Below are 115,343 nucleotides of genomic sequence, written 5' to 3' on the forward strand. Positions count from 1 at the left end.
TCGAATTCGTGGGAATGATTTGGTCATTTCATTCAATTCATGGTAATGGGTAGCAAATAAGGTTTTAGGACGAATTTTTCCTTCGTGCAAAAATTCTGAAATTGCCCAAGCAATCGAAATCCCATCATACGTACTCGTACCACGCCCGATTTCATCCAGAAGAATTAAACTTCTCTCCGACAAATTATTTAGTATGCTCGCTGTTTCATTCATTTCGACCATAAAAGTGGATTCACCGGAAGAAATATTGTCCGAAGCCCCTACTCGGGTGAAAATTTTATCAACGATTCCGATTTCAGCTGATTTGGCCGATACGAAACATCCGATTTGCGCCATGATGACGATCAAAGCCGTTTGACGTAAAAGAGCTGATTTACCCGACATATTGGGTCCCGTAATCATGATGATTTGTTGTTCTTTTGGAGCCAAAGCTACACTGTTGGCAATATAATTCTCGCCCGGTTTCAATAGTTTTTCGATCACCGGATGTCTTCCATCTTCGATCAATAAATCCAATTTATCGGTCATTTTTGGGCGGACATAATGGTTTTGCATCGCCAATTCTGCAAAATTGGAAAGCACATCCAATTGAGCCAAAATTTGTGCGGAATTTTGAATTGAGGTCAGATGATCAGATAGATATTCTAAAAGTGCTGAGAATAGATTGGTTTCCAGCGCAAGAATTCTTTCCTCTGCTCCGAGAATCTGGTTTTCGTATTCTTTTAACTCTGCGGTGATGTAACGTTCTGCATTGACCAGCGTTTGTTTACGGATCCAGTCCTGCGGAACTTTGTCTTTATGGGTATTTCGAACTTCGATATAATAGCCGAAAACATTGTTAAAGGAGACTTTCAAATTAGGGATTCCGCTTTTTTCAGACTCTCTGATGCGCAATTCTTCCAAATAATTTTTACCCTTATTTTGAAGTCCTCTTAAATGATCCAATTCTTCAGAAATTCCTTCTGCGATCACATTTCCTTTCCCGATTTGGTGAGGCGGATCTTCTGAAAGTTGAGTCAACAAATGGGTGTAAACTTTGGTCCAATCATCCAATTGATCAATTAAAAAAGAAATGGATTTTTCTTTTTCTAAATTTTCTTTGATTTCAGAAGTGGTTTGTAGACTTTGTGCCAGAGATAGCAATTGTCTGGGCGTGATTCTTCCTGTCGAAATCTTTCCCGCCATCCTTTCTAAATCACTGATGGAAGAAATTTTTTCTCGAAGAAATATTCTTTTTTCGTCTTTTTTTAGAAAATAATCGACGACTTCATGTCTGGCTTTGATTTTTTCAATATCCTTTAAAGGCATGACTATCCAACGGTTGAGCAATCGCGCACCCATTGCGGAACTGGTTTTGTCTAAAATGTTTAAAAGCGTGACCGAATCAGGATGAGGCGAATGAATCAATTCTAAATTCCGGATGGTAAATGGATCCATCCACACAAAACTATTTTCATCCAATCTTTGGATTTGAGTAATGTGTTGTATATCAAAATGATGCGTTTCATCTAAATAAGAAAACACAGCACCTGCAGCGATTGTTCCCAATCGTAGATTTTCTATTCCAAACCCTTTCAAAGATTTCACTTTAAAGTGTTGGGTCAATTTGTCCATGGCATAATCCAGTTGAAATGCCCAATCCTCTATTTGGAATAGGCTTTTCACTTCCGGAAGGTCTAATTTTTTTCTTTTTTGGTAAATGATTTCGCTCGGGCGAAAGGATTGAACCAATTTATGAAAATGGTTTTTATTTCCTTCAGAAACTAGAAATTCACCGGTTGAAATATCCAAAAGCGCAATCCCATACTGGTTTTCTGATTCATGAACGGCCATCAGGAAATTATTGGTTTTGGAAGAAAGTACTTCGTCGTTGAGTGCAACCCCCGGCGTAACCAATTCCGTTACGCCACGTTTTACGATGGTTTTGGTTAGTTTAGGATCTTCCAGTTGATCACAAATCGCGACTCTTAAACCGGCTCTGACGAGTTTGGGTAAATAGGTGTCCAAAGCGTGATGTGGAAATCCTGCCAATTCGATGTGCGAAGCAGAACCGTTGGCACGTTTGGTTAAAACGATATCGAGGATTTTAGAACAACGGATCGCATCATCACCAAATGTTTCATAAAAGTCACCCACACGAAACAGCAATAAAGCATCAGGATATTTGGCTTTGATGCTATTGTATTGTTGCATGAGGGGAGTTTCTTTTTTTGCCAATTTCTTTTGTTTTAAGGAGTGCTAAGTTAACGAAATTGTCTGTTTCAGAAATGAATGTTGAAAAATTGGGGAGTAGGGATTTTATGAAATCCAATTGTATTTCATCTATGAATTATCGAATTTTGCGTCATGAGAAAATTGAAATTAGAAGAATTGGGAAGAATATCGGTTGAAGAATTCAAAGAAACCGATAAAATTCCGGTGGTTGTTATCATGGACAATGTTCGTTCTGCCCATAATATTGGCTCTGTTTTTCGGACAGCCGATGCTTTTTTAATTGAAAAAGTTTTTCTCTGTGGTATTTCTCCGACGCCTCCCAATAAAGAAATCAGGAAAACGGCTTTGGGAGCGACGGAAAGTGTGGATTGGGAACAAGTGGATGAGATTGGTGAATTGATCGAGAGGTTAAAAGGAGATGGTTATAAAATTCTATCCATAGAACAAGCAGAAGGAAGTACGAATTTGTCTGATTTAGAATTGGATGTAAAAGAAAAATGTGCTGTTGTGTTTGGTAATGAAGTAGATGGCGTTCAACAATCTGTTATCAATCAAAGTGATATTTGTGTTGAAATTCCGCAAGGAGGGACCAAACATTCCTTGAACGTAAGTGTTTGTGCAGGAGTATTGTTATGGGAATTTTATAAGAAATTCGAAATTTCTTGATTATATAATTATTTTTGTTTTTCTAAATGAATTCGTTTCAAAAAATCATCATTTTTCCATTTGTTGTTTTGGTTAGGTTTTACCAAATGGCGATTTCTCCTTGGTTGGGAAACAATTGCCGATTTACACCAACTTGTTCGCACTATATGTTGGAGGCTTTACGAACCCATGGATTGATAAAAGGTTTATATTTGGGGACGAAAAGAATTTTTAAATGCCACCCATGGGGTGGAAGCGGGTATGATCCCGTTCCTAAAAAAGAAAAAATATGACAAATTTATTTTTGGCGATTACCTGGAACATCGATCCGGTTTTATTTGATTTTGGATTTATCAAGATTCATTATTATAGTTTGATGTGGATTTTGGCGTTTATGATGGGATGGTTTGTGATGAAAAAAATCATGGAGATCGATAAAGTTGACGTTAGATTATTGGATCCTTTGTTTTTATATGCATTTCTAGGCGTAATCATCGGTGCGAGATTGGGTGAATTGTTTTATAATTTCGATACTTATATGGGTATGCCTTTAGGGCAATCTTTACTTGAAGTTTTTCTTCCTGTTCAGCGAAATCCGGAAGCTTCCTCCTTTTTTGGATTGTTGCAGGGATATGAGTTTTCAGGATTCAGGGGATTGGCGAGTCATGGGGCGACATTAGGTTTTTTGACTACGGCTTATTTGTTTAACCGTAAGTATTTAAAACGAAATCTTTTGTGGTTATTGGATAGAGTTGCGATAACAGTTCCATTGGGTGGAGCAGCGATCCGAGTTGGGAATTTCATCAATTCTGAAATAGTTGGTAAGGAAACAGATCTTCCATGGGCGGTAAAATTTGTGCAACAAAGTGCTGGATATGGTGAGGTCGTTGCAAGACATCCAGCTCAATTGTACGAAGCGATTTGTTATGTGATCATTTTCTTTATCATTTGGCACATCTATAGAAAAACGGATAAAAAATATTTTCAAGGTTATATTTTCGGATTGTTTTTCGTGCTTTTATGGTGTGTGCGCTTTTTTGTCGAATTCTTCAAAGAAGACCAGGGTGATGAATTTGTAGCAGAAGCTTTGAATATAGGATTAAATAACGGTCAGATTTTGAGTATTCCATTTATCATCATTGGATTAGTCGTAATGATTACTTCAAAAAATAGACAATATAAAGATCAATAGTTATGAAAAAGGACCTTATAGCCATTTTACTCTTGACTATAGTTTTGGGATGTGAAAAAAGCAATTCATCTACGGTTTCAGAAGCAGAAGATGTTCAAGTTGAAATTGAATATACCAAAAACGGAGAATTGGAATTTCTGAATGAAAATGCGGAACCTATTAAAAAAATCGATATTGAAATTGCTGATACGCCCAATAAAAGAGCCAGAGGATTGATGGACCGATCTAAACTGGGAGAAACTCAAGGCATGATATTCATTTTCAATGATGACGAAATCCGTCCACATACTTTTTATATGAAAGACACACGTATTCCGTTGGATATCATGTATTTTGATAAAGATTCGGTGTTGATCAACATCGCGAGAAATGCGCAGCCCGGAGCAGATTCAAAATTGGCCGGTGGAACGGTAGATGGCGCGGCTTCTGACTCAAAATTTGTAGTGGAAGTCAATGGTGGATTGGCAGATCAATGGGGTATAAAAGAAGGTATTACAAAAATCCGTTGGAATCAAAATTAATTTTTTATATTTATTCTAACTTAAAATTTTTGAAATATGGGAATGATCAAAGAATTCAAAGAATTTGCTTTTAAAGGCAATGTTATAGACCTCGCAGTCGGTGTCATCATTGGAGCTGCATTTGGGGCAATCATCAGTTCGGCTGTTGATGACGTCATTACGCCATTGATTTTAACTCCGGTAATGGAGGCGTCAGGAGTGGCTAATTTAGAACAGTTGGCATGGAATGGTGTGAAATATGGTAATTTTATTTCAGCAATAATTAAATTCATTTTAATTGCAATAGTACTTTTCTTCTTAATCAAAGGTGCTAATAAGTTGAATAAAAAAGAAGAAGCAGCACCCGCAGGGCCTTCAAATGAGGAAGTTTTATTAACGGAAATTCGCGACATCCTTAAAAACAAATAATTAATATTTTCAATATATAGCCGGTTTGATGACCGGCTTTTTTTATGTTCAATTTTTTGTGAGATTTTTTTGAGAGTATATTTCATAAAATGATATCATTCAAGTTATATTCAAATATCATTTTGTTAAAATACTTGATGGTTGTACATCAACAAAACACGCCAAGTTGTTTAAAATAATTCTGGACTTTGCTCAAGGCTCTCAACCTACAACTCCTTTGAAGTTATAAACAGTCAGCATATAGGCTTAGGTTCTATAACGCACCACGTATAGTTTCTATTTTTTGATAAGAGCTCATTTTTAGAAATGCACACAGTTTGATTTTACTTTAAATATAATTAGAAAGTGAATGGATTTGTTTTGGAGATTTGTCAAAATAAAAAAGGATGCCTTTGGAGCATCCTTTTTTTATATTTTAATTTATTAGATTACTGTTGGTACTCAACACCATCTATAGATTCACCATAAGGTTTGAAGATCACGCGACGGTTTTCTAAATTTTTCCAAGCTGGACAGTTAGAAACTGGATCGCATTCTTTGTGTTTCAAATCAGATTCACCTTTTCCTACAGGGACCATTTGGTCTGAAGATACACCTTTGTTTACTAAATAACGTACTACAGAAGCGGCTCTTCTTTCAGATAGATTTTGGTTGTAAGTTACACTTCCTGCAGCATCAGTATGTCCTTCTACATAGAATTTATAAGTTGGATGTGCCTGAAGGATATCAAAAGCGGCATTTAATTTTGGATAAGAAACTTCTCGGATGACATCTTTATCATAATCGAACTCAATTCCTTGTAATAAGTCAGAAATACTTGATGCGATCGTTCCTATACTAACTTCAACGATAGGTTTTGGACAACCGTTATTGGTCGGAGGGCCAGGGATTGTCGGACATTCGTCGATAGAGTCAAATACACCGTCGTTATCAGTATCCAAAGGACAACCTGCTCCATCAACTTTGATTCCTTCCGGTGTGTCTGGACATTTGTCATATAGGTTACAAACTCCATCATTGTCATCATCTGCACAAGGAACATTGGCAGCAGCCGGAATAGCTGAAATAGAGGTCAAAGGATCATGCCACTGTAAAGATTCTTCGTGTTTGCCTAATTTGAAATGGGCACCGATTGATAAGGTCAACATATTATCATCACGACCTTCTTCTATATCGGCCAATGTAAATACTCCTGGAATTGGAGCGCCTGATGCGTCAAATTCTTCGTCACCAGTCATGACATACATGGCTTTCATCTCTAAATCAAATCTTCTGCTTAATTTGTAACGGAGTCCGGTTCCGACTTGTGCATAAAAAGATCTGTCATCTAAATCTATATCGTCGATGGTTCTCCATTGGTTATGACGACTTCCGTCACCATAGTTATACCTGGCTTTTCTTTCTGCTTCATAGCCTATTAATCCTGCACCAGCGTAAACATGCCAAGCCCATCTGTAAGGAGAATCATTGTCAATTCTTCTAAATAGATTGCTTAAGTTTAAATCACCAATTAAACTAATACCATAATACTCGGTTTTTCCATCCCAAGCATTGATATAGTTTTGTTGATTTCCTTCACCATATTGACGAGTTTTTCCGTATTGTCCCATAAGGGCAATGCCAAAAGCATGTGTTACTTCTTTGGTAACGGACAATTGGAAATCATATCCAGGGATAAATTTACCATCCCCCCAAGAAACCAAATCAGAATTTTGTAGAGCATTGGCTCCTACAAATGCAGAAATGTACCAATCGTTGAAATCTTTTTCAGCGTTGGTGAATTTTGTGGTTTCAGGTTTTTGAGCTAAAGAGTCGGTTGTTTGTTGTGCTTTTATAAACACAAAACATAACAATGTTAAAGAGAGTAAATAAATTTTTCTCATAGATTGTTGTTTGGGTCGGTTAAAACAATTTTTCAATTAATATTGAGGCAAATTTAATAAAATAATCCGTTAAAAAACTATATCCTAATCTTTTTTACGAAGTTTCTGGAAAATAGTTGGTGATGTGGAACCATTAAATTTTTACTTTCAAATACAATTTGATTGAAAACCAATAAATCTATATCGATGATTCGGTCTTGGTATTTTTGATCCGTTTTTTCATAAGTTCGTCCCATCTTTTTTTCTATTGATTTGATTGTTTTCAGGATTGACATGGGCGATAAGACGGTGTTCAATTGGATGATTTGATTAAGAAAATCATATTTAGATTCAAATCCTTCTGGCGCGGTTTCGATGATTTTAGAACATTTTTCAATTGTCCCAATTTCTTTCTCAATGCATAGCCGAGCAGTTTTTAAATTCGATTCCCGGTCATTTAAATTCGAACCGAGTAACAATTGTATAGTGTTTTGCGACATATGTCACAAAGTAATTAAATTTAGTTTTAAATGAAAAAATTTTTTGGAAATGTATTTGCAGTAATCGTCGGTAACGTCCTAACATTCACATTGATAGGGTTGGTTGTTGGTGGGATTGCATTATTTTCTTTGGCTAGTACTTGGTTTGAGTCGAGTGGGCCGAGAGAGGGTTCTGTGTTAGAAATTACCTTAGAAGCTCCGGTAAAAGAAAGTACCATGGACAACGAAGTCAGTTTATTTTCGCCACCTCCTGGGTCTGAAGTTTATTTTAGAGAAATTTTAAGATCCATAGAAGCTGCAAAAGAAGATGATAAAATTAAAGGAATTAGCCTAAAAGTGCAGCACTTTCAAGGTGGTACAACCCAGTTGACCGATATCCGAAATGCTTTGTTGGATTTTAAAACCTCCGGTAAATTCATATATGCATATTCGCACAACGCCACACAAGGTGCTTATTATTTGAATTCGGTAGCAGATTCTATTTTTCAAAATCCTATGGGGATGGTTTTGGTTCAAGGTCTAAGTGCGGAAGTCATGTTCTTTAAAAATTTTGGAGACAAATATGGTGTAAACTTTCAAGTGATCCGTCATGGAGCTTATAAATCTGCTGTTGAGCCTTATTTACGTGAAGATTTGTCACCGGAAAACCGCGAGCAACTTTCTGTTTTGTTGAATGATATTTGGGGGAATTTCTCTACGGATATGGCAAAATCCAGAAAGATGTCTGATGAAGATTTTAAAATGGTAGTCGATAGTCTGTACAGTTTCAATCCTGCAAAAGCATTGTCATTTAAATTGGTCGATAAAATTTCGCATGAAGCGGTGTATAAAAAAGCATTGGCAGATCGATTGGAATTAGAAACAGAAAAAGATAAAACCATAGAAGAAGTTTTGGACAAACATACCATTGCTTTGACCAAATATGCTACTACGCTTAAGCCTGAAAAGGGGAGAGATCAAGTTGCGGTTTTGTATGCTTCTGGAACCATTATGCCGGGCGAATCATATTCCGGAATTCAGTCTGAGGTTTACAAAAAAACCATTCGGGATTTAAAGGAAGATAAAAATGTAAAAGCAGTTGTTTTGCGTGTCAATTCTCCGGGAGGAAGTGCAGATGCTTCAGAAGAAATTCTATATGAATTAAGAGAATTGCGTAAGGAAAAACCGTTGATCGTATCATTTGGAGATGTGGCTGCTTCTGGTGGATATTATATCGCGATGGAAGCAGATTCGATTTTTGCAAATCCCAATACGATTACAGGGTCAATTGGTGTGCTTGGCATGATTCCATCTGTGAAAAAATTGGTGAATAATGTTGGGATAACCACAGATTATGTTAATACGAACCAAAATTCAGATTTCTTAAAAACACCATTCAAACCGTTATCAGATTCCGGAATTCAAACCATGACGCTTATGACAGAAAGTGTTTATGAAATCTTTGTTAAACATGTGATGAAAGCCAGAGGGATGACTTTTGAGCAAGTGGATGCGATCGGTGGTGGTAGAGTTTGGTCTGGGGAGCAAGCTGTGAAACTGGGCTTGGTTGATAGAATTGGGTCGTTGGAAGATGCGATCAGTTCAGCTGCTGATTTGGCTGAATTGGAAAATTATTCCGTGATGAGTTATCCGTTCCGCAAAGGAGGTTTTGAAGAGTTTTTACAAGAATATCAGACCACAAAAGCCGAAACCATGGTTCGGGAAGAATTAGGTCAAGAATACTTTCAACTTTATCAAGAATTAAAATTCATGCGAGAATTTAAAGGAATTCAGTTGAGAATGGAATTTGATATCAATTTGAATTAATTCAAATTCAATAAAATTCATAAAAAAAGGGTCTCTTAAACTAAGGACCCTTTTTTTTATGGTTAAATTAAATTTATTCTCCTCCTTGCATTTCAAAGTCTCCTGAAACTTCACCTTGTTCTCTTCTTTGGTCTTTTTTGGATTGGTTAAATCTATACGTGAAAGTCAGATTGATGGATCTTACATTCCATCTGTTTCTGCTTTCCATATAGAAATCATCTCCAAAAGATTCAATTTCAAATGCACGTGAGTTGAACAAATCCCGAACGCTTAAAGAAAGGGTTGCATTGTCATTCCAAAAATCTTTGTTGACAGAAAGATCTGCTGAATACATGGGTTTTCTTTCGCTTTGCGCCGATTTCATACCGGCTCTATAATTACCTGAAAGCTGAACTGAAAATTTAGCCGGTAGAGTGAAAACGTTGTTCAATCGGCCAAACCAGCTGAATCCTTCACCATCAAAATTGGTCGTAGTCGAAACGCTTGCTCCACTTTGATTGATATAAGTATCTGTATATTCTCCTTCTGTTTTGTATCCAAATAGATTGACGTTCCCCATCATGTTCCACCATTTTACCGGTTTGTAAGTAAAGGTCAATTCTCCACCATATCTGGATTCCGTCCCGACATTTATAGGACGTGTAACGATCGCTCCGGTTGCATTAATCGCCTGATAGCGTTGGATATTATCTTGGGTGTTGGAATAATAAACGTTTGGTGTAATCATTAATTTCCCAATTTTGGCTACGTAGGACAATTCATAAGAATCTGTGTACTGCGGATCCAAATCCGGATTTCCCATGAAAAGATTTCGGTTGTTTGAATAAGAAGTAAATGGAATCAAATCCCAACCTCTTGGACGACGAATTCTTCTCGAGTAGCTAATTTGCAATTGGTTGTCATTTTCAAATTCGTAGTTTAAAAATAAACTTGGAAAGAAATCGACATAATTTTTACGTGTAGTATTTTCGTTCAAAATGGATTTGACCGTAATGTCCGAATTCTCCATACGCAATCCTGCAAAAAAGGAAAATTGCCCAAATCCTTGACCATATTGAGCATAAGCCGCATATACATTTTGTCTGTAGTCCGTTCTGTTGGCAAATTCAGGTTTTGAAACCCAACCATCTGTAGACAAACTGTCTACTGAAAAATCGGTTAAAGTTCCTTCTGATTCTCCTCTTGCACCTATTTCCAGTCTGCCTTTTTCTCCAAATGGATACACATAATCAGCTGAAATGATGAACCGATTTTGGTATTCTGAACTAAATGATCTCTCCGTAGAATTGACCGCATTTCCTGTCTCCCGCAAATCCCCAATTTCTGTTTCTTCAGAATAAGTTCCTCGGGCATCAATAGTGAATTCATGTCCCGGATCTAAAAATTCGTGTTTATAATTGAAATTTCCTTCAGCGCTATAATCATCTTCTTTCTCTCTTTCGGTTCTTAAAGAATTGGCAACGTTAAATAAATTTTCATCATAATCAGCATAATGAAGGTCTGATTGATTTTCGTTTTTTCCATATCGATAATTTCCGGAAACCGTAAAAGTATTTCGATCGTCTAAATAATATTCGGTTCCCAGCATGATGTTGTAGCCATCATTGATCCGAGTCGACTCTCTATTCATGTCTTCATATCTTGGCACACCTAGTGAATCAAATCGGGTTGTATAAGAACTTCCTTCACGGTCTCTTTCTGCATAGCGATAACTCAGGTTGCTAAATAAATTCCACTTTCCGGTTCTATAATTTAAATTTGCAGAAGCACCGACTGTAGTTGGGATGCCTCCGTTGATATTAATAGAACCATTAAAACCTTGAAGTTTCCCTTTTTTCAAAATGATGTTTATGATTCCGGCGCTTCCTTCGGCCTCAAATCGGGCAGAAGGATTGGTTACCACTTCGATTCTTTCCACGACATCTGCCGGCAAACTTTGGAGTGCAGTTGCCGGATCTGAAATTCCAACCAATGAGGAAGGTTTTCCATCGATCAGAATGCGAACTCCTTCATTGCCGCGCAAACTTACGTTTCCTTCGCCATCAACCTGAACGGACGGTACGTTTTGTAAAGCATCAGAAACAGAGCTTCCTTTTGCCATTTGGTCTTGTGAAAGGTCATAAACTTTTTTGTCCAACTCCATTTTGTAAATAGGATTGGAACCGGTAATGGTCGCTCCTTCCAAACTCACTACTGAATTTTCAGCCATTTTAAAACTCCCCAAATTTTTATTTTGGGTAACTTCTATGGGTTGTTCATAAGTGTTTCCGGTAAAGGATTCGATATACAAAATATAATTTCCGGCGGGTGATTCAATGGTGAAATTTCCAGCTGCATCTGTAACAGTTCCGGCAATTTCCATAAAGGTTTCTACTTCTTGAATAGAAATAGTCGCATATTCAAGCGGTTGATTTTCTGTGTTGGTAACTTTTCCGGTTAATGTGAATTCTTGTCCGAAGCTGATCAGGCAGCATAATAGAATGGGGATAGAAAAAAGTTTTTTGGCTAACATTGTCTAACTAAATATAATTACAATAAAAATGCCTCCGGTTGAAGAAGGCATTTACTCGGTTTAAAATTCAAGATTATTTTACCGCCGTTTTAATTGCGGCTTTTTCTTGCTTTTCTTTTTCTTTAATTGCATCAAATTGTTCTGATTTTTTTATTTGTTCCGGCGTCAATACTGCGTTTATTTCTTGCTTTTGTTTGTCGTTAAGATTTTTGAAGTCTGCAGCAGTTCCAGATTTGCGCAAAGTGGATTTCTCGGTTTTGTACTTTTCTTGAATGTCCGAAATTTGCTGTTTCTGCGTGCTGTTTAAATTTAAATATGCACTCCATTCATCAAAATTGTTTTTCTTTTCAACTTTGACGGAAGTAGATGACATGCTTTTTTCTTGTGCAAATGAAAAACCTGCAAAAGCAAAAACCATCATGACTAGTAAGATTTTTTTCATAATTTTTTGTTTTTAATTATCCAATAATAAGCCAAATGAATAACGAAAATAATAATTTTTTGTTAAACTTTAATAAGCTTTTGCATACAAGACTTTGAATTTTGCAGGATTTCCCGAATAAAAATCAACTTTTCCTTCTAAATCTACCTCTGAAAAAGGAATACAGCGAATTGTGGCTTTTGTTTCTGCTTTGATTTTTTCTTCTGTTTCGGACTCTCCATCCCAATAAGCAGAAATAAATCCGGTTTTATTCTCCAAAACATCTTTGAATTCTTCAAAATTGGAAACCTCAGTGGTGTGATTGGCTCGGAAATCTTTTGCTTTGTTGAAAATATTTTCCTGAATTTCATCTAATTTCTGTTCAATGGTTTCAGCTAGACCTTCTAATTTTTCAAAGGATTTTTCCAGCGTGTCTCTTCTGGCCATTTCCACTTGACCATTTTCTAAATCACGTGGTCCTATGGCGATTCTTAACGGAACACCTTTTAACTCATATTCATTGAATTTCCATCCCGGTTTAACATTGTCATCATCATCAAATTTTACCGAAATTCCCTTTTGTTTCAATTCGTTGGACAATTTTAAAGCGACTTCAGCAATCGCATTTTTCTGTTCGTCATTTCGATGAATCGGAACGATTACAACTTGAATTGGTGCCAATTTTGGAGGTAAGACAAGTCCATTGTCATCAGAATGCGTCATGATAAGTGCCCCAATGAGTCGGGTAGAAACACCCCATGAAGTTGCCCAGACATAATCAAGTGTACCTTCTTTTGAAGCGAATTTCACATCAAAAGCTTTGGCGAAATTTTGTCCTAAAAAGTGAGAAGTTCCTGCTTGGAGCGCTTTTCCATCTTGCATGAGTGCTTCGATGCATAAAGTTTCTTCCGCTCCCGCAAATCTTTCATTTGGGGTTTTGGTGCCTTTTATCACCGGAATCCCCATGAATTCTTCTACAAATTCAGCATAGACATCCAGCATTTTTTTTGTTTCGTCCCAAGCTTCCTCTTTGTTTGCATGGGCAGTATGTCCTTCTTGCCATAAAAATTCGGCGGTACGCAAAAACAAACGGGTACGCATTTCCCATCGTACGACGTTTGCCCATTGGTTAATTAAAATCGGTAAATCCCGATAAGACTGGATCCAATTTTTATAAGTGCTCCAAATAATGGCTTCAGAAGTAGGTCGAACTACTAATTCTTCTTCCAATTTTGCTTCAGGGTCGACGATGAGTTTTCCCGGATTTTCCACATCATTTTTCAGGCGATAATGTGTCACTACAGCACATTCTTTTGCAAATCCTTCTGCGTTTTTTTCTTCGGCTTCAAATAAACTTTTTGGAACAAATAATGGGAAATAGGCATTTTGATGACCTGTTTCTTTGAACATTTTGTCCAATTGTTGTTGCATTTTTTCCCAAATAGCATAACCATATGGTTTGATGACCATACAACCTCTTACTTTTGAGTTTTCTGCCAATCCGGTTTGTGTTACTAACTCATTGTACCACTTAGAGTAATCTTCATTTCTTGGTGTAAGTTTTGCCATCTTTAAAATTTAACAGTTATGAACTTTAACATATGTTTTATTGGCATAGTAATTGCCGTTTTATTAATAATGCGTATTTTTAGGGTTAAATCCTAAAATAGCACGCAAATTTAAAGAATACTAATTGGTAAAAATATAAAAATGAACAAAGTTTACTTATATCCTCAAAAATTCTTCAAATATTTGACTGCTTTGGTCATTGTGTTTGGAGTAGTTTCTTGTGCTTCTTCACAGTCTACAGCTGCGACAAGCGGGGAAACCGATGGTGTCTATTACAGCCCGTCAAAAGACGGTCGGGTAGAATCTGGTTATGATCAAACAGAAGCCGCTGCGTACGATATTCAAGTTGGAAGTCCTTATTTTGATGCCAATGGAAATGGTGCGGAAGACTTTTATTATGATGAACAAGTAGCTGAAAATACTTCAGACGATGTAAATATTTACACCGGAGGAAGCAATGTTTATGTAGCGTCTGGAGCAACCACGGACTGGGGAAGATACGATGGACTTGATATTACCGTAAATAACTACGGATGGAACGATCCTTGGTGGGGTTGGGGTTACAACTCATGGGGTTGGGGCTGGGGAGCCAGTTTTAGATATGGTTGGGGTTGGAACTCACCTTACTATGGTTGGGGTGGTGGCTGGTACGGCTATAATCCTTATTGGGGGAATCCTTACTATGGTTGGGGTGGTGGCTGGTACGGCTATAATCCTTATTGGGGGAATCCTTACTATGGTTGGGGTGGTGGTTGGTATGGCTACAATCCTTATTGGGGAGGTGGTTACTATGGGAATGGCTACTATCACAGAGGAACGCTGGTAAACCCTGGAGTTCGTCCGGGAAGTTATTTATCACATGGAACACCTTATAGAAATTATTCTACTTATAGAAATCAAAATAACCATAGAATAACTGATTCCAATCGACCGGTTCGAAATGGGAATTCAACTATTAGAAATGGAAACTTTTCATCAGAACACAACTCATCCGTTCGTCCGGTTCGAGAAACCACAAGAGATAATTCACGAAATCATATGGATGCTACCAATTCACCAGTTAGAAATACCAGAAATAGCAATATGACTTCTACTTCTAGAGAAAATGTTCGTCCGGTGAGACAAACTGCGCCAGCAAATGTAAGACCAAATACACCGAATCGAAACAACAGTAACATCCGCAGTAATTCCAATATCAGATCCAACTCAAATATGCGCTCCAATTCCAATATGCGCTCTAATTCAAATATGAGATCTAACTCCAACATGAGATCCAATTCAAATACGCGCTCTTCATCACCATCTATCAGAAGTGGAAGTTCTTCAGGTGGAATGAGTAGCGGTGGATCTTCAGGAGGTGGAATCAGAAGCGGAAGTAGAAGATAATCAAGATTTAGAAAATTAGTATGAAACCGACATGGTTAAATTAATCTTTAAACATCAGCTTATTGATTATTTTTATCATCTAAGGTTGCATGTTCCAATTGAAAAAAATATAAAATAAACGCATGAAAAAAATTACAGCAATTATAACCCTGATTGCGGGTGTTGTTCACGCTCAAACTGTGCAAGATATCAATTCAGTTTCTGCCTATTCAAATGAAATAAACGCCGGAAGTGCAAGGTACATAGGGATGGGGGGCTCTATGGGGGCTTTAGGTGGAGATATTTCATCTATTGAACAAAACCCTGCAGGTTTGGCTTTGGCCATAGCATCTGATGTGAATGTTACTTTAGGCGTTAATAATTATAAAAACGACACGAAATTTGGAAATTCATTTGATGCGGATGATACCTCCGTTTTATTCCAAAACGTAGGTGGGACTTTCGTGTTTAATACCAATCAAACAGGATTCAATCGGTTTTCAATCGGTGTCAAATATTCACAGCAATCTTTGGACAATTGGGTGAGAATGGGACGGAACGAAAACATTCAAGCCACTTATTTATCCAGTGAGGATCCTGAGGAATATACCACTTATACCATGAATGGATACCATGATGAAGTCGTAGGGTATAAAACCAAAATGTCATTGGACTTTGGAGCAAGTTATAGTGATAAAATTTATCTAGGATTAGGTTTTAATTTTCATGATGTACAATATGATAATTATGTGGTTTTTGATGAACAAACCGTTGGAGAAGACGGGACTTCTAATGTTTTTCGTTATGATTTAAATGGCACACCTTATACTGCTTCTGGTCAAGGATTTTCTTTAAGTGCTGGTGTGATTGGAAAAGTGAATGATAATGTCAGATTGGGACTGGCTTACCATAGCCCAGTTTGGTACAGAAATATTCAAGAAAGTTATTATGCAGATTTATTGTTCGGAGAAAATTACCGATATGATTTGTATTATAGTGAATATGATCGTAATGCAAATGGTCGATTGGTAGCGAGTGCAGGAGCAGTTTTTGCAAAATCATTGGCGCTTAATCTAGATTATACCTTGCACATGAATGGTTCAACCAAAATGATGCCTTCAGCAGATTTTGCTGGAACCAATACATTTTTTGATGATTATATGAAATCCAGTAGTGAGGTGAGAGCCGGGTTGGAATATAGAATCAATAATTTCAGAATTCGTGGTGGATACAATTATGTTCAAAGTCCTTTTGAGGAAATCACTTTGGACGCTGATTTAGGAAATGGAACTGTTGTAACCCAAAATTTCGACAAAGCTTTTAGAGGTGATACCAATCGATTTAGTTTGGGTGCAGGATATGATTTTGGCGGGTTCTATTTGGACGCTGCTTATCAATTCCAGAACCAAAAATACGATTATGTATTTGGAAATGGAGAATATGTAGATTATGATTTGGGAGAAGTTTATTTGGCAGCACTTCCATTAAATGCAGACCATAATTATATTGCAGAAGTTAAAAACCAAACCGGAATGTTCTTGTTGACAGCAGGTTGGCAATTCTAGAAGTTGGAAAATAAAAATAAGAAAGGTGACTGAAATTTTTTCAGTCACCTTTTTTTATGAATTGAATTCTAATTTTAATTCGAATAATTCGGTGCTTCTTTTGTGATCATCACATCATGTGGGTGACTTTCTGCCAAACCGGCATTTGAAATCTTTACAAATTTTCCGTTTTTAATTAGCGTTTCGATGTCAGCGGTTCCACAATATCCCATTCCGGCGCGTAATCCACCACAAAGTTGGTAAACCACATCTGCTAAACGACCTTTATATGGAACTCTACCTTCGATTCCTTCCGGTACCAATTTATTGGCATCTGACTGGAAATACCGGTCTTTACTTCCGCGTTTCATAGCAGAAAGTGAGCCCATTCCTTGATAAGCTTTGAATTTTCTTCCTTGGTAAATGATTTCCTCTCCGGGCGCTTCGTCTGTTCCGGCAAATAAACTTCCGATCATAACCGTACTAGCCCCAGAAGCGATAGCTTTTACGATGTCTCCTGAGAGTTTGATTCCGCCATCGGCTATAATTGAAATGTTTTTTGTGTGCGCATATTCATATACATCATAAATCGCAGAAAGCTGTGGGACACCCACTCCGGCAACCACTCTAGTCGTACAAATAGAACCTGGTCCAACTCCTACTTTTAGCACATTTGCTCCGGCATCTATCAAATCTTTTGCCGCCATTCCCGTAACGATATTTCCACCTACGATATCCAATTCAGGGAAAGCATTTCGTACTTCCCGTACCTTGTCGATTACTCCTTTTGAATGACCATGAGCAGAATCAAGCGCGATGATGTCTACGCCTTTGTTTACCAAAGCTTGAACTCTGTCCATCGTTTCGATTCCAACACCTACTCCGGCACCTACACGAAGTCGACCTTGGCTGTCTTTACAAGCATTGGGGAATTCGGAAAGGTTGTCGATATCTTTTATGGTAATTAATCCAATTAATTTTAGATTTTCATCGACGATTGGAAGTTTTTCTACCCGATTTTTTAATAAAATATCTTTTGCCTTAAATAAATCGGTTGTGATGTCAGATGTAATAAGATTTTCTTTGGTCATCACATCTTCAACACTTTGGTCCATATCGGTTTGATAGCGGATGTCGCGGTTGGTGATGATTCCGACTAAAGTTCGGTCTTCTTCTATTACAGGTAGACCAGAAATTCGGTAGTGACGCATCAATTCTTCAGCATCTTTCAATTTATGATGACGACTAAGCGTAATCGGATCTGTAATCATACCATTTTCAGATCGTTTTACCGCATCGATTTCGTTGGCCTGTTCCTGAATGGACATATTTTTATGAACAAAGGAAAGTCCACCTTCTCGAGCCAAAGCTATTGCCAATTTGGACTCAGAAACCGTATCCATAGCTGCTGAAACAAGTGGGATGTTCAATTGTATTTTGTCTGTCAATCGGGTTTGCAACGAAACTTGATTGGGAAGAATTTCAGAATAAGAAGGAACTAAAAGGACATCATCAAAGGTAATTGCGTCCTGAATAATTTTATCAGATAAAGGCATTGCTTTTTGCCAAGCAAATTTAAACATTTTTTGAAACCAAAATTTTATTTTTTCATGATTAATATTTTTTTAACCAAATTTTGAACAGTAAATTCTTCACATTTACATTTCATTAACCGTTTAAAGAGCAAAATAGTTCTTATTTTCGCAAGATAAATTTTAGAAAATGAATATTCCTTTCAAAAAATGGAACAATTTAATCGGTTTTGCACTTTTCATTCTTGCATCATTTGTTTATTTGATGACGATGGAGCGAAAGCTAAGCTTTTGGGATTGTGGTGAATACATCGTTTCTTCAGCGAAATTGGGTGTTACGCATGCTCCCGGAGCGGCACTTTTTCAACTGATTGGATCGGTTTGGGCTGGATTGGCTTTTGGGGATGGAAGTAAATATGCTTTGGTCATCAATTCCATGTCGGCGATTTGTAGTGCACTCACGATTATGTTTCTTTTTTGGACCATTACACATTTTGTGCGTCGCATGTTTTTTGTAACCAAACAAAACGAATTGGTTGAAAATGCTTTCCAGACTTCACTTTCCAAATCTCAAGCTTTGATTACGCTCGGTAGTGGATTGGTGGGAGCGATGGTTTTTATGTTCAGTGATTCATTTTGGTTTTCTGCTGCGGAAGGTGAAGTTTACGCCATGGCATCTTTGTTTACAGCGATTCTGATTTGGTTAGGATGTAAATGGGAAGAGGAATCTGACGAACAGCGAGGAAACAAATGGTTTTTATTGATTTGTTTGACCATCGGTTTGGCTACAGGTGTCCATTTGATGGCGATACTGGCGATTCCGGCGGTTTGTTATATGTACTATGCCAAAAATTATAAATTGACCATCAAGAGTTTTTTATTGGCCAATTTATTTACCGCAATCTTTTTAGGATTTGTATTCAAATACCTTTTCAAATGGGTAATGACCATATTTGGGAAAACAGAAATTTATGTGGTCAATAATTTTGGATTGCCTTTTAATTCGGGTACAGTTGTAGCCGGAATACTCTTGGCTTTGGTCTTCTTTCTAGCATTCAAATACACAAAAAAATACAATTGGAAGTTAGGAAATACATTGGTATTATCCATTGCTTTTATGATCATCGGATTTTCCTGTTGGTTGGTCATTCCGATTCGCGCCAATGCCAATCCGCACATGAACTTAAACGATCCGGACACGGCTTTGGGCATGTTGGATTATTTTAATCGTGAACAATACGGCGATTGGCCAACGATTTATGGCCAAACTTATACTGCCAATTTTGCTGCTGATGGAATTGCTGTAAGTCCTGATGGCAATTACCAAACGAAAATTACCGGTGAGAATTATGTAAAGGACAATCGAACTGAAAAGTATATAAAAGTTTCTGATAGAAAGGATTATGTGTACAATGACAAACACATCAAGTTCTTTCCAAAAATGTACAATAATCTACCGGATGTCATGGAAAATTATGCAGCCATGTATGGATTTCCGGAATTTACGATAAACGCGGCCTTCTTTAATGATATGGAAGATCATCCTGAAGTACGTGCTCAAAAACGCCAAATGGCTGAAGCGAGGTTCAACGAATTACTTCAGAAAAAACATGATGGAACGTTGAAAATTGCTGATTTACAGAAAAATGCAGAATTATTGGACATTCAACCGCCTACATTTGGGCAACAAATCAATTATTTTTTGGATTATCAATTGGATTATATGTTTTTCCGCTATTTCATGTGGAATTTTTCAGGGAAACAAAACGATTGGGAAGGAAATATGCAGGTTACAAAAGGGAATTGGATTACTGGAATTCCATTTTTTGATAATGCCCGACTGGGTGATCAATCCAAACTCCCTGCGGTTTATAAAGAAAATAAAGGGCATAATGTCTATTTCATGCTGCCGTTGATTTTAGGATTGATTGGTTTCTTTGTTCAATATAATCGAAATGTTACGCATTGGTGGGCGATTCTTTCTTTGTTTTTATTGACTAGTGTCGGAATCATTTTCTATACCAGTGTGAAGCCATTTGAACCGAGAGAAAGAGATTATGCTTTGGTGAGTTCATTTTATGCTTTTTCGATTTGGGTTGGTTTAGGTGTACAAGGAATTTATATTTTGATCAAAAAATTCAAAAAAAGAGAATTGACACCATCCGTTTCCATCGTGATTTCGGCATTCTGTTTGGCAATTCCATTGTTGATGGGCTTCCAGAATTGGGATGATCATGATCGTTCCAAACGTGAAGGTGCTTATGCGTTAGCCTATAATTATTTGAATAATTTAGACGAAAACTCCATTCTCTTTGTATATGGAGACAATGATACTTATCCGCTTTGGGGATTGCAAGAAACCGAATTGTTCAGAGATGATGTGAAAATTGTAAATTACACGCTTTTGGGTTCACCTTGGAACATAGAACAATCCTTACGCAAAACGTATGATGCACCAGCACTTCCATCCAAATTGCAATACAAAGATTTCCAATTGAACACGAACGATAACATCATGGTCGTTGCCGGAAATATCAAATCTATCTTTGGCGAATTGCACAGCATCATCAAACCGGATGCTGGATTGAGCGTTGCTGAAATCATGAGTTTGCCTGCAGATCAAATCACCCAGTATTTGGTAGATCCGGGTTATGATCCTGCCGGAATTCAGCAATTGTACAATTCTGTGAAACCACTTGAACAATATTTGGTGAAGGATAGCATGACGGCAAAAGAAGCTTTTGAATTTATCATGGACAATAAAAATCCGGCAAAAGCCGCATTGGCAGATTATTTCGGTTATCCGGTAGGAGCTGTGAATTATCTTCCTGTGGATAAAATCATCATTCCGGTCAACAAAGCCAATGCAATTAAATCGGGAATTGTGGACGCAAAAGATGCTGATAAAATAGTAGATCAAATTACGGTTACACTTGGAAAAAGACAGCTGTACAAATCCGAATTGTTGATGATTTCCATGTTTGCGGAGTACAATTGGGATAGAAGTATTTATTTCAGCGGAGGTGGTGTTTCAGATCCGGGAAATATTTTCTGGTTGAGTGATTATTTGGAAAACAATGGTTTCTCTTATAAATTGGTGCCGATTTATACCCGATTTGGTGAAGGAGGAAAATTAGGAAGAAGCAATACGGATCAGATGTATACCAACTTCAAAGATTTCAAATGGGCCAATTTCAATTTGGATGATGCTTCATTCTCCAATACCGACCGAAATTACACCAATACATACAGAAACATCGCTGTTCGTCTGGCAGATGACTTTACGGAAAGAGGCGATAAAGTAAAAGCCAAAGAAGTGCTGGATAAAGTGATGGAAATGATTCCGGATCAACCGCGATACGATTATGGTTTGAGCACAGAGCGAATTGCGCAAGCATATAATAAAATTGGTGAAACTAAAAAAGCAGAGGCGTTATTGAAAACCGCAAAACAACGTTTGATAGAAAAGATGAATTTTTATGAATCCTTGCCAGATAACATCCGTTATACGGTTTCAGGTGATATGAACGATGCTCGAAGTGATTATTCGCTGATGGTTTATGGGCGAGTAAGTGAATTGTTAAGTAAAAAAGACACAATTCAAGCGATGCAATACTTTAAACAAGAATTTAAACCGGTGCGTGATAAATTGGTTCAATCTTATCAAACATACAACAAAGACGGCAATGTAGACGTTAGAGAACAAAACAACATCGATGGACAGTTCCGATTTGTGAGCGAATTTTTAGGAATCGCAGAATTGATCGATACGACCTATGCCAAAAAAGAAACAAACGAATTGTATAACATTTTAACAAACGAAAAATAAATTTAGAAACATATGAAAAAGTTGATTTTCAGTGCTGCACTAGCAGTAATCGGGTTGGTGTCAGTAAATGCGCAGGAAGGTTTAAAAGCAGGTGCGCACATAGGTGTTCCGGTAGGTGATGCGACCAATTATTTTGGAGTTAATTTTGGAGCTGAAGTTTCTTATCTGTATCCGGTAATGGAGAATTTTCATGTAGGAGGGATAGCCGGAGTTGAATTATTTCCGGGAAAAGAAATTACAGGGACAGGAACCAAATTAAAGGGATTGACTTTGGTGCCAATCGCTGCAAGTGCGCAATATGACTTTTTGGAACAATTTTTTGGTGCTGTAGATTTGGGATATGCATTTAGTTTAAATAAGGACTATAACGGAGGTTTTTACTTTCAACCAAAAGGAGGTTGGCAAAACGAATATTTCCAAGCATTTGCTTTTGTGAAAGTCATTTCATCTGATGTAGATGTTGCAAGTCCGGTTTATGGAAATTATTCTGCCATCACAACTGTTGGTGTCGGAGCAGCCTATAAATTTTAAGTAAAAGATTTATTTACCACATAAAAATACCCGCCAATTCCGGTGGGTATTTTTATTTCTTTAATTTTTCTACTTTTTACTTTCTACCAACTACCATTTTCTCTTAAAACAACCCGTTGATTTCCGCATCGACTTTGTCATAAATAAAACTCAAATCTTCCGGATTATTTACAAAATCCAAATTGTCCACATCGATGATGAGCAGTTTTCCCTCGTCGTAAGTTTTCACCCATTCTTCGTACTTATCGTTCAGACGACTGAGGTATTCGATGCTGATGGAGCTCTCGTATTCGCGACCTCTGAGTTGAATTTGTTTGACCAACGTTGGAATGGAAGCCCGTAAATAAATCAACAAATCGGGTGCTTGCACAAAGGAATTCATCAAATCAAAAACCGTCAGATAATTTTCATAATCTCTGGTCATCAAAAGACCCATATCATGTAAATTGCTCGCAAAAATATGCGCATCTTCATGGATGGTTCTATCCTGAATGATGTTCTCACCGCTTTCTCTGATTTCTTTGATTTGGTTGAAACGACTTCCTAGAAAATAGATTTGAAGATTAAACGCCCATTTTTCCATGTCGTTGTAAAAATCGTCGAGGTATGGGTTTTCATCAACACTCTCAAACTGAGGTTTCCAACGAAAGTTTTTGGCCAATAATTGTGTCAATGTTGTTTTTCCGGCTCCTATGTTTCCAGCGATGGCGATGTGCATTTTTAATGGTTTTTTTGGAATTCGTAAAGATAAACAACCCGACCTTTTAAGGCAAACAGAAAACGATTATTTACCGAAAAATAATCAAAAGAGCGATGGATAGAGATTTCTTTGGTTTCTTTTGATTTTAAATCCAATTGAAATAATTTCCCTTTATCTGAGTAATAAAAGACATCATTCTGAAGATAAATTTGATCAAATTTTTGAAAGGGAATCACCGACTCCAAATTGGCATATTCGTCAAAACGAAGAATTTTTGTGAACCCAATCAGGTAAATTTTATTTTGATGATAAATCAAATCCGAATAAAATTCGTCACCCGTTTTTTCTGTCAAAATCACTGATTGCCTTATGGCCTTTTTATCTCTGTAATTCCAAAGCACCAAACGCTGCAAAACCGGATCGTAGCCCCAGAGAAAATTATTGTCCACAAGCGCAGAAAGCGTAGGAGTGAAGTTGGTTTCGATCGGGAATTCGATCAAATCCTGTACTTGATTCAATTGATTGTCCAGCACCAAAAGATTGAACAAAGCTGATTTTAACGTGATTTGTAAAATATTTTGGGTGTTGAGGTTTTCTAGGACGGTTTGATTGGAATAGATTTTTCGTTTTCGGGTTTGGTAATCGATTTTATTGAGTTCGGTAAAATTTCGGATATAATACACATTGTGAAAATCATCCGCTTCAAAATCGGTAATGGAATCACGGCTTTCGATGGAAATAGAGTCCACGAGTTGGAAGCGCTGCCCAAAACCGAGCGAAACAGCGAGGAAAATCAACCCGATGCCAATTGCTATTTTCATTTGGTCTAAAGTAAAAAAAAATATTGGGAATCCCGTTGAAAATCGTCTGTGGGGCAAAAGATATTTTGGGTATAAAAACCCGTAGTACATTTTGGTTTAATGTGGTAATTCTTTGAATTTATGCGAATGAATAGAAAGAACTCCGTAGGAGTTAAATGTTTGTAGTCTTGGAAGTTGTTCAAGGTTTTATAGAAATGGAATTGATTTATTTTGTCATGATTTTTGATGTGCAACAATCAAAAATCATGACAAAATTCTATTTGAATTATCATTACTGCTTATAAATTAAATCTTTTGATTCTTTTCTATTGTCGTTTTCAGCGCCTGAATTTCCCTGTACAATACCGAGAAATCGGAAACAGGTTCGGGAAAATTTTGGCTGGAAAAGGAATGAAACTCCCAAATTTCCAGTACGTCTGTTGCCAATACGGTGTAAGGCTGATAAGTTGGGTTTAAGGATTTTAGTGTCAAAGTTTTATCTTTTTGGAATGTCAGCAGTTTGAAAACAAAGTCCTGTTGGTCTTTTAAAATGATGATGCAAGGTGTATTTGGTTTGATGTTATGCCAATTCTCTACATATTTTCCTGTTACATCACTGTTTTCGGGAATAGGAAGCATAGAGTCTCCTACCGTTGGGAAAATCCTATATGTTCCTTGTTTGGGTACGTTCGGCAAAGAATATTTCGGTAATTTGGCAATGTATTCAGGATCATTATAACCAGACCGATAGCCTGCTTTGGTTTTGATAGGAACATACTCGACGTTCTCATTGTTTTCTTTGTCAACTGTAATGGCCAAGACCCTTAAATTTCCGCCTTTTATATAGACATCGTTTCCGGCTTCGAGTTCGCGAAGCTTTAATTCACCCAATTTGGATAAATCAATTTTGATCAAAGTATCCAAACTCATTTTAAAGTGAGCGGAAAATTTTAACAGATCCTCCACAGAGGGAGATTTGGTTTGTCCCGTTTCGATGCAATTCAGTTTGGAGCGCGTCATGGAAAGGCTTTCCGCTAAATTTTCTTGGGTGCGTTTTTGTCGGACACGGAGAAATTTAACATTGTTTCCAAAAAAAATATGCGTTTTCATATGATCTAATTGTTTAAATTGTAGTCGTCATATTGACTATAATTTAGTCAAAAATACTAAAAATATTGATATGGAGCGGCACATCGTGCATTGTGATTTAGATTCTTTTTTTGTAAGTGTGGAGCGTTTGCAGAACAGCAGCCTGATAGGCAAGCCGGTTTTGATCGGTGGGAAAAGCGATAGGGCGGTGGTAGCTTCCTGCAGTTATGAAGCGCGGAAGTTTGGGGTGCACTCGGCCATGCCCATGAAACTGGCATTGCGTCTATGTCCGGAAGCCATCGTGGTGCAAGGCGATCACGATTCCTATTCTTATCATTCCAACATCGTGACGGAAATCATCAAAGAAAATGTGCCCTTATTTGAAAAAGCGAGCATCGACGAACATTATTTTGATTTGACGGGAATGGATCGGTTTTTTGGTTGTTGGAGCTGGACGCGTGAACTCCGTCAGCGCATCATCACAGAAACGGGTTTGCCCATTTCCTTTGGTTTGTCGGCCAATAAAACCACTTCCAAAATTGCGACAGGACAAGCCAAGCCTTGTGGCGAACTCAAAGTAGACTGCGGAACGGAAAAGCATTTTCTGGCACCGCTTTCCATCCGTAAAATTCCCATGGTCGGCGATAAAACCTACACCCAACTGCGCAACATGGGCATTTCGAAATGTTTGACTTTGCAGCAAATGGAAGTCTTTACGCTGCGCAGGGTTCTAGGCGAGAACGGCATCAGCATTTGGAAAAAGGCAAACGGCCTGGACGAGAGTCCGGTGGTCTCGTTTCAACAACAAAAAAGCATGAGCAAAGAAACGACCTATCAAAACGACACCATCGACATGGAAGTCTTGCGGAAAACATTGGCCAAAATGGTGAACGAATTGGCCTTTGATCTCAGGAAAGAGCAAAAGTTGACCGGTTGTATCACGCTGAAAATCCGGTACAGCAATTTTGATACGCATACCAAACAAATCCGCATTCCTTATACCAATTCGGACAGGGTGATCGATGAAAAAATAAAAGAATTATTCACCAAACTCTACAGTCGGCGTATGCTCATACGGCTCATAGGGGTGAAATTCAGCCATTTGATCAGCGGAAATTACCAAACCGATTTGTTCAATGACCGGGAAAAAGACCTGCAACTCGCTTTGGCGATGGACAGGATTAGGCTTAGACATGGTTTTAAATCGGTAACCCGAGGCGGTTTGTTCATCCAGTAATTCTCAGAAATGTTATTGAATCTGCACAGTTATTATAGTTTGCGGCATGGTACGCTCAGCTTGGAAAGTCTCATCGGGGAAATGCAGAAGAGAGGCTATGAAACAGCGGTTTTGACCGATGTGAACAACAGTTCAGGGGTATTGGATTTTATCAAGTTGGGGCAGGAAGCGGGAATAAATCCGCTGGCGGGAATGGAATTCAGAAACGGTGATCGATTGCTGTACATCGGCATTGCCCGGAATGAATTGGGTTTCAAAGAACTCAACGAATGGATGACCTTGCATAACCGGGAGAAACGATTGTTGCCGGAAATCGCACCTGAATTCGCCCATGTTTTTCTAATCTATCCCTATGGTAGTCAAAAATTGAATCAATTACGGGATAATGAATTCATCGGAATTCGACCTTCTGAATTGAATAAAATCCGCCTGGAACCGGCTGTGAATTTTGAGCGTTATGTCGTGCTGGCTCCTGTTACATTTGGGCAGGAAGATTATCAATTGCACCGTCAGCTCAGAGCCATTGATCATAATATTTTGATTTCCCAATTGGAGCCTTTTCAAATGGCCGGAGCGGATGAATTCTTTTTAAATAAATCTGAATTAATGGAAATCTATCGCTCTTTTCCTCAATTGATCCAAAACACAAACCAACTGTTGTCGGCCTGCCGATTTGATTTCGATTTTAAAACCGTAAAAAACAAAAAGCACTTTACAGAAAGTCGTTACGAAGACAAAGAATTGCTTTACCAATATGCGTTTGAAGGATTTAAAAACCGATACGACGAAAAGAATGAAATCGCCAAAGCGCGGATTTTAAAAGAATTGGAAGTCATCGATAACCTGAATTTTTCGAGTTATTTTTTGATTACCGATGACATCTGTCGTTATGCGCGCAGCCGGAAGTTTGAGTATGTAGGCAGAGGAAGCGGCGCAAATAGCGTGGTAGCTTATTGTCTGGGGATTACAGATGTTTGCCCGATCGAGTTGGATTTGTATTTTGAACGTTTTTTAAACCCCAAACGCAAATCGCCTCCTGACTTTGATGTCGATTTTTCATGGAAAGAACGGGATGAAATCTATGCGTATATTTTCAATCGATATGGAACAGATCATGTAGCGTTAATGGGAACAATGAGTACGTTTCGTTCGCGAAGCATCTTACGGGAATTGGGGAAAATTTATGGTTTGCCCAAAGCTGAAATTGACCGACTCGTACGCGAACCGGAAAATAGACTCAATCAAAATGAAGTCACCCAGATGATTTTAAATGTTTACAACCAAATGACCGATTTTCCTAACCAGCGCTCCATCCACGCCAGTGGTGTTTTGATTTCAGAATTGCCGCTTACACAATATTGTGCACTGGATTTTCCACCCAAAGGTTTGGCGACGGCTCAGATCGATATGTACACAGCCGAAGACATCGGATTTGAAAAAATTGATATCCTCAGTCAACGGGGAATCGGGCATATCAAAGATTGCAAAGAAATCATCAAGTACAACAGGGGCGAGGAAATCAGCACAGAAAATCCGCATCGGTTTTTTGAAGATAAAAAAATCGCCGCCCAACTCAAATCGGCTAACACGATTGGTTGTTTCTATATCGAAAGCCCTGCGATGCGTCAACTTTTAACCAAACTCAAATGCGATACTTATCTGACGCTGGTAGCAGCCAGCTCCATCATCCGTCCCGGCGTGTCTTCTTCAGGGATGATGGGCGCCTACATCGAGCGGCATCATGATCCGTCCAAAGTGGTGTATCCGCATCCGGTTTTTGAACAACAATTAAAAGAAACCTATGGTGTGATGGTGTATCAGGAAGATGTGATGAAAATAGGGCATCACTATGGCGGATTGGATTTGGCAGATGCCGATGTTTTGCGGCGAATGATGAGCGGGAAATACCGGCATGTCGGTCATTTGGTCGAAATCAAAGACAAATTTTTTGACCATTGCAAAGCGATGAACTATCCGGAGGCTTCGTCCAAAGAGGTTTGGCGACAGATGGAGAGTTTTGCGGGTTATTCTTTTAACAAAGCGCACAGCGCCAGTTTCGCAGTAGAGAGTTACCAAAGTTTGTTTCTGAAAACCTATTTCCCAAAAGAATTTATGGTAGCGGTTTTGAACAATTACGGCGGATTTTACAGCCGCAAAGTCTATGTCAACGAAGCGCGAAAGTCGGGAGCGGAGATTTGTTTGCCATGTGTCAACAAAAGTATGTATGAAACGGTAATTTATGGAGAAGAAATCTATTTAGGGTTTGATGGAATTTTGAATTTCGAAGCCCAATTGGGGCATAGAATCGTAGCGGAAAGAACGCGAAATGGTGCGTATTTGGGCATTGAGAATTTCGTGCTGCGAACCGGCGCTGGATTGGAACAAATCGTCATATTGATCCGATGTAATGCTTTTCGGTTTTTGGGAATTGGTAAAAAAGAGTTGTTATGGGAAGCGCATTTTTTATTGAGCGAACATGTTGAAAAACAGCATAATTTTTCACTTTTTGAAACAGATTCTGAAAAACCTGTCTTACCTTCATTGGAATATTCGGTATTGGAAGATATTTACGATGAAATCGAATTGATCGGTTTTCCGGTTTCGGCTTCTTTGTTTGATTTGGCCAAATCAAAATTCAGAGGCGATGTGATGGTTGCTGATCTAAATCAATTTGAAGGAAAAATCATACGGATGGTGGGCGATTTTGTGACCGATAAACTCGTGCGAACGCGAATTGGAATCATGAAGTTTGGGACATTTTTTGATGAACAAGGTGTGTTTTTTGACACCATACATTTCCCGCATTCTCTGGCCAAATATCCGCTCAGAGGTTCGGGGTTGTATTTGCTGGAAGGTAGAGTGGTTGTGGATTTTGGATGTCCTTCACTGGAAATAATAAGATGCGGTAAAATGCCGTTACAAAAAGACCCAAGAAGTGAGTAAAAAGAAAAATAATAGAGAATATGCCATCGTGGACATCGAAACCACAGGCGGATATGCGTCCGGAAGTAAGATTACGGAAGTGGCCATCATCGTGTTTGACGGCGAAAAAATCACAGACCGTTTTGAAACACTTGTCAATCCTGAGAGGGATATTCCATTGCCCATTTTTGCCTTGACCGGAATCAACAATGAAATGGTGGCGCATGCGCCGAAATTTGAGATGATAGCGGAAAAGGTATTTGGAATGCTTGAGAATCGGGTTTTTGTAGCGCACAATGTGAATTTTGATTATTCCTTTATCAAACAACAGCTCAGCGCGGAAGGTTATCCTTTTTCTGCTCCCAAATTATGTACAGTACGCATGAGCCGTAAAATCAAACCTGGATTGTATTCTTATAGTTTGGGGAATTTATGTCAAAGTTTGGAAATTCCTATTCAAAATCGGCATAGGGCGGGAGGCGATGCAGAAGCTACGGCGATTTTATTTTCAAAATTGATGGAATGGGACGAAGAAGGCATCATCCCGGAAATGCTGAAACGCAATTCAAAAGAACAACAATTGCCGCCCAATTTGCAAAAATCGGATTTTGAGAATTTGCCCAATTGTCCTGGCGTGTATTATTTTCGAAACAAAGCCGGAAAAGTGGTGTATGTCGGAAAAGCTATCAACATCAAAAAGCGGGTTTCATCCCATTTTACAGGACATAATCCGAATCCCCAGCGGCAAAATTTCCTGAAAGACATTTACCATATTTCCTATGAAATCTGTGGAACCGAACTCATGGCTTTTTTGCTGGAATGCGTCGAAATCAAAAAACTCTACCCGATTTATAACCGTGCGCTGAAACGATTTGAACCTAAATTTGGATTGTTTCAATACAAAGATATTTCGGGTTATCAACGATTGGCTGTTGGGAAACTCAGTAAAAATCAGACAAGTATCCGGGTTTTTCATCAACTTTTTGAAGGAATTAATGTGTTATTGAATTTGATTGAACAACATGATTTGGATATACGACTTTGTTATCTGGGTCAGGAAACCGATCGATTTCAACCCAATGAAATTCCCTATCCGCCTGCTGAAGCATACAATCTCAAAGTGGAAAAAGCGCTGGAAGAACTCGATTCCAAACAACCTAGTTTTGCCATTTTGGGCAAAGGAAGAAATGAAGAAGAAAAAAGTTGTATTTGGGTGGAAAATGGGAGGTTTTATGCGATGGGCTATTTGGATAAAGCCATTGACTTTTCCGATTTTGAAGCGGTAAAAGAAAGTTTGGAACGATTTCCGGACAATTATTATATGAATCAATTGATCCATTCCTTTGCTGAAAAAAATCCGCAGAGCGTTTATGTGATAGATGATGAATTTAAATTGGAAACAATTCAAAAATCATTTTGAAATTATAAATGAGCAGTAGGCGTTGCAAACGCAAATAGATCAGACAGGTTGCAAATGCGCGCCAGGCAAAGACAAAAAAAAGGATAGTATAAACTATCCTTTTTGTGACCACGGAGGCCCCGATACTTCGGGGGAACCCCCAACTTTTCTTTTTGTGACCGCGGAGGGATTCGAACCCCCAACCCTCAGAGCCGAAATCTGATATTCTATCCAGTTGAACTACGCAGCCATTGGGAGTGCAAAAGTAATTAAATCTAATTTACAATCCCAAAACTTTTACACCTTGTTCAAAAATGATGTCGTCCGGAATCCCTGCGGCTTTCAATTTGTCCAAATCTTTTTGCAATTCTTTGGAAATATGTCCTTTTTGTTCGGTTAATTTTTTTACACCTTCATAATCACCATTTCCTTGAAGTGTTAAAATCAATTCGGATAATCCGTTCATCGCAGCTTCCATCTTTGGGAAATCCACGATGTATTTTCCTTCTTTGGTTCGTTTAAAAGCCCCTCTTTCTTTAAAATAATTGAAACAAATCATATTGGCCGATCCGTGAGCGCTTTCTCCAAATCGTACCGAACGGAAAATTCCGGCGAGAAATGTCACCATAAAATCTTCTTTTTGTCCTTCCAATTCGCCTTTTTCAAGCAATTGGTTGACCATGTACAATCCCAAAATATCGGCTTTCCCTTCTTCCAAATGGGATTGTTGTTCTTTCAAGGCTTCTCGGACGGTTCCTTTGTCGTTGATCGTGTTTTTAATCCCCAATCCATGCGCAACTTCGTGAAACATCACATTGGCAAAAAACGCATCAAATTTTACGTGTTGGCGTTGGGAATCGTCGATCAGGACATCGGCAATCGGTACCATGATTTTGTCAAATTTGGCACGCATGGCGTTTTTCAATTGTAATCGACGTGTTCCTTTTTCCAATTGTACACGTTCGTCGTTGGGTAAATTGATTGCGATGGTTTTTCCTCCGGCGTTGCAATCTCCTGCATAATACACCACATCATAGGCGTTCAAGTCGGAATCGGTTCCGGGAGATTCGGTTTTGTACTTGTCCGGCACGGGTAAATTTCGTTGCAATTCAGGCAAGAATTTGGCATATTTTTCCAGTTTTTTGGACCATTCCATGTCTTTTACCAAGACATAAGCTTCGTGTGCTGCTTTATATCCAAATAATTGATCTTCATAGGTTTCGATCGGTCCGACGACAAAATCCAATCGGTTGGTTTTCATGTTCATCCATGCGATATCGCTTTCGAAATACTTATCGGTTTCCAACGCTGTTGCTCTCGTTTCCAAATAGATTTTCAGTCCTTCATCATCCGCAAAAGTGGCGGCTTTGCGTAAAAGTCCGGCAGCATTGGCGATTTGGTCTTTGAATTGGACATGGTAGGGAACGGTATAGAGTCCGCCGTCTTCATTTCTTCTGACGAAAGTGTATTGGCTTTTTCCTTCCGGTAAATTGGCATTTTCAAATTCTTCAACGGTCATGTCCAAAGGATAGAAATTGGCGCCGAGCGGTTTCGGTCCAAATCCTTTGACGAAAGATTGCATATTGTCCAAACGGTCCCAAGGGCCATAATTGATTTCTACATAATTTCGAGTGTTTCCAGCAACTTTAGAAAGCAATTCTTCTTTGTCACCATAGGCTTCGTACCAGAACAATTCGTCCATAATTTGAGAAGCTTCGATCATGATGACGAGCATCGCTTTTTCTTTGTCGCTCAAATGACTCAAATCGGTTTCCAGTCGAACGGTCGCATAGGATTTTAAAGAATCGAGTTGTACGATTTCTTGTTTTTCACCATCAACGATATTGGGTGCTGTTGGTTCTTTTTTACAATTTATCAGAACAAGACATAGGGTTAGGAAACTGATTCCAATTATAGATTTCATATTTGCGATGCGTTTAATGCTCAAAAATAGGAAAAAAAGAAGCCGAATCCTAATGATTCGACTCCTTAAATTAACACACATGAGGACAAAATTTCACAGCGCAAATTTGAGGAGGAAATTTAAGTTAAAGGTTAAGTCAATGCTAAATAATGGGAAACAAAAAAGCCCTTAAATTAAGGGCTTTCTGGGTGGATGACCGGTCTCGAACCGGCGACCTTCGGAACCACAATCCGACGCTCTAACCAACTGAGCTACAACCACCATTTTTCAATTGGATTGCAAATATATAAATTATTTGAATGCCAACATTCAAAATTTAAATTTTATCATGTAAAATTTAAAGAATACCTTCAAAATCCTTTAATCCCAAATAACCTTTTAGCATAAAACCTTCACCTGCTTGCGTGCCGATTAGCATACCTAAGTCTTTGGCCCTGTTCTCGATGCTGTCTTGAAAGAGTTTGGAAGAGATGGGTGTGTCAGGCTCTTGATTGTTTGGGTCATGAAATTGCGTGGTGTAGGCAAAACAGGCTGCTTTTTTCTTTTCCACATATCCGCTGACATCCAGAACGAAGTCAGGTTTCAAAGGAAACCATTGGATATAATGAAAAATATTTTTCGGTCGCCAAGCTTCCTGACCTGTTTCTATTTTTTTCAACCCCGATAAAAAACAGGATTCCTCTACCAATTCTGCTCCTTTTCCATGATCGATATGACGGTCTTCCACTGCATTGCAAAGGACAATTTCCGGCTGGTATTTGCGGATGATTTCGATGATTTTCATTTGATGTGCTTCATCATTTTTGAAAAATCCATCTCTGAATCCGAGGTTTTCTCTCACCGCAACACCCAAAATTTGGGCAGCATCGGCTGCTTCTTTTTTGCGCGTTTCGGCCGTTCCTCTTGTTCCCAATTCACCTTGTGTCAAATCGATGATGCCGACTGTTTTTCCGGCAGCAACCATTTTTGCAACGGTTGCACCTGCGCCCAATTCTACATCATCAGGATGTGCTCCAAAAGCAAGTATGTCTAGTTTCATGTTATTTAGTGATTAGTGAATGGTAATTAGTAATTAGAGAAAAAGCTATTTACTAATCACTTGTTACTATTTACTTCTTTTCTATCCATTTGGTGATTTTCTTGCTGTCCGGTTTGGTGATCGAATAAAAATAATCTTCCAGCGTTCCATCTTCATTGATGATGTATTTTTGGAAATTCCATTTTACGGACGAATTTTTCTTTCCGTTCAATTCCTTTTGCGTCAAGAATTGGTAAATAGGCGCGATGCTGTCTCCTTTGACGGAAATTTTGCTCATCATAGGGAAAGTTACACCATAATTTATTTTACAGAATTCAGCAATTTCTTTATTGCTACCCGGATCTTGCTGCCCAAAATCATTAGAAGGAAATCCGACAATCACAAAATTATCGTCTTTGTATTTTTGGTAAAGGGCTTCCAAACCTTCAAATTGTGGTGTGAAACCACATTCAGAAGCGGTATTGACCACCAATATTTTTTTGCCTTTTAGCGTTGCGAAATCAAATGTTTCGCCACTGATGTCTTCCACTTTATAATCGTAAATTGTTTGCATTGTTTTATCATTTTGAGCTTTGCATGAAATCATGAAGATAGACAAAGCAATTAGACTGAAGATTTTCATTTTTTTACCGTTTTATAATTTCTTTTTCGGTTAAATTTCCGATCTCTAATGTACGAAATTACAGTGAGCAATAGCATTGAGCTAGAAGCTATGTAAATCCAATTTGGAATTGGAATCGCGTCGCCTGCTGCATAGGAATGTAATCCCGATAAATAATAATTCACTCCGAAATAAGTCATGATGATGGACCAAATCGCCCACATACTCGCCATGTTAAATGCCCATTTTCCACGTAATCCCGGAACTAATCTTAGGTGCAAAACGATGGCGTAAACGATTACGGATATAAAAGCCCAAGTTTCCTTAGGATCCCAACTCCAGTATCTTCCCCAACTTTCATTGGCCCACATTCCACCGAGAAATGTTCCAACGGTTAACGTAAATAGACCAATAGTGGAAGCCATTTCGCTAACTATGGTGATTTCTTGAATGGATTGTTTGATTTTTTTCGTTGGTTTGAAACAAAGAAGGATCAATGTAATTACCCCAATTACAGCCGATAAACCAAAGAATCCATAACTCGAAGTAATGATCCCTACGTGAACCATCAACCAATAAGATTTAAGAACCGGAACCAAAGGCGTGATTTGAGGGTCGAGTAAACCTCCTCCGTGCGCAAATCCCATCATGATCATTGCAACAATGGCTCCTGATGCCGGAATGAAAGCATTCCTGTTTCGGTACAAAATCAATCCTGCCAAAACGCCTATCGACGAAATGAATACAATCGCTTCATATCCATTGCTCCAAGGAGCATGTCCCGACAAGTACCATCTTACCGCCAGTCCCAAAACATGGATGATGTAACTTGTGAGCATTAAGCCTAAAAAGAACAGCGTCAGTTTATGAATGATTTTTCTAAATCTATTCTCAGAAGATAGCACTTCTAAAAAGGCAAGTAACAGCAAAATAGAACCAATCATGGTGTAGGCGATCATCAGCCATAGGAAAATGTTCGTTTTGTTATACAAAACTTCCAAATGAACTTTTGAGTCTGAAGGAATGACATTTTTCCCCCATTCATGTTGGTAATCATGGATTGCTTTTAGTGAAGCATCTGCTTTTTTCCAGTCACCTGTTTGGAATCCACTTTTTAAATCATTGAAATAATTGGTGATGAAATCATAAGCAGTTTTGTCAATTTCGATTGGATTTTCATCTGTACTGTAAATCCAGCTTGTCCAAGTTTCGCCCGGGTCATTTTTTACCGGGATGATTTTGGTGTAATAGCCATAGACGATGTTGTTGAAAACATTGAAACGTTCTGTTACATTGAGGATTTCATTGTCTCTTTTGGATCTGTCAGCAGCACGTTTACTAAAAGCAGCATTGTATTGACTTTCTAATTTGAATTGACCTGTCTCTGGATTGACCAACTTCATATAAGTCGTATATCCATTTTCATCGACCTCTAATTCTGCATTAAGTTCCTCGCTGACATTCATGACCCTGATCAAAGGTTCATTGGCCCATGAAGAAGGATCTATTTGCAAAGAGAGAAACCATTGATCAGAAGTTAAATCTTCATATTTGTCTTTTTTGTAAATTTTTCGAAGCAATTCCAATGTGTGCGTATTCATCGGTTTGATCCGTCCTTCAAAATCCTGAACCAATAAATGGGAGAATTTCTCAATATGTTCCGGGTCTACGATGAATTTTTTTCCTAATTCGTCAGGATGAGCAAATTGAGCCGATGGTTGCACTTGTTTATGTTCGGCAGGAATGGAATCGACATGTTGGTGGTTATGTTCTGCATGAGCAGAATCTTGAGCGTTTCCAGTTCCGATAAATAATAGAAATGGCAATAATACCAATCCTTTTTTATGCAAATTGGTCAATTGTTGGTTCAATTTCCAAAAATGAGTTCCCTTCCAAAAAAGAGAGGCAAATAATCCGAAAAACAATAAGAAATAACCTACATAAGTGATGTTTGTTCCCCACCAGTCCGCATTGACTGACAGAATTGTTCCGCCTTCATCAGGAAAATAGCTGGCTTGAAAGAACCGATAGCCTCTGTAGTCCATGACATTGTTCATGTAAACATGATGAGGAGTTTCTTCGCCTTTGTCGATTACGGTAATTTCGCTTTCAAATGAAGAAGGGCTTGCTGAACCGGGATAGCGATCTAGAATGAAATCATCACAACGGATGGAAAAAGGCGTGTGGATAATCTTAGAACCAAATCCAACCGATATACCCAAACCGTTAATTGTCGTGTTTTTACTAAAGGAAGTAATGCCTCTTCCGCCTATGATGGTTAAAGTGTCTTTTTCAGCGCCGGAGGCTAATTCTACGATGATTGCTCCGGGCAATTCCTTGTCCATCGCATTGGTTTTATCGCCTTTGTAATAAACGACTTTTCCTTGAAATGCCGGAGTCGGAATGATAAAATTGGTGTTGTTAATCGTGTATAAAGTCCTGTAATTGAGGAGTTGGGGTTGGTTGATTTCAATTTTCCCGGATTGTTCCGCCAATAAAGCTGAATCCGTTACCACTCCGACTTGTTGCCCGGTCATGGTCATGAATTGTCCATCAAATGGAGAGTTGATCATCAATTTCCCTTCTTGGTCTATTAACTGGACAGAACCTTCAATCGGGTTGTTGTAGCTGACCATAGTTCCAGCTACATTTTTAATTTCGCCTTCGGCGATAAATTCAGATTCTCGTCCACTTTGTCCCATCGTTACGATTTCGAGCATTTTTTTACCGGAATTGGTTTTTTGAATGGAATCTTTGGCAAGAGGAATGTAGTCTAATGTCTTTAAAGTTACTATTTTATCTCCAAAGCTATAGTCTTTCTCATAAGTTCTTTTAAATGGCCAAGGCGTATCTTTTCCGTTAAAATGCGACATCATGTACGCATTTTTATCATATCTTAATGCGCGTTCTTTGTCGTTGATTTCCAATTTGAAATAGGTGCGGTCGCTGATGATTTCGTTTGTGGTCTCCCCTTCACGTATGGGCATTTGACCTTCAAAACTGATGTATCTTGTGATGGCTCCACCGATGAAAATAAAAACAAATGATAAGTGGAAAATCAAAACCGGCCATTTTTCTCTGCGTAATAAACGATAGCGTTTGATGTTTCCGATGAAAAGTATGATCAACCATAACATCAATATTTCAAACCATTTGGATTCGTAAATTAAGGTTTTTGCAGTTGGGGTGTCGTAATCATTCTCTATAAAAGTTGCAACTCCCATGGAAATGGCAAACAAAAACAGAAGAACCGTCATGGTTCGGGTGGAGAAAAACATTTTTTCGATGCGCGTCATTTTATCAATCCTAAATTAACTCACAAAAATACATCATGGTCAGTGATATAGCACTTTGGACTTTGTGATTTTTGTTAGATTTAACGCTTCGGTTATAATTTAAATTAAATCTAAATAATTAGTTTCGCATCAATTAAAATGATGTGTGAGATCAAAGTATTAATTTAGTATATGAATTGGTGATGAGGTATTTTCGTTTTTATTTACTGATATTTTTAATTGGAATGCTGCTTTTTCCTATGGTAGGAGTGAGTCAACAACAGCTTACTCCTTATGTGAAAAATTATTCCAAATTAAATTATGAAGGTGAAGCTTTGGTTTGGGGCATCACCCAAACTGCTGATCGTCAGCTGTATTTTGCCAACAATAAAATTCTGCTTCAGTTTGATGGGAATCGTTGGCAACACCATTGGCTTCCTGAAAAAACGATCATTCGTTCCGTTTTTGCTGTAGAAAATAAAGTTTTCACAGGTTCATATATGGAGTTTGGATATTGGGAAATGATGGATGGGCATTTGACCTATACCTCACTTTCTAAAAAGTTTAAATTATTTGAAGAAAAGGGAAATGATGAAGTTTGGAATATTTTTTCATTTCAAAATAAAATTTATTTCCAAACTTTTTTCTCCATCTACATTTATGATGGGAAAACAATCAAAACTGTCAAAACGCCGAGCCAAATCACCTATGCTTTTCCGGTTAAAAATCAGATTTACGTTGCTTCGATTACAGAAGGAATTTATCGTTTTGAAAATGGAGCATTCTATCCCGATAAGAGGATTGATCAGCTGAAAAATAAAGTGATTCATTCCATTTTGCCGTATAGAAATGGATTGATGATTTTTACGCAAAAGGAAGGTGTTTTTATATTTGAGAACGATGAGATAAGCAGTTGGAAAAATGATTTGAACAAAACATTTCAACTAGAAATGATCAACTCTGCTTTGAGAATTTCGGATTCGAAATATGCAGTTGGAACTTCAGGCGATGGCTTGTACTTGGTTGATATCGAATCTGGTAACTACACGAATTTGCATAAAAATAATGGAAGTCTTCAAAATAATTCTGTTTTAAGCATTTTTCAGGACAAAGAATCCAATCTTTGGTTGGGGCTTGATAATGGAATTTCATTTGTTCAAAATGATGCCAATTCGTTTGTATATCAGGATTTTACTGGTAAACTAGGAAGTGTAAATGCCATTCAAAAAACGGAAAATGGATTTCTATTGGGGTCCAACCATGGTTTATATGCATTAGAAAATGGAAAACTTCAGTTGATTCCTGGAACACAAGGTCCTGTTTGGAGCATTGCCAAAGTTGGGAGTCAATTCATCATCGGTCATAATAATGCGACGATGATTTATGAAGGCGGGAATTTACAGAAAATCAATGCTTTACCGGGTGGTTACCGTTTTGAAAAACAAGAAGATAATTTGTATTATCAAGCCAATTATGTAGGACTTTACCAATATCAATTCATAAATGGAAATTGGGTGCATGAAAAATTAGCACCGAAATTAATAAAACCCATCAACCAGTTTTTCAAAAAAGAAGAATTTGTATTGGCAACTGACATGTACAGAGGGGTTTATAAAATTAATTTGGAAAACAATGAATTTGTTGAAGTTCAAGCAGAAGACAAGTCCCATTTGTACAATTCAAAAATGGTTGAAATCAATCAACAACTTTATTTCTTGTCCAATCGGATTTGGTATGAATTAGACAATTGGTCCAATCAACTTAAAAAATCTGATCGACTGAACGAACTTTTACCGACAGTTAATAACATATTGCCACTTGGGAAAGATATATTTTTGGTAGAATCCAATTCCATTTTATCGGTTGTGAAAATTGAAAATCAAAAGATGACATGGGTGAATATTCCTGATAAATATTACAAGGGTAGAGTGGTAAATGATTGGATATCAGGGTACTTAAAAAATAATTATTTGTATTTAAATCTGGACAATGGTTTTTTGGTACATAAAGTTTCATTTGAAGATACAGCCGATGCAAAGGTTTTTATCAACGCTGAAGGAAATGGAAAACAGTTCATAAGAGGAGAGAAATTAGGTTATTATAATAATGCCATAGACTTTTTTATTTCTACCCGAAAATATGGATATGCTGATATCAACTTATATTACAAATTGTCTCCTTCAGATCAAAAATTTCAGCCTATCAAAAATGGTAAAATAAGTTATACGCATCTCCCAAATGATAGTTATAGTTTGGTAATTGCCAGCAAATCAGGAAAAGAATTTACGGTCATCGACACTTTTGATTTTACAGTAAAGAAGCCTTGGTTTATTTCTAATCTGATGATTTTGATCTATTTGGTATTGGTTTTTCTGGTTTATTTCCTTTACCATAGTTTCATCCAAAGACAGAACAAACAGAAATTGGCGCAATTGCAACATGAGATTGAATTACAAAAAGAATTGGTCTGCATAAAAACGGAAGCAGAAAGAAAAGAAGCAGAGCACTGGGTGGAAATGCAGAAATTAGAACAAGACATCAAATCAAAAACCAGTGAATTGGCATCTAAAACACTTTCTGTAGCATCTCAGAGTGAATTGTTAAAAGAATTGGAATCCATACAGAAAGGGATAGAAGAAAACACACCGACTTCAACTATTAAAAAAGACATCAGTAAAATCTTACGCGATTATAATTATAACCAAAACGAATGGAAGGTTTTTGACACCAATTTAAATGAGTTGCATGAGGACTTTGTTTCCAGATTGGTCAAATCCTACCCAAACCTTACACCAAAGGACATCCGATTGGCCATTTTATTGCGCATGAATATGTCCTCAAAAGAGATCGCTCCACTGATGAGGAAAAGTTTCAGAAGTGTGGAACTACAACGTTATAGATTGCGAAAGAAATTGAAGCTTTCCTCCAAAACGAACCTATCAAAGTTCTTTATCGAGTTTTAGGTTATACATCAAATTTTAAATCAGACTACATCATTACTACATCATTTTAATATTGTTTCATATACAGTAAATGACCCCAAACCCTTTTCTATAAAGGATATTGAACGAAGTGTATTTTTTACACCCTTTGATGTTTCTTTTATGTGTTTTTAACATTTTGATAACACATCATCCTCTTTTAACTTTGAGACAAACATTAAATAGTATGAGGAAAATAGTAATTACAGCAATTCTCTTGTTCTTTACCTGTTCGGTTTGGGCACAAGAAGATTCCATCCAGATTGATGATTATTATGTAGAGGATTTAGATTCTATAGGTGATGATTTTGGATTGGAATTGGAAGAAACCGTAGTCATCGGTTACGGTACACAGAAACGGGGTGATTTGACATCCTCTGTTTCATCTGTAAAAGCAGAAGACATCATGACACAGCCTGCCACAACTGCGATGCAATCTTTGCAAGGAAAATTGGCCGGGGTGAACATTGTCAATACAGATCAGCCAGGTGCGACGCCAAGTGTTGTCATCAGAGGTTTGGGAACCGCTCTTGGTGGAAGAAATCCGCTCTATGTAGTCGATGGTTTGATCGTTCCAAACATTACCAATATCAACCCAAATGACATCGAAACCATCGATGTAATGAAAGATGCTGCTTCATCTGCCATATATGGAGTTCGTGGCGCAAATGGTGTGGTAATCGTAACGACCAAAAGAGGGAAAAAAGGAAAACCAAGAATCAATTACGATGCTTATATGGGCTTTAGAACCATTTTGAATAAAGTGGATATGGCCAATTCTGATCAATATGTAACTTATTTTAATGAAGAACAAACGATTCTGGGTTCTACCAATTTTTTGTCTACAGATCAGCCTTATGATACAGATTGGTATGATGAATTGTTGAAAACAGGATTTATCAATAACAATAGCATTTCGATTGCCGGTGGAGGTGATGATGTCAATTACTTTTTTGCATTGGATCACTTTGATGAAAAAGGAATTTTGGATGGTCAAAACTTTAACAGAACCACCCTCAGAAACAACAATGATTACAAATTATTTGATGATCGAATTACCATCAAACAAAATATCAATGTGACGTTTACAAACGAAACGCCAAAACCAATGGGCGCTTTCAATACAGCATTTAGACAAGCGCCAATCGTTCCGGTGAAATATGATACGGGACAGTGGGGTATGTCTTATTGGAATCAAACAACAGGAGTCGCCGGATTTACCGGAAATGAAGGAGATGTCATCGGTTCATTAAACAATGCAGGAAACCCTGTTTCACAAGTGTATTTCAACAATGTGAACAACAAAACCACAACTTTACAAGGGAATTTGGAAATCGGATATGAAATCATTGAGGATTTTACTTTTACTTCCCGTGCAGGCGGAACCAAATATTGGTACACAAGCGAAACTTTCACACCAACCCGAGATTTATGGTTGGCAGCAGATCCGAGAAGAACGATGGATGAATTTATTGCAGGTCAAACTGCAAATCCAAACAATACTTCTTGGGCCAATAATTCATTCTCTCGAGAAGAAATCAATACGACTAGATGGCAATGGGAAAATTTCATCACCTATGATTTGGATTTTGGCAACCATAATTTGACATTAGTTGGAGGAATGTCTTCAGAAGAAATCGGTGTCGGAGGTAGATTTTATGGAGTAGGTTACGGTGTTCCGGATCAAAATAATTATTGGAGCATCGACCATGCAGATGGAACTTATGATAAAGTAGTAGAACAAGTCAATTATACACCATTGCGTTTCCTTTCTTATTTCGGGAGAGTACAGTATGATTTTGATAACCGGTATTATATTTCCGGAGTATTTAGAAGAGATGGAACCAGTACATTTAGAACCAATAATGAATATTGGGGAAATTTCCCATCCTTCAGTGCAGGTTGGAACATATCCAATGAAGAATTCTTGAGTGGAAACAATACCATTAATTTCTTGAAATTAAGAGGAGGTTGGGGTAGATTGGGGAATGCAGATGTTCCTTTTAATGTAACCAACACACTGACAGATCCAGGAAGTGCCAATATGAACTATGTTTTTGGGCCAGGTCAAGATTTAATTTTTGGGGCTTATACTGGCACACCTGCTCTTCCAATTAGTTGGGAAATCGTAGAAGAATGGGGGGGAGGTATTGACTTCACCTTATTTGGGAATAAACTCTCTGGTTCATTTGATTATTATAACAAAACTACTGAAAATACTATTTTAAATATTAGAACTATTGGTACTTCTCCATATTCAGGTGAATTTTACGATCATGCAGCTGAAGTAGTCAACAAGGGTTGGGAAGCAGCGCTTGGTTGGAAAGACACTTCCAATTCCGGTGACTTTTCTTATGAAATCAATGTGAATTTCAACATGAATGACAATCAAGTTACACATGTAGAAGATGGTTATGGCGGAATGATCGGAGGTTCCCTAGGGAATGGTTCTATCACCAAACGTTTGGAAGAAGGACATGCCATCGGATCTTGGTGGATGTTTGAAACAGAAGGCGTTTGGCAAACACAAGAAGAAATCGATGCCAATGCGCATCTTTCAGGTGCAAGACCGGGTCATTTAAGATATGTGGATCAAAACGGAGATGGACTGATCGATGATCGCGATAAAAAATTCTTCGATTCGTATTTGCCTGATTATAATTATGGTGTAAACATCACTTTAACTTATAAAAGAATTGACTTAAATGTTTCAGGTTATGGAGTTGGTGGAAACCAAATCTACAATGGTTTGATGAATACAAGATGGGGTGGTGAGAACATTACAGCAGATACTTTCAACGATCGTTGGACAGGAGCTGGTTCTACAAACGAACATCCGGGTGCCAACCGTGATTATGAAGCTTCAAACTATTATTTGGAAGATGGAGATTTCTTCAGAATCAATAACATCACCTTGGGATACAATTTCAAAGACATGATCAATGGTGTTCGAAACCTAAGATTGTATGTAACCGCTCAAAATCCATTTATTTTCACAAAATACAGTGGATTCTCGCCTGAGTTGAACGGTACGGGAACAGATGCAGGAAATCCTTACCGATTGACCGGTGTTGAATTGGATGCTTATCCAACTACCAGAACCTTTTTGATGGGCGTTAATGTTGAATTTTAATTGAATTGAATTATGAAAAATATTACGAAATATTTATTGCTAATTGGAATTTTCGTTCTAAGCGGATGTTCTGACGACTTTTTGGAAGTAGACCCGGAAGAAGATGTATTGGAATCAGACAGTGGTGAAGTCTATACACCTGAAATGTATGTCAATGGCGTTTATGGTTATTTGACGGATTGGACCTATGCATTTTCTTGGTTAGGCGTAACCGAAATCATTTCAGATAACGCTGACAAAGGAAGTTCTCCTTCTGATACCGGTGGAGACAAACATCTATTGGATGCCCTGGAACATACCAGTACAACAGGATCTATTGAAGCTTGTTGGACAACTTTTTACAAAACAATTGGTAGAGCCAATATTGCGATCCAATACACCGAAGAATACGGTTTAACAGATGAAACCTATAAAAATCGTTTGATCGGTGAAGCCAAATTTCTACGTGCGCTTCATTATTTCTGGTTGGTCAGAATGTTTGGTGATGTGCCGATTCAGGTTGTAGATGATCCGGCATCTTGGGAAACAAGAGTTGCAAAAGCCGAAGTTTATGCCTACATCGAACAAGATTTATTGGACGCCATCTCCACATTACCCAATAAAAGTGATTATCCATCGATGGATTTAGGTCGCGCTACAAAAGGTGCAGCACAAGGACTTTTAGCCAAAGTTTATTTGTACCAAGAAAAATGGCAAGACGCTTATGATATGGCCGGAACTGTGATGAGTTCAGGACAATATGGTTTGGAAGCTGACTACGGAACAATTTGGAGAGCATCTACTGAAAATGGAACAGAATCATTATTTGAAGTTCAAGCTCGTGGTGAATCCATCAACCACGGTGTGAATCAATATTCCCAAACTCAAGGCGCACGTGGTTCCGGAGGTTGGGGTTGGGGCTTTAATGTTCCTTCCGAAAATCTTTTAAATGCGTTTAACAATGCGAGTGATACTATTCGTCGTGATGGAACCATCATCTTCAGAGGGGAAACTTTATGGGATGGAAGAGAAGTTCCAGAAACTGTTGAAAACCCGATGTATAACGAAAAAGCTTATTCAAGCGCTAACTTAGGCGATAGTGATACTGACAAAAATATCAGAATCCTCCGTTATGCAGAAATCCTTTTGATTCGTGCAGAAGCCGCAATTCACGCTGGAGGAGATGTTGCCACACCATTGAATATGGTGAGAAATCGTGCAGGGTTAACCTCCATTGCCAATCCAACCGTTGAACAAATTTGGTTAGAAAGAAGATTGGAATTGGCATTTGAACATGACCGTTGGTTTGATTTGGTTAGAACCGGACAAGCAGAATCTGCCATGGCAGCTGACGGGAAAACTTTTGTAGTTGGAAAACATGAATTGTTCCCTATTCCAAATTCACAATTGATTCAAACTCCAGCCATGACCCAAAATCCGGGTTGGTAATTGATTAAATAATGAAAAAGAACTTCATTTTATTTATATGTTTTATAGCAGCGATGGGTTGTAATCGACCGGCTTCTGAAGCCTCAGCAGATGCCGGTTCGATTACAAATAATGATGAAGAAATGTTGATGAATCAGGTTCAGCAAGATGTGTTGAAATATTTTTGGGATTTTGCTGAACCCAATTCATTATTGGCCAGAGAAAGATACCATCCGGACGGAAATTACCCTGAAAACGATGCAAATGTCGTTACCTCTGGTGGCTCCGGGTTTGGTTTGATGACTTTGATAGTTGGAATTGACAGAAATTTTATTCCCAGAGAAGAAGCGGTGTTGCGCTTGCATCATATGATGGATTTTTTAGAGAAAGCTGATCGTTTTCATGGAGCTTGGCCGCATTGGATGAATGGAGAAACCGGAAAAGTAAAATCGTTTGGAAAAAAAGACAATGGTGGTGATTTAGTAGAAACGGCATTTCTTGTCCAAGGACTGATTTGTATCAAAGAATATTTCAAAGACGGAAATGAATCTGAAAAACAATTGGCTGAAAAAGCAGATCAACTTTGGAAAGGTGTAGAATGGAATTGGTACACAAAAGGAGAAGAGGTTTTGTATTGGCATTGGTCTCCCGAATATGAATGGGAAATGAATTTTCCGCTCGAAGGATACAACGAATGTTTGATCACTTATGTTCTTGCAGCTGCTTCGCCTGATTATTCGATTGAAAAAGAAGTATTTACAAAAGGTTGGAGTCGTTCAGGCGAAATCAAATCAGAAGCAAAAAAATTTGAAATTCCTGTAATCGTCAACCACAATGGCGCAGTAGGATCAGTCGGTCCTCTGTTTTGGTCGCAATATTCTTATTTGGGTTTAAATCCTAAAGGTTTATCAGACGAATTTGTCAATTATTGGGATCTAAATGTCAATCATTCAAAAATTATGTATGAATATGCTTTAGAAAATCCTAAAAAATTCAAAGGTTACGGAAAAGATTTTTGGGGTTTAACCGCAAGTTATACCCTGAAAGAAAATGGAGAAACAGGCTATACAGCGCATTCTCCACAAAATGATAACGGCGTGATCACACCGACTGCTGCTTTGTCGTCTTTTCCTTATACACCCAATGAATCCATGGATTTTTTAAAATTCATTTACAACAAAGAAAACAAAGATAAATTCATAGGACCTGCAGGGCCTTATGATGCTTTTTCGATAGAGGACGATTGGGTAGCGAAGCGTTTTTTGGCGATTGACCAAGGAACGATTGCGCCCATGATTGAAAATCACCGTACAGGTTTGATTTGGAAATTGTTTATGCAAAACGATGACGTGCAAAGAGGATTGGCGAAATTAGGTTTTAAAGTAAATCCATAATCCAAAACGCTGTAGGATTTTCATAAAGATAGAAAGAATGTAGGTAGGAATAATAATTTGTGAAATTGTTTGGGTGTGTGTTTTTGAATAAAAACCATGACAAAACATCAAAGAGAAATAGATGAAAATTTCACAATTAAATCAAATTCTTATGCTAGTTCCGTAGGAACAAAACATGGGTAGAACAGAAAAAAAATAAATTCAAATTAAAGTTCCGTAGGAACGAAACGTAGAAAGAAATTTTTACATGTACAAAAAGATAATTTATATATTCTTTGGTTTAATGCTGATCAATTGTAGTTCGTCTGATGATTCCATTCCGGTAACGGATGATGGAGACGGAACTGGCGAACCTGATCCAATAACCGAAATTGAATTTGATCCAATTGACAACAATGAATTGATGGACATCGTTCAGAGAGAAACTTTCAAATATTTCTGGGACTATGCAGAATCCAATTCCGGAGCTGCGCGTGAACGTTACCATCCAGATGATTCCGGAAATAGTGCGAATGTAGTTGCAACGGGAGGTTCAGGTTTTGGGTTGATGGCGATTTTGGTCGGAATAGAAAGAGGATTTATTTCTCGAGAGCAAGGTTTTCAACGCATCCGTACGATTTTAAACTTTTTTGAAAATGCAGATCGTTTTCATGGAGCTTGGCCGCATTGGCTCAATGGAAATTCGGGGGCAGTTATTCCATTCAGCACAGTTGATGACGGTGGCGACATCGTCGAAACTTCCTTTTTTGCAATGGGACTCATTTCAGTTAGAGAATATTTTAATAATGGAAATTCGGAAGAAATCAATTTGGCAACTCAAGCCGATGAATTATGGAAGGGAATCGAATGGAATTGGTATACAAATAATGGAAATCAATTGATTTGGCATTGGTCGCCTGATCACGGTTTCGCTATCAATTTAGCCTTAAAAGGATATAACGAGACTTTGATTACTTATGTTTTAGCCGCAAGTTCACCTACTTATCCGATTTCACCGGAAACCTATCATTTCGGTTGGGCAAGTGGTGGCGGATTTCTAAATTCCAATGTTCAATTTGAAATTCCAATACTGGTAAAACATGGTGGTAGTTCTTCCCATGTTGGCCCTCTGTTTCTTTCGCATTATTCTTTCTTGGGATTAGATCCTAGAAATTTAATAGATCAATATGTAAATTATTGGGACGTCGCCAAAAATCATGCTTTGATCAATTATCGATATGCAATTGAAAATCCAAACGAACATGATCATTATGGACGATATGTTTGGGGGCTAACGGCTAGTTATACCTATCAATCAGGAGGTGGAATGGGCTATGCAACACATAGTCCCGGAAATGATTTGGGTGTGATTGCGCCAACGGCAGCAGTGAGTTCTATCGTTTTTACTCCGGAACAATCCCTAGATGCCATGCAATATTTTTATCATAAAAGAGAAATTTTGATGGGTCCAGCCGGATTTTACGATGCCTTTAGTCCTGAAAGAAATTATTGGGTAGCAAATGGATATTTAGCCATAGATCAAGGACCTATGATGATCATGATCGAAAATTATAGAACCCAAATGATGTGGAATTTATTTACGGGAGCAAATGATGTTCAGCAAGGTCTTGTGGATTTGGGATTCAGTTATGAATGATATTCTTTGCTTTATAGTAAAGTGAGGGAGGTTTGGTAAAGATATCGTCAGGTCAATTCTTATTCATAGTTAGGTTGACCTGTACGGTATCTTAAAAATTAAAAATGATGACAAAAAAAATATACATATTCATTCTAATTTTACTGTCGAATTTGAATTTCGCCCAGCAAACCACAGGCAAATTCAAAGACAAAGTTTCGATTCAATTTGAAATCAATTACTTGCTTCGTTTACCCGAAAATTCGCAAGGAAAATATCCATTATTGGTTTTCCTTCATGGCGCAGGCGAACGTGGAACCGATATCAACAAGGTCATAGCAAATGGACCGCTTCAGGAGAAATACAAAGAATTCACCAAACATTTTGCAATCCTTGCGCCGCAATGTCCAGAAGGTCAATATTGGGATGTGGAAACGGTTTATCAATTGATTCAAAAAATAATTAAGGACAATAAAAACATCGATACCAACAGAATTTACCTCACCGGACTCAGTATGGGCGGTTGGGGAAGTTGGCGATTGGCAGAAAAACACCCTGAACTTTTTGCTGCATTGGTACCGGTTTGCGGACCTGCAGGACTTCCTGAAAAACGCGAAGCGCATTTGGTCAAAAATATTCCGACCAGAATTTTTCACGGTGCTTTGGATGATATCGTTCCGGTAGAGAATTCGATCATGATGTATCAGGAATTGAAAAGTTTTGGGGCAGATGTGGATTTGATAATTTTCAAGGACGACAACCACAACAGTTGGGATTCCACTTATTCCAATCCGGAATTGTACAAATGGATTTTAGAGCAAAAAAAGAAATAATAAGAAAACACGAATTTATGACACAGAAACTGATTGTATTATGTACGCTTTTCGGATTTGCATTTGGTTTTGGCCAGAAAGTAAAATTTGACAAGAATAAACCGAAAGACCAATTCATCAATGAGATCATTTCCAAAATGACTTTGGAAGAAAAAATCGGACAATTGAACCTTCCGAGTTCAGGAGATTTCACAACCGGACAAACCAAAAGTTCCAACATCGGGAAAAACATCGAAGCCGGAAAAGTAGGTGGATTGTTTAACATCAAAGGTGTAGAGAGAATCAGAGACGTACAGAAAGTTGCGGTCGAAAACAGTCGTTTAGGGATTCCACTGATTTTCGGGATGGACATTATCCATGGATATGAAACCGCATTCCCTATTCCACTTGGATTAGCTGCGAGTTGGGATGTGTCAGTTTATGAAAAAATGGCGAGAATTTCAGCTCAAGAAGGAACGGCTGATGGGATCAATTGGACTTTTTCGCCTATGGTAGACATTTCCCGTGATCCGCGTTGGGGCAGGATTTCAGAAGGTGGAGGTGAAGATACTTTCCTCGTAAGCCAAATGTCCAAATACATGGTCAAAGGTTACCAAGGAGATGATTTAGCTGCAAAAAATACCATGATGGCTTGTGTGAAACACTTTGCACTTTATGGTGCACCGACTGCAGGCCGAGATTACAACCATGTCGATATGAGCCGTTGGACAATGTTCAATACGTATTTTCCTCCTTACAAAGCGGGAGTTGATGCGGGAGTTGGTTCTGTCATGATGTCTTTCAATGATGTCGATGGGGTTCCTGCAACTGGAAACAAATGGTTGATCGATGATGTATTACGTAAACAATGGGGATTTGATGGGTTTGTGGTAACGGATTATACCGGAATCAACGAAATGATCGCACATGGAATGGGTGATTTGCAACAAGTTTCTGCAATGGCGATGAATGCCGGAGTGGATATGGACATGGTCGGAGAAGGTTTTTTAACAACGCTTGAAAAATCTTTGAACGAAGGAAAAGTAAACATCGCTCAAATCGATGCCGCCGTCAGAAGAATTTTAGAAGCCAAATATGATTTGGGTTTATTTGAAGATCCTTATCGGTACATCGACTCCAAACGCGCTAAAAAAGAGGTTTTCGCAAAAGAACACGTAGCCGAAGCCAGACGAATTGCAACCGAATCTTTCGTTTTGTTGAAAAATGAAAATCAGGTTTTACCATTGAAACCCGACGCCAAAATTGCTTTGGTTGGTCCGATGGCAGATGCAGCGGACAATATGCCCGGAACTTGGTCGGTAGCAGCGAGATTTGAAGCTTCGGTTTCACTCAAAATGGGATTGAAAGATAAAAATGTAGTTTACGCGCACGGAGCGAATTTGGTAGATGATAAAGTGTTGTTTGACAATGCAACGATTTTTGGGAAAAAACCAAAATGGGACGAAAGAAGCGCCGATGAATTGATCAAAGAAGCGATTGAAGCCACTAAAAATGTAGATGTGATCATAGCAGCCGTCGGAGAATCTTCCGAAATGAGCGGTGAAAGTAGCAGCATGGTCAATTTGGATATTCCGGTGGCGCAGAAAAGATTGTTACAAGCGATGTACGATACCGGAAAACCGGTTGTCGTAGTACTTTTTACAGGTAGAGCCAAAACCTTGATGGAAGAAAATGAAAAGGCCGATGCGATTTTAAATACTTGGTTTGGTGGAACGGAGTCCGGAAATGCAATAGCAGACGTTTTATTTGGAAAGGTAAATCCAAGTGGTAAATTGCCTTTGACTTTTCCGAGAAGCGTTGGGCAAGTACCGATTTATTATGCGCATTTCAGTACAGGTCGACCTTTGAGTGATGAAAAATCCGATGGTTGTACATTTGAGAAATTCAGATCGAATTATTTGGACGAATGCAATACGCCTTTGTATGAATTCGGATATGGACTTTCCTACACAACTTTTGATATTTCGAATTTAAAGTTGGACAAAACAACATTGAATCAAGGAGGTTCTTTAAAAGTTACGGTTCAGGTAAAAAATACCGGAAATTATGATGGAGCAGAAGTAGTGCAATTGTACACCCGAGATATGGTAGGTTCTATTTCACGTCCCGTAAAAGAATTAAAAGGTTTCCAAAAAGTTTTCTTGAAAAAAGGAGAATCCAAAACCGTTGAATTTAATTTGACAACCGAAGATTTGAAATTCTACAATGCTGAAATGAAATTTGTTGCAGAACCGGGAGAATTTGAAGTTTTCGTAGGGAATTCATCAAATGCCAAATTAAAATCCAAATTCGAGTTAAAATAATTATCTTGCCTCGATTTAGTTTTAATTAACACAAACATTAAATATGAGTAATGAATTTCAGACGACAAGATGGGGGCAATTTATTTCCTTGGTCATTGTATTTTTCTTTTGGGGATTTGTAGCAGCGAGTAATGATATTTTAATTCCTGTTTTTAAAGAAGCCTTTCATTTAAGCCAAGGTCAAAGCCAATTGGTTTCTGTGGCTTTTTATGTCGCTTATACCGTTGGGTCTATTATTTATATGATCATTTCGCTTGCGATCGGTAAAGATTTGATCAACAAAATAGGATATAAAAATGCTTTGATCATCGGATTGGTCGTATCGGCTTTGGGAACTTTGCTGTTCTATCCGGCGGCCAATTCAGAGTCTTTTCCCTTGATGCTTTCCGGTCTTTTCATCGTAGGTTTAGGATTTTCCTTACAACAAACTGTAGCGAATCCGCTTGCAATTGCACTGGGACCTGTCAATACCGGTTCTCAGCGATTGACATTGGCTGGAGGAATCAATAATTTCGGAACGACGATCGGTCCCTTGATCGTGAGTTTTGCCATTTTTGGCTCAGCAACCGGGTCCAACACAGATGCGAGCATAGAAAGTGTGAAAATCCCTTATTTGTGTTTGGGATTGGCCTTTATATTGGTTGCGGTATTTTTGAAATTTTCAAAAGTTCCCAACAAACCTCAGATCGAAGAATCCGTCGAAGAAGTGGAAGAATTAGGTGTTGATGCTATTTCACATCCAGAATCAAACCTCGAAACCAAATTTGTGAAAAACACGAGTAGAAAATCTGCTTTGAGTTATCCGCAATTATTGTTGGGAATGTTGGCAATATTCATCTATGTTGGGGTTGAAGTTTCGACAGCGAGTAATTTGCCCGCTTATATGGAAAAAGATTTAGGATTTTTGGTAAAGGACGTTGCGCCTTATATTTCTTTGTATTGGGCGAGTTTGATGATTGGACGTTGGTCTGGAGCTGTTGAAGCATTTAATTTGAGCAAGTCAAAAGAGAAATTTGCCAAAATTCTAGCGCCTTATTTGGCATTTGGTGTTTTTTTATTGGTGAATTTAATAGCAGGACATGATTTAGGACCATTTTATATTTATGGAGTGGTCATTTTGGTTTTAATTGCTGCCGACTATTTGAGTAAAGGGAATCCAGTTCGTATGTTGTTGATTTTCTCTATTTTAGGAATCACGGCGACCGGAATCGGGATGGCGACCTCAGGAATGATCAGCGTTTATGCTTTTACGAGTGTAGGATTATTTTGTAGTACACTTTGGCCTTGTATCTTTACATTGGCTGTTGCAGGTTTGGGGAAACATACCAGTCAGGGCAGTTCTTTCTTGATCATGATGATCATGGGAGGTGGAATAGTGAGTTGGATCCAAGGTATGATTGCGGATGCAACTACCATTCATTTCAGTTATATCGTGGGCATCATTTGTTTTGCTTATTTGGCGTTTTATGCTTGGAGAGTAAAAGGAATTTTGAAAGCTCAAGGTATCGATTATGATAAAATAGTAGGTGGTGGACACTAAATTGAAAAGTATAAATTAAATTAAAATCAACCTCACAGGTAGTCTTGTGAGGTTTTTATTTGAGAAAAATGAAAAAAATCATCCAAATATTGATCCTCTTAATTGGAATTCAAACCATTGGACAAGAAAATTATTCCATTATGAGTTACAACATCCGCCTCGGTTCTGTGGACGATGGTGAAAATCATTGGGATTTACGCAAACAGCATTTGGTAGATTTGATTCAATATTATGAGCCCGATTTTCTCGGTACGCAAGAAGGTCAAAGTCCACAATTGAAATTCATTCAAGCAAATTTAAAGGGATATGAATTCATCGGAAAACCCAGAACCCTAGACGAAAACGGAGAGTTCACTGCCATTTTTTACAAAAAAGATCAATTTGAAATCCTTGAACAAAATACATTTTGGCTTTCGCAAACGCCCGATAAAATTTCAAAAGGTTGGGACGCCGATTACGAACGAATTGCAACTTATGTTTTGTTCAAACACAAATCAAATGGAAAACAAATTTGGGTAATCAATACGCATTTCGACCACATCGGAAAAGAAGCCAGAAGAAATTCTGCTTTGATGATTTTGGAAAAAGTCAAAGAATTGAAATCAAAAAAAGATGTTCCGGTTTTTGTAATGGGTGATTTTAATGCTGTTTCGACAGATGAGCCGATTCAGATTTTGACAAAAGAATTGAAAGATACGCGCGGGATTTCCAAATCAAAACCTTATGGTCCAGAATATACTTTTACCGGATTCAGGTTTCCAAAAGATGAAAATCTTTTATTGGATTATATATTTCTAAATGAAAATTCAAAAGTAGAAATCCAGAAACATTTAGTGATTGATGATTTTTACGGTGATGGAAAATATCCCTCAGATCATCTTCCGGTTTTAGTGAATTTTAAATATTAATTAGAATTAGTCAATCAAACCTCACAGGTTTTAAAAACCTGTGAGGTTTTAAAATCACATAAATGAAAAATTTATTTTCAATAATTATTTTAATATTATCAGCTCAACTGTTCTCCCAACAGAAAACCTTCTGTAATCCGATTAATATCGATTATGGTTACACGCCATTTGAAAGTTTTTCAACTCAGGGAAAGCATCGTGCAACAGCCGATCCTGTGATTGTGAATTTCAAAGACCAATTGTTTTTGTTTTCCACCAACCAGGAAGGATATTGGTACAGCGACGATATGCTTGACTGGAAATTTGTGTATAGAAAATTCCTTCGTGATGATAAATACATCCATGATTTAAATGCACCTGCAGCTTGGGTCATGAAAGACACATTGTACGTTTACGGCTCAACATGGGAACAGGATTTTCCAATTTATAAAAGTACAAATCCCACCAAAGACGAATGGGAAATCGCAGTCGATACACTCAAAGTCGGTGCTTGGGATCCGGCTTTTCATTATGACGAAGACAAAAACAAATTGTATCTCTATTGGGGTTCAAGCAACGAATGGCCGCTTTTAGGAACGGAAGTCAAAACCAAGACCATGCAATCCGAAGGTTTCGTCAAACCGATTTTGAAATTGCATCCGGAAGACCACGGATGGGAAAGATTTGGGGAATACAATGACAATACATTTCTGCAACCCTTTGTAGAAGGCGCTTGGGTAACCAAACACAACGGAAAATATTATATGCAGTACGGTGCGCCTGGAACGGAATTCAGCGGATATGCCGATGGCGTTTATGTCAGTGAAAATCCTTTGGAAGGTTATGCTTACCAAAAACACAATCCTTTTTCCTATAAACCGGGCGGATTTGCGCGCGGTGCCGGACACGGTTCCACTTATCAGGACAAGTATGGGAATTATTGGCATGTTTCGACGATTTTTATTTCGACTAAAAATAATTTTGAACGTCGATTGGGTATCTGGCCTGCCGGATTTGATCAAGATGATGTGATGTATTGCAACACGGCTTATGGCGATTATCCGACCTATATACCGGAATTTGCGCAGGGAAAGGATTTTTCCAAAGGACTATTTTCCGGATGGATGCTTTTGAATTATAACAAACCGGTTCAAGTTTCTTCGACTTTGGGTGGTTTCCAACCGAATTTTGCGGTGGACGAAGATATTAAGACTTATTGGTCTGCTAAAACCGGAGACAAAGGCGAATGGTTCCAAACTGATTTAGGAGAAACTTCTACCATTCATGCCATTCAAATCAATTATGCGGATCAGGACGCAGAATTTATGGGGAAAACTTTGGGAAAACTTCATCAATACAAAATTTACGGTTCTGATGATGGTAAAAAATGGAAAGTAATCGTGGACAAAAGCCAGAATAAAAAAGACGTTCCGCATGATTACATCGAATTGGAAAAACCAGCCAAAGCGCGTTTTCTGAAAATGGAAAACCTGAAAATGCCAACAGGGAAATTTGCATTGAGTGGGTTTAGAGTTTTTGGAAAAGGAGCAGGGAAAGCGCCTGAGAAAGTGCGGAATTTTGTTCCACTTCGAGCCAGTCCTGAAAAATATGGCGAACGAAGAAGTGTTTGGTTCAAATGGCAACAAAACCCTGATGCGGACGGTTATGTGATTTATTGGGGGAAATCGCCTGATAAAATGTATGGAAGCATTATGGTGTATGGAAAAAACGAATATTATTTCACCGGAGCGGACAGAACGGATGAATATTATTTCCAGATCGAAGCATTTAATGCAAATGGGATTTCGGAGAGAACAGAAATTTTGAAATCAGAATAGGAAAAAACCTTGTCAAGGTTTTTTCCGGTTTTTAATTGAACCTTGACAAGGTTGAATTTATTTAATTTATTTTTGATGATAAAAACAACAAATTATGAAACAATTCTACCTACTTATTTTAATTGTGATTTCTCAATATGTAATTTCTCAAGATAAAATTCATTTTATAGAAGGTGATTCAATTGAAGTTAAAGTGTTAGAAATAAATGAAACTGAAATTAAGTATAAAAAATTTTCAAACTTAGAAGGACCATTATATACGGTCGATAAAAGTAGTGTTTACGAAATATATTTTTCAAATGGAGAAGTTGAAAAATTAAATAAAAATATTACAGATATAGACAATCAATACCTTGAACTTGAAAGTAGCAATATAGATGTGATTTTTTCACGAGGCAAAAAAGTTTTTGTAGATAATCCAAATCTTGCAAAACCCAAGGCAATTATGTATTTAAGGGAGCACTTAGAACAATGGGGTTATTGGGAAGTAACAGAAAATATTTATGAAGCAGATTTTATAATTGATTATTACTTTTCTAAAAAAGCCATGGCAGACAAATCAGCTAAAGTTATATTGAAAACGAGAAATGGAATAATTTACAAAGAATCTCGTGAATATTATGCAAAAGGAAGACATAACCATGGTTTTAATCCTTCAAGTTGGGTTGCTAATAAAATTGTTGAACAATATTTGAAAGTGGAGTTTAAATAAATTTTCTATTTCTATTTTCAATTACTTAATGTTTTAAATTCAACTTAACAATAATTAAAAAGCCATGAAATCTATAATTAAAACATTATTCATTTCGATTTTAATTCTTTCCTGTAACAAAAAATCAGTTGAGGTCACGCAAAAACGTCCCAACATCATTTTCATCATGGCGGACGACCATGCGATCCAAGCCATCAGCGCTTACGGTCATCCCGTTTCAAAGTTGGCACCGACGCCTAATTTGGATCGAATTGCAAAAGATGGTGCGATTTTCAAAAAAAATTATGTAACCAATTCCATTTGTGGCCCCAGTCGTGCGGTGATTTTGACCGGAAAACACAGCCACATCAACGGATTTCGGATGAATGGAAATGTTTTCGATGGAAGTCAACCAACCTTTCCCAAAATGTTCCAAAAAGCAGGATACCAAACCGCAATTATCGGAAAATGGCATTTGCATGGCTATCCGCAAGGGTTTGATCATTGGGAAATTTTGAATGACCAAGGAAATTATTACAATCCTCAATTTATTCAAATTCAAGATTCCATTCATTTGGACAAAAATAAAATTGATTCTACGGCACATTGGTCAACCCAAAATTTGCCGGATACTTTGACGATAGAAGGTTATGCGACCGATTTGATCACCGAAAAAGCACTTGATTTCATCCGAAAAAATAAAGATAAAAATGAACCTTTCATGATGATGGTTCACCACAAAGCGCCGCACCGAAACTGGATGCCTGCGATTCGTCATTTGAATAAATATGACGCGGTGAAATTTCCGATTCCGGATTCTTATTTCACAAATCACGAAGGTTCGACCGCTTCAAAAGAGCAACTGCAAACCATTTATGAGGATATGTACGAAGGACATGATTTGAAAATGACCCAAGAAAAAGGAAAACCAGATCTGGCGCACAATCCCTGGACGACCGATTTTGATCGGATGACGCCCGAGCAACGAAAAATTTGGGATAAAGCTTATCAAAAGAAAAACGACGATTTCCATGATTTGAATTTGTCGGGAAAAGCATTGGCGGAATGGAAGTTTCAACGGTATATGCAGGATTATTTGGCGACGATTGGTGCAATAGATGAAGGTGTTGGGAAGATTTTGGATTATTTGGAAGAATCGGGTTTGGATCAAAATACATTGATCGTTTATACATCCGATCAAGGATTTTATCTGGGTGAAAAAGGATTTTTTGACAAAAGATTTATGTACGAAGAATCTTTTGGAATGCCTTTGTTGATGAAATATCCAAAAGAAATTCAACCCGGAACGGTGGTGGAAGATTTAACCCAAAATTTGGATTTCGCCCAAACGTTTTTGGATTTTGCGGGAATTGAAATTCCGGATGATATGCAAGGAAAATCTTTGAAACCTTTGTTGGTAGGTGAAAAAGCTGAGGGAAAATTCCGCGAAGCACTTTATTATCATTATTACGACTTTCCGGCTTTTCACATGGTCAAAAAAATGTATGGAATCCGTACGGAGCGTTATAAATTATTCCATGTTTACGACGATATAGACCAATGGGAATAGTACGATTTGGAAAAAGATCCGCAGGAATTGCATAATTTGATCGAGGATCCTAATTATTTGGAAATCAAAAAAGATTTAGAAAAGGAATTAAAAGAATTGCAACGACAATACCAAGTTACCGAGAAGGAATTTGAAAAAGCCAGTCCTGAATCGGTCGAAAAAGCCTACAAAAATTTTGGAAAACTAAGAGGACATGCACACCATTAAACAAACTATGATTTTCGGGTTCTTGCTGATACTTTCCATCGGCTATTCTCAAACGAAACAAACCCATACCTATGGTGTCAAAGACGGAGAAGAATTAAAATTAGACATTTATTTTCCGGATAATTTTGATCAAAATACATCTTTTCCTACGATCGTTTGGATGCATGGTGGAGGATTTTCGGGTGGAAGTCGGGATGCGCCCGATGAAACTCAACTTTGTCAAGAAATCACCAATAGAAATTACATCGCAGTTTCGATTTCTTATCGATTGACAAGGAAAGGAACGAAAGAAGGATTTGGATGTGATTGTCCGAAAGAGGTGAAATTGGAAACTTTTCAAAAGGCATCGGAAGACTATTTGGATGCGGTTCAGTTTTTAATTCGAAACCGAGGGAAATTTAAAATTGATCCGGAAAAAGTCATCGCAGGAGGAAGTAGTGCAGGAGCAGAGGGAATTCTAAATGCGATTTTTATGAAAGAAAATTGGTTTGATTCGAAATATGAAGATGTGAACTTTGCGGGATTGATTTCGCTAGCTGGTGCTGCAGTTCCAGAAATAAAAATCGATAAGATTAATTCTATTCCGGCGGTATTTTTTCATGGGGCTGAAGATAAAACAGTTCCTTATGAAACCAATCCCCATCATTTTTGTGAAAAAAATAAAGCAGGTTATCTTGTTCTAAAAGGTTCCAGATCCATTGTTGAAGAATATGAGAATCTGAATCAATCTTATTTTTTATTTACTTCATTGAATGGAAAACACGAATGGTCAGGAATTCCTTTTGAATATCTAAATCAGATTTTTGAGTTTTTAAGATTGACGTTAGAAAAGAAAAAATTTCTGACAATTGAAATTAACATAGATTAGGCACTTATTCAATACCCATACTTCCCTCTCCACTTTTTCTTGAGCGATTCTTTGTCGGCTTGCTCGCGCGAATTCATTCCGGGTTCATAAAAAGTAGTTCCTTTGATTTCTTCCGGTAGAAATTCTTGGTCGATGAAATTATTTTCGCCGGAATGCGAATATTGATAATCTTTCCCATAATCCAAATCTTTCATCAATTTCGTAGGTGCATTTCGAAGATGAAGCGGAACCGATAAATCACCAGTTTGTCGAACCAATTGTTGGGCTTTTCCGATGGCTTCATACGTCGAATTGCTTTTAGGAGAATTTGCCAAATAAACCGCACATTGACTCAAAATAATTCTGGCTTCGGGATAGCCGATGGTATTGACTGCCTGAAAAGTATTGTTGGCAATCACCAAAGCTGTTGGATTGGCATTTCCGATGTCTTCTGATGATAATATCAACAGCCGTCTTGCGATGAACTTCAAATCTTCTCCGCCTTCCAGCATTCGTGCAAGCCAATAAACCGCAGCATTTGGATCAGAACCTCTGATGGATTTGATAAAAGCTGAAATGATGTCATAATGCATTTCGCCGGATTTATCATACATCGCCAGATTTTGTTGAATGGATTTCGTTACGGACTCATTGGTCAAAATGATTTTATCTTTTTCAAAACTATTGATGACCAATTCCAATCCGTTCAATAATTTCCTTGCGTCACCACCGGAATAGCGAAGCAAAGCATCTGTTTCTTTTACCGTAATTTTTTTCTTTTTCAATTCATCGTCTGACTGAATTGCGTTTTGGATCAATTCTTCTAAATCCGATTTTTCCAGGGAATTCAATGTGTAAACCTGACAACGGGAAAGCAAAGCCGGAACGACTTCAAAACTTGGGTTTTCAGTCGTAGCTCCAATCAAAACAATCCAACCTTTTTCCACTGCACCGAGCAAACTATCTTGTTGGGATTTATTGAAGCGATGGATTTCGTCGATGAATAGAATAGGGGCGCTTTCACCTGAAAAAAGGTTCTGATTTTTGGCTTTTTCGATGACTTCACGAACTTCTTTTACGCCGGAATTGATGGCGCTGAGTTCAAAAAAGGAACGTTTTGAAAGTTCGGAAATGATTTTGGCCAATGTCGTTTTTCCGGTTCCCGGTGGTCCCCAAAAAATCATGGAAGCGATATGCCCGGACTTTAACATCATTTGGATGGGGGAGTTTTTCCCTACCAAATGGTTTTGGCTGATGAATTCATTCAGCGATTTTGGGCGTAATCGTTCTGCGAGTGGTGGAATCATGTTTCCAAAGTTACGGAAGAATTGGGCAAATAAAAACCCCGCTTTCGCAGGGTTCTTATTAAATTCTATAAACGAGATGATTAGTTAACGTCCCAGAATAGTTTGGTATTTAGGTCATCACCACCGATTGCAGATGCAGCGGCATTGTAATTCTCTACATTAAGACTCGCCTCAGATAGGGGATATGTGTAACGAGTTGGAACTGGGTCACCACTCTGTGCGGCAACATTTAAAGTTGGAGCATCTAATCTTCTCCATACGTTCCAACCTTCAAAACCTCTGTTGAACATTGCCAACCAAAATTGTTTGGCCACTTTTTGTTTTGCTGTTCCAGGTGCGGATGAATAAGCAACATCTGCTCTTCCCATATAAGTCGTAATGTCTGCTTCACTTACTTCCCAGTATTCCATAGAGGCCATAATTCCTGCATTGTAGTGAGACTCGATCGTACCAGGTACACTTAGTCCTTTTGCTAAAGCTTCGGCCATTAAGAATTCAATTTCAGCATAATCAATCAATACGCCAGGTGTTGTCGCAGTATGTAATTTCTCACCTAGATGGGTGTATGTGTCATAGCTATTGGATGTACCATAAATTCCACCAGAATAAACATTATCCCCTAAATTTTGATCGAAATACATTGGTCTTCTTGGGTCACTTAGTTCATTCATGTAATCAACAATGGTATTGGCTGCAAGAAAGTCTTGTCTACCACTCAGCACCAAATCATCATAAACTGGGTTTGAATAAGGCGTTGCAGATAGATAGTTGATGATAAAGCTGTCCGCGTTTGAGGTAAATACCCCTGAAGAAATTGCTTGAGAGATAGTCGTTTGAGCCAATGAAGGATTTACATCGCTTAATTGCATTCCCAAACGAAGTTTCAATGAGGCAGCTGCCTTTTTCCAAGCACTCATATTATCTCCATAAATGATGTCATCACTACCAAATCCACCTTCTGAAGTATTGAACATATTGATGGCAGTGGAAATTCTTGTGATTAAATCTGAATAGATGGTTGCGGCATCATCATAAACAGGGAAAGTGTTATCCAATCCTTGTAATGCTTCAGTGTATGGGACATTACCAAAAGTATCTACCAAAATTTGCCAAGCATATACTTCCAAAGTTTCAATTACAGCCAATTGGTTGTTTCTTTGCGCCTCTGTAATGTTTGCATCGTTTTGAACTTTTATTTTGGCATCTTTTAAATCGTACAATACGTCTGTGTAAAGTTCATTCCAATGGTTTCCGTTAATATTTCGAGTATTCAAATCATAATTGGGTTCGTCCAAATATGTTGTTGTAGTAAAATACTGAGAAAAGAAGCGGAATACATTTGTATTAACATTTGTACTTGTCATTTGGTCAAATAAACTAGTCGTTGCACTTGTGACCAAAAAACTTGCTGGAACATCAGATGGATTGTCTTGATCCACATTTAGGGAATCATAATAATCATCAGAACAGGACATAATTCCTGTAGCTATTCCTATTGCTATTATGTATTTTTTCATTTGTTCTTTATTTTAAAATTCAACTTTTATACTAGCTCCTATTTCACGAATTGTAGGGTATGCACCTGATTGATATCCTCTAAAGTTACCTGCACTCAATCCAGCTTCTGGGTCAGAGTAAGGAACGTTTTTGTGGATGATCCAAAGGTTTCTTCCGATTGCAGAAATGGTGAACTTTTGGATAAAAGTATTTTTTATTAAACTTTCTGGAAGATCGTAAGATAGGGTTACATTTCTCAATTTCACAAAAGAGGCATCATAAACGTGAGCTGCTCTTGGTGCACCACCGTAACCAAATGGATTGGTATCGTCAGAAGCTCCTACGCGGATGTCATTTGTAGAGCCATCTTCTTTTACACCAGGAAGGATAACTCCACCACCATTTTCAAGACTATTTCTGATTGGATTTCCTAAATCATTTAGACCAGCGGAGAAATCATAAATACCTGTTTGGTAACCGTACCATGTATCCAATGAGAAAACATCTCCACCTTGTTGTACGTCAATCAAAAAGCTCAAGGTTAAATTTTTATAAGAAAGTCTATTTTTCAAACCTCCTGTCCATTCAGGATTGGTGTCTCCGATGATTTGACCTGCTTCAGTTAGGTAGAATCCGTCTTCACCTACTACTTTATTTCCGTTTTCATCATAAACGTAGTTGGTTCCAACTAGTACACCCAGTGGTTGATTTAACCAAGCACCGTATTCAACTCCACCTTGGAAAGATGTCAATGGGTAATACTCACTATCCCCTGCAAGTTGTGTTACTTCACTTGTATTTTTGGCAAAGTTCGCAATGATGTCCCATGTGAAACTGTTGGATCTTATTGGAGTTAGGGTTAAACTTGCTTCAATACCTTTGTTTCTCACACTTCCAACATTTGCCCAAGCACCTGTAGCGCCTATTGCACCTGTTGTGACTATTTGGGTCAACAAATCCTCTGTTTCATTGTCATAATAGGAAACATCAAAACTCACACGATTTTTGAACATGGCCATTTCTAAACCTAATTCATATCCACCAGTAGTTTCAGGTAATAAATTTGGATTGTTGGAAACAGCTGGATTTGATCCAGAAGAAATTGAACCAAAGGATGTGTTCAAGTTGTAAATGTTATAAACATTTAATGGATCTAAATCATTGGCAACTTTAGCGTAATTTCCTCTTAATTTACCGAAGTTTAACCAATCACCATCTATCAGTTCAGAGAACACAAAACTTCCGGAAGCAGACCAGTATGAATAACGATTGTCATTTTTAGGTAATGCAGATGATCTGTCGGTTCTTATCGATCCCTCAACAAAGAAAGTTCTGTAAAAACCTACACTTGCTCTTGCAAACATACCATCAACCATCTTTCTCCATCGATATTGTTGCATATCACTGGCCCCAAGTGGATTGATAGAATTGTCCAAAGTATATAGTCCTGGAACTTGTAAACCACCATTTGTTGTGCCGATAAATCCATTTCTATCAGTTACTCTTAAGTTCCATCCGGCATTTGCATCCAAATTAATGTTATCTGTAAGGTCTTTGTTGATATTTAAGATCAAATCATAGTTGTTTTCACTTACAGTTTGTTTGAAAAGAGAATATTCTCCAACATATGCGGTAGCTCCTCCAGCTGAACCTACAGCAATACGCTCTTCGCGGGTTTCATCATAGTTGTCAAATGCAAAACGCCCTAGCAAACTGATCCAGTCATTGAATTCATAATTAACTCCAACATTACCAAAATATCTGTTTCGATCATCAGTTTGGTAATTATTTGCTCTGTTCCAAAAATAGTTGTCAGTATAAATTGGTCTTAAATCAGTAGCAGATCTAGGATTCCAAGTGATGTTCTGGCCAGTTAGTAAAAATGCAGCTTCTTGCTGTCTCATGTCTACGTTGGTTTGCCACCACTGACGGAATGATTGCATCGGGTTATTTCCTTCGTAGCCTGTCCCAACTCTACCTTTTCCAGAGTTGTTTACATAGGAAATGTTTGCACTCACTGTTAACTCATCTGTAAAAGAGTAATCTCCACTAAAGTCCAAAGAGTTTCTTAATAATTTGCTGTTGACCAAGTTTCCATTTTGCGTAAAGTTGGTAAAGCCTAATCGAAATGCACCTTTGTCATTCCCTCCACTAAAAGCAACGGAGTTAGTGTATGTTTCAGAAATATTCCAAATATAGTTTGGATCTTCTTGACCTGCCACCCAAGGAGAGGCTTGTCTGTAAGTTGGCAATTGTGGATAAATGGAATTCCATTGATAAATCATCAAATTTGGATCAAAAGCAGCTCCATAAGAAGCATCTTCTGTAAATGGTGTCGTTAAATCTAGTACACCATCTCCATTTACATCAGAAAGCCCAAAGTATCCATTGTCACTTGCGTAATAAGGACCATATCCAGCCCCATATTGTTTCTGGTATTTTGGTAAAGTTTCTTTATCAGCTGCACCAACAAAAACACTTGAGTTAACCTCAACTCCTATGCCCTTGTTTCTTTTACCTGATTTTGTCGTAATCATCACGACACCATTAGCACCGCGAGAGCCATATAAGGCAGTTGCTGCAGCGCCTTTCAATACATTGACACTTTCAATGTCATTTGGATTGATGTCAGATGCAGCATTGGAATAATCATAACCTCCACGTCCTCTTTGTTGATCTACAGGGTTATAAGTGTTGTTGTTGATCGGTGTACCATCAACTACAATCAATGCCTGGTTGTTTCCTGTAATGGATTTGTAACCTCTGACGATGATATTGGTTGATCCACCCATCGTTCCAGATGATGTGATGTCCAATCCTGCAATTTCTCCAGATAATGCATCTGCAAAATTCGAAACTGGTGTTTTGGAAATTTCTTCCCCACTGATTTCCTGCGTCGCATAACCCAAAGATTTTTTGTCTCTTGTAATACCTAAAGCCGTTACTACAGCTCCTTCTAACTCAATGGCTCCACTTTCTCTTAGTGTAGCATTGTAAATGTCACTTGCTCCAACCGTAACAGTTGAAACATCTAAACCTAATGCCTCGATGGTTAAGACATCACCTTCATTTGCCGTTATGGAATAGTTCCCGTCCATGTCGGTAAAAACTTCTTGTCCTGAAGAAGATGTTACACTAGCGTCCGGAACGCCAAAACCATAAGCATCAGTCACAGTACCTGTAACTGTTTTCTCTTGTGCAAATAAAATTCCTCCGAGAAGGATTCCACATAGCACAAGTAAACCTCTTAACTTTGTACTCATTTGTTAAAGAATTTAATGTTTTATAAGGCTAATTTAACAATTATTTAATTAAACGGTAAAAAAAATCGTTGTTAAAGTTTGAAATATTCCTATGAAGAATCAATTTATCGAAGCCATTTTAGAAGCAGGATGCGATGAAGCAGGACGTGGGTGTTTGGCAGGTCCGGTTTTTGCTGCAGCAGTAATTTTGGGAGAATCATTTGACAATCAATTTGTTAATGACTCCAAACAATTGACCATGAAAAATAGGAAAGAATTAAGGTTGTATATCGAACAAAATGCGCTTGCATTTTCTGTGGCATTTGTAGAACCAAAGCAAATTGATGAAATCAATATTCTAAATGCCAGTATTCTCGCCATGCATTTGGCTTTAGAAGGATTGAAAATTCAACCGGAACATATCATCGTAGATGGAAACCGTTTTAAACCTTATCAGAATATCCCGCACCAATGCATCGTAAAAGGTGATGCGAAATACAGAAATATCGCTGCAGCTTCTATTTTAGCCAAAACCTATCGAGATGAATTCATGGAAGAACTTCATGAAGAATTTCCGGTTTACAATTGGAAGAAAAACAAAGGATATCCCACTATGGTACACAGGGAGGCTATAAAAGAATACGGAATTACGGAACATCACAGAAAATCATTTAAACTCTTACCGACTCAATTGAGTTTGGATTTATAAATTAAGAAGTGCATTATTAGGCCCTGATTTAATAATTTAAACAAGAAAAAACTCTATAGGAGTTTTATGTTGGTAGCCTTGGGCATTGCCCAAGGTAATTTGAATTTGTATTATAAACATATTGGCGTATATTTTTGATGTGGAACCATCAAAAATCATGACAAAATTCTAATTTAAGGATGCACCACGGGTTAAATCAGATGCGAACTTCTTTCGGAACCAGAATTTCATAATTACCTCCGTTTCTTAAAACATCCCGGACGATGCTCGAACTGATGTAGGATTTTCCGGAAGAGGTTAATAAAAATACGGTTTCGATGTCTTTTTTTGTAATCGCCCTATTGGTGTGTGCGATGGCTTTTTCAAACTCAAAGTCTGCGGGGTTTCGCAAGCCTCTCAAAATGAAATTCGCACCCATTTTCTTACAATAATCCACAGTCAGACCTTCATAAATGTCAACTCGGACATTTGGAAAGGGTTTGAAGGAGTCTTCGAGCCATTTTTTTCGTTGTTCCAATGAAAACATATAGTTTTTTTGTGCATTTTGACCAATTGCTACGATGATCTGATCAAAAAGCGGAACAGCTCTTTCAACGATATCGTAATGTCCTAAAGTAATCGGGTCAAAAGATCCCGGGAAAACGGCTATTCGTTCCATAAATTTTTACGGTTAAGTGCAATTTCTATTTCGCTGTCAAATAAATCTTCTAATTCAAGTCCTGCATGTCGGGCTTGTTGCGGAAAAATACTTGCCGGTGAAAACCCCGGAAGCGTATTCATTTCCAAAAAATGAGGAATTCCGTTAACGATGATGAATTCAGAACGGGAAATTCCGGTCATTTGCAAACTTTCGTAGGCTTTTGCGGCAATTTCCTCGATTTGCTTTGTGGTAACAGCATCCAATCTGGCTGGTGTGATCTCCTCAGAAGCGCCTTCATATTTGGCTTCGTAATCAAAAAATTCATTGTGACTCACGATTTCTGTAATGCCGACAACTTTGGTTTTGTTTTGGTGCCGGATCACGCCGACCGAAACTTCCATGCCATCTAAAAAGGATTCGACCAATACTTCTTTATCTTCTTTAAAAGCTTTTTTTAATGCCGGTTCAAATTCTTCGATGGTTTTTACTTTTGAAATCCCCAAACTCGATCCAGATTGGTTGGGTTTTACAAAACAAGGTAGTCCGACTGTTTTTATGATTTCATCTATAAAATAAGGTGTATTTTCATTTATGTAGACCGATTTGGCATGCGGAATTCCATATTTTTCCAAAACGGCGATACAGTCTTTTTTGTTGAATGTCAGCGCAGACTGATAAAAATTACAACCGGTATAAGGAAGTCCGATCAATTCCCAATAAGCCTGCATGTAACCATCTTCGCCGGGCGTTCCATGGATGATATTGACAACGCAATCAAAATTTACTTTTTCTCCTTCTCTTGTAAAACTGAAATCTTTTTTGTCAATCAGAAACTTTTCACCATCGATTTCAGCATACCATCCTTCTTTTAATATTCTAACCCGGGTTTTTTTGTACTTTTCAGGATTCAGACTTTGGTAAACCAACTCGCAACTTTTAAGAGAAACGATCCATTCGTCTGAATATCCACCAGCTACAACCGCAACATTTAACATAAATTAAAACTTAAGAATTCAAAGATAAGTTGAAATTGGAAAACTGAAACCAGAATTTTTTTTTTCTAAAACAGAAATAGGGCGGTTGAGGGATTTCAAATATAATTTGGAACAATTTTTTCTAATTGAAATCCGTTCCGGTAAGAGGGATTAAAAAAATATGTAAGTTTGTGACTTGAATTTGTAATAGAAATCCATTTGATTTTACAAATTAATTTATAAAAAAAGAACCGCGTGAAATTCTTCAAAACATTCACCAAATGGCAATTCTGGGTAAGTATCCTTTTGATGGGAGTTGCTTGTTTTGGTTTGTATCATTTCATATTTAAAGTTTGGTTAAATACCTATACCAATCATGATGAGGAAATTGAAATCCCCGATTTATCCGTCATGAATATTCAAGAAGCGATGAAAACACTCGATAGTTTGGATTTAACTTATGAAATAGACAGTGTCAAATTTGATTCGGCCAAAGCGCCATTGGCAGTACTGGATTTTTATCCTCAAAAAGGTTTTAGAGTAAAAGAAGGTAGAAAAATCTTCATTAAATCCAATCCAAAAGGCTGGAGGTCAACTAGTTTGCCGGATATTATTGGAAAATCCAAACGTTTAGCTTTTACGCAATTAAAATTAGCCGGATTGGAGGTAGGCGATACGATTTACGAGCCAGATATAGCCAAAGATGCAGTTCTGCGCGTGATGTTTCAAGGAAAACAAATCTCAAAAGATGCAGCATTGCCGAGGTTTACAAAAGTAGATTTGGTGCTGGGGAAAGGATTGGAATATGGAATCGATATGGCCAATTTAATCGGGATGACACTGGATCAAGGTCGCTCATCGATCGAAGCCAATCGTTTTGAAGTCGGTCGACTTAATGTAGATGGTATCGTATCAGACAGTGCTTTGCTTCGCATTTATTATCAATATCCACTTCCGGGAGACAATTATGACCAAGGACTTCCAGTAGATTTATGGGTTTCGGAAAAAGATCCGAAAGACTTACAATCCGTGGTAAGGGTGCTCGACAAACAGTACCGTAACTTTGAAAATGATTCCATTGCGGCGGCTCAATATGCAGATGATCTGAGGTTAAAAGAAAAATCAGTAGAGCAATCAACATCAGATGCCGGAACGCCTCAAGCTCCACCTGTAAAGGTAACTGAAGCACAACCCGAAGGAGTTGAAATAGATTGATATGAGTGAAAATCAATTTGGGTTTGAACAATTTTCCATCAATGTCGAAAAAGGACAAAGTCCTTTGCGGATCGATAAGTATTTGATGAATTTTATCGAAGCTACCACCCGAAGCAAAATCCAAACCGCAGCCGACAACGGTCAAATTCTGGTCAACGGAATTCCCGTAAAATCCAATTATAAAGTAAAACCCGGTGACGAAATCAAGGTCATGCTGGAAGAACCGCCGAGAGTGGTTGATATCATCGCGGAAGATTTGCCGATCAATATCGTTTATGAAGACGATTCGGTAGTGGTCATCAACAAAGAACCCGGAATGGTCGTGCATCCCGGACATGGGAATTACAAAGGAACGCTCGTCAATGCTCTAAAATTTCATTTTGAGAACTTACCATCAATGTCAGCAGAATTGGAACGCCCCGGATTGGTGCATCGAATCGACAAAGATACAAGCGGACTTTTGGTCATCGCTAAAACCGAACAAGCCATGCAAAGTTTGACTTCTCAATTCAAAGCCAGAACCACAGATCGGCTCTATGATGCATTGGTTTGGGGGAATTTGGAAGAAGAAAAAGGGACGATCGAAGGTCATATAGGACGACATTTAAAAGACCGAATGCAAATGGCTGTTTTTGAAGATGGAAGTCAAGGGAAACCGGCGATTACCCATTTTAAAACGTTGGAAAAATTTCTCTATGTGACTTTTGTCGAATGTAAATTGGAAACTGGACGTACTCATCAGATCCGTGCGCATTTCAAACACATCGGTCATCCGCTTTTTAATGATGATCGCTATGGCGGAAACCAAATCCTGAAAGGAACGACTTTTACCAAATACAAACAATTCGTAGAAAATTGTTTTCAAATCTGTCCAAGACAAGCACTTCACGCCAAAACCTTAGGATTTGATCATCCGGTTACAGGTGAACGCATGTTTTTTGAAGCACCGATGCCGGAAGATATGGTACAGCTTTTTGAAAAGTGGCGGAATTATACACAGTTTTCAAGAGAAGAAATTTGATTTTATTACTTTTAAAGAAAACTTCAAAATGAGAATTCTGATTATTCTATTCATTTTCACTTTATTTAGTTGCGGAAAAAAGGAAAAAATTGCTTCAAAAACAAATTCCAAAATCTTTGAATTTCAACCAAAAATTCTTACCAAAATCGATAGTATTCAATCAGAGAAAGACGCAGAACATTTGATCAATAGTTTGATTAAAGATAAAGATAGAAATTTTGTTGTTAAAAAGTATTCTGATTATAAAAATGATGTTATTTATAACTATGAGATACCTCAAAAAATTGCCGATTCTTTGGGGATTGATAAATCCTTTTACAAGGCGGATTTTGATGGAAATCAATTGACGGATCTGTTGGTAATAGGTGAGTACTATGATTTTAGTATTTATGTAGTTATGAGTTTTGAAAATGACTTATTGGAATTGAAAAAATTAACCCAAGATTATAATGCTTTTGTTTTTCCTAGATTAAAAAATCATTCAATTATTGAATTATATGGAGGCTTTAATAATGATGAGAAATTGGACAAGAAATTATTGACTTATAAATTCAATGATTTTGTCGAATTGAATGAAAATCGGATTGAACATCAAATTACTCAAATCGAATTTGAAACGAGTGGTTGTTTTGGTACTTGTCCAGTTTTTAAACTTACACTTCTTCAAAATAAAAAATCAGAATTTAAAGCACTTGCCTATAATTTTAATGATGAATTGAGGATAAACTCCAACGATGAAGAAGGAAATTTCCTAACAATTTTAAGACAAGAAAATTGGAATGAATTAATTGATATCCTAAATTATATAGACTTTGAAAATCTGGAAGAAAACTATGCGGTTAATTGGACTGATGACCAAACAGCGATTTTGAAAATTCATTATGACAACGGAAAAATCAAAGAAATTCGAGATTATGGTTTAATCGGAACTTATGGTTTATCAATTTTATACGATAAACTTTATGAAATCAGGAAGAATCAAGATTGGAAGAAATTATAAGAAGAATCAATCGCTTTTTCCCAATTTATTCAACACAATTCTTTGAATTTTTGTACATTCGCAAACCTTTAAAAATTAAGGTTGTAAGATTGATCTATGAGCAAGAATTTCAAAGAATACAAACAGTTAGATTTAGTACAAATTGCCGAAGACGTTCTCCAAGATTGGAACCAAAACCAAATCTTTGAAAAAAGTGTTTCCACGCGCGAAGGTCAGGAAAACTTTGTGTTTTATGAAGGGCCACCTTCCGCAAATGGAATGCCCGGGATTCACCACGTCATGGCGAGAGCGATCAAAGATATTTTTTGTCGTTACCAAACGCTGAAAGGAAAACAAGTTCACCGTAAAGCCGGTTGGGATACGCATGGGCTTCCAATCGAGTTAGGCGTGGAAAAAGAATTGGGCATAACCAAAGAAGACATCGGGAAGAAAATTTCGGTAGAAGATTATAACAAAGCCTGTCGGGAAGCGGTCATGCGCTATACAGATGTTTGGAATGATTTGACGCAAAAAATGGGTTATTGGGTCGATTTACAAGATCCCTATATCACTTACGAACCCAAATACATGGAGTCGGTTTGGTGGTTGTTGAAACAGATTTACGACAAAGGTTTGATTTACAAAGGCTATACGATTCAACCTTATTCGCCAAAAGCCGGGACTGGGCTTTCTTCTCACGAATTGAACCAACCTGGAACTTATCGGGATGTGACCGATACGACCATAGTTGCCCAATTCAAAGCCGATAAAGAAACTTCTGATTTCTTGAAAGGAATCGATGGTGATGTTTATTTTCTGGCTTGGACGACCACTCCTTGGACTTTGCCTTCCAACACCGCTTTGACCGTCGGACCGAAAATCGAATATGTATTGGTCGAAACATTTAACCAATACACCTTTCGTCCACAGAAAGTGATTTTAGGAAAACCTTTATTGAATTCGGTTTTTGGGAAAAATTATGTTGAATCCAATGAATCTTCCGATTTTGAGAATTTCAAAGAAGGAGACAAAAAATTCCCTTATAGAATCTTGGAAACTTTCAAAGGATCCGATTTGGTCGGAATCAAATACGAACAACTTTTGCCATGGGCAACTCCTTTTGAAGATGCGGATAAAGCTTTTCAAGTGATTTCGGGTGATTTCGTTACAACAGAAGATGGAACCGGAATCGTACACACGGCACCGACTTTTGGAGCAGATGATGCCAAAGTTGCCAAAGAACACGGCGTTCCACCGATGTTGGTTTTGGATGAAAATGGAAACCCAGTTCCGCTTGTCAATTTGCAAGGGAAATTCATTGATCAACTACCGGAAGGTTACGGTGGGAAATATGTGAAGAACGAATATTACAATGATGGCGAAGCGCCGGAAAAATCGGTAGATGTTGAAATCGCTATTCAACTAAAAGAAGAAAACAAGGCTTTTAAAGTCGAAAAATACAAACACAATTATCCGCATTGTTGGCGGACGGACAAACCAATTTTATATTATCCACTCGATTCTTGGTTCATCAAAATCACTTCCGTTCGGGAACGAATGGCAGAATTGAACAAAACCATCAACTGGAAACCAAAAGCGACGGGAGAAGGACGATTTGGGAATTGGTTGGAAAATGCAAACGATTGGAATTTGTCTCGATCAAGATATTGGGGAATTCCTTTGCCGATTTGGCGTTCAGAAGATAAATCGGAAGAAATCATCATCGGTTCGGTAGAAGAATTGATGCATGAAATCCAAAAATCAATCGATGTAGGCTTCATGACTTCCAACCCTTTTGAAGGATTTGAAGTTGGGAATATGTCGGAAGAGAATTATGCAAAAATTGACCTGCATAAAAATATCGTCGACGAAATCATTTTGGTTTCTGATTCCGGCAAAGCGATGAAAAGAGAGTCGGATTTGATCGATGTTTGGTTTGATTCAGGATCGATGCCTTACAGTCAATTTCATTACCCTTTCGAAAATAAAGATTGGATTGAAAATGGTGGGGCTTTCCCGGCTGATTTCATCGCTGAAGGTGTGGACCAAACCCGCGGATGGTTCTATACTTTGCATGCGATCGGAACTTTGGTTTTTGATAGTGTGGCGTATAAAAATGTGGTTTCCAATGGATTGGTGCTCGATAAAAATGGTCAGAAAATGTCCAAACGACTCGGTAATGCGGTAGATCCTTTTGAAACTTTGGCGGTTTACGGGCCGGATGCGACGCGTTGGTACATGATTTCCAATGCGCAACCTTGGGAAAATTTGAAATTTGATATTGCAGGAGTGGATGAAGTTCGTCGTAAATTTTTCGGAACGCTTTACAACACTTATTCGTTCTTTGCGCTTTATGCCAATGTGGACGGATTTAAGTATGCAGAAACAGAAATTCCGGTAGCAGAAAGAACGGAATTAGACCGATGGATTTTGTCGGAATTGAATTCACTGATCAAAAAAGTAGATGAATTTTATACCGATTATGAACCAACTCGTGCGGCGAGAGCGATACAAGAATTTGTCATCGACAATTTGAGCAATTGGCATGTGCGTTTGAGTAGAAGACGTTTCTGGAAAGGCGAATATGAAAAAGACAAAATTTCTGCTTACCAAACTTTGTATACTGTTTTGGAAAATGTAGCGATTTTAATCGCACCGATTGCGCCGTTTTTTGCGGAAAAATTGTACAAAGATTTAAATGAAGCCACCGGGAAAAATGATTTTGAATCCGTTCATTTGGCTTATTTCCCTAAGGCTGATGTATCCATGATCAACAATGAGTTGGAAGCGAGAACGCATTTGGCGCAATTGGCGACTACGATGATTTTGTCGCTAAGAAAAGGAGCGGACATCAAAGTGCGTCAGCCTTTGCAGAAAGTGATCATTCCGGTTTTGGATGAAACGATGAAGAGCCGTTTGGAATCGGTTTCCGAATTGTTGAAACAAGAGGTGAATGTGAAAGAAATCCAGTTGTTGACCAACGAAGAAGCTTCGCATTTGTTGGTGAAAAGCATCAAACCGAATTTCAAGACTTTAGGGCCGAAATACGGAAAGGATATGAAAGCGATTTCGCAAGCGACAGCAGGATTGAAAAACGAAGACATCCTTGAATTGGAGAAAAATGGAAAAATCCAATTGAACATAGGAGCTTCTACTTTGGAATTAGAATTAGAAGACTTTGAAATTTCGACTTCAGATATTCCGGGCTGGACGGTTGCTTCGAATTCAAATCTGACGGTAGCGCTTGATATTCAGTTAAATGAAGATTTGATTTCTGAGGGGATTGCAAGAGAATTGGTCAACCGAATTCAGAATTTACGTAAGGACACCGGTTTGGAGCTGACAGATCGCATCAAATTGGTTGTTAAAAAAGAGGATAAATTAGAAAATGCAATAATTCAAAATAAAGATTATATTTGCTCGGAAACCCTGACCGATGAGTTGGAAATTGCAGCTGAAATACAGGGTGGAACGCAGATAGAAATAGATGATTTAGTAACGGAAATTTCGATTTCAAAAACGTAAAGCTATGACAGAAGAAAAAACAAGATATTCTGATGCGGAATTAAAAGAATTTCGTGATATCATTCAAGATAAATTGGATAAAGCAGAGCGCGATTATGAATTGATCAAAGAAACTTTTATGAATGGTTTGGATAACGGGACCGATGATACATCGCCGACTTTCAAAGCGTTTGAGGAAGGTTCTGAAACGATGAGCAAAGAGCAAAACGCTCAGTTAGCAGCTCGTCAGGAGAAATTCATCCGCGATTTAAAAAATGCTTTGGTCCGCATCGAAAACAAAACCTACGGCATTTGTCGTGTGACCGGAAAATTGATCAACAAAGAACGATTGAAACTGGTTCCGCATGCAACTTTAAGCATAGAAGCCAAAAATATGCAACGTTAATCCGGAGGTTTGAAGAAAGTAGGCATCATTGTGCTGGTCGTGTTGATGATCGACCAGCTTTTAAAATTTTACATCAAAACAAATTTCCATCTCGGCGAAGGAGTGGAGGTTTTTCCATGGTTTCAATTGAAATTTGTGGAAAATCCGGGAATGGCGTATGGCGCTGAGTTTGGTGGACTGACCGGGAAAATTGTTTTGTCGATATTGAGAATTTTGCTGATCGGCGGAATCGGTTGGTTCATCTGGAAAAACATCAAACTTCGCAACAACAATTATTTCAAAATCGGAATGGCATTGGTTTTTGCCGGAGCGATTGGGAATCTCATCGACGGACTTTTTTACGGGATGATTTTCGATACGGGAATGACTTGGAACGAACAAATGGCTGCTTGGGATGGTTATGCCGGAATTTCAAAAGCCGATTTCTCAGGTTATTCAGGATTTCTTCAGGGAAGTGTAGTCGACATGTTTTATTTTCCGCTTTTTGACTGGCCGGAATGGGTTCCAATTGTAGGCGGAAAAGAATTTTTCTCTTATATTTTCAATGTGGCAGATGCTTCTATTACGGTTGGAGGAGCCATTGTGATATTATTTCGAAATAAAGTGTTCAATTAAATTATTGGAACAATATATTTAAACCTCGAAGGAATTCAATCCCTTCGAGGTTTTTTTCTGCCAATTCCTTATTTTTGGGTTCAATTATTCGACCATGTCCCATCACCAACTTCGTAAGGAAAAGAACTGTTTGAACTGTGGAGAAACTGTTGAACAACGTTTCTGCCCCAAATGTGGACAGGAAAATTCTATCAATCGGCCTTCTTTTCATTATTTATTTACTCATTTTGCGGAAGATTTTGTACACTATGACAGCGGATTTTGGAAAACGATGAAAACTTTGTTTTTCCGTCCCGGGAAAATCATCAGAGACTATCTCGATGGAAAACGGAAAACCTATATGCCGCCTGTGAAACTCTATATTTTTGTGAGTTTTGCTGCTTTTTTTCTTCCCTATTTATTGCCCGATTTCGAACATGAAAATACGGAGAATTATATTCAAAATGCCATTACACAAGAGGATGAATTTGAAGGAATTGAAGTGAAAACGGGTGTTTTTGCAAAATCTGTCAAAGAATTGGATTCCATCCAAAATAGTTTGCCTCCCAATCAAAAAATTCCCGAACTCGAATACGATATTTTTAAAGGAACTTTGGCAGGAATTGGCCTAAATGAAAATCAGACAGATTCAGTTGCTGTTCTTGTCGGAAAAAGTGTGGATGACCGTTTGTTTTCAAAAAACGGAATCAACATAGGTCCTTATAAAAACGTTCGGACGGTAGAGCAGCTTGATTCTATCGATAATAACTTGTCCGAAAAAAACAAACCGGGATGGGCTTCTAAAAAATTGATGAGGAAAATAGTAGAAATCCGTCATCGTCATTATGAAGAAAATGAAAATTTATGGAAAAAAGGATGGGAAACCTTTGTTCAAAATCTGCCCAAAGCATTATTTTTCTATCTGCCGATTTTTGCTTTTTTACTTTGGTTGATACACGGCAAAAAGAAATGGTTGTATTATGATCACGGTGTTTTTACGTTGTATTATTTTTCATTTTTACTCTTCTTGATTACTTTGAATATAATTTTGGATTGGATATTTGGAGGAATTTCAATGCTAATTCCTTCATGGTCGGTTTTCTTTGACTTTATAATCATTTCGTTGTTTGTTATTTCAGCTATCTATTCTTTCTTCTATTTTTTCAGAGCACACAGTAAAGTATATCTGGAAAACAAGGCAGTTTCAAGAATGAAAGGATTTGTATTGTTTGGGATGAATTTTTTCTTATTTATTATGGTCCTGATGATTTATTCTTTGATAACTTTTTTGATTGTTTGATATGAAAGAATTAAAATTGAAATCATGCATTATTTTTATTTTAATAGGAATTTCTTTACAAATTTCTGCACAGGATTATTCGCCAATTGATACAGCAGATGCTGATTTTCGTTCGGAGTTAAAATCGAGTTATGAGTCCATATTTGATCATTATAATGCAGATTTAAAAAACAATTATCAAGGAAAAAAGAAGAGTGAATTGTTAAATGCTTTTCAAAGTTTTCAAGACGATTTTATAAAAGAAATTGAAGATGGAATTTATGTGAAAGATGCCAAATTTCAAGACCTTTTGGAAGAAATCGTTCAAGAGCTTCAAGCCCAAAATCCGGAAATCCCAAAAGACATCAAAATTTTGATTTCAAAACATCCAAACGTGAATGCATATGCACTTCCGGACGGAACTTTGGTGATGAATATGGGAAGTTTTAAATTTCTTGAAAATGAAGACCAAATCGCTTCTATCATCGCACATGAAATCGCGCATCATGTTTTGAAACATGTCCTAAACAGCCAAATCAAACAAATAGATGACGATATTTCAGGGAAATACAAATCCAAAATAAAATCGATCAAACAAGTAAAAGTTGGACAAAATTCACAAGCATTTCAGCTGATGCAAAACCTTTTGTATGAAGAAGGAGCCAACCGCAGAATTCAGGAAAAAGAAGCCGATTCACTTGGGTTTGTTTATTTTCAAAAAGCGAAATTCAAAAGCGATGAATTTATCAATGCATTTAAACTTTTACAACGCTATGATACGATAAAACCTGCAGGTTTACCAAAGGAAATTTATTTGAAATATTTTGATTTGCCCGAACAAACTTTTCAGGAAAGCTGGTTGGAAATGGAAGATTTTTCTCAATATGATTATTCTAAATTCGAAGAAAAAATAGACAAAGACTCCATTTCTTCTCATCCTGAAGCGATGGAAAGAATCACCGCTTTGCAAAAGAATTTCCCTGAGTTGAAAACCATTTCTCCACCTAAAAACCCAAGTGAAAATTTTGTGGAATTGCAAAACACCGCCAATTGGGAAGAAGTGCCCAATCTGTTTTTTCTCAAACAATATGGTATGGCCATTTTTATTTCACTGCTTCGGCTGGAAGAAGGATTGGACGAAAGGTTCTATAAATATTGGTTGGCAAAGAGTTTTGAAAAAGTCTATGAAGCCCGCAAACAATACCGTTTGAATCGCTATTTGGAAACCGTAAATCCTCCAGAACAGTCTGAAAGTTATCAGCAATTCCTCAGTTTTATGTGGAATTTAAATTTGGATGAACTGAAAACGATTGCCGATTTTTATTCGAAAACCGAAATCTAATAATTCAAACGTTCCAATCGCAATTGGTCAAATTCACTTTTTTTGTTGAATTCGCGAAGCAAAATATACCCTTCTTTTGCAGGAATGGGTTGGATGAAAAAATCATCAGATGACATGGGGACCAACTCTTGTTTGAACTCAGTATTGATGACGGTATTGATACCCAAAACCCAATTTTTATCTTTCGTTTCACCATCCTTTTTATGGTCGCGGAAAAAGAAAACCACGCCCGAATTGTCTTTGATGTATTGATGAAACAAATAATCGTTTTGCGCCCATTTCGTTTTGTCTTTTTCTATGGTATGATTTTCTTTGAAATTCCCTTCATTGTCAAAGTTAAATAACACGAAATCAAGTGTTTTGGTAGAAGTGTAGTTAGAGTTGACACCTTTAAATTTCTCCGCCAAATAAACAAATGAACCGTCTTTCATGATGAAAAATTTCTTCGGTGACAGATAGTATCCTTTTTCTACTACACCATACTTATTGGCTTCCATATTTTTTGCAATTTCAGACCAAGGATGGTATTTTCTAGTAATTTCGTTTCCATTTTGATCCAAAACAACTTGGTAAATACCCAAATTTTTCATCCAATTAAAATCATCTTTAGAGTAGGGGCTATAATTCCCGACGATGTAGATTTTATCACCAAAATAGCGGATGTTTACAGAATGGCTATAAGCAGCGTTTTTATTTTCCAATTCATATTTGAACCGTTTTTGACCTGTTTCCATTTCCAGTCCGACTATTTTAAAACTGTCGATCCAAGTTTCATTGGCAAAATGAGAAAGTCCACCTAAGATCAGACCTTCATTCATGTTCAACACCCGAAATGCATTCCAGTCTTTTTTGCTTCCATTTTCGTTGTAGACATATGCCCATTTCAGGTTTTTGTCTGAATCGTAAATCTTCAAATCTTTGTCCTGATAAAAATGTTTCCGTTTTTTATTGTTTTCAGATACAAAAAATCCGTTCAGGTCTTTATGGTTAAAAGCATACGTAATGTTGATAGATTCCGCATTTTTATAATCTTTCAATTGGTTTGCGGTAATGTTCAAATCACGAAATTCATTGTTTTCAAAGATGAATTCTTTCGAAACCGATTTGTCTTTCAGCGAAATGATCCGATTGAAAGTCAAAAGCACTTCATATTTCCGTATGTAATATTTGGAAAAAATGATGTGCTCGCCCATGAAAGTACAATCAAAAAAGTCGGAAGAAATTCCATCATAGTTTTTTTCTTGATAAGTTCCATTGGCAACTTTATTGAGGTTTCGGTCCAGTAAAATATACTCAAACTGTTTGTTTTCAGCATCAATTTTTCCTTGGTCAAAAAAGTAAATATAGCCGTAAAGATTATGGTCAGAGTCATATAAAATATCAGCATAGACCATTTCTCCATCAGCTAAATTTTCTAAATCTTGGGTTTGAGAAGAAGAGAAGATTGATAATAAAAAAACAAGTATAGTAAAAAATGAAACTCTCATATGGTTTATATTTCAAAAATTTGACAAATATAAGATTTAATGATGGGGTAGAAATCTAAGGAGAAACTTATCTTTGCGCCAAATTTTTAACATGAACGAACAATCTTTGAAAAAATATTTCAAGTTTTTCTGTATTTTAGAATTCATCAGTTGTATCTTGCTTTTTTGTATCGCCATGCCGGTAAAATACGGTGTAGATCCTGAAACTCCTTTGATGTTTCCCATCGGGCTATTTCATGGCGTTGCCTTTATGGGGTATGTATTGTTTGCCTTTTTGGTAAAAAAATATTACAAATGGGACTGGGAAGAAATGGCCTTTGTGTTGATGTTTGCGTTCGTTCCGTTCATGACCATTTTGGTACATAAAAAAGTGAATAAATTTGACCGTGAAAATGCGGTTTAATAGTAAATTCAAAAATTCAACATTCAAAATTTAAAATGATGCCAAGAGTTTTAACCGGCGTTCAAGCCACGGGAACACCACATTTAGGAAATATTTTGGGAGCGATTGCTCCGGCGATTGAGATGGCGAATTCCGCAAACGACAATTCCTTTATCTTCATCGCAGATCTTCATGCTTTGACTCAAATCAAAGATCCTGAAGTGTTGAAACAAAACACCTATGAAGTAGCAGCAACTTGGTTGGCGCTGGGACTCGATACGGAAAAAGCGGTTTTTTACCGTCAATCAGACGTGGCTCAGGTTTCAGAATTGATGTGGTATTTGCTGAATTTCTTTCCTTTTCAGCGATTGACATTGGCGCATTCATTTAAAGACAAACAGGATTATTTGTCCGACGTAAATGCGGGACTTTTTACCTATCCGATTTTGATGGCGGCCGATATATTACTCTACGATGCAGACATCGTTCCGGTAGGAAAAGACCAACTCCAACATCTCGAAATCACGCGCGATGTAGCCGAAAGATTTAACCACCAAATGGGCGAAACTTTTGTATTGCCCCAAGCCAAAATCGATGAAAATGTAATGCTCGTTCCCGGTGTGGATGGTCAGAAAATGAGCAAATCCCGAAATAATTTTATCAATATTTTCTTGCCTGAAAAACAATTGAAAAAGCAAGTGATGTCCATCCAGACCGACAGCACACCGCTGGAAGATCCCAAAAATCCCGATACTGATAACGTTTTTGCTTTGTATAAATTGGTGGCAACGCCTGAACAAACCGAAGAAATGCGTCAGAATTACCTGAATGGCGGTTATGGTTATGGCCACGCGAAAAATGCTTTGCTGGAAGTTTTATTGGACAATTATGCGACAGCTCGTGCGAAATTCAACGAATTATTGAATGATAAATCTTCACTCGACGCTTATTTGGACAATGGCGCCATTCGCGCATCGGTTGTGGCAGATGAAGTTTTGCGCCGTGTGAGGGGAAAATTGGGGTTGAAAATTTAAATTTTATATTTGTGAATTAACCAATTTTAGATTATGAAATCATTTATTCTACTTTTTAGCATTTTTTCTTTTTCGATATTGTTTGCACAACAAGCTCCTGAAATTGAGTGGTCTCGAAATTATGGAGGTTCAGATTTTGAAGAGGCGTATGATATAAAACAAACGCCAGACGGTGGATATATTGTAGTTGGTTATACTATGTCTATTGATGGTGATGTAAGTGAAAATAAAGGTGAATCTGATTATTGGTTGCTCAAATTGAATTCAATGGGAAATATTGAATGGGAGAAATCCTATGGTGGGTCCAATGAAGATTATGCATATTCAGTAGTGTTAACACAAGATGGTGGTTATTTAGTTGCCGGACAAAGTTTTTCAAATGATGGTGATGTTGGAGAGAATTACGGTTCAGAATTTACTTCAGATATTTGGTTAATTAAAATAAGTGGTAGCGGTGAACTTATATCAAAAAAGAATTTAGGAGGGTCTTTTTCTGAACGTTTCCCTACAATAATAAAAACAAGTGATGGTTTTGCTCTAATTTCAATTACGGAATCTTCTGATTTTGATGTGTCGAATAATTATGGTGGTTCAGACTATTGGTTGGTAAAATTAAGCGAAGACCTAGAGATTCAATGGGAGAAATCATACGGAGGGAGTCTTTTCGAAGGAATGATGGCTTATAACCCACCTAAGGTAATTCAACTTGAAGATGGTGGTTTTATAATTTCCGGAGAAAGTGAATCAAATAATGGCGACTTAACGGAAAATTATGGAAATAATGATTTTTGGATTTTTCAGACGAATAATGTCGGTGAATTAGTTTGGCAAAAGTCCTATGGTGGAAATGGTTATGATTTTGCTCAATCAATTATTAAGTTATCAAACGGGAATTATTTTATTACAGGTTTTAGCACATCTATTGACGGTAATATATCTAATCCTTTTGGTGAAAATCCTATGGATATTTGGACTATAATGATAGATGAATCAGGTGAATTAATTTGGGAGAAGTCCTATGGTGGTTTTAGTTCAGATTACGGTTCCACTATTGTTGAAGCAACAGACGGAAGTATTATAATGGGAAGTGTTTCTTTATCTGATGACGGAAATGTTTCCAATAATTATGGGGCATTTGATGTTTGGGTTGCAAAAATAAACTTAAATGGAGAAATTATTTGGGAAAAGAATTACGGTGGAAGTGCGGTTGAATTGATTGATAACACAATACTTTCCTCCGATGGGAAAATTATTTTTGCAGGTCTTTCAAGGTCAGAAGATTTCGATTTAGAAATGAATAACGGTGAAACCGATTTCTGGATAGTGAAACTCGGTTCAGAACAAATGTCCACTTCCGAAATCAATTCATCTCAAATTTCTATTTACCCCAATCCAGTAAAAAACATCTTGAATTTCTCTGAAGAATTAAACGACATTAAAATCTTCAATTTGGCAGGGCAAAAAGTTTTAGAAAGTTCAGATAAAAACAAAATCAATGTGAGTCATTTGAATTCAGGAACATTTGTGTTGAAAGCCAAAAACCAAAAAGGCAAATCTGTCCAACTAAAATTCATCAAAAACTAAATTCGAAGTTCGAAACTCGAAGTTCGAAATTCGCTCAACCCAAACCGCAAAACCAACAACTCAAAACGCACAACCCAAAACCCAAATCGCTCAATTGTTATAATTTATTAAAAATGAAGGAAAATCCCGCTTTCGGTTGTATCTTTGTGGATTCAAAAATTGAATAGAAAATGATACAAGTTTCAGATACAGCAAAAACAAAAGTAATCTCTTTGATGAGCGAGGATGGAACGAATCTGGAAGAGAGTTTCGTGCGGGTTGGTGTAGAAAGCGGTGGTTGTTCCGGTTTGTCTTATAAACTTTCTTTTGACAAAGACCGAAATGATGAAGATAAACTTTTTGAACACAATGGTGTACGGATTTTGGTCGATAAAAAATCCTTTTTGTATTTGATCGGGACGACTTTAGAGTATTCTGGTGGTTTGAACGGAAAAGGATTTGTGTTCAACAACCCAAACGCACAACGCACTTGTGGTTGTGGAGAAAGTTTCGCCGTTTAATTCTAATGCATTGATTTTGAGTCGATTCATATTCATTCTTCCCTTTTTTGTTTTGAGTTTGTTGGCACAAGCCCAAATGAGTGTAGATAAACTATTGGTTTTTAGTCCGGATGAGCATTCGGTGAAATACAATGAAGTTTATACTGATAATTTTTTCTTTGGGAATTTCGGGATTAAATATTTGGTGAATGCGGTTCCTATTTCGACTAAAAATATAAAAACCGTTAAAATTTCAACCGAAACAGAAGGAAATAAAACACCGGATGTTTTTGAATTGAAGTATGACGAAGAAGGAAAATTGATCCAAATGAAAGTTTCTGAAATGCTTTCTGGTAAAGCCATGACGGTGGATTATGTTTACAAAGACGGATTGATTCAAGAAGAAATTTTCAAAGACAGCGAAGGGACTCGTTCCAATAAATTCCATTATGCCGAAGGAAAAATGATCGTGGAAAATCTCAAAGGAATGATCGACGTTTACCAATTGAAAGGAAAATTGTTATTTAAAGAATCTTACCTAAACGGAAAACCGGTTTTTAAAGATAGAATCGAAGGTAAATGTAGAATCACTTCTTACCAACGAGACGATATCGATAAAACTTGTTACAGTAATTTTACAGGTGAAATGCCTGTTTCAGTAGAAGAATTTTCTACTTCGGAAAATGTGAAAACCAATAAAATTTCTCTGGTTTCTGAAAGCATTTGGAAAGTAGAGGAAAATGCAAATGGAACCTATAGCTTTTTAAACGGAAAAACAGAATTGTACCGTTTAGAATTAGATAAAAATGGAACGGTTAAAAATTTTGAATTTATGGGAATCAAATCGGAATTTAAAAAACCGATTCATTTTTCATTTAGTTATACATACTATTAAATAGGAGTTGAATTTTTGAAATCAAATTTCATCCGCCGCGGCGGACAAATTTTCAAATTGAAATGAGCAATACAAAATATACAGAAGACGATTTAAGACAGGATTTGTCTACGAAAAAGGAATATGAATTCGGATTTACGACGGATGTCGAATACGAAGAATTTCCAATCGGCCTGAACGAAGACATCGTCCGTGAAATTTCCAAACGCAAAGAAGAGCCGGAATGGATGACCGAATGGCGTTTGGATGCATTTCGTGAATGGCAGAAAATGGAAGAACCGGAATGGGCCAATGTTAATTATCAAAAGCCTAATTTTCAGGATATTACTTATTATGCTGCGCCGAAAAAGAAACCGGAATTGGCAAGTTTGGATGAAGTCGATCCCGAATTATTGAAAACCTTTGAAAAATTGGGGATTTCGATTGACGAACAAAAACGTTTGACCGGTGTTGCGGTGGACATCGTGATGGATTCCGTTTCGGTTGCTACGACTTTTAAAGATACGTTAAATGATCTGGGCATTATTTTCTGTTCGATTTCAGAAGCGATCAAAGAACACCCTGAATTAGTGAAAAAATACATCGGGAAAGTCGTTCCGAAAACCGATAATTTCTATGCAGCTTTGAATTCGGCAGTATTTTCTGACGGATCCTTTTGTTATATCCCAAAAGGCGTTCGTTGTCCCATGGAGCTTTCCACTTATTTCCGAATTAATCAAGCCGGAACAGGTCAGTTTGAAAGAACATTGTTGATCGCGGACGAAGGCGCGTATGTTTCGTATTTGGAAGGTTGTACCGCACCGATGCGAGATGAAAACCAATTGCATGCGGCAGTGGTTGAATTGATAGCGATGGACGATGCCGAAATCAAATATTCCACGGTTCAGAATTGGTATCCGGGAGATGAAGAGGGAAAAGGAGGTGTTTTCAATTTTGTGACGAAAAGAGGATTGGCCGAAAAAAATGCAAAAATCAGTTGGACACAAGTCGAAACCGGATCAGCAGTGACTTGGAAATATCCGAGTTGTATTTTGAAAGGTGATAATTCGACAGGAGAGTTTTATTCGATTGCGGTTACCAATCATTTCCAACAAGCCGATACCGGAACGAAGATGATTCACATCGGAAAAAATTCCAAATCGACGATTATTTCCAAAGGAATTTCGGCCGGAAAATCACAAAACAGTTATCGAGGTTTGGTAAAAGTGATGGCCAATGCTGAAGGAGCGAGAAATTTCTCACAGTGCGATTCACTTTTGATGGGAAATGAATGTGGAGCGCATACGTTTCCATACATCGAAATCAAGAACAAATCCGCCAAACTGGAGCACGAAGCCACAACCTCCAAAATCGGAGAAGATCAATTGTTTTATTGTAACCAAAGAGGAATCGATACAGAAAAAGCAATTGCATTGATTGTAAACGGATTTAGCCGTGAGGTTTTGGACAAATTACCAATGGAATTTGCAGTAGAAGCGAAGAAGTTATTGGAGATCAGTTTGGAAGGTTCAGTAGGGTAAATAAGTTCAAAGTTTAAAGTTTAAAGTTTAAGGTTTTGGCAACGATAGAAAGATTTGAAGATTTAGAAATTTGGAAAGAAGCAAGAATTGTTTCAAATAAAATCTTCGTAATCTCAGTTGAATCAGAACTTAAAAATGATTTTGGACTCAAAAACCAAATTAAAAATTCTTCAGGTTCTATAATGGACAACATTGCAGAAGGATTTGAAAGAGGTGGAAATCTGGAGTTTAGACAATTTTTATCCTTTGCTAAAGGTTCTGCCGGAGAAACAAGATCGCAATTATATCGTTTATTGGATTCTAATTATATAAAAAAGGAGAAATTTGAAGAATTGAAATCGGATTTAGAAAAGATAAGTGGAAAGATTACAAATTTTATAAAATATTTAAACAATAATGATTTTAAAGGAAATAAGTTCAAGGAAGGACAACCTTAAACTTTAAACCTTAAACTTTAAACAAATAAAATGTTAAAAATAAACAACTTACACGCTCAAATTGAAGACGGAGCCGAAATTTTAAAAGGAATTAATTTAGAGATAAAACCGGGAGAAGTCCATGCGATCATGGGACCAAATGGTTCCGGAAAATCTACCCTTTCATCTGTAATTGCAGGAAAAGAAGATTATGAAGTAACGGATGGTGAAATCGATTTTGAAGGAGAAGATTTACTCGAAATGGGTGCTGATGAACGTGCGCACAAAGGAATTTTCCTTTCGTTCCAATATCCGGTAGAAATTCCTGGTGTTACCGTGACCAATTTCATCAAAACGGCGATAAACGAAACCCGAAAAGCACAAGGTTTGGAAGAAATGGGTGCTTCTGAAATGTTGAAATTGATCCGAGAGAATGCGGAGAAATTGGGCATCAGAAAAGATTTTCTTTCTCGTTCTCTAAACGAAGGATTTTCAGGTGGAGAAAAGAAACGTAACGAAATCTTTCAAATGATGATGCTCAACCCAAAATTGGCAATTCTAGACGAAACGGATTCTGGTTTGGACATTGATGCACTGCGAATTGTGGCAGATGGAGTCAATGCGTTCAAAAATGAAAACAATGCCGTTTTGGTCATCACGCATTATCAACGATTATTGGATTATATCGTCCCTGACTTTGTCCACGTTTTGAGCGATGGTAAAATCATCAAATCAGGTGGAAAGGAACTGGCGCATGAGTTAGAAGCGAGAGGTTATGATTGGGTGATCGAAGAAGCAGCAGTTTAATTATTTGTACAATGTAAAAATGTATAATGTAAATCGCTACATTATACAATATACAGTGATACATCAATACAATAATAAATGATTGATTTAAAAGAAAATTTGGTTTCAAGACATTTGGTTTTCAACGAGAAGAATGCCAAAAATAAATTTGTGAACGAATTGCGTCATGAAGCCATCGAGATATTTGATAAAGCAGGATTTCCATCTAAAAAAAATGAAGAATGGAAATATACCAATCTGGCTCCGATCCTGAAAAAGGATTTTAAATTATTTCCTGAAACGGAAGAAATTTCCATCGGTTACCAAGACGTGAAAAAGTATTTCATCCATGATATGGATACTTACAAAATTGTCTTTCTAAATGGTGTTTACAGTAGTTATCTTTCTGAAACGACGCATGAAGAAGCAGATATCTGTGTTCTTTCCAGTGCGATGAATAAGATGATGCACCAGCCGGTAATCGAGAATTACTATGGAAAAATTGCAGATAAAACGGAAAGTATGGTTTCTTTAAATACTGCTTTCTTTAAAGACGGAGCATTTATTTATGTTCCGGACAATGTGATTTTATCCAAACCGATTCAGATTGTATTTCTTTCTACCTATCATGAATCAGAAGTGATGTATCATCCGCGGAATTTGATAGTAATTGGTAACAATGCCCAAGCGCAAATCATAGAACGCCATCAAACGCTCAATGGAAAATCCAATTTGACAAACTCTGTAACGGAAGTTCAAGTTGGGAAAAATGCAGAATTGGATTATTATAAAGTTCAAAATGATGCATCTGAAGCTTCGCTAATTGATTCTACATTTGTAGCCCAAGAAAGAGATTCTAGAGCGCAGTTTTCTACTTTTTCTTTTGGAGGAAATTTGACCAGAAACAATTTGAATTTTATTCAAAACGGTGAAAATTGCAATTCCATATTAAACGGAATTACCGTTATCGGTGGTTCTCAGCATGTGGATCACCATACCAAAGTGGAACATAAATTCCCGCATTGTGAAAGCCACGAATTGTACAAAGGAATTTATGATGAAAATTCACATGGTGTTTTTAATGGAAAGGTTTTCGTGCATCCGGAAGCACAAAAATTAAATGCTTTTCAACAAAACAACAATGTATTGCTGACTGATAAAGCAGAAATCGATACCAAACCGCAATTGGAAATTTTTGCAGATGATGTGAAATGTTCGCATGGTTGTACGGTTGGACAATTGGACGACTCGGCATTGTTCTATATGCAACAACGTGGAATTCCGAAAAAAGAAGCCAAAGCCCTATTGCTTTACGCTTTTGCAGCAGATGTTCTAGAGCATGTTGAGATACCTCAAATGAAGCAAAGAATTACCAAAATAATCGCTCAGAAGCTGGGTGTCAATATTGATTTTGATTTATAAATTCAATCATTAAATATAAAAAAGAAAGCCACTTCAAATCTGAGGTGGCTTTCTTCTTTATAAAAATAGTTTATGGAGAGGTAAGGTTAATTAAGAGTCAATTGCATGGTAGAACAACTGTCTTCGTTGATGGTAATATTTCCGCTCCAGTTGTAATCACTACATGAAGCTGTCCATTGGTAAGAACCGGCAGGTAGATTGAAATTTGCGCTAGAACCGGCATTACAGCCAGGATTTCCTCCCGAATAATATCCTGAGATTGTGCCTGATGTATTTGAGATATAAACCGTTATATTTCCACATCCGAAATCAGATTGTGTCCAGAAAGTAGCTTTTCCATTGCCATCGCCATTTCCGCCACCATTTCCGTTTCCGCCGCCATTACCACCTTCAAATCCACTGCAGTCTACATCAAGCCAAGCTTGCGTGGCATCATAATAATAATCATAATTGGAGCAGCCTTCGAGTGCATCCAATAAGTCTAATGCCGAATCCTTTAAATTATTACAAGTGCTTACAGAAGGATTGGCATTAAAAGCATCAATCATGTTATTGTATCGCTCCAATTCATAGTCATAGTTACAGGTTTCTACAACGTCACCTTCGTCATCTCCAAAACATGAAGAGAAAACAGAAAGCGAAGAAACGATCATCATCATTCCTAAAATTTTCAAAAATGGGGTAAAGTAAATTTTCATATAAAAAGTTTTATAATGGGTTATGAAATTAGTTTCAATAGTTGAATGCAAAAATAGAATGGCTTTTGACTTCAAAAAATACCCCCAACTGGGTATTTTTGACTTTTTTAAGAATAGCTAAAAAACATTTATAGAGGTATTTGTAGAATTTGGGAGAATTAATATATTGCTAACTGTACCAGAAATTTTATGCAATTAAAATTTAAATCTTTTTTATTGGCGCTTTTACCCGGCGTTATCGTATTTCTTTTTTCTTTGTTATTTCCTATTTTAAATCCGATTTTAGTTGGATTGGTATTGGGAATTATTTTGGGGAATTTATTTCGTTTTCACACCGAATTCGTAGCATTTAGCCATCAATCAGGGAACCGATTTTTAGAATTTTCCGTGATATTTCTAGCATTTGGGATCAATTATGGTCATTTGACCAAACTGGGTTTGGAAAGTTTGCTATTTGTGTTCCTATTAGTATTATCTGTTTTAATCGTCACTTATTTATTGTCCAAAAAACCTTTGAATTGGATGATCGGTTTTGGTACTGCGATATGTGGGTCTTCTGCAATTGCCGCTTTGGCACCAACACTTGACAAAGAAAAAGGCGACACGGGAATTGCAATGGCCGTAGTAAATCTTTACGGGATGCTGGGCATGATTATTCTTCCATTTGTACTGTTGAAATTGAATTTAGAACCGATTAAAAATGCAATGATCATCGGTGGTTCTTTGCATTCGGTTGGAAATGTAGCCGGTTCAGGATTTATGGTGAGTGATGGTGTGGGAGAACTTTCTGTTACCATCAAAATGGTGCGGGTTTCTTTGCTTTCCTTTGGTTTGCTCTTTTTTAATTTTTTAGCACAAAAAGGAAAAAATCTCCCTTGGAGACAGTATTTTAAACTGCCTTGGTACATCTGGGGATTTCTAATGATAACGGTTTTGGTTTCTTTTGTGGCGATTCCAAAAGAGTTATCAGCATGGATAGATTTAATCGGAAAGCTACTGTTGACATTGGCGATGACAAACATCGGCATCCAAATTCGATTCAAAGATTTGGTTCAATCCGGAAAAAAAGGATTGACATTTGGATTGGGAATTTGGGTATTCCAATTGGCTTTTATTGCAGTTTATTTGATGTTTTCTGGAAGCTAAAAATATTTCCCACGTTTGCGCATATGTGGATTTTGCATGTTTTTACCCACATTAACACGTTTCATTTGTTCTTGCATCATTTTGATTTGATCCGTAAACATTCCTTGGTTGTCCAGTTGTTTGGCTTCTTTTAAAAGGGATTCGGCTTCTTGTTTTCTTCCTTTGGCCATCGCCGCACCTGCCAAACTCATTTTGGCCATCGCTCGGTCATGTTTGAAACTCAATCCATAATCCAGTGCTTTTTTCATGTGTTTTTCAGCTACATTCACATTGGATTGCGCTTCGGTGATTCCGTGCATATAATGGAAATAACCCATTTGTTTTCTGATCAATTGTCCTTTTGGATTTTTGATTTTTTGAAGCCAATTTTTTGCGCCCTCTATGTTTTGTTTGCGCATCTGCCAGAATGCCAATAAGATATATTCGTTTCTGAAAAACAAAAGAATGGGCATTAAGGATAAGAATATCAAAATAGATCCCCAAGCATATTCGCGTTCGGTAAACATATAAACGCCACCGGCGATCATTAAAGCGGCTATTACTAATTTGATGTATTTGTTCATTTCTAATTTATAAAGATGATTTTATTTTTGTTGCAATTTCAGTCATTTCTTCCGGACTGACTTTGATTTTGGGTTGAGAGAAATTGATGTCGTTCATCGTATTCATCGGTACCAAATGAACATGAACATGAGGAACTTCCAGTCCTATTACAGCGATTCCTACACGTAAACAAGGAATGGCTTTTTCAATGGCAGGTGCGATTTCGTAAGCAAAATTCATTAAACCCAAATAGGTCTCCTTATCCAAATCAAAGATTTTGTCCACTTCCTTTTTTGGGATGACCAAAACATGGCCTTTTACCAATGGGAAAGCATCCAAAATGGCGATGAAATTTTCATCTTCCGCTATTTTATAAGAAGGAATTTCTCCGTTGATGATTTTAGTGAAAATACTGGACATGAATTAATCGATTTTGATATCTAGAATTTCAAATTTCATTTCCATCCCATTCGGTAAACTTACCTCAGCAATGTCTCCAACTACTTTCCCCAATAATCCTTTTGCAATCGGCGTGTTAACAGAAATTTTTCCTTTTGAAAGATCAGCTTCTGTTTCCGGAACCAAGGTATATTTCATTTCCATTCCATTGGCCGTATTTTTTATTTTAACCGATGATAAAATGGAAACTTTAGAACTATCCAGTTGGGAAGCATCGATCACTCTGGAATTGGCAACTTGATCTTTGATTTTAGAAATCCGCATTTCTAAAAGACCTTGTGCTTCTTTTGCTGCATCATATTCTGCATTTTCAGATAGATCACCTTTGTCTCTAGCTTCAGCGATTTGCTGCGAAATTTTAGGACGTTCTACACTTTCCAAATGATCCAATTCTGCACGCAATTTATCCAAACCTTCTTTCGTTACATATTGTATATTTGCCATAATCTAATCAATTTATAAAAGAATAATCCTACGGAATTCCGCAGGACTATAAGTGCAAATATAATAAATAAAAATAGAGTAGTCAGTATGATAGGAAATAATTTGAAATGCTTAGCGGTAGTATTAATGTTGATAGGAATGGGCTCAATTACAAGTTGTAACAGCGATGAAGGGCAGTTGAACTGTAATCCAGCTTATGCCATTTCTGCTTCTATCAATATCAATCTTCCGCTTTACAGTGAATTGGAAACAAGAGGCTGGACGTATGTAGGGGGAGAGGGAACAGGAACCCGTGGCATCATCGTTGTGAAAACCAATAGCGGTTACAAAGCTTATGATAGAAATGCACCGCATATTTGTCCGACACTCAATTCTACACTGGAAGTTGTGGACGATATCAAATTGTATTGTGAGGAAGATGGTGCGGAGTGGATTTTATTGACAGGACAGCCACTGCATACCGCAGATAGAGCACCGAGAGTATATCAAGCCGTCAGAAACGGGGACATTATTAACATTTTTAATTAAAATCATCATGTATGGAAATATCATGGAAATGATGGGCAAATTGCAATCTGCCCAAGAAAATTTTGAAAAATTAAAACAAAAATTAGACAGTCAGAGTTTTACGGAAAATTCATCTGATGGAACGATTTCAATCACCATGACAGAGTTGGCGACGATCAAAGACATTCAAATCGCTTCCGGACTATTGGCAGACAAAGAACAATTGGAAGACACACTTGTGGTAACGCTCAACAAGGCGCTTGAAAAAGTAAAGCAAAATGCAATGCAAGAAGCAAAAAACACTGCCAAAGAAAGTTTGCCACCGATTCCGGGTTTGAGTTTTTAAGTTTAATTCGAATTCGTTAAAAATTTCTAAATAAAACCCAATAGTCTACCAATTCAGTAGACTATTCTTATATTTGACAAAATTTTAATAATATGTCAACGATAAGATTAGGAGATGTGGCGCCCAATTTCAGTGCCCAAACCACAGAAGGAAAAATCGATTTTTACGAATATTTAGGTGAAGGCTGGGGGATTTTATTTTCGCATCCGGCAGATTATACACCGGTCTGTACAACAGAATTGGGGACAACGGCAAAGTACAAAAATGAATTTGAGAAACGAAATGTAAAGGTTTTGGCGTTGAGTGTGGATGGACTAGAATCGCATAAAGGTTGGGTGAAAGACATCAATGAAACCCAAAATACGGAAGTCAATTTTCCGATCATTGCGGATGAGGATAAAACCATTTCCTTTTTATACGATATGATTCACCCCAATGCATCTGCCACTGCAACGGTTCGTTCGGTTTATGTCATCGGGCCTGATAAAACGGTAAAATTGATCATCACTTACCCGGCTTCTACAGGAAGGAATTTTGATGAACTCTTGCGTGTAATCGATTCTTTGCAATTGACCGCTTATCATAAAGTGGCAACTCCTGCCAACTGGAAATCAGGTGAGGATGTGGTCATTACACCGGTCGTTTCAAATGAAGATGCAAAAGAATTGTTTCCAAAAGGCTTTAAAGAAATAAAGCCTTATTTGCGTTTAACGCCTCAGCCGGAAAATTAATCTAAAAAAAGCGTTCCATTTGGATGGAACGCTTTTTTTTAAACCGGTACTTCTACGATATATAGAAATTTATTTTTGACTTTATGTTCAATTTTACTGAGGATAGTAGCACCTTTCTTTTCAAAAAATGCGATTCCGTTAGGGTCCAAAACAAGCGTTACTTTTTCGACGTTTCGCTTTTTTAAATAATCCCTCAAATAATCATACATCACAGATCCATAACCTTTTCGCATATAAGGTGTATCTATCCAATACTGCGCAATACGCGTAGTGGGTTTAATTTCTTCCAATGCAAAAAATCCGACGATTTCATCTTCCAAAGTTGCTTTGATGACGGTATGGGCATTTAAAAAATCCTCTGTTATCGTTAAATTTTGGTTCCAAAGCTCCATGGCTTCTTTTGAATAACCCCAATGGCGTTTGGAACGGATGGCTACTGCACTCAATTCATCAATATCTTCCACCACGGCAGTTTCAAAAATCATGTCCTCTGGCGGTAATTTCGAATAGTTCATTTCTAGTTGTATAATGTGTCAAAGACAAATTTATTCTAATTTCCAATGTAAGTCAAGTATTCCGAATAAATTCAGCGATACATTTTAATTTATTTTCATTTTCTTTCTTGTCCATTTTGGATTAAAGTATCTTTGTAGGCCAATTTTCATATTTTAAGTCATGAGTAAACAAGAAATCATCGATTCATTTGATCCTAACCAGCCAGGACTTGCTGACGCTACATTATTTGGGTTGCCATTTTCGGCTGAAATGAGCGAAATCATCATCGTTCCTGCGCCTTGGGAAGTAACAGTTAGTTATGGATCTGGTGCTTCAGATGGCGTTGATGCGATTTTTGATGCTTCTTTTCAAGTTGATCTTTTGCACCAAACATTTCCGGAATTATGGAAATTGGGAATTTACATGGATAAAGAAATTCCCAATTGGAAAGGGCAGAGTGATGCTTTGAAAGAGTTGGCCTCTCCTATAATTGAGGCGCAGGAGGCTGGTCAAAACTTAAATGAAAATCCGAAATTAAAATCGGATTTGGAAAATATCAATGTAGCCGGAACTAAATTCAAATCAGATTTAAAAGAAAGAATCCTGCATTGGATGAATCAAGGAAAATTGGTTGGGCTTTTGGGTGGAGACCATTCGACACCATTGGGATACTACAAAGCTTTGGCCGAAAAACATGAAAGTTTTGGTATTCTTCATTTGGATGCGCATATGGATTTGAGAGATGCATATGAAGGTTTTACTTATTCGCATGCTTCCATCATGTTCAATGCCTTAAAAATTCCGCAAATCAAAAAAATCGTGCAAGTAGGCATTCGTGATTTTTGTGAACAAGAAGTTGAAGTGGTACGCGAATCAGGTAAGAGGGTGAAAATTTTTACAGATGCCGATTTAAAAGCGGAACAATTTCAAGGTATAAATTGGGCAGAACAATGCAAAGCCATCATCAGCGAATTGCCGGAAAATGTGCACATCAGTTTTGACATCGATGGACTCTATCCAGGGTATTGTCCCAATACCGGAACACCGGTTCCGGGCGGATTTTCCTTTGAACAAGCCGCATTTTTATTGACCAAATTAGCTGAATCTGGAAAGAAAATCATCGGATTTGATTTGGTGGAAGTAGCTCCTGGAGAAGATGATTGGGATGGGAATGTCGGTGCCAGAATGTTGTTCCATTTATGTGGCGTTTTGGCTAAATCAAAAGGACTACCGGTTGGCAGTCAGATTCAATTCTAATCTGAAATAGACTCTTGTTCAAGTTTCTCATATTCATATATTTAAATAGGAATAAAATCCTTAATTTTGCGATTTGATGAAAATTTAATTTTTCCAATTAACTCAAATTTGAAGTTTTAGTAATATGTCAAATCAGGAGTAGACAGATTTAGGTTCATAATTTTGAATCCAAATTTCATCTTAACTATACTAAATAGCTTATTTTAAATCAAAAATTATTCTTAAAGTTTTTAAATCAAATAAATTCATAATGAAAAACAACTTTTTACTATTTTTTAGTGTTTGTTTTCTTGCTTTTTCCCAATTGTTTGGGCAAGATATCTACACGCAAATCACAACAACTGATGAACTCACTTCGGGCGAATATTTGATCGTAGGAGATGGTTCAACCAACGACGGATTCATGCTGAATCAACAAAATGCAGGTGGTCATAGCACCTACATTTTGCATACTGCTGTTACCGATCCCGGAACAACCATTAGCTCAGGATTTACTTCGGACAATGTATTTACCATAGATGTGAATTCCGGTCAAATTACGATTTACAATGCAGAGGTGGGCTATGTAACTTATAGAGGGAGCGGGAATCATGCAAGTTTTTATGATGGTACACCTGAAAATACTGAAAAATGGACTTATTCCGTCGACGCAGGTTTATGGTCACTGACCAATGTTGATAATACAGATAGAATTTTACAATGGAACAATAGCAGTCCAAGATTTGCAGCTTATACTTCCAGTCAAGTAAAATTAAAATTATACAAAAAAGAAACAGAAGAGCCGACAGGTTTTTCCATTAGCGTTATCCAACCAACCGGTGGGTCAATATCTCCAGAAGGTGTAGTCGAAGTTGAAGAAGGAGGAACAGCTACTTTTACAGCAACAGCCGAATCCGATTGTTTTGTATTGAGTCATTGGGTTGTAGATGGTGCAAATGCCGGAAACACAAATCCTTATGTTTTCACAAATGTTACAGCGGATCATACCATCACAGCAGTTTTTAATGTAGCGAGTACGTATACCGTTACCCCATCAGCAGGTCCAAATGGTCAAATTTCGCCAAACACTGCGCAAACTGTGAACTGTGGTGGAGACATCAATTTTGTTTTCATTCCAGATCCAGGATATGAAGTGGCTGATGTGTTGGTTGATGGCGTTTCTGTTGGTAACATGACTTCTTATACCATTACAAACGTTACCGAAGACCATACGATTTCTGTAAGTTTTGAAGAAATTGCCGAACCGGGTGATTTCTGTATGACAGAAAATTTTGAAAATATCCCAACTTCTCAAAGTACTTTTTATCAAACCAGAACTTGGACCGGAAATGATGGCATCGAATGGTCAGCAACAGATGCCAGAACGGATCAAACCATTACAGATAGAGCTTTGGGAATGCGCAACAGTACGTTGACCAATACTTCTACGATTTCCGGAGGAATTGGAACGCTTTCTTTTGATTATAAACGAATTTATAGCAATAATTCTACTCTAAAAGTATTTGTAAACGGAACCCAGTACGGTGGCGACATTACAGTATCCGAAGAAACGCCAACTACATTTTCAACTGATATCAATGTGACAGGAGATGTGGTAATTGAAATCATCAATTCCGGGAACAGAACTGCGATTGACAATTTAGGTTGGACTTGTCCTGAAGAACCATGTGAAACACCATTGCCAACCGCAGAAACCCAAACTTTCTGTGGAACTACAACCGTGGCAGATTTAGTGGCAGAAGGAACAGAGTTGAAATGGTACGATAGTTTGGAAGCAACTACGCCACTTGCTGCTGCTGCTGAAATTGCAACAGGAACTTATTACGTAACCCAAACCATCGATTGCGAAAGTGAAAAATTGGCCGTAGAAATTACCGTAAACGAAATTCCAGATGCACCAACTGCTGATGCACAAGAACTTTGCGATGGTGCGACCGTAGCAGATTTGGTAGCTGTGGGAACTGATTTGAATTGGTACGAAACAGAAGACGCAACGGAGCCGTTGGAAGAAGATGTGCTTTTGGTTAGTGGAAATTATTTTGTGAGCCAAACGGTAAATGGTTGTGAAAGTGAAAGACTTTCTGTCGAAATTACCATCAATGTAGCACCAGTTTTTACCACGCAACCTGAAGATCAAACTGCTATTTTAGGTCAAAACGCAACTTTCTCTTCTGAATTGGAAGCTGAAGGAAGTTTCCAATGGTATGTAAGCACAGACAATGGAGCAAACTGGACGATCATCGATGCTGCAACGGAAAACAATTATACGACAGAAGCGACCACTTTTGATATGGACGGATACCAATTCCGAGTTGTCGCAACAAACGATTGTGGTGAAACAACTTCAAATGCTGCGATTTTAACAGTAATTGAAGAGCCATGTGGTGGAATGGAAGATTTTGAAACGACCGATATTCCGGCTACTTATGGAGATGGATCATTTACAAATAACGGCATTACTTGGACGTATGGACATTCTAGAAATGAAGGTTCTGGAACAGGTGATGATTATTCGATCGACGGAAAAGGTTTGATGTTGAGAAGAGCATCTGACTCTTATTTGGAAACGACATTGACATCTGGAGTAGGTGAATTCTCATTTGAATACAGAAAAGCATTTACCGGTGGAAATGAACGCCAATTGGAATTAATCGTCAACGGAACACAGGTTGCAACAACTGAGGTTTTTGGTGATGAAAGTGGTGAAGACCCTACAGTTCATACTTTTAGTTTCACAATCAACTTCAGTGGAGAAACCGTGATCCGAATCAAAAATGTTGGCGAAACTACTTCAAACAGACAAACGGTTATTGACAACATTTCTTGGACTTGTACAGCAGAACCATGTACGACGCCAATGCCTACCGCCGATGCCCAAACTTTCTGTGGAACTGCAACGGTAGCAGATTTGATGGCAGAAGGAACAGATTTGAAATGGTACGATAGTTTGGAGGCAACTGAACCGCTTGCTTCTGATTTAGAATTGGTTTCCGGAACTTATTATGTGTCGCAAACCATCGATTGTGAAAGTGAAAGATTGGCAGTTGAGGTTACGGTAAATGAAATTCCGGCTGCGCCAATTGCTGTTGGGAATTTCGAATTCGTAGCAGGTGAAACTTTGGCTGATTTAGAAGATTCACTTGAATTTACAGGAGAATTGACTTGGTATGATGATGAAGAATTGACCATCGTATTGCCTGACACCACTTTGTTGGAAGATGCCGGCGTTTATTATGTCACCCAAACGATTGACGGATGTGAAAGCGAAGCTTTGCGTGTAGAAACGGAAGAATTGGGATTGAGCTCAAGTGAATTGGCCAACTTCAGTTTTTATCCAAATCCGGTAAAAGAGGTCATGAATTTGAAAAATGCTTCTTCCATTCTTCAAGTCGAAATTTACAATCTTGCAGGTAAATTGGTTTATACCAAATCTTTGAATGCCAAACAAGCAGCATTGGATCTGTCCCAACTTTCATCAGGTGTTTATGTGATGAAAATTACAACAGAAAACCAAATGAAAACCATCAAGATTCTGAAGAAATAATTTAGAAATCAATCAAAATGATAGAAAGGAGTTGTTTTTACAGCTCCTTTTTTTGTGTGATATGATTGAATCAGCATTTTTAAATTAACAAGGTTGGATAGGTTCAGATGGTTGCAGATGATGCTTTCTATTGTTTTGTTTCGGTCTTTGGTCATGTTGCCGTTGGTGTCGTATTCATAGTTGTAATAAGCACGGATTGCAAATCCGCGCCATCGGGGACCTTTGTTTGCCGTAAGGTGTTTTTCCATTTTTGACCATAGAATTCTTTTCATCAACACAAGTGATACACTTGATTACAATCGAAGCCATTTTAATAGATTTAAGACTTCCAAAAATAGAAAAACAACCGGAAGGTTGTTTCTAATTCTGTATTTTATAAATTTTAAATTATTGATAATCAGATTTTAGATTTGATAAAAATGATAAATCAACATGTTTGATACAGCGCCCATTTTTTTCTAAATGCGGAAATCAACATGTTTGATACAGCGCCGATCCAAACCTTAATTTTTCAATTTACACACTTGGTGGGATAGTGTCATTTATTTTCATTTTTAATCTAAAAAATTTCTGATAGAATCTTTAGGAACGGGAACAGGCAATTCTGACCAACCCTCCACAGGTATACTATCTAAATTTATCTCTGCTGGAACAGTAGGATATTTGATCAGAAAATTTTTCTTTGGCTTATTTGGATCAAATACTACAAAGTAGATTCCGCCTACTGCGAATTCTTCTCTAATACCTGTCGCAGAATTTCTTCCCTCATAGATTTCATTATTCACTTTATAAGTATAAATAAACGTCCATCCGGTTCTATTTTTTTTTATTTTTTCTCCAACCCCTATCGTATATTTCCCTTCTTTTATTAAAGACTCATATTTTTTTTGCTGGGAAAAATAGATAACGAAACATAACACCACAAATCCTAAAAACCCTAAAAAAAATAACTTAATATGTTTATTTATTTTCATTTTAATGTTTTACTTCATAATCTACTGCTTCACCAACTCCATTATTATATAAAGGTTCTACCACCGCTCCTGCTGTTTTATTAGTAACCGCTTCAAATGCATTCCCGGAAGCCGTACCAAGCGGACTAACCATAAATGATTTTACCCGATGGCGCGGATTTGCAATCCGTGCCTAAACTCATTTTCAATTATGCATTAAAAATACAATTAAAAATCATCTGATTCCGCGTTACTTTTTTAAAGTTTTGATGAAATCCCTTCCAACGCCGGACTTTAACCATTTCTCAAAATCCATGGCTTCCTTTTTTGTTTCAAAATCTTTTGTAAAAATGATTTTCCACGGCCTATATTTCGCAGTCCACCCATGTCCAAATTCATTATGCGAAAGCAATCGGGTTTTTAAATCGGAAGTAAATCCGGTGTAATGTTTACCGGAAGATTCAGAAAAAAGGATGTAGACTGTAAATTTCATAAAAAGAAAAAGGACGATGAAAACACCGTCCTTTTTAGTAGCGAAGACGGCTCCGAAATTTCGGAGGAACCCGTGTCCGCCGCGGCGGATAAGAATCCTGCGCTACTTCTTTAAAGTTTTGATGAAATCCCTTCCAACGCCGGACTTTAACCATTTCTCAAAATCCATGGCTTCCTTTTTTGTTTCAAAATCTTTTGTAAAAATGATTTTCCACGGTCTATATTTCGCAGTCCACCCAAGTCCAAATTCGTTATGAGAAAGAATTCGGGTTTCCAAATCGGAAGTATAACCGGTGTAATGTTTACCGGAAGATTCAGAAAAAAGGATGTAAACTGTAAATTCCTAAAAAGAAAAAGGACGATGAAAACACCGTCCTTTCTGGTAGCGAAGACGGGAATTGAACCCGTGACCTCAGGGTTATGAATCCTGCGCTCTAACCATCTGAGCTACCTCGCCATTTATTATTAAATCAATATTTCAAATTTTCAAGAGATTTGAACCCTTTCCAAAGCAGCAGGCTACCTTGTCCTCGTTTTAAGGACTGCAAATATAGAATCTTCTTTTAATTCAACAAAACTTATCTAAAAAAGTTTGGTTATAAAACTCTATTTTATATATTGCACACCAATTAAATCGAAACATGGCCAGAGAAAAATTTCAGTCCGAATTTGTGATAAATGCTTCACCTTCATTGCTTTATAATTATATCTCAAACCCTTCCGGATTGTCAGAATGGTTTGCAGATAATGTGAATTCTCGTGGTGAGAAATATACTTTTATTTGGGATGGTGACGAGCAATCTGCTTTTTTGATGAAAAGTAAACAAGATACCTATGTTCGTTTTCAGTGGGAAGACGATGAAGACACCAAATATTTCTTTGAACTGAACATCGTAGAAGACGATCTGACCGGAGATGTTTCGCTTATGATTACCGATTTTGCAGATACGTCCGAAGTAGAAGAATCCAAACTGCTTTGGGAAAGCCAAATCGAAGATTTAAAGAAAATTTTAGGTTCATAGATAAAACCATTCTTCGTGAAATTTATATTTAACGGAAACTTTTTTGATGAAGCCGATGCCCTTTTTGGGAAAATTAATCGTGCTTTTCAGTTGGGAGATTTTATCAGCGAAACGGTAAAAATAGCAGATGGAAATCTCTTGCTTTGGGAAGAACATTATTTCAATTTGATGGCTTCTATGCGGATTTTTCGCATGAATATCCCTCTGAATTTCACGCAAGAATTCTTTGAAGAAGAAATAAATAAATTGGCTCGGGAAAATAAAATTTCCAATGCAAAAGTTCAAATCAGTATTTACCGAAATGCAGACAGCAATGATTTGTTGACCAAATCTACTGTTTCCTATTTGATTGAAATTTTAGAAGAATTTTCATCTGAAAAGTATAGTTGGAAAAAGGATGTGTCAGAAATCGAAATTTTTAAAGATTACACCGTAAATCCAACCTTTTTCACACAAGTCAATTCGCATAAACCGGAAGAAATAATCGCCCGTGCTTTCATGCAGGAAAACGAATACGATGATTTGGTGTTGTTAAATCCGGAAAAGAAGATCGCAAGAACCTTGCTCGGAAATCCATTTTTGATCCAAGGAAATCACATCAAAACGCCTGAAATTTCTGAAGGTGGAATTCGCAGCGTTACCCGAAATCATTTGTGCAATTTGATTGCAAAATCGGAAGATTTCACACTGGAAGAAACCGATATTTTTCCATTTGAATTACAAAAAACCGATGAAGTTTTTATTTGTCTAGAAAGTGAGGGGATTCTTTCCATTCATCAAAATCGGAAGAAAAATTATACCACAGAAAAAACAAAAGAAATTTTTGCGTTGTTGAATTCAGAACTTTAATTCATCGTCGGGTCAGCCGGTGTATTAAGCCAAATGAGATGTTCACCACCCAATTTTTTCATCTGCATCCGCCAAAGATTGTTGTCCCAGTCTTGAAATATATCCAAATCATCTTCAACGACGATCCAGGCATTTTCTTCAACTTCAGATTGCAATTGATTTTCTCCCCAACCACTATACCCTAAATAAAAGCGGATTTCGTCTTCTGTAATCAGATTTTGATTGATGGCATTTTTGACGTCTTCATATTCGCCAGACCAATAAAGTCCGTTTGAAATCGGTTCAGAATTCCGGATTAGATCTGGACGGTTGTGTAAATAATATAAATTTTGGGTTTCGACCGGTCCACCTTCATAAACGGTAAAATCAGACTCCAATTCAGAAACATATAAGTTTACGGAATGATTCAAAGGTTTGTTCAACATAAAACCTACAGAACCGGACTCGTTATGATCAGTAATAAGTACAACAGACCGATTAAAAGTCAAATCATATAATGCCGGTTGGGCAATGAGTATATTTCCTTTTGTAATCGTTTTAATTTGCACTAAGTTTGAATTAAAATTGTTGTCTGTTTGATAAAGTTAAAAAAAAAATCCAATGAAACAAGACTTAAGCGATAAAAGAAAGGACTATTCCCGAAATTTTATTGATTTCTCCAATCTCCCTGAAAATCCTTTGGATATGTTCAATGATTGGTATGATTTTGCTACCCATTCAGATCAGATAGCCGAGCCTTATGCGATGAGTTTGGCTACTATAGGAGAGGATGGTTTTCCTCGGGGTCGAATTGTTTTGTTGCGTGAAGTCAATCATGATGGATTTATTTTTTATACCAATTATGATAGCCAGAAAGGGAAATCCATACTGGGGAACCAAAAAGTATGTTTGTCTTTTTTTTGGGACAAATTGGAACAACAAGTCATCATAAAAGGATTGGCAGAAAAAATAGAGGCACGAAAGTCGGATGATTATTTTCATAAACGTCCGGTAGAAAGTCAGATAGGCGCTCTGGTTTCATTGCAAAGTTCGGTGATAGCTATGGATGCTGATTTAGGAGAAGAGGTAAAAAATTTAAGTCGGGAATATGCCGGAAAAGAAGTTCCAAGACCGGAAAACTGGGGTGGATATTTGGTGAAGCCGGTGGAAATAGAATTTTGGCAGGGCAGACCCAGCCGTTTGCATGATCGACTCCGATTTAGTTTAAATGAAGGTAACTGGAGAAAAGAACGATTGGCACCTTAAAAAATTGGACAAAAAAAATCCTTTCATTTCGAAAGGATTTTTCATGAAATCATTAGGATTTATTTTTTCTTTCCATCAACTGCAGAGGATAACTCTGATCCTGCTTTAAATTTAGCAACTGTTTTTGCAGCGATTTTGATAGTCTTTTTAGTTTGAGGGTTGATACCGTTTCTAGCACTTCTTTTTGAAGTTGAAAAAGTTCCAAATCCAACCAAAGAAACTTTATCTCCTTTTTTCAAAGCCTTTGTTACACTTCCTGTAAATGAATCCAAAGCCTTTTTTGCCGCTGCTTTAGATATTCCGGCGTCAGCCGCCATCGCATCGATTAATTCTGATTTGTTCATAATTTTAAAGATTTTATTAATTTAATTAGTATAACAAATATAGACGAATCCTTTATTTACGCAAGTTTTAGCCCAATAAAAATCACTTTTTTGTTGAAAAAACCGCCAAATTTGTTAATAACCACCATTGTTTCTGCTTGTATTTCAGATGTTTTCGTTCAAAATCCAGCCTTCCTTGTCCTGTAGGCCATTGATGAAATCACGGTCAGATAGTCTTCTTTTTCCTTCAATTTGAAGTGCTTGAACATAATAATTTCCTTCTTTTAATTGAATTTTTATTTGGTTGTTTTCAAAAGAAATGGAGTTCAAATTTCCATTGGGATTGGATGCCTTTTCAAATCGGCCTTTGTAAATTTTGACGAATTTATTTTCTCCATCTTTTGAGAAAAAGGTCCAAGCGACCGGATAAGGACTCAAACCTCTGATTTTATTGTGAATGTTTTCTAACGATTCCTCCCAATTAATTTTACAATCTTCTTTGAAAATTTTTGGAGCAGCTTTCAGGATTCCTAAATTTTCTTGCGGCAAAGGTTGAATTGAATTGGTTTCCAACCCATTTAAAGTTTGGATGATGGTTTTTTTACCAATTTCAGCCAATTGATCATGCAAAGTTCCGGCATCATCTTCGGTCGTTATTTCAACTTTTTCTTTCAATAAAATATTTCCCGTATCGATTTTCTCATCGATTAAAAATGTGGTAACTCCCGTTTCTGTTTCACCGTTGATGATCGCCCAATTGATCGGTGCAGCACCACGATACTGAGGTAGGAGAGAGGCATGAAGGTTAAAAGTTCCTTTTTTCGGAATCTGCCAAACTTCTTTAGGCAACATGCGGAAAGCAACTACCACAAAACAATCTGCATTTAAAGATTGAAGTTCAGTCAGAAACTCCGGGTTTTTTAGTTTTTCAGGTTGAAGTAATTTTAAGTTTTTTTCAATTGCCAATTTCGCAACAGCAGACTGCGCCAGTTTTTGTCCGCGACCGGCAGGTTTGTCCGGAACAGTAATTACACCGACAACTTCATGTTTGCTATTTAAAATTTCTTCCAGACAAATCGCCGCAAATTCGGGCGTTCCCATAAAAACTACTTTCATGTGTTAATGTTTATTGATTTTTTTGGTCACAAGGAACACCCAAATTAACATTCCGTTGTGTGATATAAGTTTAATCATGGGTGTTTCATCTGTTTATTTTTTCACTGTTTGGTAACGATCTATGCCTTGATTTTCAATGATATTTTCATCTGATAGACGCTGTAAATTCCCCAAAACCAATTCTCTGGGCGAATGTACAAAATGAAGAAGGATTTCTTGGGTGGTTTTTGGCGTTTCATCTAAAAATTTCAACAGAGATTTTTCATCCAAATTGGGTTTTTCTTTTTGGCAAACATCGCATTTACCACAATTTTTCTTTGGTTTTTCTCCGAAATAGCGCAATATCAATTTTTCTCTGCAGATTTCGGTTTGCGAAGCATAGTAGATTATGTCTTGAAGCCTTTTCCATTGCGCAATCTGCAGATTTTCAAAGTCTTTCCAAATTTTATTTTTCAAATAGTCTGACTCTCTTGGACGTAAAAATACTACATTTTGTAGGTCACGACTCCGGTAATGCAAATAGCCAGATTCGCTCAATTTTTGCAATGTTTTTTTGATTTTTTTGACCGGTTTTTGAAGTTCTTGCGCGATCTGAAATTCGCTGATGGATATTTCTTGAGAAAGAATTCCCGGATGTTTGCGAACCAGAAATTCGGCAATTCTGGTTTCGATAGATTTAGAAAACTGTGCGTAAGCAGGATTGGCATTCAATTGAACGGTACTATAATTGACCTTTTTTTGGAAGATGATGATTTCTTTTCTTTCCAGAAAATCCAAAACTTTCATGGATTTCATCTTATCCAATTTGAATTTTTTAACAAACATTGCGAATTGGAATTCCAATTTCCCTTCCGGTCGTTCATTTTCTCCAATCTCAAAATAATTATAAAATTTCCGACCAATTTGTTCAAATTCTTCCCGTGTCGGAAGACCGGATTTAAATATTTTTTCAGACTCTTCAGCAGCATAAGGTTGCAAAAACAAAACGGCTTCTGCATTTTTCCCATCACGACCTGCTCTTCCTGCTTCCTGAACATAAGCTTCCAGACTCGAAGGCAAATCCATGTGGACAACCGTTCTGACATTGGGTTTGTCGATTCCCATCCCAAACGCATTGGTCGAAACGATGATTTGTTGGTTGCTTTTGGTCCAAATTTCTTGTTTTTTTATTTTTTCATCATTGGGAAGTTTGGCATGAAAGAAATCGGCATCAATTTCTCTGGATTTTAAAAATTCTGAGAGTGAAAAAGTCTGTTTTCTCGTTCGGGAGAAAACGATGCCCGAACCGGGATTTTTTTTAAGTTCCAATTCCAATTCATCCAATTCGTTTTGAGAACTTTGGACTTTATAAACCAAATTTTCTCTTTTTAATGTGCTTTTGAAAAGATTTGGTTTTTTTAAATGCAAGGCCGAAATGATTTCTTCCTGTGTTTTGGGTGGTGCTGTCGCTGTTAAAGCCAATAAATTGACCTTAGGAAATAATTCTCTTATTTTGTTGATTTTCAAATAGGAAGGACGGAAGTCATGTCCCCATTGCGCAATGCAATGCGCTTCGTCTATCGCTATTAAACTGATTTTCAATTCGAGGAGATTTAGCATAAATTTTCTGCTCAATAATCTTTCCGGGGCGACATACAGTAACTTTATCTGCTTTAGTTGGCATTTTGCAAAAACGACTGCGATTTCATCCTGATTTAATTGGGAACTGATGGAAGCCGCTCCTATCCCGATTTGATTCAACTGCTGAACTTGGTCCTTCATCAAGGCGATTAAAGGTGAAATCACCAAAGTGATTCCATCCAAAAGTACAGCCGGAATCTGATAACAAACAGATTTACCACCTCCGGTCGGTAAAATCGCCAATGTATCTTTTCCATCCAAAACAGAATCGATGATTTCTCTTTGCGGATATTTAAAATCTGCATAACCCCAATATTTTTGTAATATTTCTTGCGTGTTTGCCACCAAAAGGGATTTTTGTAAAAATACAAAAGGAAAAGGAATTGATTAATATTTTTTATATTTAGTTTTCTATGGACAAAATTCTATTTCATGAGAAACAAAGGTTCAACCAATGGTGGATGTGGGGACTTTTGTTGTTGGTTAGTTTTGTGATTTTTAGGCCGATTTATGAGGCGATTTCTGAAAATAAAGCCATGAGTTCAGATCAATGGATTGGTTTGATTATTTTGGTTGTTGTGTTGATTTTATTTTTTTTAATCAGACTTGAAACCAAAATCCAAACTGAGGGAATTTATGTGAAATTCTTTCCTTTTTTGCCTCAATTTCGTTTTTATCCTTGGGAAGGAATTGAGATAGTCCAGTTAAGGAAATATTCGGCTTTGAAAGAATTTGGCGGATGGGGAATCAGGTTTGGTAGAGGAGGAACAGCTTTTAATGTAAAAGGAAATATAGGATTGCAATTGAAATTTAAAAATGGGAATGCACTCTTAATCGGAACCCAAAAGCCGGAAGAATTGCAAAGGGTTTTGGCGGATTTGAATTTACCTAAATCCTCTTGAATTTTTATATCCAACGATTTTCTACAGCCAATGAAATAAGTTCGATCATATTTTTGGACGCGGTTTTTCTGAAGATATTTTTTCGATGCGTGGAAACGGTTAATGGGCTGATGTTGAGTTCTTCAGCGATTTCTTCTGATGTTTTACTTTGGCTGAGTAATTTGATGATTTCCAGTTCTCTTTTTCCTAGTTTGATGTCGGATTGAATTTTTTCGGGATTATGGATAAATTTCTTTTTGGAATGTAGCAATGCCATTTTGATGGTTAAAAACAATTGTTCGTTGTGAAAAGGTTTGATCAAAAAGGCATAAGGCTGTTCATTTCCGGCGCGGGAAATGATTTCTCGGTTGCTATAAGCCGTTAAGAAAATAACTGGAATAGAAGGTTTTAAATTTAATTTTGAAATCAAATGGATGCCGTCAATCTCATGTTCCAAATTGATGTCGGTCAAAACCAGTTGAAAATCAATTTCCTGCGATAGGCCGATGGCGATTTCGGGTGAAGTTGCGATTTCTGCTGAGAAATTCTGGCTCTCCAGTTGTATTTTCAAGTTGTTTGCGATGATGATTTCATCTTCAATTATCAAAATTTTTTCTTTCATACTTTTAGAGTTTTTCTAATTAACTCAAATCGGATTCTTGTTCTTATTCCTTTTTTGAAATGATGATTTTCACTAAACTTCCTTCTTTATTTTCAATTTTCACTTCGCCATTTAATTGTTTTACTAAAGTGAAAATTAAATTTAATCCTTTGCTGGAGTGCAAATCTTTGGTTTCCGGTTGAAATCCAATTCCATTGTCATGGTAAATCAAAACCAATTCACTTTCGTTTTGGTAACCTGAAATTCGGATTTTCTTGTCGGTATTTTTGTGTTGAAAAGCATGTTTAATGGAATTGGTTACCAATTCATTAAATATCAATCCGAGATACGTAATGCGTTTGGTCGGAAAATCAAATGGTGGAAGTTCAAATTTTGTTTCAATTTTTTGACCGGAAAACAAGAGAATTTCCCTGATGAGTTCTTCAATGAATTCTGAAGTTTGAATTTTTTCATTGTCTTCTTTATTCAACAAATCATGAACTTTGGCGACGGTGTAAACTCTTGATTGTAATAGTTTTAGCTTTTCCTGAATTTCTTTATTTTCTATATCAAATGATTGTAAATCAATCAGGCTCGTGATCAATTGTAGGTTGTTTTTTACACGGTGGTTCAGCTCTTGCATTAAAAAGCTGATGTTTTCTTGTTGTTTTTTTGAGGTTGCCAGAGATTCGTTGAGTGCAGCATTGGATTGGTTCAATTCTTCCGTTCTGTTTTCAACCATTTTGACCAATCTTCGATTTGTCCTTTTTTGTTGTAAATTTTTGACATAAAAAATCAAACCGATGAGGGAAATGATGGACATTAAAGCCAATATTTTGAACCAAGTGGTTTGGTACCAAGGAGAATTGATGATGATGACTTTTTGGTCAGTTTTTCCCCAAAGCAGTTCATTGTTACTGCCCATGACTTTAAATATATAGGTTCCCGGATTTAAATTGGTGTAAGTGGTTGATTTTTCTTTGGTTTCAGGACGCCATTGGTCATCAAATCCTTCCAAGATGAAACGGTATCGGTTTTTTTCTGAACGAAGGAAATTCAGACTGATAAAATCAAATGTGATCACATTTTCGTTGTGTGAAAAATAAAGCGTATCTGAATAAAGGATGTTTTGATTGATGGATTTTCCAAATAATTTGATGTCCTCTACGTGTGTTGAACCTATTTTTTTATTGACCTGGACTTTTTCTGGTCTTATGATGTTGAAGCCATTCATGCCGCCGAAATAAAAATTTCCTGATTCATCTTTATAGGCTGCTTTTCCATTAAATTCATTGTTTTGAAGACCATCTTCTTCTGTGTAATTTTTAAATTGGTTAGTATTTGGATCATATACTGAAAGGCCAAAATTGGTAGAAACCCAAACTTGATCTACATCATCTACCAGTAATCCGTAAATAAAATCATTGGGCAAACCATTTTGGCGGAACCATTTGGTGACGGTATTTTTTTCTGGGTCGATTTTACTAATTCCTTTTGCAGTCCCTACCCAAATTTTGCCTTTGCTGTCTTCAGAAATTGCAAAAACGCGTGGATTGGATAGATTGCCATAATATTTCACGTTTTTTCCTACTAAATGATACAATCCTTCATCGCTTCCTATCCAAATTCCGCCTTTTCGGTCGATGTAACTCGTGCGTGAACGAATGAGGTTTTTCCCATCGATGAAGACGGGTTGGGTTTTCCCGGAGTTGAGATCCATTTCAAAGATTCCGTTGGACCAAGTATGGATCCAGAGTTTTTCTTCTGAAATGAAAGTAAGTTGGATCACGTCTTTGTCCTTAAAAGTAGTTGGGATTTTGATGAATTGATCCTTTCTTTCATCATACCTGACCAGACCTTCTTCAAATCCACCTGCCCAAATACGACCTTGATGGTCTTGTGCAATGGTGTATTCCAAATTATCGGTTCGGTACAATTGATAAGTTTTAGTTTTGAGATTATATTTGGCAAAACCAAGTTCTGTCGCCATCCAAAGATTATCGTCTTTTCTTAAAAAATTAAATATGCTGATAAAATCCTTTTTCGGAGAATTTTTAACGTTAATTCTCAAAGGTGAAAACTTTTTATGAAGTGGATGATAATATAAAATTCCTTTTGTTTCGGTTCCAAAAAATGTTCCTCCCAGCGAATCTTTTTTTATGCTCAAAATCACAGCTTCAATTTCCTGATTGGAGAAATCTTTAAAATGAATTTCTTCTAAATCTCTGAAATTGGATAGAAAATAATTATGATTCAGACCTCCGACAAATACTTGATTTTCATTCCATTTGTATAAACTTTTCACATAAATATCATGGAGTTTGATCAATTTTTCTTCAGCGATGATGTATTGATAAAGTCCTAGATTGGTTCCAATTAAAATACGGTGAGGATTGACTTGTAAGATGGAGTTGATCTGATGGTTTTTCAGCGAATGAAATGCCTCGTCGGTAAAGACTTTTGATGCTTTTTCATCGTACCGATAAACTCCGCTGATGTTTGTTCCGATTAAATATTGGTTTTGATGAATGGGGGCTAGGGTTGTAACGAAGTCATTTATAAGGATGTCCGGTACTTTTAGCGTTTTTATGGTTTTGGATTTTCGATTGATGGTAAAAATATGACCAACTGCACCGGCTATGATATTTTCTTTACTGGCGGTGAGGGCATAAGTGAATTTGATGAATTCGTTTGGGTTTTTATAGCGTTCGAAGTTTAGGAATCGGTTTTCTTTAGGTAAATAAGCGTTAACAGAATTCGTATTGGTCGCTATCCATAAAGTATCGTTCAGAAAAAGCAATGAGCGGATGTGATCATCTTTTAAATCATTTGGTTTGTTGCCAGAAAAAAAAACTTTGAATACATTTCCATTGTACCGGTTCAATCCATTTTGGGTGCCGGCCCAGAGATATCCTTTTTGGTCAAAATCCATCGAAGAAACACCTAATTGTGACAATCCATCTTGCTGCGCCATTACTTTTACAGTCAAAGTTTCCTGCGAATGGATTTGGATGGAAATAAATAATCCCAGTGCCACTAAAAGTCTTTTTTGAATAGAAATTTTCACGGATTCCGAATTTATAAACTTTGAATTTGAATTCCTAAAAAAAATTAAGCTGAAAAAGCAGTTGCGCTTTTCCAGCAAAATTCATATTTCAATTTTAGTAAACAGGGAAGGTTAAGTCATTTACTCTTTTATATGGTAAAAATAAGTTCGATCTATAAATGAAAAAATACCCTGTGCAGGGTATTTTTAAGGTTGAAATGATCTGCCAGACTTTAATAGTTGACGGATGTTATTTCGTATTTACTAATTCAAACTTAGAATTATAAATCAAATTTAATTCCTTGTGCCAACGGCAAATTGGTCGTATAATTGATCGTATTGGTCTGTCTGCGCATGTATACTTTCCATGCATCAGACCCTGATTCACGTCCACCTCCGGTTTCTTTTTCTCCACCAAAAGCACCCCCGATTTCCGCACCGGAAGTTCCGATGTTTACGTTGGCAATACCACAATCAGAACCTGACTGAGAAAGGAATTTTTCTGCTTCGCGCAAATTATTGGTCATAATTGCAGAAGAAAGTCCTTGAACCACTCCATTTTGGATTTCGATGGCGTTTTCTACATCGCCCGAATATTTAATCAAATACAAAATCGGTGCAAATGTTTCATGTTGAACGATTTCCAATTCGTTTTTTACTTCCGCAATCGCAGGTTTTACATAACAACCGCTTTCATATCCGCTTCCTTCCAAAACGCCGCCTTCGACCAAAATCGTTCCGCCTTGTTCTTTTACTTTTTCCAAAGCAGCATTGTAATTTTTCACCGCATCCGTATCGATCAACGGCCCTACATGGTTATTTTGATCCAGTGGATTTCCGATTTTCAATTGACCGTAAGCCGCAACAATCGCATCTTTTACTTTGTCATACATCGATTCGTGAATAATCAAGCGACGCGTCGAAGTACAACGTTGACCTGCAGTACCAACCGCTCCGAAAACCGCTCCGATTACTGTCATTTTCACATCAGCATCAGGCGTAACAATAATCGCGTTGTTCCCACCCAATTCTAATAAAGATTTACCCAATCTGGCAGCGACTTCTTGCGCGACGATTTTTCCCATTCGAGTCGAACCGGTTGCTGAAACCAAAGGAACGCTATTGTCTTTTGATAATAGTTCTCCTACTTTATAATCGCCGTTTACCAAACAAGAAATTCCTTCCGGCAAATTGTTTTCTTTCAAAACTTCCTGGATGATTTTTTGACAAGCAACGCCACACAAAGGAGTTTTTTCACTTGGTTTCCAAACCACAACATCTCCACAAACCCAAGCCAAAGCTGCATTCCACGACCAAACGGCAACCGGGAAATTAAAAGCGGAAATCACACCGACGATTCCAAGCGGATGGTATTGTTCATACATTCTGTGTCCGGGACGTTCAGAGTGCATGGAAAGTCCGTACAATTGACGGGATTGACCTACTGCAAAATCACAGATGTCGATCATTTCCTGTACTTCACCCAATCCTTCTTGGTAAGATTTTCCCATTTCATAGGAAACCAATTTTCCTAAATCGGCTTTATATTGTCTCAATTTCTCTCCAAACTGACGCACGATTTCTCCACGAAGAGGAGCAGGTGTGGTGCGCCAAACTTTAAATGCTTCTTGAGCCGTTTGGATGGTTTTTTCATAATCTTCTTTGGTGGTTGATTTTACTTTTCCGATCAATTGACCATCAACAGGCGAATGAGATTCTATGATTTCTCCGTTAGAAAACCAGTTGGAACCTGTAGAAGTTCCTTCATTGATTTCGTTTAAACCTAATTTTTTGAGTTCGTTTTGTATCATTTGTTTGTTGCTTTTTTTGAAAGTTATCAAAGGTAATCATTATGAATGAAGTAGAATAGAAATTGGAATTGAAAACAACGGATTTCATGCATCCAGTATGAAGTGGTGATTTTCATGATTGAACTATTCTTCTATATTTGTAAAAATACCTTTTCGATGGAGAAATTAGAAGATATCATTTTTTATTCGATGGACAAAACCATCAGAAGTTATCGGATGTATGCCCAAAAAAAATTGAAAGAAAATGGATTTAAAATTACGATTGACCAGTGGTTGGTGATCAAAGTTTTAATGGAAAATCCTGGGATTTCTCAACAGTCTATAGCTGAAAAAGTTTTTAAAGACAATGCTTCTGTGACTCGGATCATTGAACTTTTGGTCAAATCCGGCTATTTGAAAAGAACGGAAAATCAATTGGATCGCCGGAAATCCAGTTTGAAAATAACGAGTTCGGGTAAAAAAATCATAGCAGATGTTCAGGAATTGGTCAAGCGAAATAGAAGCATTGCACTTCAAGGAATTGATCAAAAAGAATTGGAAATTTTACAAAATTTATTGACGAAAATCTCTACCAACTGCGCTTAGCTTTCTTGAAAATGAAAAGTAAATAAATTCTTTCCCCAAACCAGACATGCAGCGCCAGATTCATCTAAATCAATGGTGAATTGTTCTATATTTTCCTCTGACTGAAAAGTAGGAACGGTAACGCGAAGTGCATCTTGTTTTTCATTGTAATTGGTGCCCCATTGGTTCCAGTCTTTGTTGAAAATCACAATGGTCTCCGTTTCATTTGGAATTGTGTACAAACTGTATTTTCCCGCAGGAAGTAATTTTCCTTCGATCAAAATATCTTGATTGGTTTCAAAAATGGTCGCTTCGTTTGCGCCGGTACGCCAAACTTTCCCAAATGGAACGATGTCTTTCCCAAATTCTCTTCCCTTCAAAAAAGGTCGGCTATAAATGATCTCCACATTTAAATCATCGATGTTGGTTGCAATAGAATCAATCGGGCTTACACGATTGTTGGATGAGGTTTGCGCCGTTGAAATGACAAAACCAAAAAATAAAATTAGGATAAAAAAATAGGACGTTTTCATTTTTGAAATGAATTTGGAAACCGATAATAAAGGTACAAAAATCGCGCAAGTTTTGACAAGTTTTATGCCAGTCTAATTAGGAGAATATGAAATATTATTATTTTTTTATTTTAAACTTTTTGAAGCAGTACAAAAGATTAGCCTAACATCTTGATAGCCAATTTCACTCCGGCTATCATTTGGTCAATTTCTACTTTTGTGTTAAAAACCGCAAAAGAAACCCGAACCGTACCCGGAATCCCGAAATGACGCATGATTGGTTGCGCACAATGATGACCTGTTCTGACCGCAATTCCTTTTTTGTCCAGGATCATCCCGACATCTGATGGATGCACACCTTGTAAATTTAAATTGAATGAAACCGCTCCAGAACGAGGAAGTGTTTTTCCATAAATGATGACTTCTTCTAATTCAGAAAGCTTTTCGGTAGTGTATTCAACCAAATGATTTTCATGTTGATGAATGTTCTCAATTCCGATTTCATTTATGAAATCAATGGCTGTTTCGAACACGATGTTTCCTTCGATATGTGGTGTTCCCGCTTCGAATTTAAACGGTAATCCTGCATAAGTAGAATGGTCCATCCAAACTTCTTTGATCATCTCTCCACCACCATGAAATGGAGGTAGTTTATTCAGGATTTCTTCTTTTCCGTACAAAATACCGGTTCCGGTCGGGGCGTACATTTTGTGTCCGGAAAAAATGAAAAAGTCCGCATCCAATTCTTGAACATCTACTTTTGTATGCGGAATAGACTGTGCTCCGTCGATCAAAACCCAAGCACCGGCTTGGTGTGCTTTGGCGATGATTTCTTCAATGGGATTGATCACACCCAGCGCATTTGAAATCTGGTTAACCGTTACGAGTTTTGTTTTTTCTGTTAAAAGCTCGTCCAATTTCTCCACTTGCAACCTTCCGTTTTCGTCGAGCGGGATGTACTTCAATTTGGCACCGGTTCGCTCGCAAAGCATCTGCCAAGGAACGATGTTGGAATGATGCTCAATTTCTGTGGTGATGATTTCATCTCCGGGCTTTAAAACTTCGCGCAAAACATGAGCTACTAAATTGATTCCTTCCGTTGTTCCTTTGGTGAAAATGATTTCGTGGGCATGTTTGGCGTTAATGAAATTCCTTACTTTTTCCCGCGCGTTTTCCATCATCACGGTCGCTTCCTGACTGATGGTGTGGATGCCACGGTGAACGTTTGCGTTGAATTTTTCATAATAATTCTCTATCGCATCCAGGACCATTTTTGGTTTTTGAGAAGTCGCAGCGTTGTCCATGTAAATCAATGGATTTCCGTTGACTTCTCGGTTAAGAATCGGGAATTGGGAACGGATATGTTGTATGTCGAAATTCAATTGAAATGTATTTAATGAACTGCAAATTTAGGTCAAAATAATACCGGAATGAAATTCTTTGGCGTTAAACCCGCTGTCTTTTTGATTTTTATTAAATTGCAGTCTAACCAAATTTTAAATCATGGACGAAAATATTTTAGATCCTGCTACACTTGAAAAAATCAAAGAATTAATCATCGAATATACACCCAAACTGCTTTTGGCGGTCATCGTTCTTTTTGTCGGATTTTGGGTGATTGGCCGCATCGTAAAATTCGTCAGTAAAGTCCTTCAGAAAAGCCATGTGGATATTTCGCTACAAAAATTTTTCAGTTCTATCATTTCTGTTTTCTTGAAATTGATGTTGATTCTTTCCGTTGCCAGTATGATCGGGATAAATACGACTTCTTTTGTCGCGATCACCGGTGCTTTGATGGTCGGAATCGGGATGGCGTTAAATGGAAGCATCGGGCATTTTGCCAGTGGAGTTTTGATCATGTTTTTCAAACCTTTTAAAGTTGGAGATTTGGTGAAAATCGGTGATGGTCAGACAGGAACAGTTGAAGCAATCAATACTTTTAATACCACTTTAAAAACACTCGATAACAAACGCATCATCATCGCCAACAGCAATGTGACGGGCAATACGATAACCAATATCACCGGACAGGAAGTGGCAGGCGTGGAATTGACCTTTGGGATTGCTTATGGCGCGGATATCGATGAAGCGAGAAGCATCATACTTGCCGTTGGGAAAAGATGCGAATGGGTGCTGGATGACCCCAAACAAATGGTTGTGGTAGCAGAATGGGGCGATAGTTCTGTGAATCTCGCATCACGTCCTTTTTGCAAAAGTGAACATTATTGGGAAACCAAATTTTTCATGCAAGAACACGTGAAAAAAGAATTTGACCGAGCTGGAATCGAAATTCCATTCCCACAAATGGATGTGCATATGATTCAGCCGAAAGGAAATTGATCAGAAGGCCAATGAGTTGTATGAAGAACAAATATCAAAATAGAGTTCCGGTATTTCATATTGGTTTTCAGCCAATGTAAGTTTGTCGTAAAAATGTCCGGATTCTTCTATCAAAGCTTGATTTCCGCCGAAATTAAATCCCAAAATATTGAGGATGGAATATTCGTTTCGCACATCGATCACATGAAAAGCAGATGAGGGTTCACGTCCATTTCCAGTACTGAAAACGGCATCAAGAATGATGTTGGCTTGCGTTATGGTCTTGGCTAAATTTTTTTGGTCGTCTAATTCTTCATAAGCATAAACTTTATACTCCAATGCACTTAAATCAAATGGAAAATCTTTCAAAATCGTGTTGGAAAAATCAATCAAATTTTTCAAATCAACTTGATTTAAAGACT

95 protein-coding genes, 3 tRNA genes and 1 pseudogene (2 of these 99 running past the window's edge) are annotated in these 115,343 nt (G+C 37.4%); 56 read left to right on the plus strand and 43 right to left on the minus strand.

Annotated features, from left to right (window positions below; translation table 11 throughout):
- On the minus strand, positions 1-2,193 hold the 5' portion of the coding sequence (mutS, locus tag HU137_RS07270; protein WP_182043337.1) for a DNA mismatch repair protein MutS. The gene continues 360 nt to the left of window position 1, outside the view; 2,193 of the gene's 2,553 nt are visible here — the first part of the coding sequence; the start codon lies at positions 2,191-2,193; the stop codon falls past the left edge of the window.
- Between the two features lie 153 nt (positions 2,194-2,346).
- Between mutS and HU137_RS07275 the strand changes: the two genes are divergently transcribed.
- From HU137_RS07275 to mscL, 5 genes are read left to right on the plus strand one after another with little or no spacing between them, the layout of a single operon-like run.
- Positions 2,347-2,880, plus strand: coding sequence for an RNA methyltransferase (locus HU137_RS07275; RefSeq protein WP_182043119.1), 534 nt, complete (start codon positions 2,347-2,349; stop codon positions 2,878-2,880).
- Positions 2,881-2,906: 26 nt separating this feature from the next.
- Positions 2,907-3,152, plus strand: a complete 246-nt coding sequence (gene yidD, locus HU137_RS07280; protein WP_182043120.1) for a membrane protein insertion efficiency factor YidD — start codon at positions 2,907-2,909, stop codon at positions 3,150-3,152.
- A complete protein-coding gene (gene lgt, locus HU137_RS07285; protein WP_182043121.1) occupies positions 3,149-4,051 on the plus strand; it encodes a prolipoprotein diacylglyceryl transferase in 903 nt (300 codons plus the stop codon). Before yidD ends, lgt begins: the two co-directional genes overlap by 4 nt.
- A gap of 2 nt (positions 4,052-4,053) precedes the next feature.
- Complete coding sequence (locus HU137_RS07290; RefSeq protein ID WP_182043122.1) at positions 4,054-4,572, plus strand: DUF192 domain-containing protein; 519 nt, start codon at positions 4,054-4,056, stop codon at positions 4,570-4,572.
- Positions 4,573-4,608: 36 nt separating this feature from the next.
- Positions 4,609-4,980 (plus strand): large conductance mechanosensitive channel protein MscL, encoded by a 372-nt coding sequence (gene mscL / locus HU137_RS07295; RefSeq protein WP_246361489.1) that lies wholly within the window; start codon positions 4,609-4,611, stop codon positions 4,978-4,980.
- A 428-nt stretch (positions 4,981-5,408) separates the two neighbouring features.
- Here the strand turns inward: mscL and HU137_RS13085 are convergent, their stop codons facing one another.
- Positions 5,409-6,863 carry an OmpA family protein gene (locus HU137_RS13085; protein ID WP_182043123.1) on the minus strand — a complete coding sequence of 485 codons (1,455 nt, stop codon included), beginning with the start codon at positions 6,861-6,863 and terminating at the stop codon, positions 5,409-5,411.
- Between the two features lie 77 nt (positions 6,864-6,940).
- Positions 6,941-7,342, minus strand: coding sequence for a 2-amino-4-hydroxy-6-hydroxymethyldihydropteridine diphosphokinase (gene folK / locus HU137_RS07305; protein ID WP_182043124.1), 402 nt, complete (start codon positions 7,340-7,342; stop codon positions 6,941-6,943).
- A gap of 30 nt (positions 7,343-7,372) precedes the next feature.
- On the opposite strand from folK, the gene sppA reads away from it, so the two are divergent.
- Complete coding sequence (sppA, locus tag HU137_RS07310) at positions 7,373-9,148, plus strand: signal peptide peptidase SppA (protein WP_182043125.1); 1,776 nt, start codon at positions 7,373-7,375, stop codon at positions 9,146-9,148.
- 73 nt (positions 9,149-9,221) lie between these two features.
- Here the strand turns inward: sppA and HU137_RS07315 are convergent, their stop codons facing one another.
- From HU137_RS07315 to proS, 3 genes are all read right to left on the minus strand, one after another.
- Positions 9,222-11,660 carry a TonB-dependent receptor domain-containing protein gene (locus HU137_RS07315; protein WP_182043126.1) on the minus strand — a complete coding sequence of 813 codons (2,439 nt, stop codon included), beginning with the start codon at positions 11,658-11,660 and terminating at the stop codon, positions 9,222-9,224.
- A 73-nt stretch (positions 11,661-11,733) separates the two neighbouring features.
- Entirely contained in the window at positions 11,734-12,102 is a 369-nt protein-coding gene (locus HU137_RS07320) for a hypothetical protein (protein WP_182043127.1), read from the minus strand.
- A gap of 69 nt (positions 12,103-12,171) precedes the next feature.
- Complete coding sequence (gene proS, locus HU137_RS07325; RefSeq protein WP_182043128.1) at positions 12,172-13,650, minus strand: proline--tRNA ligase; 1,479 nt, start codon at positions 13,648-13,650, stop codon at positions 12,172-12,174.
- 141 nt (positions 13,651-13,791) lie between these two features.
- Between proS and HU137_RS07330 the strand changes: the two genes are divergently transcribed.
- Positions 13,792-15,036: a hypothetical protein gene (locus HU137_RS07330; RefSeq protein ID WP_182043129.1), complete on the plus strand. Its 1,245-nt coding sequence runs from the start codon at positions 13,792-13,794 to the stop codon at positions 15,034-15,036.
- Positions 15,037-15,158: 122 nt separating this feature from the next.
- Positions 15,159-16,580: an OmpP1/FadL family transporter gene (locus tag HU137_RS07335; RefSeq protein WP_182043130.1), complete on the plus strand. Its 1,422-nt coding sequence runs from the start codon at positions 15,159-15,161 to the stop codon at positions 16,578-16,580.
- 74 nt (positions 16,581-16,654) lie between these two features.
- On the opposite strand, the gene guaB is transcribed toward HU137_RS07335, so the two are convergent.
- Positions 16,655-18,115 (minus strand): IMP dehydrogenase, encoded by a 1,461-nt coding sequence (guaB, locus tag HU137_RS07340; RefSeq protein WP_182043339.1) that lies wholly within the window; start codon positions 18,113-18,115, stop codon positions 16,655-16,657.
- A 166-nt stretch (positions 18,116-18,281) separates the two neighbouring features.
- On the opposite strand from guaB, the gene HU137_RS07345 reads away from it, so the two are divergent.
- Both HU137_RS07345 and HU137_RS07350 read left to right on the plus strand, forming a co-directional pair.
- A complete protein-coding gene (locus HU137_RS07345) occupies positions 18,282-21,920 on the plus strand; it encodes a glycosyltransferase family 117 protein (protein ID WP_182043131.1) in 3,639 nt (1,212 codons plus the stop codon).
- Between the two features lie 12 nt (positions 21,921-21,932).
- Positions 21,933-22,451, plus strand: a complete 519-nt coding sequence (locus tag HU137_RS07350) for a hypothetical protein (protein ID WP_182043132.1) — start codon at positions 21,933-21,935, stop codon at positions 22,449-22,451.
- A gap of 103 nt (positions 22,452-22,554) precedes the next feature.
- Here the strand turns inward: HU137_RS07350 and HU137_RS07355 are convergent, their stop codons facing one another.
- The 3 genes from HU137_RS07355 to HU137_RS07365 form a co-directional block, all read right to left on the minus strand.
- A complete protein-coding gene (locus HU137_RS07355; protein ID WP_182043133.1) occupies positions 22,555-23,169 on the minus strand; it encodes a deoxynucleoside kinase in 615 nt (204 codons plus the stop codon).
- A gap of 2 nt (positions 23,170-23,171) precedes the next feature.
- Positions 23,172-23,972, minus strand: a complete 801-nt coding sequence (locus HU137_RS07360; RefSeq protein ID WP_182043134.1) for a hypothetical protein — start codon at positions 23,970-23,972, stop codon at positions 23,172-23,174.
- Between the two features lie 285 nt (positions 23,973-24,257).
- Entirely contained in the window at positions 24,258-25,061 is an 804-nt protein-coding gene (locus tag HU137_RS07365) for a helix-turn-helix domain-containing protein (RefSeq protein WP_182043135.1), read from the minus strand.
- Between the two features lie 70 nt (positions 25,062-25,131).
- On the opposite strand from HU137_RS07365, the gene dinB reads away from it, so the two are divergent.
- From dinB to HU137_RS07380, 3 genes are read left to right on the plus strand one after another with little or no spacing between them, the layout of a single operon-like run.
- Complete coding sequence (dinB, locus tag HU137_RS07370; RefSeq protein WP_220457184.1) at positions 25,132-26,277, plus strand: DNA polymerase IV; 1,146 nt, start codon at positions 25,132-25,134, stop codon at positions 26,275-26,277.
- A 9-nt stretch (positions 26,278-26,286) separates the two neighbouring features.
- The gene (locus tag HU137_RS07375) at positions 26,287-29,220 is read left to right on the plus strand and encodes a DNA polymerase III subunit alpha (RefSeq protein WP_182043136.1); all 2,934 of its coding nucleotides are present in this window, start codon (positions 26,287-26,289) and stop codon (positions 29,218-29,220) included.
- Positions 29,213-30,619, plus strand: a complete 1,407-nt coding sequence (locus HU137_RS07380; protein WP_182043137.1) for an exonuclease domain-containing protein — start codon at positions 29,213-29,215, stop codon at positions 30,617-30,619. The genes HU137_RS07375 and HU137_RS07380 overlap by 8 nt, the downstream gene beginning before the upstream one ends.
- Before the next feature lie 155 nt (positions 30,620-30,774).
- Here the strand turns inward: HU137_RS07380 and HU137_RS07385 are convergent.
- The 6 genes from HU137_RS07385 to ccsA form a co-directional block, all read right to left on the minus strand.
- Positions 30,775-30,848: transfer RNA gene (locus HU137_RS07385), tRNA-Arg, on the minus strand.
- Positions 30,849-30,878: 30 nt separating this feature from the next.
- Positions 30,879-32,522, minus strand: a complete 1,644-nt coding sequence (locus HU137_RS07390; protein WP_182043138.1) for a dipeptidyl-peptidase 3 family protein — start codon at positions 32,520-32,522, stop codon at positions 30,879-30,881.
- Positions 32,523-32,709: 187 nt separating this feature from the next.
- Positions 32,710-32,783 (minus strand) — tRNA-His (locus HU137_RS07395).
- Positions 32,784-32,859: 76 nt separating this feature from the next.
- Positions 32,860-33,561, minus strand: a complete 702-nt coding sequence (gene bshB1, locus HU137_RS07400; RefSeq protein ID WP_182043139.1) for a bacillithiol biosynthesis deacetylase BshB1 — start codon at positions 33,559-33,561, stop codon at positions 32,860-32,862.
- 70 nt (positions 33,562-33,631) lie between these two features.
- Entirely contained in the window at positions 33,632-34,183 is a 552-nt protein-coding gene (locus tag HU137_RS07405) for a glutathione peroxidase (protein WP_182043140.1), read from the minus strand.
- The gene (ccsA, locus tag HU137_RS07410; protein WP_182043141.1) at positions 34,180-37,458 is read right to left on the minus strand and encodes a cytochrome c biogenesis protein CcsA; all 3,279 of its coding nucleotides are present in this window, start codon (positions 37,456-37,458) and stop codon (positions 34,180-34,182) included. The genes HU137_RS07405 and ccsA overlap by 4 nt, the downstream gene beginning before the upstream one ends.
- A gap of 224 nt (positions 37,459-37,682) precedes the next feature.
- Between ccsA and HU137_RS07415 the strand changes: the two genes are divergently transcribed.
- The 13 genes and pseudogenes from HU137_RS07415 (at position 37,683) to HU137_RS07475 (ending at position 58,704) form a co-directional block, all read left to right on the plus strand.
- On the plus strand, positions 37,683-40,400 hold the full coding sequence (locus tag HU137_RS07415; protein WP_182043142.1) for a two-component regulator propeller domain-containing protein: 2,718 nt from the start codon (positions 37,683-37,685) through the stop codon (positions 40,398-40,400).
- Between the two features lie 205 nt (positions 40,401-40,605).
- Positions 40,606-43,551: a SusC/RagA family TonB-linked outer membrane protein gene (locus HU137_RS07420; protein WP_182043143.1), complete on the plus strand. Its 2,946-nt coding sequence runs from the start codon at positions 40,606-40,608 to the stop codon at positions 43,549-43,551.
- A 12-nt stretch (positions 43,552-43,563) separates the two neighbouring features.
- Positions 43,564-44,979, plus strand: coding sequence for a RagB/SusD family nutrient uptake outer membrane protein (locus HU137_RS07425; protein ID WP_182043144.1), 1,416 nt, complete (start codon positions 43,564-43,566; stop codon positions 44,977-44,979).
- An 11-nt stretch (positions 44,980-44,990) separates the two neighbouring features.
- On the plus strand, positions 44,991-46,352 hold the full coding sequence (locus HU137_RS07430; RefSeq protein ID WP_182043145.1) for a glucoamylase family protein: 1,362 nt from the start codon (positions 44,991-44,993) through the stop codon (positions 46,350-46,352).
- Positions 46,353-46,599: 247 nt separating this feature from the next.
- Positions 46,600-47,988: a glucoamylase family protein gene (locus HU137_RS07435; protein ID WP_182043146.1), complete on the plus strand. Its 1,389-nt coding sequence runs from the start codon at positions 46,600-46,602 to the stop codon at positions 47,986-47,988.
- A gap of 107 nt (positions 47,989-48,095) precedes the next feature.
- A complete protein-coding gene (locus HU137_RS07440; protein WP_182043147.1) occupies positions 48,096-48,800 on the plus strand; it encodes a carboxylesterase family protein in 705 nt (234 codons plus the stop codon).
- A gap of 17 nt (positions 48,801-48,817) precedes the next feature.
- Positions 48,818-51,103 (plus strand): beta-glucosidase BglX, encoded by a 2,286-nt coding sequence (gene bglX, locus HU137_RS07445; protein ID WP_182043148.1) that lies wholly within the window; start codon positions 48,818-48,820, stop codon positions 51,101-51,103.
- Positions 51,104-51,146: 43 nt separating this feature from the next.
- On the plus strand, positions 51,147-52,643 hold the full coding sequence (locus HU137_RS07450; protein WP_182043149.1) for an MFS transporter: 1,497 nt from the start codon (positions 51,147-51,149) through the stop codon (positions 52,641-52,643).
- A 68-nt stretch (positions 52,644-52,711) separates the two neighbouring features.
- Complete coding sequence (locus HU137_RS07455) at positions 52,712-53,551, plus strand: endonuclease/exonuclease/phosphatase family protein (protein WP_182043150.1); 840 nt, start codon at positions 52,712-52,714, stop codon at positions 53,549-53,551.
- A 62-nt stretch (positions 53,552-53,613) separates the two neighbouring features.
- Positions 53,614-55,368, plus strand: coding sequence for a discoidin domain-containing protein (locus HU137_RS07460; RefSeq protein ID WP_182043151.1), 1,755 nt, complete (start codon positions 53,614-53,616; stop codon positions 55,366-55,368).
- 94 nt (positions 55,369-55,462) lie between these two features.
- Complete coding sequence (locus tag HU137_RS07465; RefSeq protein ID WP_182043152.1) at positions 55,463-56,080, plus strand: hypothetical protein; 618 nt, start codon at positions 55,463-55,465, stop codon at positions 56,078-56,080.
- Between the two features lie 64 nt (positions 56,081-56,144).
- A pseudogene (locus tag HU137_RS07470) lies at positions 56,145-57,836 on the plus strand (sulfatase family protein).
- 7 nt (positions 57,837-57,843) lie between these two features.
- On the plus strand, positions 57,844-58,704 hold the full coding sequence (locus HU137_RS07475; protein ID WP_182043153.1) for an alpha/beta hydrolase: 861 nt from the start codon (positions 57,844-57,846) through the stop codon (positions 58,702-58,704).
- Between the two features lie 8 nt (positions 58,705-58,712).
- Here HU137_RS07475 and HU137_RS07480 read toward each other — a convergent pair whose 3' ends face one another.
- The 3 genes from HU137_RS07480 to HU137_RS07490 form a co-directional block, all read right to left on the minus strand.
- The gene (locus HU137_RS07480; RefSeq protein ID WP_182043154.1) at positions 58,713-59,990 is read right to left on the minus strand and encodes a replication-associated recombination protein A; all 1,278 of its coding nucleotides are present in this window, start codon (positions 59,988-59,990) and stop codon (positions 58,713-58,715) included.
- 80 nt (positions 59,991-60,070) lie between these two features.
- Positions 60,071-61,507 carry a SusD/RagB family nutrient-binding outer membrane lipoprotein gene (locus HU137_RS07485; protein ID WP_182043155.1) on the minus strand — a complete coding sequence of 479 codons (1,437 nt, stop codon included), beginning with the start codon at positions 61,505-61,507 and terminating at the stop codon, positions 60,071-60,073.
- Between the two features lie 12 nt (positions 61,508-61,519).
- On the minus strand, positions 61,520-64,750 hold the full coding sequence (locus HU137_RS07490; RefSeq protein WP_182043156.1) for a SusC/RagA family TonB-linked outer membrane protein: 3,231 nt from the start codon (positions 64,748-64,750) through the stop codon (positions 61,520-61,522).
- 91 nt (positions 64,751-64,841) lie between these two features.
- Here HU137_RS07490 and HU137_RS07495 point away from each other — a divergent pair, with 91 nt between their 5' ends.
- Positions 64,842-65,438, plus strand: a complete 597-nt coding sequence (locus HU137_RS07495) for a ribonuclease HII (protein WP_182043157.1) — start codon at positions 64,842-64,844, stop codon at positions 65,436-65,438.
- A gap of 196 nt (positions 65,439-65,634) precedes the next feature.
- Here the strand turns inward: HU137_RS07495 and coaD are convergent, their stop codons facing one another.
- Both coaD and HU137_RS07505 read right to left on the minus strand, forming a co-directional pair.
- Complete coding sequence (coaD, locus tag HU137_RS07500) at positions 65,635-66,096, minus strand: pantetheine-phosphate adenylyltransferase (RefSeq protein ID WP_182043158.1); 462 nt, start codon at positions 66,094-66,096, stop codon at positions 65,635-65,637.
- A complete protein-coding gene (locus tag HU137_RS07505) occupies positions 66,084-67,073 on the minus strand; it encodes a D-alanine--D-alanine ligase (protein WP_182043159.1) in 990 nt (329 codons plus the stop codon). The genes coaD and HU137_RS07505 overlap by 13 nt, the downstream gene beginning before the upstream one ends.
- A gap of 234 nt (positions 67,074-67,307) precedes the next feature.
- Between HU137_RS07505 and HU137_RS07510 the strand changes: the two genes are divergently transcribed.
- From HU137_RS07510 to HU137_RS07545, 8 genes are all read left to right on the plus strand, one after another.
- Positions 67,308-68,267, plus strand: a complete 960-nt coding sequence (locus tag HU137_RS07510) for a PASTA domain-containing protein (RefSeq protein WP_182043160.1) — start codon at positions 67,308-67,310, stop codon at positions 68,265-68,267.
- A 1-nt stretch (position 68,268) separates the two neighbouring features.
- Positions 68,269-69,288, plus strand: a complete 1,020-nt coding sequence (locus HU137_RS07515) for an RluA family pseudouridine synthase (protein ID WP_182043161.1) — start codon at positions 68,269-68,271, stop codon at positions 69,286-69,288.
- A 28-nt stretch (positions 69,289-69,316) separates the two neighbouring features.
- On the plus strand, positions 69,317-70,288 hold the full coding sequence (locus HU137_RS07520; protein WP_182043162.1) for a DUF6438 domain-containing protein: 972 nt from the start codon (positions 69,317-69,319) through the stop codon (positions 70,286-70,288).
- A 96-nt stretch (positions 70,289-70,384) separates the two neighbouring features.
- Complete coding sequence (ileS, locus tag HU137_RS07525) at positions 70,385-73,792, plus strand: isoleucine--tRNA ligase (RefSeq protein WP_182043163.1); 3,408 nt, start codon at positions 70,385-70,387, stop codon at positions 73,790-73,792.
- Between the two features lie 4 nt (positions 73,793-73,796).
- Entirely contained in the window at positions 73,797-74,177 is a 381-nt protein-coding gene (locus tag HU137_RS07530; RefSeq protein ID WP_182043164.1) for a TraR/DksA family transcriptional regulator, read from the plus strand.
- 9 nt (positions 74,178-74,186) lie between these two features.
- Positions 74,187-74,792, plus strand: a complete 606-nt coding sequence (locus HU137_RS07535; protein ID WP_182043165.1) for a lipoprotein signal peptidase — start codon at positions 74,187-74,189, stop codon at positions 74,790-74,792.
- Between the two features lie 94 nt (positions 74,793-74,886).
- Positions 74,887-76,071: a DUF3667 domain-containing protein gene (locus HU137_RS07540; protein ID WP_182043166.1), complete on the plus strand. Its 1,185-nt coding sequence runs from the start codon at positions 74,887-74,889 to the stop codon at positions 76,069-76,071.
- A gap of 1 nt (position 76,072) precedes the next feature.
- On the plus strand, positions 76,073-77,392 hold the full coding sequence (locus tag HU137_RS07545; RefSeq protein WP_182043167.1) for a M48 family metallopeptidase: 1,320 nt from the start codon (positions 76,073-76,075) through the stop codon (positions 77,390-77,392).
- Here HU137_RS07545 and HU137_RS07550 read toward each other — a convergent pair.
- Positions 77,389-78,879 (minus strand): DUF6770 family protein, encoded by a 1,491-nt coding sequence (locus HU137_RS07550; RefSeq protein WP_182043168.1) that lies wholly within the window; start codon positions 78,877-78,879, stop codon positions 77,389-77,391. The genes HU137_RS07545 and HU137_RS07550 overlap by 4 nt on opposite strands.
- Positions 78,880-78,970: 91 nt before the next feature.
- Between HU137_RS07550 and HU137_RS07555 the strand changes: the two genes are divergently transcribed.
- The 9 genes from HU137_RS07555 (at position 78,971) to sufD (ending at position 87,397) form a co-directional block, all read left to right on the plus strand.
- Positions 78,971-79,282, plus strand: coding sequence for a DUF3817 domain-containing protein (locus tag HU137_RS07555; RefSeq protein ID WP_182043169.1), 312 nt, complete (start codon positions 78,971-78,973; stop codon positions 79,280-79,282).
- 38 nt (positions 79,283-79,320) lie between these two features.
- Entirely contained in the window at positions 79,321-80,295 is a 975-nt protein-coding gene (gene trpS, locus HU137_RS07560) for a tryptophan--tRNA ligase (protein ID WP_182043170.1), read from the plus strand.
- A 33-nt stretch (positions 80,296-80,328) separates the two neighbouring features.
- Positions 80,329-81,879: a T9SS type A sorting domain-containing protein gene (locus HU137_RS07565; RefSeq protein ID WP_182043171.1), complete on the plus strand. Its 1,551-nt coding sequence runs from the start codon at positions 80,329-80,331 to the stop codon at positions 81,877-81,879.
- Positions 81,880-82,049: 170 nt separating this feature from the next.
- Positions 82,050-82,379: a HesB/IscA family protein gene (locus HU137_RS07570; RefSeq protein ID WP_182043172.1), complete on the plus strand. Its 330-nt coding sequence runs from the start codon at positions 82,050-82,052 to the stop codon at positions 82,377-82,379.
- Entirely contained in the window at positions 82,357-83,253 is an 897-nt protein-coding gene (locus HU137_RS07575; protein WP_182043173.1) for a hypothetical protein, read from the plus strand. Before HU137_RS07570 ends, HU137_RS07575 begins: the two co-directional genes overlap by 23 nt.
- A 62-nt stretch (positions 83,254-83,315) precedes the next feature.
- Complete coding sequence (sufB, locus tag HU137_RS07580; RefSeq protein WP_182043174.1) at positions 83,316-84,773, plus strand: Fe-S cluster assembly protein SufB; 1,458 nt, start codon at positions 83,316-83,318, stop codon at positions 84,771-84,773.
- Between the two features lie 35 nt (positions 84,774-84,808).
- Positions 84,809-85,210, plus strand: a complete 402-nt coding sequence (locus HU137_RS07585; protein ID WP_182043175.1) for a four helix bundle protein — start codon at positions 84,809-84,811, stop codon at positions 85,208-85,210.
- A 30-nt stretch (positions 85,211-85,240) separates the two neighbouring features.
- A complete protein-coding gene (gene sufC / locus HU137_RS07590; RefSeq protein WP_182043176.1) occupies positions 85,241-85,996 on the plus strand; it encodes a Fe-S cluster assembly ATPase SufC in 756 nt (251 codons plus the stop codon).
- Between the two features lie 81 nt (positions 85,997-86,077).
- Positions 86,078-87,397, plus strand: coding sequence for a Fe-S cluster assembly protein SufD (gene sufD, locus HU137_RS07595; RefSeq protein ID WP_394367602.1), 1,320 nt, complete (start codon positions 86,078-86,080; stop codon positions 87,395-87,397).
- An 86-nt stretch (positions 87,398-87,483) separates the two neighbouring features.
- Here the strand turns inward: sufD and HU137_RS07600 are convergent, their stop codons facing one another.
- Positions 87,484-88,095 (minus strand): hypothetical protein, encoded by a 612-nt coding sequence (locus HU137_RS07600; protein ID WP_182043178.1) that lies wholly within the window; start codon positions 88,093-88,095, stop codon positions 87,484-87,486.
- Positions 88,096-88,284: 189 nt separating this feature from the next.
- On the opposite strand from HU137_RS07600, the gene HU137_RS07605 reads away from it, so the two are divergent.
- A complete protein-coding gene (locus HU137_RS07605; protein ID WP_182043179.1) occupies positions 88,285-89,241 on the plus strand; it encodes a YeiH family protein in 957 nt (318 codons plus the stop codon).
- On the opposite strand, the gene HU137_RS07610 is transcribed toward HU137_RS07605, so the two are convergent.
- The 3 genes from HU137_RS07610 to greA are packed head-to-tail and all read right to left on the minus strand — an operon-like array spanning position 89,238 to position 90,687.
- Positions 89,238-89,804: a DUF2892 domain-containing protein gene (locus tag HU137_RS07610; RefSeq protein ID WP_182043180.1), complete on the minus strand. Its 567-nt coding sequence runs from the start codon at positions 89,802-89,804 to the stop codon at positions 89,238-89,240. The two genes, HU137_RS07605 and HU137_RS07610, sit on opposite strands and share 4 nt — an antisense overlap.
- Before the next feature lie 7 nt (positions 89,805-89,811).
- Positions 89,812-90,204: an HIT family protein gene (locus HU137_RS07615; protein WP_182043181.1), complete on the minus strand. Its 393-nt coding sequence runs from the start codon at positions 90,202-90,204 to the stop codon at positions 89,812-89,814.
- A 3-nt stretch (positions 90,205-90,207) separates the two neighbouring features.
- Positions 90,208-90,687 (minus strand): transcription elongation factor GreA, encoded by a 480-nt coding sequence (gene greA, locus HU137_RS07620; RefSeq protein ID WP_182043182.1) that lies wholly within the window; start codon positions 90,685-90,687, stop codon positions 90,208-90,210.
- Positions 90,688-90,825: 138 nt separating this feature from the next.
- On the opposite strand from greA, the gene HU137_RS07625 reads away from it, so the two are divergent.
- The 3 genes from HU137_RS07625 to HU137_RS07635 all read left to right on the plus strand — a co-directional run bounded on the left by HU137_RS07625 (position 90,826) and on the right by HU137_RS07635 (position 92,271).
- A complete protein-coding gene (locus HU137_RS07625; protein ID WP_182043183.1) occupies positions 90,826-91,215 on the plus strand; it encodes a hypothetical protein in 390 nt (129 codons plus the stop codon).
- A gap of 7 nt (positions 91,216-91,222) precedes the next feature.
- On the plus strand, positions 91,223-91,540 hold the full coding sequence (locus tag HU137_RS07630) for a YbaB/EbfC family nucleoid-associated protein (RefSeq protein ID WP_182043184.1): 318 nt from the start codon (positions 91,223-91,225) through the stop codon (positions 91,538-91,540).
- Positions 91,541-91,632: 92 nt separating this feature from the next.
- Positions 91,633-92,271, plus strand: coding sequence for a peroxiredoxin (locus HU137_RS07635; protein ID WP_182043185.1), 639 nt, complete (start codon positions 91,633-91,635; stop codon positions 92,269-92,271).
- A 38-nt stretch (positions 92,272-92,309) separates the two neighbouring features.
- Here the strand turns inward: HU137_RS07635 and HU137_RS07640 are convergent, their stop codons facing one another.
- Positions 92,310-92,786: a GNAT family N-acetyltransferase gene (locus HU137_RS07640; protein WP_182043186.1), complete on the minus strand. Its 477-nt coding sequence runs from the start codon at positions 92,784-92,786 to the stop codon at positions 92,310-92,312.
- Between the two features lie 160 nt (positions 92,787-92,946).
- Here HU137_RS07640 and HU137_RS07645 point away from each other — a divergent pair, with 160 nt between their 5' ends.
- Together HU137_RS07645 and HU137_RS07650 are read left to right on the plus strand one after the other, a co-directional pair.
- Positions 92,947-94,023, plus strand: coding sequence for an agmatinase family protein (locus tag HU137_RS07645; protein WP_182043187.1), 1,077 nt, complete (start codon positions 92,947-92,949; stop codon positions 94,021-94,023).
- Positions 94,024-94,273: 250 nt separating this feature from the next.
- Complete coding sequence (locus HU137_RS07650) at positions 94,274-97,567, plus strand: T9SS type A sorting domain-containing protein (protein ID WP_182043188.1); 3,294 nt, start codon at positions 94,274-94,276, stop codon at positions 97,565-97,567.
- Positions 97,568-97,575: 8 nt separating this feature from the next.
- Here HU137_RS07650 and HU137_RS07655 read toward each other — a convergent pair whose 3' ends face one another.
- The 6 genes from HU137_RS07655 to HU137_RS07675 form a co-directional block, all read right to left on the minus strand.
- Positions 97,576-97,839: a hypothetical protein gene (locus tag HU137_RS07655; protein ID WP_182043189.1), complete on the minus strand. Its 264-nt coding sequence runs from the start codon at positions 97,837-97,839 to the stop codon at positions 97,576-97,578.
- 282 nt (positions 97,840-98,121) lie between these two features.
- The gene (locus tag HU137_RS07660) at positions 98,122-98,541 is read right to left on the minus strand and encodes a hypothetical protein (RefSeq protein ID WP_182043190.1); all 420 of its coding nucleotides are present in this window, start codon (positions 98,539-98,541) and stop codon (positions 98,122-98,124) included.
- 1 nt (position 98,542) lies between these two features.
- On the minus strand, positions 98,543-98,674 hold the full coding sequence (locus HU137_RS13050) for a hypothetical protein (protein ID WP_262890129.1): 132 nt from the start codon (positions 98,672-98,674) through the stop codon (positions 98,543-98,545).
- A gap of 96 nt (positions 98,675-98,770) precedes the next feature.
- On the minus strand, positions 98,771-99,013 hold the full coding sequence (locus HU137_RS07665; protein WP_182043191.1) for a GIY-YIG nuclease family protein: 243 nt from the start codon (positions 99,011-99,013) through the stop codon (positions 98,771-98,773).
- Between the two features lie 102 nt (positions 99,014-99,115).
- A complete protein-coding gene (locus HU137_RS07670; RefSeq protein WP_182043341.1) occupies positions 99,116-99,340 on the minus strand; it encodes a GIY-YIG nuclease family protein in 225 nt (74 codons plus the stop codon).
- Positions 99,341-99,392: 52 nt separating this feature from the next.
- Positions 99,393-99,469 (minus strand) — tRNA-Met (locus HU137_RS07675).
- Between the two features lie 184 nt (positions 99,470-99,653).
- Between HU137_RS07675 and HU137_RS07680 the strand changes: the two genes are divergently transcribed.
- The gene (locus HU137_RS07680; RefSeq protein WP_182043192.1) at positions 99,654-100,034 is read left to right on the plus strand and encodes an START-like domain-containing protein; all 381 of its coding nucleotides are present in this window, start codon (positions 99,654-99,656) and stop codon (positions 100,032-100,034) included.
- Positions 100,035-100,049: 15 nt separating this feature from the next.
- Entirely contained in the window at positions 100,050-100,883 is an 834-nt protein-coding gene (locus tag HU137_RS07685) for an aminotransferase class IV (RefSeq protein WP_182043193.1), read from the plus strand.
- Here the strand turns inward: HU137_RS07685 and HU137_RS07690 are convergent.
- Positions 100,880-101,431 (minus strand): YqgE/AlgH family protein, encoded by a 552-nt coding sequence (locus HU137_RS07690; RefSeq protein WP_182043194.1) that lies wholly within the window; start codon positions 101,429-101,431, stop codon positions 100,880-100,882. The genes HU137_RS07685 and HU137_RS07690 overlap by 4 nt on opposite strands.
- A gap of 52 nt (positions 101,432-101,483) precedes the next feature.
- On the opposite strand from HU137_RS07690, the gene pdxH reads away from it, so the two are divergent.
- Complete coding sequence (pdxH, locus tag HU137_RS07695; protein WP_182043195.1) at positions 101,484-102,128, plus strand: pyridoxamine 5'-phosphate oxidase; 645 nt, start codon at positions 101,484-101,486, stop codon at positions 102,126-102,128.
- A gap of 59 nt (positions 102,129-102,187) precedes the next feature.
- Here the strand turns inward: pdxH and HU137_RS07700 are convergent, their stop codons facing one another.
- The 3 genes from HU137_RS07700 to HU137_RS07710 all read right to left on the minus strand — a co-directional run bounded on the left by HU137_RS07700 (position 102,188) and on the right by HU137_RS07710 (position 105,532).
- Positions 102,188-102,472 carry an HU family DNA-binding protein gene (locus tag HU137_RS07700; protein WP_182043196.1) on the minus strand — a complete coding sequence of 95 codons (285 nt, stop codon included), beginning with the start codon at positions 102,470-102,472 and terminating at the stop codon, positions 102,188-102,190.
- Positions 102,473-102,616: 144 nt separating this feature from the next.
- Entirely contained in the window at positions 102,617-103,567 is a 951-nt protein-coding gene (gene fmt, locus HU137_RS07705) for a methionyl-tRNA formyltransferase (RefSeq protein ID WP_246361491.1), read from the minus strand.
- 93 nt (positions 103,568-103,660) lie between these two features.
- Complete coding sequence (locus tag HU137_RS07710; RefSeq protein WP_182043197.1) at positions 103,661-105,532, minus strand: RecQ family ATP-dependent DNA helicase; 1,872 nt, start codon at positions 105,530-105,532, stop codon at positions 103,661-103,663.
- Between the two features lie 68 nt (positions 105,533-105,600).
- Between HU137_RS07710 and HU137_RS07715 the strand changes: the two genes are divergently transcribed.
- A complete protein-coding gene (locus tag HU137_RS07715) occupies positions 105,601-106,089 on the plus strand; it encodes a hypothetical protein (protein ID WP_182043198.1) in 489 nt (162 codons plus the stop codon).
- A gap of 4 nt (positions 106,090-106,093) precedes the next feature.
- On the opposite strand, the gene HU137_RS07720 is transcribed toward HU137_RS07715, so the two are convergent.
- The 3 genes from HU137_RS07720 to amaB all read right to left on the minus strand — a co-directional run bounded on the left by HU137_RS07720 (position 106,094) and on the right by amaB (position 111,526).
- Positions 106,094-106,690 (minus strand): response regulator transcription factor, encoded by a 597-nt coding sequence (locus HU137_RS07720; RefSeq protein ID WP_182043199.1) that lies wholly within the window; start codon positions 106,688-106,690, stop codon positions 106,094-106,096.
- Positions 106,691-106,733: 43 nt separating this feature from the next.
- Positions 106,734-109,736: a ligand-binding sensor domain-containing protein gene (locus HU137_RS13090; RefSeq protein ID WP_182043200.1), complete on the minus strand. Its 3,003-nt coding sequence runs from the start codon at positions 109,734-109,736 to the stop codon at positions 106,734-106,736.
- A 260-nt stretch (positions 109,737-109,996) separates the two neighbouring features.
- Positions 109,997-111,526 (minus strand): L-piperidine-6-carboxylate dehydrogenase, encoded by a 1,530-nt coding sequence (gene amaB / locus HU137_RS07730; protein ID WP_182043201.1) that lies wholly within the window; start codon positions 111,524-111,526, stop codon positions 109,997-109,999.
- A 156-nt stretch (positions 111,527-111,682) separates the two neighbouring features.
- Between amaB and HU137_RS07735 the strand changes: the two genes are divergently transcribed.
- Complete coding sequence (locus HU137_RS07735) at positions 111,683-112,111, plus strand: MarR family winged helix-turn-helix transcriptional regulator (RefSeq protein ID WP_182043202.1); 429 nt, start codon at positions 111,683-111,685, stop codon at positions 112,109-112,111.
- Here the strand turns inward: HU137_RS07735 and HU137_RS07740 are convergent.
- Both HU137_RS07740 and HU137_RS07745 read right to left on the minus strand, forming a co-directional pair.
- Positions 112,108-112,623, minus strand: coding sequence for a DUF2911 domain-containing protein (locus tag HU137_RS07740; protein WP_182043203.1), 516 nt, complete (start codon positions 112,621-112,623; stop codon positions 112,108-112,110). The genes HU137_RS07735 and HU137_RS07740 overlap by 4 nt on opposite strands.
- 137 nt (positions 112,624-112,760) lie before the next feature.
- On the minus strand, positions 112,761-113,984 hold the full coding sequence (locus tag HU137_RS07745) for an aminotransferase class V-fold PLP-dependent enzyme (RefSeq protein ID WP_182043204.1): 1,224 nt from the start codon (positions 113,982-113,984) through the stop codon (positions 112,761-112,763).
- Between the two features lie 121 nt (positions 113,985-114,105).
- On the opposite strand from HU137_RS07745, the gene HU137_RS07750 reads away from it, so the two are divergent.
- Positions 114,106-114,942: a mechanosensitive ion channel family protein gene (locus HU137_RS07750; RefSeq protein ID WP_182043205.1), complete on the plus strand. Its 837-nt coding sequence runs from the start codon at positions 114,106-114,108 to the stop codon at positions 114,940-114,942.
- Here HU137_RS07750 and HU137_RS07755 read toward each other — a convergent pair whose 3' ends face one another.
- Positions 114,943-115,343, minus strand: the 3' portion of a protein-coding gene (locus tag HU137_RS07755) for a DUF4919 domain-containing protein (RefSeq protein WP_182043206.1). The gene runs 283 nt beyond the window's last position; the window shows 401 of its 684 coding nt (coding positions 284-684); the start codon falls outside the window, past its right edge; its stop codon occupies positions 114,943-114,945.

It is taken from the genome of Moheibacter lacus (assembly GCF_014042165.1).
Taxonomy (GTDB): Bacteria; Bacteroidota; Bacteroidia; order Flavobacteriales; family Weeksellaceae; genus Moheibacter; species Moheibacter lacus.

What these genes read in the sequence shown, in the direction of transcription:
- HU137_RS07275 (WP_182043119.1), top strand. Translation starts at nt 2,347, where the DNA reads ATGAGAAAATTGAAATTAGAAGAATTGGGAAGAATATCGGTTGAAGAA.
- yidD (WP_182043120.1), top strand. Translation starts at nt 2,907, where the DNA reads ATGAATTCGTTTCAAAAAATCATCATTTTTCCATTTGTTGTTTTGGTT.
- lgt (WP_182043121.1), top strand. Translation starts at nt 3,149, where the DNA reads ATGACAAATTTATTTTTGGCGATTACCTGGAACATCGATCCGGTTTTA.
- HU137_RS07290 (WP_182043122.1), top strand. Translation starts at nt 4,054, where the DNA reads ATGAAAAAGGACCTTATAGCCATTTTACTCTTGACTATAGTTTTGGGA.
- mscL (WP_246361489.1), top strand. Translation starts at nt 4,609, where the DNA reads ATGGGAATGATCAAAGAATTCAAAGAATTTGCTTTTAAAGGCAATGTT.
- HU137_RS13085 (WP_182043123.1), bottom strand. Translation starts at nt 6,863, where the DNA reads ATGAGAAAAATTTATTTACTCTCTTTAACATTGTTATGTTTTGTGTTT.
- folK (WP_182043124.1), bottom strand. Translation starts at nt 7,342, where the DNA reads ATGTCGCAAAACACTATACAATTGTTACTCGGTTCGAATTTAAATGAC.
- sppA (WP_182043125.1), top strand. Translation starts at nt 7,373, where the DNA reads ATGAAAAAATTTTTTGGAAATGTATTTGCAGTAATCGTCGGTAACGTC.
- HU137_RS07315 (WP_182043126.1), bottom strand. Translation starts at nt 11,660, where the DNA reads ATGTTAGCCAAAAAACTTTTTTCTATCCCCATTCTATTATGCTGCCTG.
- HU137_RS07320 (WP_182043127.1), bottom strand. Translation starts at nt 12,102, where the DNA reads ATGAAAAAAATCTTACTAGTCATGATGGTTTTTGCTTTTGCAGGTTTT.
- proS (WP_182043128.1), bottom strand. Translation starts at nt 13,650, where the DNA reads ATGGCAAAACTTACACCAAGAAATGAAGATTACTCTAAGTGGTACAAT.
- HU137_RS07330 (WP_182043129.1), top strand. Translation starts at nt 13,792, where the DNA reads ATGAACAAAGTTTACTTATATCCTCAAAAATTCTTCAAATATTTGACT.
- HU137_RS07335 (WP_182043130.1), top strand. Translation starts at nt 15,159, where the DNA reads ATGAAAAAAATTACAGCAATTATAACCCTGATTGCGGGTGTTGTTCAC.
- guaB (WP_182043339.1), bottom strand. Translation starts at nt 18,115, where the DNA reads ATGCCTTTATCTGATAAAATTATTCAGGACGCAATTACCTTTGATGAT.
- HU137_RS07345 (WP_182043131.1), top strand. Translation starts at nt 18,282, where the DNA reads ATGAATATTCCTTTCAAAAAATGGAACAATTTAATCGGTTTTGCACTT.
- HU137_RS07350 (WP_182043132.1), top strand. Translation starts at nt 21,933, where the DNA reads ATGAAAAAGTTGATTTTCAGTGCTGCACTAGCAGTAATCGGGTTGGTG.
- HU137_RS07355 (WP_182043133.1), bottom strand. Translation starts at nt 23,169, where the DNA reads ATGCACATCGCCATCGCTGGAAACATAGGAGCCGGAAAAACAACATTG.
- HU137_RS07360 (WP_182043134.1), bottom strand. Translation starts at nt 23,972, where the DNA reads ATGAAAATAGCAATTGGCATCGGGTTGATTTTCCTCGCTGTTTCGCTC.
- HU137_RS07365 (WP_182043135.1), bottom strand. Translation starts at nt 25,061, where the DNA reads ATGAAAACGCATATTTTTTTTGGAAACAATGTTAAATTTCTCCGTGTC.
- dinB (WP_220457184.1), top strand. Translation starts at nt 25,132, where the DNA reads ATGGAGCGGCACATCGTGCATTGTGATTTAGATTCTTTTTTTGTAAGT.
- HU137_RS07375 (WP_182043136.1), top strand. Translation starts at nt 26,287, where the DNA reads ATGTTATTGAATCTGCACAGTTATTATAGTTTGCGGCATGGTACGCTC.
- HU137_RS07390 (WP_182043138.1), bottom strand. Translation starts at nt 32,522, where the DNA reads ATGAAATCTATAATTGGAATCAGTTTCCTAACCCTATGTCTTGTTCTG.
- bshB1 (WP_182043139.1), bottom strand. Translation starts at nt 33,561, where the DNA reads ATGAAACTAGACATACTTGCTTTTGGAGCACATCCTGATGATGTAGAA.
- HU137_RS07405 (WP_182043140.1), bottom strand. Translation starts at nt 34,183, where the DNA reads ATGAAAATCTTCAGTCTAATTGCTTTGTCTATCTTCATGATTTCATGC.
- ccsA (WP_182043141.1), bottom strand. Translation starts at nt 37,458, where the DNA reads ATGACGCGCATCGAAAAAATGTTTTTCTCCACCCGAACCATGACGGTT.
- HU137_RS07415 (WP_182043142.1), top strand. Translation starts at nt 37,683, where the DNA reads ATGCTGCTTTTTCCTATGGTAGGAGTGAGTCAACAACAGCTTACTCCT.
- HU137_RS07420 (WP_182043143.1), top strand. Translation starts at nt 40,606, where the DNA reads ATGAGGAAAATAGTAATTACAGCAATTCTCTTGTTCTTTACCTGTTCG.
- HU137_RS07425 (WP_182043144.1), top strand. Translation starts at nt 43,564, where the DNA reads ATGAAAAATATTACGAAATATTTATTGCTAATTGGAATTTTCGTTCTA.
- HU137_RS07430 (WP_182043145.1), top strand. Translation starts at nt 44,991, where the DNA reads ATGAAAAAGAACTTCATTTTATTTATATGTTTTATAGCAGCGATGGGT.
- HU137_RS07435 (WP_182043146.1), top strand. Translation starts at nt 46,600, where the DNA reads ATGTACAAAAAGATAATTTATATATTCTTTGGTTTAATGCTGATCAAT.
- HU137_RS07440 (WP_182043147.1), top strand. Translation starts at nt 48,096, where the DNA reads ATGACAAAAAAAATATACATATTCATTCTAATTTTACTGTCGAATTTG.
- bglX (WP_182043148.1), top strand. Translation starts at nt 48,818, where the DNA reads ATGACACAGAAACTGATTGTATTATGTACGCTTTTCGGATTTGCATTT.
- HU137_RS07450 (WP_182043149.1), top strand. Translation starts at nt 51,147, where the DNA reads ATGAGTAATGAATTTCAGACGACAAGATGGGGGCAATTTATTTCCTTG.
- HU137_RS07455 (WP_182043150.1), top strand. Translation starts at nt 52,712, where the DNA reads ATGAAAAAAATCATCCAAATATTGATCCTCTTAATTGGAATTCAAACC.
- HU137_RS07460 (WP_182043151.1), top strand. Translation starts at nt 53,614, where the DNA reads ATGAAAAATTTATTTTCAATAATTATTTTAATATTATCAGCTCAACTG.
- HU137_RS07465 (WP_182043152.1), top strand. Translation starts at nt 55,463, where the DNA reads ATGAAACAATTCTACCTACTTATTTTAATTGTGATTTCTCAATATGTA.
- HU137_RS07475 (WP_182043153.1), top strand. Translation starts at nt 57,844, where the DNA reads ATGATTTTCGGGTTCTTGCTGATACTTTCCATCGGCTATTCTCAAACG.
- HU137_RS07480 (WP_182043154.1), bottom strand. Translation starts at nt 59,990, where the DNA reads ATGATTCCACCACTCGCAGAACGATTACGCCCAAAATCGCTGAATGAA.
- HU137_RS07485 (WP_182043155.1), bottom strand. Translation starts at nt 61,507, where the DNA reads ATGAAAAAATACATAATAGCAATAGGAATAGCTACAGGAATTATGTCC.
- HU137_RS07490 (WP_182043156.1), bottom strand. Translation starts at nt 64,750, where the DNA reads ATGAGTACAAAGTTAAGAGGTTTACTTGTGCTATGTGGAATCCTTCTC.
- HU137_RS07495 (WP_182043157.1), top strand. Translation starts at nt 64,842, where the DNA reads ATGAAGAATCAATTTATCGAAGCCATTTTAGAAGCAGGATGCGATGAA.
- coaD (WP_182043158.1), bottom strand. Translation starts at nt 66,096, where the DNA reads ATGGAACGAATAGCCGTTTTCCCGGGATCTTTTGACCCGATTACTTTA.
- HU137_RS07505 (WP_182043159.1), bottom strand. Translation starts at nt 67,073, where the DNA reads ATGTTAAATGTTGCGGTTGTAGCTGGTGGATATTCAGACGAATGGATC.
- HU137_RS07515 (WP_182043161.1), top strand. Translation starts at nt 68,269, where the DNA reads ATGAGTGAAAATCAATTTGGGTTTGAACAATTTTCCATCAATGTCGAA.
- HU137_RS07520 (WP_182043162.1), top strand. Translation starts at nt 69,317, where the DNA reads ATGAGAATTCTGATTATTCTATTCATTTTCACTTTATTTAGTTGCGGA.
- ileS (WP_182043163.1), top strand. Translation starts at nt 70,385, where the DNA reads ATGAGCAAGAATTTCAAAGAATACAAACAGTTAGATTTAGTACAAATT.
- HU137_RS07530 (WP_182043164.1), top strand. Translation starts at nt 73,797, where the DNA reads ATGACAGAAGAAAAAACAAGATATTCTGATGCGGAATTAAAAGAATTT.
- HU137_RS07540 (WP_182043166.1), top strand. Translation starts at nt 74,887, where the DNA reads ATGTCCCATCACCAACTTCGTAAGGAAAAGAACTGTTTGAACTGTGGA.
- HU137_RS07545 (WP_182043167.1), top strand. Translation starts at nt 76,073, where the DNA reads ATGAAAGAATTAAAATTGAAATCATGCATTATTTTTATTTTAATAGGA.
- HU137_RS07550 (WP_182043168.1), bottom strand. Translation starts at nt 78,879, where the DNA reads ATGAGAGTTTCATTTTTTACTATACTTGTTTTTTTATTATCAATCTTC.
- HU137_RS07555 (WP_182043169.1), top strand. Translation starts at nt 78,971, where the DNA reads ATGAACGAACAATCTTTGAAAAAATATTTCAAGTTTTTCTGTATTTTA.
- trpS (WP_182043170.1), top strand. Translation starts at nt 79,321, where the DNA reads ATGCCAAGAGTTTTAACCGGCGTTCAAGCCACGGGAACACCACATTTA.
- HU137_RS07565 (WP_182043171.1), top strand. Translation starts at nt 80,329, where the DNA reads ATGAAATCATTTATTCTACTTTTTAGCATTTTTTCTTTTTCGATATTG.
- HU137_RS07570 (WP_182043172.1), top strand. Translation starts at nt 82,050, where the DNA reads ATGATACAAGTTTCAGATACAGCAAAAACAAAAGTAATCTCTTTGATG.
- sufB (WP_182043174.1), top strand. Translation starts at nt 83,316, where the DNA reads ATGAGCAATACAAAATATACAGAAGACGATTTAAGACAGGATTTGTCT.
- sufC (WP_182043176.1), top strand. Translation starts at nt 85,241, where the DNA reads ATGTTAAAAATAAACAACTTACACGCTCAAATTGAAGACGGAGCCGAA.
- HU137_RS07600 (WP_182043178.1), bottom strand. Translation starts at nt 88,095, where the DNA reads ATGAAAATTTACTTTACCCCATTTTTGAAAATTTTAGGAATGATGATG.
- HU137_RS07605 (WP_182043179.1), top strand. Translation starts at nt 88,285, where the DNA reads ATGCAATTAAAATTTAAATCTTTTTTATTGGCGCTTTTACCCGGCGTT.
- HU137_RS07610 (WP_182043180.1), bottom strand. Translation starts at nt 89,804, where the DNA reads ATGAACAAATACATCAAATTAGTAATAGCCGCTTTAATGATCGCCGGT.
- HU137_RS07615 (WP_182043181.1), bottom strand. Translation starts at nt 90,204, where the DNA reads ATGTCCAGTATTTTCACTAAAATCATCAACGGAGAAATTCCTTCTTAT.
- greA (WP_182043182.1), bottom strand. Translation starts at nt 90,687, where the DNA reads ATGGCAAATATACAATATGTAACGAAAGAAGGTTTGGATAAATTGCGT.
- HU137_RS07625 (WP_182043183.1), top strand. Translation starts at nt 90,826, where the DNA reads ATGGGCTCAATTACAAGTTGTAACAGCGATGAAGGGCAGTTGAACTGT.
- HU137_RS07630 (WP_182043184.1), top strand. Translation starts at nt 91,223, where the DNA reads ATGTATGGAAATATCATGGAAATGATGGGCAAATTGCAATCTGCCCAA.
- HU137_RS07635 (WP_182043185.1), top strand. Translation starts at nt 91,633, where the DNA reads ATGTCAACGATAAGATTAGGAGATGTGGCGCCCAATTTCAGTGCCCAA.
- HU137_RS07640 (WP_182043186.1), bottom strand. Translation starts at nt 92,786, where the DNA reads ATGAACTATTCGAAATTACCGCCAGAGGACATGATTTTTGAAACTGCC.
- HU137_RS07645 (WP_182043187.1), top strand. Translation starts at nt 92,947, where the DNA reads ATGAGTAAACAAGAAATCATCGATTCATTTGATCCTAACCAGCCAGGA.
- HU137_RS07650 (WP_182043188.1), top strand. Translation starts at nt 94,274, where the DNA reads ATGAAAAACAACTTTTTACTATTTTTTAGTGTTTGTTTTCTTGCTTTT.
- HU137_RS07655 (WP_182043189.1), bottom strand. Translation starts at nt 97,839, where the DNA reads ATGAAAAGAATTCTATGGTCAAAAATGGAAAAACACCTTACGGCAAAC.
- HU137_RS07660 (WP_182043190.1), bottom strand. Translation starts at nt 98,541, where the DNA reads ATGAAAATAAATAAACATATTAAGTTATTTTTTTTAGGGTTTTTAGGA.
- HU137_RS13050 (WP_262890129.1), bottom strand. Translation starts at nt 98,674, where the DNA reads ATGGTTAGTCCGCTTGGTACGGCTTCCGGGAATGCATTTGAAGCGGTT.
- HU137_RS07665 (WP_182043191.1), bottom strand. Translation starts at nt 99,013, where the DNA reads ATGAAATTTACAGTCTACATCCTTTTTTCTGAATCTTCCGGTAAACAT.
- HU137_RS07680 (WP_182043192.1), top strand. Translation starts at nt 99,654, where the DNA reads ATGGCCAGAGAAAAATTTCAGTCCGAATTTGTGATAAATGCTTCACCT.
- pdxH (WP_182043195.1), top strand. Translation starts at nt 101,484, where the DNA reads ATGAAACAAGACTTAAGCGATAAAAGAAAGGACTATTCCCGAAATTTT.
- HU137_RS07700 (WP_182043196.1), bottom strand. Translation starts at nt 102,472, where the DNA reads ATGAACAAATCAGAATTAATCGATGCGATGGCGGCTGACGCCGGAATA.
- fmt (WP_246361491.1), bottom strand. Translation starts at nt 103,567, where the DNA reads ATGAAAGTAGTTTTTATGGGAACGCCCGAATTTGCGGCGATTTGTCTG.
- HU137_RS07715 (WP_182043198.1), top strand. Translation starts at nt 105,601, where the DNA reads ATGGACAAAATTCTATTTCATGAGAAACAAAGGTTCAACCAATGGTGG.
- HU137_RS07720 (WP_182043199.1), bottom strand. Translation starts at nt 106,690, where the DNA reads ATGAAAGAAAAAATTTTGATAATTGAAGATGAAATCATCATCGCAAAC.
- amaB (WP_182043201.1), bottom strand. Translation starts at nt 111,526, where the DNA reads ATGATACAAAACGAACTCAAAAAATTAGGTTTAAACGAAATCAATGAA.
- HU137_RS07735 (WP_182043202.1), top strand. Translation starts at nt 111,683, where the DNA reads ATGGAGAAATTAGAAGATATCATTTTTTATTCGATGGACAAAACCATC.
- HU137_RS07740 (WP_182043203.1), bottom strand. Translation starts at nt 112,623, where the DNA reads ATGAAAACGTCCTATTTTTTTATCCTAATTTTATTTTTTGGTTTTGTC.
- HU137_RS07750 (WP_182043205.1), top strand. Translation starts at nt 114,106, where the DNA reads ATGGACGAAAATATTTTAGATCCTGCTACACTTGAAAAAATCAAAGAA.